Annotated in this window: 99 protein-coding genes (2 of these 99 running past the window's edge); 36 read left to right on the top strand and 63 right to left on the bottom strand. The window is 45.5% G+C overall.

Features of this window, described 5'->3' with window-relative positions:
• Nucleotides 1-15: the 3' end of a DUF4250 domain-containing protein gene (locus tag NDJ01_RS06325; RefSeq protein WP_012841490.1), read on the top strand. 177 nt of this gene lie to the left of the window's left edge; only the last 15 of its 192 coding nucleotides appear in the window; its start codon lies beyond the left edge, outside the window; its stop codon occupies nucleotides 13-15.
• 105 nt (nucleotides 16-120) lie between these two features.
• On the opposite strand, the gene NDJ01_RS06330 is transcribed toward NDJ01_RS06325, so the two are convergent.
• Nucleotides 121-1,485, bottom strand: coding sequence for a sodium-dependent transporter (locus tag NDJ01_RS06330; RefSeq protein WP_012841489.1), 1,365 nt, complete (start codon nucleotides 1,483-1,485; stop codon nucleotides 121-123).
• Nucleotides 1,486-1,861: 376 nt separating this feature from the next.
• Here NDJ01_RS06330 and NDJ01_RS06335 point away from each other — a divergent pair, with 376 nt between their 5' ends.
• Complete coding sequence (locus tag NDJ01_RS06335; protein WP_258586448.1) at nucleotides 1,862-4,408, top strand: Ig-like domain-containing protein; 2,547 nt, start codon at nucleotides 1,862-1,864, stop codon at nucleotides 4,406-4,408.
• A gap of 126 nt (nucleotides 4,409-4,534) precedes the next feature.
• On the opposite strand, the gene NDJ01_RS06340 is transcribed toward NDJ01_RS06335, so the two are convergent.
• Both NDJ01_RS06340 and NDJ01_RS06345 read right to left on the bottom strand, forming a co-directional pair.
• The gene (locus tag NDJ01_RS06340) at nucleotides 4,535-5,278 is read right to left on the bottom strand and encodes a YggN family protein (protein ID WP_005385316.1); all 744 of its coding nucleotides are present in this window, start codon (nucleotides 5,276-5,278) and stop codon (nucleotides 4,535-4,537) included.
• Nucleotides 5,279-5,339: 61 nt separating this feature from the next.
• On the bottom strand, nucleotides 5,340-5,819 hold the full coding sequence (locus NDJ01_RS06345) for a GreA/GreB family elongation factor (RefSeq protein WP_258586449.1): 480 nt from the start codon (nucleotides 5,817-5,819) through the stop codon (nucleotides 5,340-5,342).
• Nucleotides 5,820-5,895: 76 nt separating this feature from the next.
• Here NDJ01_RS06345 and NDJ01_RS06350 point away from each other — a divergent pair, with 76 nt between their 5' ends.
• A complete protein-coding gene (locus NDJ01_RS06350) occupies nucleotides 5,896-7,821 on the top strand; it encodes an ATP-dependent DNA helicase RecQ (protein ID WP_258586517.1) in 1,926 nt (641 codons plus the stop codon).
• Here the strand turns inward: NDJ01_RS06350 and dinB are convergent.
• The 11 genes from dinB to bolA all read right to left on the bottom strand — a co-directional run bounded on the left by dinB (nucleotide 7,818) and on the right by bolA (nucleotide 17,464).
• On the bottom strand, nucleotides 7,818-8,846 hold the full coding sequence (dinB, locus tag NDJ01_RS06355; RefSeq protein ID WP_258586518.1) for a DNA polymerase IV: 1,029 nt from the start codon (nucleotides 8,844-8,846) through the stop codon (nucleotides 7,818-7,820). The two genes, NDJ01_RS06350 and dinB, sit on opposite strands and share 4 nt — an antisense overlap.
• Nucleotides 8,847-8,957: 111 nt before the next feature.
• The gene (locus tag NDJ01_RS06360; protein WP_012841486.1) at nucleotides 8,958-9,191 is read right to left on the bottom strand and encodes a DUF2789 domain-containing protein; all 234 of its coding nucleotides are present in this window, start codon (nucleotides 9,189-9,191) and stop codon (nucleotides 8,958-8,960) included.
• Nucleotides 9,192-9,422: 231 nt separating this feature from the next.
• Nucleotides 9,423-9,656 (bottom strand): (Na+)-NQR maturation NqrM, encoded by a 234-nt coding sequence (gene nqrM, locus NDJ01_RS06365; protein WP_005436655.1) that lies wholly within the window; start codon nucleotides 9,654-9,656, stop codon nucleotides 9,423-9,425.
• 22 nt (nucleotides 9,657-9,678) lie between these two features.
• Complete coding sequence (locus tag NDJ01_RS06370) at nucleotides 9,679-10,683, bottom strand: FAD:protein FMN transferase (RefSeq protein ID WP_065645499.1); 1,005 nt, start codon at nucleotides 10,681-10,683, stop codon at nucleotides 9,679-9,681.
• A 155-nt stretch (nucleotides 10,684-10,838) separates the two neighbouring features.
• Complete coding sequence (gene nqrF, locus NDJ01_RS06375; protein WP_005380271.1) at nucleotides 10,839-12,062, bottom strand: NADH:ubiquinone reductase (Na(+)-transporting) subunit F; 1,224 nt, start codon at nucleotides 12,060-12,062, stop codon at nucleotides 10,839-10,841.
• A 33-nt stretch (nucleotides 12,063-12,095) separates the two neighbouring features.
• Complete coding sequence (nqrE, locus tag NDJ01_RS06380) at nucleotides 12,096-12,692, bottom strand: NADH:ubiquinone reductase (Na(+)-transporting) subunit E (protein ID WP_005380270.1); 597 nt, start codon at nucleotides 12,690-12,692, stop codon at nucleotides 12,096-12,098.
• A 7-nt stretch (nucleotides 12,693-12,699) separates the two neighbouring features.
• Nucleotides 12,700-13,332: an NADH:ubiquinone reductase (Na(+)-transporting) subunit D gene (locus tag NDJ01_RS06385; RefSeq protein WP_005380269.1), complete on the bottom strand. Its 633-nt coding sequence runs from the start codon at nucleotides 13,330-13,332 to the stop codon at nucleotides 12,700-12,702.
• On the bottom strand, nucleotides 13,332-14,102 hold the full coding sequence (locus NDJ01_RS06390; protein ID WP_006742550.1) for a Na(+)-translocating NADH-quinone reductase subunit C: 771 nt from the start codon (nucleotides 14,100-14,102) through the stop codon (nucleotides 13,332-13,334). Before NDJ01_RS06390 ends, NDJ01_RS06385 begins: the two co-directional genes overlap by 1 nt.
• Nucleotides 14,092-15,336, bottom strand: coding sequence for an NADH:ubiquinone reductase (Na(+)-transporting) subunit B (locus tag NDJ01_RS06395; protein WP_006742551.1), 1,245 nt, complete (start codon nucleotides 15,334-15,336; stop codon nucleotides 14,092-14,094). The genes NDJ01_RS06390 and NDJ01_RS06395 overlap by 11 nt, the downstream gene beginning before the upstream one ends.
• 5 nt (nucleotides 15,337-15,341) lie before the next feature.
• Entirely contained in the window at nucleotides 15,342-16,682 is a 1,341-nt protein-coding gene (locus NDJ01_RS06400; RefSeq protein ID WP_041853022.1) for a Na(+)-translocating NADH-quinone reductase subunit A, read from the bottom strand.
• A gap of 473 nt (nucleotides 16,683-17,155) precedes the next feature.
• Complete coding sequence (gene bolA / locus NDJ01_RS06405; protein WP_005380262.1) at nucleotides 17,156-17,464, bottom strand: transcriptional regulator BolA; 309 nt, start codon at nucleotides 17,462-17,464, stop codon at nucleotides 17,156-17,158.
• A gap of 243 nt (nucleotides 17,465-17,707) precedes the next feature.
• On the opposite strand from bolA, the gene NDJ01_RS06410 reads away from it, so the two are divergent.
• The 4 genes from NDJ01_RS06410 (at nucleotide 17,708) to NDJ01_RS06425 (ending at nucleotide 21,433) form a co-directional block, all read left to right on the top strand.
• Complete coding sequence (locus NDJ01_RS06410) at nucleotides 17,708-18,862, top strand: methyltransferase (RefSeq protein WP_258586450.1); 1,155 nt, start codon at nucleotides 17,708-17,710, stop codon at nucleotides 18,860-18,862.
• A 32-nt stretch (nucleotides 18,863-18,894) separates the two neighbouring features.
• Complete coding sequence (locus NDJ01_RS06415; RefSeq protein ID WP_012841484.1) at nucleotides 18,895-19,464, top strand: YajG family lipoprotein; 570 nt, start codon at nucleotides 18,895-18,897, stop codon at nucleotides 19,462-19,464.
• Entirely contained in the window at nucleotides 19,464-20,009 is a 546-nt protein-coding gene (locus NDJ01_RS06420; RefSeq protein WP_012841483.1) for a peptidylprolyl isomerase, read from the top strand. Before NDJ01_RS06415 ends, NDJ01_RS06420 begins: the two co-directional genes overlap by 1 nt.
• A 71-nt stretch (nucleotides 20,010-20,080) precedes the next feature.
• Nucleotides 20,081-21,433 carry an AmpG family muropeptide MFS transporter gene (locus tag NDJ01_RS06425; protein ID WP_006742554.1) on the top strand — a complete coding sequence of 451 codons (1,353 nt, stop codon included), beginning with the start codon at nucleotides 20,081-20,083 and terminating at the stop codon, nucleotides 21,431-21,433.
• 63 nt (nucleotides 21,434-21,496) lie between these two features.
• Here the strand turns inward: NDJ01_RS06425 and NDJ01_RS06430 are convergent, their stop codons facing one another.
• The 4 genes from NDJ01_RS06430 to NDJ01_RS06445 are packed head-to-tail and all read right to left on the bottom strand — an operon-like array spanning nucleotide 21,497 to nucleotide 24,733.
• Entirely contained in the window at nucleotides 21,497-22,156 is a 660-nt protein-coding gene (locus NDJ01_RS06430; RefSeq protein ID WP_258586451.1) for a ChrR family anti-sigma-E factor, read from the bottom strand.
• A complete protein-coding gene (locus tag NDJ01_RS06435; RefSeq protein WP_005380255.1) occupies nucleotides 22,153-22,737 on the bottom strand; it encodes an RNA polymerase sigma factor in 585 nt (194 codons plus the stop codon). The genes NDJ01_RS06430 and NDJ01_RS06435 overlap by 4 nt, the downstream gene beginning before the upstream one ends.
• 44 nt (nucleotides 22,738-22,781) lie before the next feature.
• Entirely contained in the window at nucleotides 22,782-24,140 is a 1,359-nt protein-coding gene (locus NDJ01_RS06440; RefSeq protein ID WP_258586452.1) for a DUF4397 domain-containing protein, read from the bottom strand.
• Nucleotides 24,137-24,733: an LON peptidase substrate-binding domain-containing protein gene (locus NDJ01_RS06445; protein ID WP_005380253.1), complete on the bottom strand. Its 597-nt coding sequence runs from the start codon at nucleotides 24,731-24,733 to the stop codon at nucleotides 24,137-24,139. The genes NDJ01_RS06440 and NDJ01_RS06445 overlap by 4 nt, the downstream gene beginning before the upstream one ends.
• A gap of 323 nt (nucleotides 24,734-25,056) precedes the next feature.
• Between NDJ01_RS06445 and NDJ01_RS06450 the strand changes: the two genes are divergently transcribed.
• The 4 genes from NDJ01_RS06450 to csdA all read left to right on the top strand — a co-directional run bounded on the left by NDJ01_RS06450 (nucleotide 25,057) and on the right by csdA (nucleotide 28,660).
• A complete protein-coding gene (locus NDJ01_RS06450) occupies nucleotides 25,057-25,854 on the top strand; it encodes an outer membrane protein OmpK (protein WP_005385292.1) in 798 nt (265 codons plus the stop codon).
• Nucleotides 25,855-25,962: 108 nt separating this feature from the next.
• Nucleotides 25,963-26,853 (top strand): 2-dehydropantoate 2-reductase, encoded by an 891-nt coding sequence (gene panE, locus NDJ01_RS06455; RefSeq protein ID WP_258586453.1) that lies wholly within the window; start codon nucleotides 25,963-25,965, stop codon nucleotides 26,851-26,853.
• Entirely contained in the window at nucleotides 26,850-27,449 is a 600-nt protein-coding gene (locus tag NDJ01_RS06460) for a DJ-1 family glyoxalase III (protein WP_006742560.1), read from the top strand. Before panE ends, NDJ01_RS06460 begins: the two co-directional genes overlap by 4 nt.
• Nucleotides 27,449-28,660, top strand: coding sequence for a cysteine desulfurase CsdA (gene csdA, locus NDJ01_RS06465; protein WP_145473552.1), 1,212 nt, complete (start codon nucleotides 27,449-27,451; stop codon nucleotides 28,658-28,660). Before NDJ01_RS06460 ends, csdA begins: the two co-directional genes overlap by 1 nt.
• Nucleotides 28,661-28,693: 33 nt before the next feature.
• Here the strand turns inward: csdA and NDJ01_RS06470 are convergent, their stop codons facing one another.
• The 5 genes from NDJ01_RS06470 to NDJ01_RS06490 all read right to left on the bottom strand — a co-directional run bounded on the left by NDJ01_RS06470 (nucleotide 28,694) and on the right by NDJ01_RS06490 (nucleotide 33,095).
• The gene (locus NDJ01_RS06470) at nucleotides 28,694-29,323 is read right to left on the bottom strand and encodes a GGDEF domain-containing protein (RefSeq protein WP_258586454.1); all 630 of its coding nucleotides are present in this window, start codon (nucleotides 29,321-29,323) and stop codon (nucleotides 28,694-28,696) included.
• A gap of 582 nt (nucleotides 29,324-29,905) precedes the next feature.
• Nucleotides 29,906-30,334, bottom strand: a complete 429-nt coding sequence (csdE, locus tag NDJ01_RS06475; RefSeq protein WP_053809816.1) for a cysteine desulfurase sulfur acceptor subunit CsdE — start codon at nucleotides 30,332-30,334, stop codon at nucleotides 29,906-29,908.
• Nucleotides 30,335-30,353: 19 nt separating this feature from the next.
• Nucleotides 30,354-31,163 carry a tRNA cyclic N6-threonylcarbamoyladenosine(37) synthase TcdA gene (gene tcdA, locus NDJ01_RS06480; protein WP_005380241.1) on the bottom strand — a complete coding sequence of 270 codons (810 nt, stop codon included), beginning with the start codon at nucleotides 31,161-31,163 and terminating at the stop codon, nucleotides 30,354-30,356.
• A gap of 99 nt (nucleotides 31,164-31,262) precedes the next feature.
• Nucleotides 31,263-32,366: a murein transglycosylase A gene (mltA, locus tag NDJ01_RS06485; RefSeq protein ID WP_145473551.1), complete on the bottom strand. Its 1,104-nt coding sequence runs from the start codon at nucleotides 32,364-32,366 to the stop codon at nucleotides 31,263-31,265.
• A gap of 273 nt (nucleotides 32,367-32,639) precedes the next feature.
• Nucleotides 32,640-33,095, bottom strand: coding sequence for a DUF2850 domain-containing protein (locus tag NDJ01_RS06490; protein WP_258586455.1), 456 nt, complete (start codon nucleotides 33,093-33,095; stop codon nucleotides 32,640-32,642).
• A 162-nt stretch (nucleotides 33,096-33,257) separates the two neighbouring features.
• Between NDJ01_RS06490 and argA the strand changes: the two genes are divergently transcribed.
• A complete protein-coding gene (gene argA / locus NDJ01_RS06495) occupies nucleotides 33,258-34,595 on the top strand; it encodes an amino-acid N-acetyltransferase (protein WP_258586456.1) in 1,338 nt (445 codons plus the stop codon).
• 400 nt (nucleotides 34,596-34,995) lie between these two features.
• Nucleotides 34,996-35,184 carry a hypothetical protein gene (locus tag NDJ01_RS06500; RefSeq protein ID WP_258586457.1) on the top strand — a complete coding sequence of 63 codons (189 nt, stop codon included), beginning with the start codon at nucleotides 34,996-34,998 and terminating at the stop codon, nucleotides 35,182-35,184.
• A 34-nt stretch (nucleotides 35,185-35,218) separates the two neighbouring features.
• Here NDJ01_RS06500 and recD read toward each other — a convergent pair whose 3' ends face one another.
• The 3 genes from recD to recC all read right to left on the bottom strand — a co-directional run bounded on the left by recD (nucleotide 35,219) and on the right by recC (nucleotide 44,859).
• The gene (recD, locus tag NDJ01_RS06505) at nucleotides 35,219-37,366 is read right to left on the bottom strand and encodes an exodeoxyribonuclease V subunit alpha (protein ID WP_258586458.1); all 2,148 of its coding nucleotides are present in this window, start codon (nucleotides 37,364-37,366) and stop codon (nucleotides 35,219-35,221) included.
• Nucleotides 37,366-41,040 (bottom strand): exodeoxyribonuclease V subunit beta, encoded by a 3,675-nt coding sequence (gene recB / locus NDJ01_RS06510; RefSeq protein WP_258586519.1) that lies wholly within the window; start codon nucleotides 41,038-41,040, stop codon nucleotides 37,366-37,368. The genes recD and recB overlap by 1 nt, the downstream gene beginning before the upstream one ends.
• A gap of 327 nt (nucleotides 41,041-41,367) precedes the next feature.
• On the bottom strand, nucleotides 41,368-44,859 hold the full coding sequence (gene recC, locus NDJ01_RS06515; RefSeq protein WP_258586459.1) for an exodeoxyribonuclease V subunit gamma: 3,492 nt from the start codon (nucleotides 44,857-44,859) through the stop codon (nucleotides 41,368-41,370).
• Nucleotides 44,860-45,111: 252 nt separating this feature from the next.
• Here recC and NDJ01_RS06520 point away from each other — a divergent pair, with 252 nt between their 5' ends.
• On the top strand, nucleotides 45,112-46,935 hold the full coding sequence (locus tag NDJ01_RS06520; protein WP_258586460.1) for a DUF3413 domain-containing protein: 1,824 nt from the start codon (nucleotides 45,112-45,114) through the stop codon (nucleotides 46,933-46,935).
• 75 nt (nucleotides 46,936-47,010) lie between these two features.
• Here NDJ01_RS06520 and NDJ01_RS06525 read toward each other — a convergent pair whose 3' ends face one another.
• Nucleotides 47,011-47,985, bottom strand: a complete 975-nt coding sequence (locus NDJ01_RS06525; protein WP_025533968.1) for a TDT family transporter — start codon at nucleotides 47,983-47,985, stop codon at nucleotides 47,011-47,013.
• A 109-nt stretch (nucleotides 47,986-48,094) separates the two neighbouring features.
• Here NDJ01_RS06525 and NDJ01_RS06530 point away from each other — a divergent pair, with 109 nt between their 5' ends.
• From NDJ01_RS06530 to dapD, 3 genes are all read left to right on the top strand, one after another.
• Nucleotides 48,095-49,021 carry a LysR substrate-binding domain-containing protein gene (locus NDJ01_RS06530; RefSeq protein ID WP_124008453.1) on the top strand — a complete coding sequence of 309 codons (927 nt, stop codon included), beginning with the start codon at nucleotides 48,095-48,097 and terminating at the stop codon, nucleotides 49,019-49,021.
• Nucleotides 49,022-49,149: 128 nt separating this feature from the next.
• Nucleotides 49,150-49,446 (top strand): YebG family protein, encoded by a 297-nt coding sequence (locus tag NDJ01_RS06535; RefSeq protein ID WP_041852896.1) that lies wholly within the window; start codon nucleotides 49,150-49,152, stop codon nucleotides 49,444-49,446.
• A 329-nt stretch (nucleotides 49,447-49,775) separates the two neighbouring features.
• Nucleotides 49,776-50,807 (top strand): 2,3,4,5-tetrahydropyridine-2,6-dicarboxylate N-succinyltransferase, encoded by a 1,032-nt coding sequence (gene dapD / locus NDJ01_RS06540; protein ID WP_257896918.1) that lies wholly within the window; start codon nucleotides 49,776-49,778, stop codon nucleotides 50,805-50,807.
• A 355-nt stretch (nucleotides 50,808-51,162) separates the two neighbouring features.
• On the opposite strand, the gene glpQ is transcribed toward dapD, so the two are convergent.
• Both glpQ and glpT read right to left on the bottom strand, forming a co-directional pair.
• Nucleotides 51,163-52,218 (bottom strand): glycerophosphodiester phosphodiesterase, encoded by a 1,056-nt coding sequence (glpQ, locus tag NDJ01_RS06545; protein ID WP_074191727.1) that lies wholly within the window; start codon nucleotides 52,216-52,218, stop codon nucleotides 51,163-51,165.
• 56 nt (nucleotides 52,219-52,274) lie between these two features.
• Entirely contained in the window at nucleotides 52,275-53,639 is a 1,365-nt protein-coding gene (glpT, locus tag NDJ01_RS06550) for a glycerol-3-phosphate transporter (RefSeq protein WP_006742417.1), read from the bottom strand.
• Between the two features lie 897 nt (nucleotides 53,640-54,536).
• Here glpT and NDJ01_RS06555 point away from each other — a divergent pair.
• The 5 genes from NDJ01_RS06555 to NDJ01_RS06575 all read left to right on the top strand — a co-directional run bounded on the left by NDJ01_RS06555 (nucleotide 54,537) and on the right by NDJ01_RS06575 (nucleotide 60,895).
• The gene (locus NDJ01_RS06555) at nucleotides 54,537-55,391 is read left to right on the top strand and encodes an MIP/aquaporin family protein (RefSeq protein WP_046875005.1); all 855 of its coding nucleotides are present in this window, start codon (nucleotides 54,537-54,539) and stop codon (nucleotides 55,389-55,391) included.
• Between the two features lie 59 nt (nucleotides 55,392-55,450).
• On the top strand, nucleotides 55,451-56,968 hold the full coding sequence (glpK, locus tag NDJ01_RS06560; RefSeq protein WP_258586461.1) for a glycerol kinase GlpK: 1,518 nt from the start codon (nucleotides 55,451-55,453) through the stop codon (nucleotides 56,966-56,968).
• 159 nt (nucleotides 56,969-57,127) lie between these two features.
• Nucleotides 57,128-57,919, top strand: a complete 792-nt coding sequence (locus NDJ01_RS06565; RefSeq protein ID WP_006742414.1) for a DeoR/GlpR family transcriptional regulator — start codon at nucleotides 57,128-57,130, stop codon at nucleotides 57,917-57,919.
• 176 nt (nucleotides 57,920-58,095) lie between these two features.
• Entirely contained in the window at nucleotides 58,096-59,655 is a 1,560-nt protein-coding gene (glpD, locus tag NDJ01_RS06570; RefSeq protein WP_006742413.1) for a glycerol-3-phosphate dehydrogenase, read from the top strand.
• 286 nt (nucleotides 59,656-59,941) lie between these two features.
• Nucleotides 59,942-60,895: a CorA family divalent cation transporter gene (locus tag NDJ01_RS06575; RefSeq protein ID WP_012841472.1), complete on the top strand. Its 954-nt coding sequence runs from the start codon at nucleotides 59,942-59,944 to the stop codon at nucleotides 60,893-60,895.
• A 72-nt stretch (nucleotides 60,896-60,967) separates the two neighbouring features.
• On the opposite strand, the gene NDJ01_RS06580 is transcribed toward NDJ01_RS06575, so the two are convergent.
• The gene (locus tag NDJ01_RS06580) at nucleotides 60,968-62,152 is read right to left on the bottom strand and encodes an NnrS family protein (RefSeq protein WP_258586462.1); all 1,185 of its coding nucleotides are present in this window, start codon (nucleotides 62,150-62,152) and stop codon (nucleotides 60,968-60,970) included.
• 184 nt (nucleotides 62,153-62,336) lie between these two features.
• Here NDJ01_RS06580 and NDJ01_RS06585 point away from each other — a divergent pair, with 184 nt between their 5' ends.
• Nucleotides 62,337-62,888, top strand: coding sequence for a gamma-glutamylcyclotransferase family protein (locus NDJ01_RS06585; RefSeq protein WP_048625918.1), 552 nt, complete (start codon nucleotides 62,337-62,339; stop codon nucleotides 62,886-62,888).
• A 38-nt stretch (nucleotides 62,889-62,926) separates the two neighbouring features.
• Here NDJ01_RS06585 and NDJ01_RS06590 read toward each other — a convergent pair whose 3' ends face one another.
• Both NDJ01_RS06590 and NDJ01_RS06595 read right to left on the bottom strand, forming a co-directional pair.
• Nucleotides 62,927-63,523 (bottom strand): outer membrane beta-barrel protein, encoded by a 597-nt coding sequence (locus tag NDJ01_RS06590; RefSeq protein ID WP_012841470.1) that lies wholly within the window; start codon nucleotides 63,521-63,523, stop codon nucleotides 62,927-62,929.
• A 145-nt stretch (nucleotides 63,524-63,668) separates the two neighbouring features.
• Nucleotides 63,669-64,001 carry a tRNA-binding protein gene (locus NDJ01_RS06595; RefSeq protein ID WP_005494151.1) on the bottom strand — a complete coding sequence of 111 codons (333 nt, stop codon included), beginning with the start codon at nucleotides 63,999-64,001 and terminating at the stop codon, nucleotides 63,669-63,671.
• A 176-nt stretch (nucleotides 64,002-64,177) separates the two neighbouring features.
• Here NDJ01_RS06595 and NDJ01_RS06600 point away from each other — a divergent pair, with 176 nt between their 5' ends.
• Nucleotides 64,178-65,176 (top strand): substrate-binding domain-containing protein, encoded by a 999-nt coding sequence (locus tag NDJ01_RS06600; RefSeq protein WP_258586463.1) that lies wholly within the window; start codon nucleotides 64,178-64,180, stop codon nucleotides 65,174-65,176.
• Nucleotides 65,177-65,266: 90 nt separating this feature from the next.
• Here NDJ01_RS06600 and NDJ01_RS06605 read toward each other — a convergent pair whose 3' ends face one another.
• Both NDJ01_RS06605 and NDJ01_RS06610 read right to left on the bottom strand, forming a co-directional pair.
• Nucleotides 65,267-66,655 (bottom strand): MFS transporter, encoded by a 1,389-nt coding sequence (locus tag NDJ01_RS06605; protein WP_109169546.1) that lies wholly within the window; start codon nucleotides 66,653-66,655, stop codon nucleotides 65,267-65,269.
• 70 nt (nucleotides 66,656-66,725) lie between these two features.
• Nucleotides 66,726-67,796 (bottom strand): cellulase family glycosylhydrolase, encoded by a 1,071-nt coding sequence (locus NDJ01_RS06610; RefSeq protein ID WP_048625922.1) that lies wholly within the window; start codon nucleotides 67,794-67,796, stop codon nucleotides 66,726-66,728.
• Nucleotides 67,797-68,008: 212 nt separating this feature from the next.
• Between NDJ01_RS06610 and NDJ01_RS06615 the strand changes: the two genes are divergently transcribed.
• Entirely contained in the window at nucleotides 68,009-69,034 is a 1,026-nt protein-coding gene (locus NDJ01_RS06615; RefSeq protein ID WP_145532624.1) for a LacI family DNA-binding transcriptional regulator, read from the top strand.
• Between the two features lie 73 nt (nucleotides 69,035-69,107).
• Here NDJ01_RS06615 and galM read toward each other — a convergent pair whose 3' ends face one another.
• From galM to galE, 4 genes are all read right to left on the bottom strand, one after another.
• Nucleotides 69,108-70,172, bottom strand: a complete 1,065-nt coding sequence (galM, locus tag NDJ01_RS06620; RefSeq protein ID WP_258586464.1) for a galactose-1-epimerase — start codon at nucleotides 70,170-70,172, stop codon at nucleotides 69,108-69,110.
• Between the two features lie 9 nt (nucleotides 70,173-70,181).
• The gene (galK, locus tag NDJ01_RS06625; protein WP_258586465.1) at nucleotides 70,182-71,342 is read right to left on the bottom strand and encodes a galactokinase; all 1,161 of its coding nucleotides are present in this window, start codon (nucleotides 71,340-71,342) and stop codon (nucleotides 70,182-70,184) included.
• Between the two features lie 109 nt (nucleotides 71,343-71,451).
• Nucleotides 71,452-72,504 (bottom strand): UDP-glucose--hexose-1-phosphate uridylyltransferase, encoded by a 1,053-nt coding sequence (locus NDJ01_RS06630; protein ID WP_258586466.1) that lies wholly within the window; start codon nucleotides 72,502-72,504, stop codon nucleotides 71,452-71,454.
• 84 nt (nucleotides 72,505-72,588) lie between these two features.
• Entirely contained in the window at nucleotides 72,589-73,608 is a 1,020-nt protein-coding gene (galE, locus tag NDJ01_RS06635) for a UDP-glucose 4-epimerase GalE (RefSeq protein WP_074191823.1), read from the bottom strand.
• Nucleotides 73,609-73,988: 380 nt separating this feature from the next.
• Between galE and ebgR the strand changes: the two genes are divergently transcribed.
• The 4 genes from ebgR to NDJ01_RS06655 all read left to right on the top strand — a co-directional run bounded on the left by ebgR (nucleotide 73,989) and on the right by NDJ01_RS06655 (nucleotide 80,389).
• Complete coding sequence (gene ebgR / locus NDJ01_RS06640) at nucleotides 73,989-74,975, top strand: transcriptional regulator EbgR (RefSeq protein WP_025591165.1); 987 nt, start codon at nucleotides 73,989-73,991, stop codon at nucleotides 74,973-74,975.
• Between the two features lie 347 nt (nucleotides 74,976-75,322).
• A complete protein-coding gene (gene ebgA, locus NDJ01_RS06645; RefSeq protein WP_258586467.1) occupies nucleotides 75,323-78,421 on the top strand; it encodes a beta-galactosidase subunit alpha in 3,099 nt (1,032 codons plus the stop codon).
• Between the two features lie 3 nt (nucleotides 78,422-78,424).
• Nucleotides 78,425-78,877, top strand: a complete 453-nt coding sequence (locus tag NDJ01_RS06650; RefSeq protein WP_258586468.1) for a beta-galactosidase subunit beta — start codon at nucleotides 78,425-78,427, stop codon at nucleotides 78,875-78,877.
• Between the two features lie 78 nt (nucleotides 78,878-78,955).
• Complete coding sequence (locus tag NDJ01_RS06655; protein WP_006742400.1) at nucleotides 78,956-80,389, top strand: amino acid permease; 1,434 nt, start codon at nucleotides 78,956-78,958, stop codon at nucleotides 80,387-80,389.
• A 48-nt stretch (nucleotides 80,390-80,437) separates the two neighbouring features.
• Here NDJ01_RS06655 and NDJ01_RS06660 read toward each other — a convergent pair whose 3' ends face one another.
• A complete protein-coding gene (locus tag NDJ01_RS06660) occupies nucleotides 80,438-81,358 on the bottom strand; it encodes a LysR family transcriptional regulator (RefSeq protein ID WP_374044951.1) in 921 nt (306 codons plus the stop codon).
• A gap of 112 nt (nucleotides 81,359-81,470) precedes the next feature.
• On the opposite strand from NDJ01_RS06660, the gene chrA reads away from it, so the two are divergent.
• Nucleotides 81,471-82,610: a chromate efflux transporter gene (gene chrA, locus NDJ01_RS06665; RefSeq protein WP_139060307.1), complete on the top strand. Its 1,140-nt coding sequence runs from the start codon at nucleotides 81,471-81,473 to the stop codon at nucleotides 82,608-82,610.
• Between the two features lie 113 nt (nucleotides 82,611-82,723).
• Nucleotides 82,724-83,839, top strand: a complete 1,116-nt coding sequence (locus tag NDJ01_RS06670) for a phosphatase PAP2 family protein (RefSeq protein ID WP_258586470.1) — start codon at nucleotides 82,724-82,726, stop codon at nucleotides 83,837-83,839.
• Between the two features lie 117 nt (nucleotides 83,840-83,956).
• Here NDJ01_RS06670 and NDJ01_RS06675 read toward each other — a convergent pair whose 3' ends face one another.
• The 14 genes from NDJ01_RS06675 to NDJ01_RS06740 form a co-directional block, all read right to left on the bottom strand.
• A complete protein-coding gene (locus tag NDJ01_RS06675; RefSeq protein WP_006742396.1) occupies nucleotides 83,957-84,970 on the bottom strand; it encodes a lipopolysaccharide assembly protein LapB in 1,014 nt (337 codons plus the stop codon).
• Nucleotides 84,971-84,990: 20 nt separating this feature from the next.
• A complete protein-coding gene (locus NDJ01_RS06680) occupies nucleotides 84,991-85,932 on the bottom strand; it encodes a type II secretion system F family protein (RefSeq protein ID WP_047008928.1) in 942 nt (313 codons plus the stop codon).
• Nucleotides 85,933-85,934: 2 nt separating this feature from the next.
• Entirely contained in the window at nucleotides 85,935-86,903 is a 969-nt protein-coding gene (locus tag NDJ01_RS06685; RefSeq protein ID WP_006742394.1) for a type II secretion system F family protein, read from the bottom strand.
• 9 nt (nucleotides 86,904-86,912) lie between these two features.
• On the bottom strand, nucleotides 86,913-88,358 hold the full coding sequence (locus NDJ01_RS06690) for a CpaF family protein (protein ID WP_006742393.1): 1,446 nt from the start codon (nucleotides 88,356-88,358) through the stop codon (nucleotides 86,913-86,915).
• 12 nt (nucleotides 88,359-88,370) lie between these two features.
• Nucleotides 88,371-89,579 carry an AAA family ATPase gene (locus tag NDJ01_RS06695; RefSeq protein ID WP_047008929.1) on the bottom strand — a complete coding sequence of 403 codons (1,209 nt, stop codon included), beginning with the start codon at nucleotides 89,577-89,579 and terminating at the stop codon, nucleotides 88,371-88,373.
• A gap of 12 nt (nucleotides 89,580-89,591) precedes the next feature.
• Complete coding sequence (locus NDJ01_RS06700) at nucleotides 89,592-90,110, bottom strand: TadE/TadG family type IV pilus assembly protein (protein WP_046875027.1); 519 nt, start codon at nucleotides 90,108-90,110, stop codon at nucleotides 89,592-89,594.
• A complete protein-coding gene (locus tag NDJ01_RS06705) occupies nucleotides 90,107-90,571 on the bottom strand; it encodes a TadE/TadG family type IV pilus assembly protein (protein ID WP_046875124.1) in 465 nt (154 codons plus the stop codon). The genes NDJ01_RS06700 and NDJ01_RS06705 overlap by 4 nt, the downstream gene beginning before the upstream one ends.
• 1 nt (nucleotide 90,572) lies before the next feature.
• A complete protein-coding gene (locus NDJ01_RS06710; protein WP_258586471.1) occupies nucleotides 90,573-91,835 on the bottom strand; it encodes a pilus assembly protein TadG-related protein in 1,263 nt (420 codons plus the stop codon).
• A 25-nt stretch (nucleotides 91,836-91,860) separates the two neighbouring features.
• On the bottom strand, nucleotides 91,861-92,085 hold the full coding sequence (locus tag NDJ01_RS06715; RefSeq protein WP_031781045.1) for a hypothetical protein: 225 nt from the start codon (nucleotides 92,083-92,085) through the stop codon (nucleotides 91,861-91,863).
• A 13-nt stretch (nucleotides 92,086-92,098) separates the two neighbouring features.
• Nucleotides 92,099-93,562 (bottom strand): type II and III secretion system protein family protein, encoded by a 1,464-nt coding sequence (locus NDJ01_RS06720; protein WP_046875029.1) that lies wholly within the window; start codon nucleotides 93,560-93,562, stop codon nucleotides 92,099-92,101.
• A 7-nt stretch (nucleotides 93,563-93,569) separates the two neighbouring features.
• Nucleotides 93,570-94,325 carry a Flp pilus assembly protein CpaB gene (gene cpaB, locus NDJ01_RS06725; protein WP_047008931.1) on the bottom strand — a complete coding sequence of 252 codons (756 nt, stop codon included), beginning with the start codon at nucleotides 94,323-94,325 and terminating at the stop codon, nucleotides 93,570-93,572.
• A gap of 13 nt (nucleotides 94,326-94,338) precedes the next feature.
• Nucleotides 94,339-95,652 carry a hypothetical protein gene (locus tag NDJ01_RS06730; RefSeq protein ID WP_047008932.1) on the bottom strand — a complete coding sequence of 438 codons (1,314 nt, stop codon included), beginning with the start codon at nucleotides 95,650-95,652 and terminating at the stop codon, nucleotides 94,339-94,341.
• A 71-nt stretch (nucleotides 95,653-95,723) separates the two neighbouring features.
• Complete coding sequence (locus NDJ01_RS06735) at nucleotides 95,724-96,212, bottom strand: prepilin peptidase (RefSeq protein ID WP_047008933.1); 489 nt, start codon at nucleotides 96,210-96,212, stop codon at nucleotides 95,724-95,726.
• Nucleotides 96,212-96,385 (bottom strand): Flp family type IVb pilin, encoded by a 174-nt coding sequence (locus NDJ01_RS06740; RefSeq protein ID WP_005494099.1) that lies wholly within the window; start codon nucleotides 96,383-96,385, stop codon nucleotides 96,212-96,214. The genes NDJ01_RS06735 and NDJ01_RS06740 overlap by 1 nt, the downstream gene beginning before the upstream one ends.
• Nucleotides 96,386-96,721: 336 nt before the next feature.
• Between NDJ01_RS06740 and NDJ01_RS06745 the strand changes: the two genes are divergently transcribed.
• Both NDJ01_RS06745 and NDJ01_RS06750 read left to right on the top strand, forming a co-directional pair.
• Nucleotides 96,722-97,447 (top strand): AraC family transcriptional regulator, encoded by a 726-nt coding sequence (locus tag NDJ01_RS06745; protein ID WP_258586472.1) that lies wholly within the window; start codon nucleotides 96,722-96,724, stop codon nucleotides 97,445-97,447.
• A gap of 147 nt (nucleotides 97,448-97,594) precedes the next feature.
• Nucleotides 97,595-99,286: an AMP-binding protein gene (locus NDJ01_RS06750; RefSeq protein WP_258586473.1), complete on the top strand. Its 1,692-nt coding sequence runs from the start codon at nucleotides 97,595-97,597 to the stop codon at nucleotides 99,284-99,286.
• A 68-nt stretch (nucleotides 99,287-99,354) separates the two neighbouring features.
• Here the strand turns inward: NDJ01_RS06750 and NDJ01_RS06755 are convergent, their stop codons facing one another.
• Entirely contained in the window at nucleotides 99,355-99,564 is a 210-nt protein-coding gene (locus tag NDJ01_RS06755) for a DUF1127 domain-containing protein (protein ID WP_041852893.1), read from the bottom strand.
• Between the two features lie 98 nt (nucleotides 99,565-99,662).
• On the opposite strand from NDJ01_RS06755, the gene NDJ01_RS06760 reads away from it, so the two are divergent.
• Nucleotides 99,663-100,613 carry a LysR substrate-binding domain-containing protein gene (locus NDJ01_RS06760; RefSeq protein WP_065645470.1) on the top strand — a complete coding sequence of 317 codons (951 nt, stop codon included), beginning with the start codon at nucleotides 99,663-99,665 and terminating at the stop codon, nucleotides 100,611-100,613.
• 118 nt (nucleotides 100,614-100,731) lie between these two features.
• Here the strand turns inward: NDJ01_RS06760 and fusA are convergent, their stop codons facing one another.
• Nucleotides 100,732-102,822 carry an elongation factor G gene (fusA, locus tag NDJ01_RS06765; protein ID WP_012841459.1) on the bottom strand — a complete coding sequence of 697 codons (2,091 nt, stop codon included), beginning with the start codon at nucleotides 102,820-102,822 and terminating at the stop codon, nucleotides 100,732-100,734.
• 215 nt (nucleotides 102,823-103,037) lie between these two features.
• Nucleotides 103,038-104,417: a DNA repair protein RadA gene (radA, locus tag NDJ01_RS06770; RefSeq protein WP_012841458.1), complete on the bottom strand. Its 1,380-nt coding sequence runs from the start codon at nucleotides 104,415-104,417 to the stop codon at nucleotides 103,038-103,040.
• Nucleotides 104,418-104,553: 136 nt separating this feature from the next.
• Between radA and NDJ01_RS06775 the strand changes: the two genes are divergently transcribed.
• Nucleotides 104,554-106,902 carry a PilZ domain-containing protein gene (locus tag NDJ01_RS06775; protein WP_258586474.1) on the top strand — a complete coding sequence of 783 codons (2,349 nt, stop codon included), beginning with the start codon at nucleotides 104,554-104,556 and terminating at the stop codon, nucleotides 106,900-106,902.
• Nucleotides 106,903-106,966: 64 nt separating this feature from the next.
• Here NDJ01_RS06775 and serB read toward each other — a convergent pair whose 3' ends face one another.
• Entirely contained in the window at nucleotides 106,967-107,947 is a 981-nt protein-coding gene (gene serB, locus NDJ01_RS06780) for a phosphoserine phosphatase (RefSeq protein ID WP_258586475.1), read from the bottom strand.
• Between the two features lie 91 nt (nucleotides 107,948-108,038).
• Here serB and NDJ01_RS06785 point away from each other — a divergent pair, with 91 nt between their 5' ends.
• A complete protein-coding gene (locus NDJ01_RS06785; protein WP_041852892.1) occupies nucleotides 108,039-108,644 on the top strand; it encodes a YtjB family periplasmic protein in 606 nt (201 codons plus the stop codon).
• A gap of 97 nt (nucleotides 108,645-108,741) precedes the next feature.
• Here the strand turns inward: NDJ01_RS06785 and deoD are convergent, their stop codons facing one another.
• The 6 genes from deoD to NDJ01_RS06815 all read right to left on the bottom strand — a co-directional run.
• Complete coding sequence (gene deoD, locus NDJ01_RS06790; RefSeq protein WP_006742381.1) at nucleotides 108,742-109,461, bottom strand: purine-nucleoside phosphorylase; 720 nt, start codon at nucleotides 109,459-109,461, stop codon at nucleotides 108,742-108,744.
• Nucleotides 109,462-109,599: 138 nt separating this feature from the next.
• Nucleotides 109,600-110,820, bottom strand: coding sequence for a phosphopentomutase (locus tag NDJ01_RS06795; RefSeq protein WP_258586476.1), 1,221 nt, complete (start codon nucleotides 110,818-110,820; stop codon nucleotides 109,600-109,602).
• Nucleotides 110,821-110,888: 68 nt separating this feature from the next.
• The gene (gene deoA / locus NDJ01_RS06800) at nucleotides 110,889-112,217 is read right to left on the bottom strand and encodes a thymidine phosphorylase (RefSeq protein ID WP_258586477.1); all 1,329 of its coding nucleotides are present in this window, start codon (nucleotides 112,215-112,217) and stop codon (nucleotides 110,889-110,891) included.
• A gap of 96 nt (nucleotides 112,218-112,313) precedes the next feature.
• The gene (gene deoC / locus NDJ01_RS06805; protein ID WP_006742378.1) at nucleotides 112,314-113,090 is read right to left on the bottom strand and encodes a deoxyribose-phosphate aldolase; all 777 of its coding nucleotides are present in this window, start codon (nucleotides 113,088-113,090) and stop codon (nucleotides 112,314-112,316) included.
• Between the two features lie 581 nt (nucleotides 113,091-113,671).
• Nucleotides 113,672-114,955, bottom strand: a complete 1,284-nt coding sequence (locus tag NDJ01_RS06810; RefSeq protein WP_047008943.1) for a NupC/NupG family nucleoside CNT transporter — start codon at nucleotides 114,953-114,955, stop codon at nucleotides 113,672-113,674.
• A gap of 204 nt (nucleotides 114,956-115,159) precedes the next feature.
• Nucleotides 115,160-115,343, bottom strand: the 3' portion of a protein-coding gene (locus tag NDJ01_RS06815) for a TatD family hydrolase (RefSeq protein ID WP_170903279.1). The gene runs 590 nt beyond the window's last position; the window shows 184 of its 774 coding nt (coding positions 591-774); its start codon lies off the right edge, out of view; it ends in the stop codon at nucleotides 115,160-115,162.

The raw sequence follows: 115,343 nt of genomic DNA on the forward strand, positions 1-115,343 counted from the left end.
GGACAATTCCGTTAACCCGCAGCAATCACCGCGGGTAACTGAAACGGGGAATAACCAACATGAAAAAGGGCTTGATGATCACTCATCAAGCCCTTCTCTTTTGTCCAATAGACGTTTCGATTAGCCGAATGAAGCCCAGATGACCGTAGCCACAAGAATTGGACATACAAACTTCACATACGCTGGCCATAACTTACCAAACCAACCTTGCGTAAACTCCGGGCAACCTTGCTCAAGCTCTTTGATTTTTGAGTTGCGATTCCATACCCAACCACCAAATAAGCAGAATAAGAGCGCAGCGGTTGGTTGTAGATACTGAGTAGCAACCGTCGCGACCATACCAAACAGAGCGCCAAAGTTATAAACAATCACCACACTGAACAAGGCGATGAGACCACCTAAAACCCAGCTCGTTGCGCTACGCTTGGTGTTGAAACGCTCACTCACTAACGCCACTGGACACTCTAACATTGAAATTGAAGACGTTAGCGCCGCAATCGTCAGCAATAAAAAGAACACAATAGAGAACAATTGACCAAGCAAACCTAAGCTATCAAACATCAACGGCAATACGGTAAATACCAACGTATCAGAGCTTAATAGAGAGCCATCTTCAGCATAGATTTGAACGCCTTTTTGCATCGCAACAAACATCGCTGGCATCACCACTAACCCTGCAATGAAAGCAACGGCAGTATCTACCATGGTCACGTTCATCGCCATCTTTGGTAGGTTCTCTTTCTTACTCAAGTAAGAGCCATAAATCAGCATTGAACAGCCACCGATCGTAAGCGAGAAGAAGCCCTGCCCCATTGCAGCAAGAATCAACTTGCGGTCCCATACCTTTTCGAAATCCGGTACCAAGTAATGCTTTAGCCCTTCCATCGCACCGTTTTGCGTCATGATGTAAGCAAACAGCAGGGCAAACAGAACAAACAATGCTGGCATCAAGCGTGTTGACCACTTCTCAATACCTTGTTTTACGCCACCTTGTACGATGAGAATCGTTAGCACATAAAAAGTAATGGTTCCGAACAAGTTACGTTCAACGCTAAAGCCCTTTAGCCATTGAGTTGCGGCTTCTAACCCCATTAGGTCTGTGATTGCACCCAGTAAAAAGCAGATCAACCAACCACCGACAATAGAGTAAAACGCTAAAACAGCGCTTGGTACGCTTAAACCTATCCAGCCCACAATACCGCCGAGCTTTTTACCTACCGGATGATTGGTAAGCGAACGCATACTATCTACCGGGTTGGCTTGACCATGACGACCAATCGCCATTTCAACCACCAGCATAGGAAATGCGACGATAAGAATCATCACCAAATAAACCAACAGGAAAGCACCGCCGCCATTACTGGCAGCTTGGGTTGGAAAGCCCCAAATATTGCCAAGGCCAACTGCGGCACCTGCGGCTGCTAAGATGAATCCGAGACGAGAGCCAAAATGCTCACGAGGCTGAGAAGAGGTTTGCTGTGTCATACTACTCACACAAAATATCATTGAACTAGCTAACTAGTACACTATAGCAATATTCACTATTCAACAAGAGCACTCCGGTTAAATACTCGACAGTTGAAACAATTCACAGTCATTCAGCTTGTAAATTTTAACGTACATCTCACATTCATCATTCTAAGACCTGGCGACTTTTGTCTTTTTCACACGCTTAGAATTTATGATTCTCCCATCGTGAAGTGAGCCGAAAAATAATGAGCTTTGGTGTAAGGAACGAATAGTTCCTCGTGATACTGTGTCGAAAAGCAGAATATTGTGCTTCGCTTTTTCCCCCTTATGTCTATTTATCAGCTAGTTATTACTCTGTTCTCATTTATATCCATGACTCAAGGAGAGGAAAATGAAGGTCACTCTACTTCACGGAGCGATGGTTGCAGCACTCAGCGTCAGCTACCAAGCTCAAGCCTATAACTGCCAAAGCTTACCCGACTGGGACAGCACTGCGACTTATACATCGGGCACTTTAGTAAAAACGCAAGGAGCCGCTTACGAGGCCGCGTATTGGACGCAAGGCAATGACCCTGTTACCAATTCAGGGGCTTGGGAGGCATGGAAAGCGTTAGGGCAATGTGATGGTGGAAGCAACAACCTAGAGCCAACAGTGTCATTCTCCTCTCCAACAAACAACGCACAAATTCCCGAAGGCAGTGCGATCACCTTGCTAACCAACGCAGCCGACGAAGATGGCCAAATCGCACAAGTTGAGTTTGTTGCAGGCAACCAAACGGTTGCTGTGGTAACTCAAGCACCATTCGAAGCATCTTGGACCGCTATTGAAGGTGTCTCGCAATTGACCGCAATTGCGACCGATAATGAGGGAGCCGTTACCACCACGACGATTTCTATCCAAGTTCAACCACAAGTCGAATTACCGCCACCAAGCATTTCATTGACAAGCCCAGTAGGCACAGAAGTGCTTAATGTCGGCGATAACCTAACCGTAGCCGCTCAAGCTGATGATATTGATGGTGTGGTCACACAAGTTGAGTTCTTCGTGAACAATCAATCCGTTGCGATTGATACCAGCGTACCTTACGAATATCAATGGACCGCGAATGCTGGTACACATTCGTTTAAAGCACAAGCGACTGATGACACATACCTCGCAACCATGAGCCAAGAAGTAACGCTTGTTGTTAGTAATTCAGAAACAGGGACGGGCGGATGTTCAGATGCAGTGCCTTACGCGGCTGGAACGAGTTATCAAGTTGGCGACCTGGTTTCTCACTTCAACCAAAAATATCGTTGTGATGTTGCTGGTTGGTGTTCCTCGGATGCGACATGGGCTTACGAGCCAGGTGAAGGGTTATACTGGCAAGATGCTTGGAGTGGCCTAGGTGCTTGTTCGACGCCACCGCAAGTTACCATTACGGCACCAACGGATGGACAAGTCGTGCTCGCTGGCAGCAATAACGAAATCACGGCTAACGCAAGCGATGCTGATGGCACAGTCACGCAAGTTGAGTTTTTTGCGAACAACACCAGCTTAGGGGTCACCACTCAAGCACCATATTCCGTTACTTGGAACGCCACACTTATTGGCGCTAACCAGCTTAAAGCCGTCGCAACCGATAATGATAACAACACGTCAGAGTCCTTGGTTGGTGTGGAAGTCAGCGATAAAGATTTGGTCGTCTCACTGACTTCACCAAGTAGCGGTCAAACCGTCGGCTTAGGCAAAAACCTCGCATTAAGTGCCGATGCAACATCTTTAACCTCAGGCATTAAACACGTTGATTTCATGATCAACGGCTCTATTGTTGCAACCGATACCACGGCACCTTACACAGCCAACTGGACACCAACTGCACTTGGTAACTTTACAGTTAGCGCCCAAGCTGTGGATTTGTCAGGAAGCAATGCATTGTCTGACGCAGCAGCAATAACGGTGGTTGAGCAAGCAGAGAAACGTCATAAACTCATCGGTTACTGGCACAATTTTGTAAATGGGGCTGGCTGTCCAATTCGTCTAGCGGATATGGCTGATGCGTGGGATGTGATTGATATTGCCTTTGCCGAAAATGACCGCAACAGTGATGGTACCGTGCACTTTAATCTATATTCAGGCGATATTTACAGCGATTGTCCAGCGCTCGACCCAGCACAGTTCAAACAAGACATGGCAGCGCTTCAAGCTAAAGGTAAAAAGTTTGTTCTCTCTCTTGGTGGCGCAGAAGGCACGATTACGCTGAATACCGATCAAGACGAAGCCAACTTTGTCTCTAGCCTAACAGGTCTTATCGCTGAGTGGGGCTTTGATGGTCTTGATGTGGATTTAGAGAGTGGATCTAACTTGGTTCATGGCTCGCAAATTCAAGCTCGCCTTGGTCGTGCTTTGCTTCAAATAGAGCAAAACATGGGTGGCGATATGTACCTAACCATGGCACCTGAGCATCCTTATGTTCAAGGCGGCTATGTGGCTTACAGCGGTATTTGGGGAGCTTACATTCCTGTGATAAACGAGACACGCAGCACGCTCGACCTGCTTCATGTCCAGCTATATAACAACGGTGGCTTGCCAAACCCATATCTGCCAGGCAGTGCACCAGAAGGCTCTGTGGATATGATGGTAGCGCAATCTAAAATGCTGATCGAAGGCTTTGAATTGGCCGACGGCACTCAGTTTGCACCACTACGTGATGATCAAGTCGCAATCGGCTTACCTTCAGGTCCTAGCTCGGCAAATTCAGGTCAGGCTCCGACACAGAATATTATCAGCGCACTAGATTGTTTAACCAAAGGCACTTCATGTGGCACCGTTAAGCCAGCGTTCAATTACCCGAATTATGCAGGGGTAATGACGTGGTCTATCAACTGGGATCAGCACGATGGTTTTAACTTCTCAAAACCTGTCGGTGATAAACTCACTCAGATGAACGCGCAGTAAGTTGTTAATGAGCAAACGAATAACATCGTCTTGCTTTCATTACTTGTTCAAGTATGTAAAAACGAAAAGAGAGCACAATTGTGCTCTCTTTCTTTATACCATTGAGTTCTACTTTTTGAAGGGTAATTAAATCGTAAATACTCGGTAATCTTTTAGCTCAGGGATTTTCTTCAACAAATCGTCTTCTTGCCCTGCCATGTCATCCAACGAGTCACACAAGTCTTCTGCTTGTTGCTCTACCTCTTTCGAATGCTCAGCTAAACGCTCTTCTACTTTCGCGCTGAGTTCAGCCATACTCTCCGATAATGCAGTGAGGTTTATTCCCCCCTCTTCCTTCATTTTTTTCGATAAAGCATCCAACGAACTCGCTAAAAACTCTTTATTGAAGATCTCTTGTGCTTTTGCAAAGTCTTCAGTCCACCCTTGTGTCATGGACTCAAAACTTTCCGCTGGTAGAATGAAATCGCCATCTTTGTAGTAACGTGATTCAACATCAGCGAAAAAGTCCTGTACTGCGACTTTGACGTTATCAAACGCGCCAGGTGCGTCTAGGCTTTCCGCAACATCATCGATGATGTCATTTGCAAGCGCTAAACCATCACTCGCCAATTGCTTTGCTTGTGGAATATACGCGTTCATTTTTTCGCGATAATCTTCAATCGCCGCTTTTTGGTCGGCATTGAGTTCAATTAGCTCACCTTTGATGAAAAGGTTGTTATCCTCATCCACGACAGCTTTATCACCTGTCGTTTGGCGAATTTCCAAGCTTTGCCCATCCATACGGACTTCATTATTGATGTCCACACGACACTGCGCTGCATAACCAGTAGCACTGACCATCAGCAATGAGAGTGTAAAAAGCTTTTTCATGTCATTCTCTTTTATTTAACATTACTCGTGTTAAACATAACACTGAGTGATACATGAGATGTCAGAAAACCGTCACGACTTCGTAACAAGTTGTTTTTTCTCCTATTTTCACATCAATCTCATCGCCTTCTTCTTTCCCGAATAACGCTCGACCAAGAGGAGATTTTGCTGTTAAGACAAAGACTTCCTGAGCCTGACATTTAACAATCAGACCACCAGAACAAGGGCCTACAAAGAAGTGCTTTTCAAGCAAATTCTCATCTGCGAGAACGACGTAAGCACCTACACCAACAGGTGCGCCTTTAAAGTCGCGAGTCACTAGAGCGCGATATTGACGCAGCTCGTCTTCACTCTCTTGGATTCGCATTGCTTGTCCATGAGCAAGATATGCGGCTTCAAGTGCTAACGTATCGTACTTATGCTCGGGAACAGTTTCTTCATCTGTCGCGGCATCAATGGCTCGCTGAGCCGATGCATGGGCCACTTGAAGTTTTTCTTCCAGATGTTGGATGATAATTTGGACTAAGTCAGCTTTGTTCATACTTTTAGGACGCGCGTTTGGCACTCAGGGTGTGTTAATGTACCTAAGTTTACCATCAAAGAAAGGTTTCCCTATTATGCAAAGTGACTCGCTGCATCAAACACTTCAATCCGTATTTGGTTTTGACTCATTACGCCAAGGTCAACAACCTGTTATTGAAGCGGTTATGAATGGTTACTCTGCTGCGGCCATCTTTCCTACAGGTTCGGGTAAGTCTCTCTGTTACCAATTGCCAGCAACCGTATTGCCCAATCTTACGTTGGTGATCTCGCCGTTGTTGGCGTTAATGAAAGATCAGCTGAACTTTTTGCAAAGTAAAGGGATCCCGGCCGCTTCTATCGATAGCAGTCAAAGCAGAGAAGAGTCACAACGCGTCATGGCAGGGGTAAAAAATGGACAGATCAAAATATTGATGATTTCTGTTGAGCGCCTAAAGAACGAGCGTTTTCGTGAGTTCATTCGCCAAGTGCCGATCTCTTTGATGGTGGTTGATGAAGCGCACTGTATTTCCGAATGGGGACATAACTTCCGCCCTGATTATCTCAAGCTACCGCAGTATCAACGTGAACTGAACATTCCACAATCTTTGCTTCTCACTGCAACAGCAACGCCCGCAGTTATTGAAGACATGAAACAAAAGTTCGATATTGCCAGTGAACATATTACCGTTACAGGCTTCTACCGCCCCAATCTGGATATCTCGGTGATCCCATGCGAGGAAGCAACGAAACAAGAAGTGCTAAGTGAGCTCATCGCCTCTTCTCCTAAGCTTCCGACTATCGTATACGTGACACAACAGCAGACAGCAGAGCAAGTAGCAAAATCACTAATCCATATTGGCATTAATGCTCACGCGTACCATGCAGGTATGAAAAGCGACATCCGTGAACAAATCCAACAGCAGTTCATGGATAGCCAAATTGACTGTATTGTTGCCACGATTGCATTTGGTATGGGGGTCGATAAATCTGATATCCGCCGCGTCATTCACTTCGACTTACCCAAATCGATCGAGAACTACGCACAAGAGATTGGACGTGCAGGCAGGGACGGGCAACGTTCTGAGTGCATTCTGCTGGGCAATACGTCCGGCTTAACGGTGTTGGAAAACTTTGTCTATGGTGACACACCTGAACTAACCTCGATTAACTATGTAGTCGAGCAAGCGAAAGAACATGCTCCACAATGGGAGGTAGTGCCACTGCGTTTATCGCGTGAAAGTAATATCCGCCAATTGCCACTCAAAACCTTGTTGGTTTATTTGGAGCTACATAAACTCATTGAAGCAAAATACAGTTACTTTGCGGAATATCGCTTTAAGTTTTTGCACGATCAGCAATTTATTGTGAATCAATTTCAAGGCGAGCGACGTCAATTCGTGGAGGCTATTTTCTCCTGCTCGCAAAAAGCCAAAGTGTGGTGCCAAGTTGACCTAGAAGCGTTATGGATGAACTATCAATCGGAACGCAGCCGAGTTGTCGCAGCCCTCGACTATTTTCACCAGAATGGTTGGATAGAGCTAGAGAGCAAACAACTGACCGACGTGTACTCTGTTTTGCCAACCACACATAGTTCTGATGTTTTAATCCAACAACTGTATGAACTGTTCCAATCCAAAGAAAGCAAAGATATCGAAAGAATTCACACCATGCTGCGCTTGTTCCAGTCAGAGCACTGTTTGAGCTCACAATTGGCGAACTACTTTGCTGATCACAATGCACCAGAGCAATGTGGTCACTGCTCCGTGTGTCGTGGTCAAGTCGCTTCGTTCCCAACACCACAAGGTGAGGATATTGAGCCACCTCAAGTAGCAATGTGGGTGCAGGAATTTATTCAGCTCTCCCCTTCAGCTATCAGCAATGATGCTGTCGCCCGCTTCTTGTGTGGAATTAGTACCCCTTTAATTAGCCAGCTAAAAGCTTCAAAACTGGCGGGTTATGGTGCGATGGCCAACACAAGCTTTGAACAAGTATTAGCTCAGGTAGAAGCAGTAAGAGCCTAAAAAAAGCTCAATTGACGCGCTTGGTTCTCGGGCTTGAGCATCACGTTCAAGCCTAAAAGGCGTATTTCCCGTCCGTTTTGGCGCTTAAGAATATCTCTTAGCAAGATCTTGAAGTCCTCAAGCTCTAATTGCGGATGGATATGCTCAATTGTTGTCAGTTGAAAGTCGGCAAATTTGACTTTAATACCTTGTTTAATAATCGATTTATCTGGGCTTGCACGCTCTAAGCGATTCTCGAGTTCAGGATAAAGTTTATCCTCGATCACTTGCCAACATTCATCATAGCTCGAGATATTCTGGCTAAATGTCCGTTCCACACCGACGGATTTTCTGTCGCGCTCAACGACGACCTCTCGATTATCAATTCCATGGCTACGCTGCCATAAAGATGCTCCCTGACGACCAAACTGTCTCAGCAATTCACGATAGTCGCTGTTTTTAATATCCTCACATCGATAAAAGCCCGCTTGATGTAGCTTCTCAAGACTCACCTTCCCAACACCAGGAATGTTTTCCAGCGGAAGTGTATCGATAACTTCCTGGACCTTATCTGGCGGGATAACAAACTGACCGTTGGGTTTATTCATATCAGAGGCAACTTTGGCAAGGAACTTAATCGGTGCAATGCCCGCCGATGCCGTCAGCCCAAGCTCATTCCATATGTCGCGTCGAATAGACTCCGCGATCAACGTTGCGGAGCCACGACAAGCTGTCGAGTCCGTAACATCGAGGTATGCTTCATCTAATGATAGAGGTTCAATGATAGGCGTATAACGCTCAAAAATAGCACGAATCTGCTGAGAGACTTGTTTGTACACGTGCATTCGACCGGGAACCACCAGTAGATGGGGGCAGAGTTGCAATGCACGCGCCGTTGACATTGCACTACGAACGCCATATTTGCGCGCCTCATAATTACAGGTGCTAATCACGCCACGCTGTTTTTCATGACCGCCAACGGCGAGTGCAATGCCACGGTAACTAGGATTATCTCTCATCTCAACGGCAGCATAAAAACAATCCATATCGACGTGAATGATTTTTCTAATTCGGTCTGACATAGCCATCAAATACTGTTCAAAAAAACAGTATAAATTAAATCTGCCTTGATAGAAATGAGAGTTTGTAAACGTGCTTTAATCTCGTAACATCACATCAAGCTGATCGACCAACTCTGCCCAGTCTGCGTCTTCTTCAATGGCTTGCTTGAGAAATGTGGCCTGCGAACTTGTCCAAAAGCTGGCTTCATGCAGAGGGGCTGAAGCTCTTTTGTGTCGATGTTCGTTAATAAAGTCCTTTATCTCTTGAGGAGAGCTGCCGAGGCCTAATTGTTGAAACAATTCAGCCATACCGTGTTGATGCATTTCCATATTTCCTCCTAAGTTAACGCGCTTTAGTTTGAGTATATAACCAAATAACAGTTAAGTACGGTGATTAAAGGGAAATGACTTGGCTGTGAAGTCTGCACCGACTTAAGCTTCCGGTCATCCTAGATTAAACGTAGCAAGCAAAGTATAAACTCTCAGAGAAGTAGAGCGAGAAATATAAAATAACCCAGCTTTAGCTGGGTTATTTTATATTTCTCTTTGGATGACCGATACTTAAGCAATTCGATCTTTTTCCCATGCAGCCAATTTCTCAGCTCGCGCCGCTTCACGTGCTTCACGTTTCTTACGCGCGTCACATGGTTCTGGACAGTTACATACCTTCTCAATACCTACTGCACCAAGACCGCCACAGCTACCCTTCACCACTTTCTTCTGGAAGATGTAGCCAACAGCCATCGCTGCGATTACCGCAACAAAAACTGCAAACGTAATTAGAAATGTACTCATAAGAACATGCTCACTTCTGTTGTTATTTCTTCATGAACGGCTTGTATGCTTCCGAAGCCAGCTCTTTAAAACCATTTTCCGTCTTCACAATCATGAAAACAGGAATATTATTTTCGTTCGCAATTGCCATGCCTTTGTCTTCACCTAGCACCATAAGACCAGTTGCAAGACCATCAGCAGTCATCGACGATTTATCTAATACCGTTACAGACACCACTTTATGATGAATAGGTTTGCCTGTTCTTGGATTAATAATATGAGAGTATCTCACACCATTACTCTCAAAGTAATTACGATAGTCACCACTTGTTGCAATTGCCATGTCCCCTGGCTCAATAATTTCTTGAATTGAGCGCTCATCAATAGTCGGCTTTTCAATCGCAATGCGCCAAGGCACGCCTTCACGATTCACGCCTTTGAGGCGCATTTCACCGCCCACTTCTACCATGAAGTTATGAACCCCTTCAGATTGAAGGTAGTCAGCAACCACGTCAACCCCCCAACCTTTAGCAATAGTTGATAAATCGACATACAAGTTAGGAATATCTTTGGACAATTTATTGCCATCAATAGATAGATGATGAATGCCAGTATTGGCTTTGCGTGCCGCTAGCTCTTCATCTGTAGGAACGACATCAGGGCGAGCTTCTGGGCCAAAGCCCCACAGGTTAACTAAAGGACCGACTGTCACATCCAATGCGCCTAAAGTAAGACCGTTGAGACGAATCGCCTCTTTGACTACGGTTGCTGTTTGTGTCGATACAGTAAATGGCTCACTCGTTTGATGCTGGTTAAAGCGACTTAATTCTGAATCATCACGGTAGGTCGACATTTGGTCATTAACCTCTTCCAATAAGCGATCAATTTCCGTCTGCATCGCTTTTGGCGTTGGAATACCATCTTGCTCGATATATTTGATGTTATAAGAAGTCCCCATGGTAGGGCCACTTAGATGAATTTGATCTGCTGGCTGCTCACAGCCAGCCAAAATCAATAGAGAAGCGAATGCAACAAGCCACGTTTTCACTTGTTAACTCCCAATGTTGTTGAATTGATATGGGGAATGGGACCGATTACTTAAATCCAATTACCTATATCAACTGTTGAATATTATTTTTACTTCTACAAAAAATAATGGCTAGCTCTTAGAGAGCTAGCCATAGATTCAATCACTTGGAGGGATTAACCACCGAAGTCATCTAGTAGGATGTTTTCATCCTCTACACCTAGATCTTTTAGCATGCCGATAACAGCAGCGTTCATCATAGGTGGACCACACATGTAGTATTCACAGTCTTCTGGCGCTTCGTGATCACGTAGATAGTTCTCGTAAAGAACGTTGTGAATAAAGCCAGTGTAACCATCCCAGTTATCTTCTGGAAGTGGATCAGACAGTGCACAGTGCCATACGAAGTTGTCATTCTCAGCTTGTAGCATATCGAAGTCTTCTACGTAGAACATTTCACGCTTAGAACGTGCGCCGTACCAGAAAGACATCTTACGCTTAGAGTGTAGACGCTTAAGTTGGTCGAAGATGTGTGAGCGCATCGGAGCCATACCAGCACCACCACCAACGAATACCATTTCTGCATCTGTATCTTTCGCAAAGAACTCACCAAATGGACCAGAAATAGTACACTTGTCGCCTTCTTTTAGAGACCAGATGTACGAAGACATGATGCCTGGTGGTACGTCTGGGTTGTTCGGCGGCGGAGTCGCGATACGAACGTTAAGCATGATGATACCGTGCTCTTCTGGGTAGTTAGCCATTGAGTATGCACGGATGGTCTCTTCGTTAACTTTAGACTCGTAACGGAAAAGGTTGAACTTCTCCCAGTCTTCACGGTATTCCTCAGGAATATCGTAGTCTGCGTATTTCACGTGGTGAGCAGGTGCTTCAATCTGGATGTAACCACCAGCACGGAAAGGTACTGATTCGCCATCTGGAATTTGTAGCTTAAGCTCTTTGATGAATGTCGCTTTGTTATCGTTAGAGATAACGGTACATTCCCACTTCTTAACGCCGAAGATTTCTTCAGGAAGCTCGATGTCCATGTCAGTTTTCATAGCAACCTGACACGCTAGACGCTCACCTTCACGTGCTTCACCTTTAGTAATATGGTCAAGCTCGGTTGGTAGGATGTCGCCACCACCTGATTTAACTTTTACGCGACACTGACCACATGAGCCACCGCCACCACAAGCAGAAGATACGAATACGCCAGCACCGGCTAGAGCACTCAGTAGCTTACCACCTGGTTGTGTAACGATCGCCAGAGAAGGGTCATCGTTCACAGAAATTGTAATGTCACCTGTTGGTACAAGCTTAGACTTAGCGAAAAGAATCACTAGTACTAGTGCAAGTACGATCAGAGTAAACATCACTACACCAAGAATAATGTCCATTGACTATTCCTTAATTGTTGCGGTTTACCCGACTTACAGTTGAACACCAGAGAAAGACATAAAGCCTAACGCCATAAGACCTACAGTGATAAATGTGATACCAAGACCACGTAGACCTGGAGGTACGTCAGAGTACTTCATCTTCTCACGGATACCTGCAAGAGCAACGATTGCCAGCATCCAGCCCACACCAGAGCCGAAACCGTAAACGATAGATTCAGCAAAGTTGTAGTCACGTTGTACCATGAAAGATACACCACCGAAGATTGCACAGTTTACTGTGATCAGCGGTAGGAAGATGCCTAGCGCGTTGTACAAAGGTGGGAAGAAACGGTCTAGAACCATCTCTAGAATCTGTACAAGTGCTGCAATTACACCGATAAAGGTGATGAAGTTTAGGAAGCTAAGGTCCACGCCCTCAACTAACGCGTTCTCTCTCAGAACTAGGTTGTATACTAGGTTGTTCACAGGAACAGCGATAGTCAGTACTACCACAACTGCAACACCTAGGCCGAAAGAGGTCTTAACCTTCTTAGATACGGCAAGGAAAGTACACATACCTAGGAAGAAAGACAGAGCCATGTTTTCGATGAAAATCGATTTAACTAACAGACTAATGTAATGTTCCATGACGTCCTTACTCCTTCGCTTCTACTTGTTCTGGTTTCAGAATACGGATTACCCAGATAAGGAAGCCGATTAGGAAGAATGCTGATGGTGCTAGTAGCATTAGGCCGTTAGGCTGGTACCAACCACCGTTGCTCACTAGAGGTAGAACTTCTAGGCCAAATAGTTTGCCTGAGCCAAATAGCTCACGGAAGAAACCTACAGTGATAAGAACGAAACCGTAACCTAGACCGTTACCAATACCGTCAATAAGAGATGGTACTGGCGCAGACTTCATTGCGAATGCTTCAGCACGACCCATTACGATACAGTTAGTGATAATCAGACCAACGAATACAGATAGCTGTTTAGAGATATCGTATAGGTAAGCTTTTAGCACCTGGTCTACCACGATTACTAGCGATGCGATAATTGCCATCTGAACGATGATACGCACACTGTTAGGAATGTGGTTACGGATCAATGAAACAGAGAAGTTAGACAACGCAGTTACAAATGTTACCGCTAGCGTCATTACAAAAGCTGTTTCTAGTTTAGTTGTTACTGCAAGAGCAGAACATACACCAAGAACTTGTAGCGCGATTGGGTTGTTATCCAATACTGGCGCTAGAATGCTCTTTTTAACGTTTTGTGCACTAGACATTAGTTAAGTTCTCCGTCACGAACTTTTGCTAGGAAAGGACCAAAGCCCTTATCACCCAACCAGAAGTCAAATGTGTGTTGAACACCATTACTAGTGAGCGTTGCTCCTGATAGGCCATCAACACCGTGCTCAGAACCTTGCGGTGCGCCGCCTTTCACGACCTTAATCGCTGGCTGATGATCTTCATTGTACAATTTCTTGCCAATGAATTGATCGCGCCATGAAGGGTTCTCTACTTCACCACCAAGTCCAGGAGTTTCACCTTGCTCGTAGTAAGTAATAGCAGACACAGTGTTACCATCAGTTTCAACGGCTACAAAGGCATACATCATCGACCATAGTCCTTTACCGTGCATAGGCAAGATAACTTTTTGGACTTCATCTTGGTCTTTTACTAAGTACACCACTGCTGTATTCGCACGACGACGGATATCAGCGACGTCTTCTTCTGGTGTCAATGCGATTGAACGTTCTGCATCTTTTGATGCTTCGCGCTGATCGTACGTAGATGCATTACCCTCAGTAAAGTTACCTGTTTCAAGGTCTACCAGACGAGGTTCGATGTACTCAGCAAATAGCTCTGGTACTTTCTTACCGTTCGCGTCAATGCCTGCAACTTCAACGATCTTTGATTGCTTATCTAGGACAGCGTTAGCTTTTTGCTTATCACGCAGACCTACTGCTGCTGTTGATACGATGATTGAACAAACAAGGCTCAACCCGATAACAACACCCAGCGTCTTTTTAATGCTGTCGTTATTACTTGCCATAGCGTGCTAGTCTCCGCTTGATGTTCTTCTCAATCACTACATGGTCGAACAGAGGTGCGAATAGGTTCGCGAATAGAATCGCCAGCATCATACCTTCTGGGTACGCCGGGTTAACTACGCGGATCATCACACACATTGCACCAATCAGGATGCCGTACCACCATTTACCTTTGTTAGTAAATGACGCTGATACTGGGTCCGTTGCCATGAAGAACATACCGAATGCAAAACCACCTAGAACTAGGTGCCAGTGCCATGGCATGTTGAACATTGGGTTAGTGTCAGAACCGATCACGTTAAACAGAGTCGATACTGCAATCATACCGATCATTACGCCCGCAATGATGCGCCATGAAGCGATTCGCATGTAAACGATCATCGCTGCACCGATCATTAGAGCTAGAGTCGATACTTCACCAATAGAGCCAGGGATGTTACCGATGAAAGCGTCCATCCAAGTGATAGGAGAACCAGTTACTGTGTTAACTAGAGCACCGTTACCACCTTGAGCCCATTGGCTAAGAGCAGTTGCACCAGAGAAGCCGTCAGCTGCAGTCCATACTACGTCACCCGAGATTTGCGCTGGGTAAGCGAAGAATAGGAATGCACGACCTGCAAGTGCAGGGTTAAGGAAGTTACGACCTGTACCACCGAAGATCTCCTTCGCAACAACAACACCAAATGTGATACCTAGTGCCGCTTGCCATAGAGGTAGCGTTGGTGGAACGATAAGTGCGAACAAGATAGAAGTAACAAAGAAGCCTTCGTTTACTTCGTGCTTACGCACCATACAGAAAAGCACTTCCCAGAAACCACCAACAAGGAATACTGTTGCGTAGATAGGTAGGAAGTAGGTCGCACCTAGTAGCATCTTACTGCCAACCCCTGCATCAGCGGCAATCGTTCCGCCCAGCATTTCAGTTAGCCAGTAGTGCCAGTTACCAGAGATAACTGTCGCTAGTTGATCACCAGCGTACATGTGGTTAAGCGCTGCAATAGCTTGGCCACCTGCGTTGTACATACCCCAGAACATTGCTGGGAATACCGCAAACCAAACCATGATCATGATACGTTTTAGGTCAACGCTATCACGAACGTGCGAGCTTTTATTTGTTACGATACCTGGAGTGTAAAAAACTGTTGCTACAGCTTCGTACAGGGCAAACCATTTTTCGTGTTTACCACCAGGCTCAAAATGATGCTCGATGTCTTCAAGAAACTTTTTAAGAGCCATGAAAATTACCCTTCCTTCTCGATAGTATCTAGGCATTCACGAAGTAACGTACCGTACTCGTACTTACCTGGACATACAAAGGTACACAATGCTAGATCTTCTTCATCCAGTTCAAGCGCACCCAGTGCTTGAGCACTGTCTGTATCACCTGCACATAGATCACGAAGCAGCAGAGTAGGCTCCATATCTAGAGGCATTACGCGTTCGTAGTTGCCAATTGGAACCATTGAACGATCACTACCATTGGTCGTCGTTGTCATATTGAACAACTGACCTTTGAATACGTGACCAAGGAAAGAGCGAGTTACCGAGAACTTATTCTTACCAGGCATTGCCCAGCCAAATAGTTCTTTCTCACGGCCTTCACGTAATACAGAAACCTGTTGATGGTAACGGCCAAGGTATGCGTGTGGACCAGTTGCATGTGTACCTGTCAGTACAGAACCAGAAATCACACGAACTTCGCCAGGCATCAGCTCGTTATCTGTTAGGTCATCCAAGCTTGCACCGATTACGGTACGAACTAGACGAGGGTTATTCACAACTGGACCAGCTAGAGACACAACACGATCTGTGTATAGCTCACCAGTTAGGAACAGCTTACCGAACGCGATAACGTCTTGGTAGTTGATGCTCCATGCCACATTTTCTGCATTCACTGGGTATAGGAAATGCATGTGGGTGCCAGCAAGACCTGCTGGGTGAGGGCCATCGAAGACGTGTTCTTCTACGTTAGACTGTGAAGAGCGTGGCAAACTAGTGCCAGATTTACATACGTAAACCTTGCCTTCTGTCAGGGCTGAAAGAATGTCTAGACCAGCAATGAATGCTTCTTGTTGCTCATTAATGATCAACTCAGGCTTAGCTGCTAGTGGATTAGTATCCATTGCAGTTACGAAAATAGCCTTAGTAGAAGACTCGATTGCAGGAACCTTGCTAAACGGACGAGTACGTAAAGCGGTCCATAGGCCAGAGTCAACCAACTGAGTCTTGATCACTTCACGATCTAGACCTGAAAGTTGAGCGGCTTCGAACTTATCAAATGTCACCTGCTCTTCACCTGCCACTTCAATCACTACAGATTGAAGGACACGTTTAGCGCCACGGTTAACTTCGATCACTTTACCGGCTGCTGGTGCAGTAAATTTCACGCCAGGGTTCTTTTTATCTTCAAAAAGAACTTGCGCTTTTTTCACTTCATCACCAACGCGGACATGCATGGTAGGACGCATGCCAACGTACTCTTCGCCAAGCAAGGCGACTTTTTTGATGGTCTTACCATCATTAATCACCTGGGATGGAGTTCCTGCGATAGGAAGATCCAAGCCCTTCTTTATTGTAATCATACGCACTTGCACTACTTTTATCGGGAAAAAGATTCTTTTGATTGCGTAACTTTTAGACACGACATCAGTGTCCGGTTTTGATGTTGTTTTAAACATCAAAATCGCAACATCCTATTAAAAATCTCGTCACAAGGAATACGCGAGATTTATCAGGTGCCGTAGTCTAGCATTTTTTAGGAACTTGATGCCATGACCAATCATTAGAATAGAGGGGTTATTTCGGTAGAATCAGGTCTAAAAGGTCAAAGAATAGTCATAACTTTGACCGATCGCACAAATGCCATATTCCATACATATCTTATGGAAAAGTCATATTCATCGCCTGAAATATCCTGCAATTTCCATTCATTTGTTGAAACACTGTTAACACATTTTTTAACCAGAATTTGTGCCACATCAATGCCCCTAAAGAATGTAAAACGAAAAAAGATGGCCTTAGCCACCTTTTCTCTGCACCTTTATATTTTGCGTCTTTAGTGACCGCCACCCATACACATAGGGCTATCAGGAGCGCCATCTTGTTCTCGCTTCCACTCTTCATCAGTGTATGTATGGATAGCTAGTGCATGAATGTGGTTATCTAGCTCATCTGCCAAAATTTGATGAACTTGGCGATGGCGTCCAATCAAACGCTGTCCCGCGAACGAATCACTCACAACAATCACTTTGAAGTGACTCTCCGAGCCTGGTGGCACATTATGCATGTAGCTCTCATTAATCACTTTGAGATAGCTTGGTTGCAGCTCACTGTGTAGTTTCTTCTCTATGATTTCTTGGATCATATTCGTTCCTCATTGATGCGAATTCCATAAGTATATACCTAAGTAAAGCAGACGTGTATCACTCAAACATCACTCTCATTATTGATGCATTTTACGTTCAACTGATTTCAAAGCGCTTGACGCTACGAACATGCCTAGAGAGCGACCACCACTGAACACGTAAAATTTGACAGCTTTTTGTATCTCGACACGTCATCATTTGCGACAATAACACTTAATTTCTAAATCAACTTACATTTAGCTATGAAAACCGAACTGAATATTCACGAGCGAAGCTTAACACTTCATCGTTTCCCAAAACGCAGCAATGAAACTCTACAAGCGTGGGATGCCGGTGATGAGTATCTTATTAATCATGTTGAAGAACTTGCTTTGCCAGACAATCAAAACATCCTCGTGATTAATGACAGCTTTGGTGCCCTCTCCTGCTGGTTTTCAGAAAAGCACCATGTGACGCTAATGAGTGATTCTTTCATTTCTCATAAAGGTGTGCAGCAGAACCTTGAGCAAAACCAGTGCAATAAGGTAGCGTTTGCAACCACGATGGATCCCGTACCTTCCAATACTGATCTCGTATTGCTGCAACTGCCAAAAAGTAACCGTCACCTCGTTTGGATACTCAGTCAGTTAAGAAAAGCACTGCCTGCATCCTGCCCCATCATTGCAGTTAATAAAGCGAAAGACATTCATACTTCAACGCTAAAACTGTTTGAAAAATACTTGGGTGAGACAAAAACATCTCTGGCATGGAAAAAGCACCGATTGGTATTTGCTCAAGCAACGGTTGAACCAACAATTGAAGTGAGCCCTTTCACTACTTGGCGCGTTGATGGCGAAGATATCGAACTCAAGAACATGCCAAATGTCTATTCAGGAGAAAGCTTAGATTTAGGTGCGCGTTTTATGCTGCAGCACCTACCTCATGACCCATTGGTAGATAATGTTATCGATCTCGGTTGCGGTAATGGTGTTCTGTCTGTGAAGTTTGGTCAGCTGAATCCGAATGCTCGATTAACATGTGTTGATGAAAGCTTTATGGCGCTTGAGTCCGCGAAGCAGAACCTGCTAGATAACCTTGGTGAAAATAGAGACATACAGTGTGTTGCAAACAATTGTTTGGACGGTTTTAAACACAACAGCTGCTCTATGATTATGTGTAACCCACCCTTTCACCAACAGCAGGCCATCACCGATCATATTGCTTGGCAAATGTTCTGTGATGCAAAGCAAGTATTGAGTGAAAGTGGTAAGTTACTGGTGATTGGAAATCGTCATCTTGGTTACGACGCAAAACTAAAACGGCTGTTTGGCGATAAGAATGTGAAACTTATCGCTTCCAACAATAAGTTTGTGATTTTACAGGCCACAAAAAATCCTGCTAAATTAAGCGCAAAATAAGCTTTAGCAAAATAGTTAAAAGGAATAATAAAATGAGAAAATTGGTACTTGCGGCTTCGGTTGCGTTGCTTGCTGCGTGTTCAGCGCCTCAACAGCCTCAGCTGAATTTGATGCCAGAAAGCACACTGAGCACCAATCCAATTGTTCAAGGCAAGACTTACAGCTTGACCAGCAAAGATGTACGTGCAGCGCAGTACGTGGCGTTGGTGGATAACGGCCGTTCGAACATTCTTCCTCTTCATGCTAAACAGAATTTACGTATTGCGTTAGAAGAAGCATTAGAGAAGCAGTTTTCATCTCAGGGCTTCCATGCCGATCTAAACAGCAACAATGCAATTGAATTAAACGTTCAAGAAGCATTAGTTAACGTAAAACATTCGGTGATGGAAAATGAGATGGATGCGAAAGTCGTGCTTGAAATCACCGCAGAAACACCAGAAGGCAAGCTGGTCAAAACTTACACAGGCACTGCGAAGCGTTCTGGCACATTGAGTGCGTCTGATGCCGACATTGAGCAAACACTGAATGATGTAGTGACATTAACACTTAAAGAAATTGCCAATGATCCTGAGCTTCGTCAGTACATGCAGGAGCGTTTCTAATGTTACGCAAGGCAATTCTTTCTCTCGCGCTACTCAGCTGCAGCGTTTGGGCTGGACCAAAAGTGGCGTTTGAAACAACGTTAGGTTCATTTACTGTCGAACTGAATGAAGAGAAAGCGCCGATTACGGTAGCGAACTTCCTGAAATATGTAGAAGACGGTAGCTATGAAGGCACTATTTTTCACCGCGTTATTCCAGGCTTTATGGCGCAAGGTGGTGGCTTTAACCAAGATATGCAAATGGTGAAGACTTACGCTCCAATCAAAAACGAGGGTAATAACGGTTTAAATAACGACCGTGCGACGATTGCAATGGCGCGCACCAACGCGCCTGACTCTGCTACTCGTCAGTTTTTTATCAATTTAGTCGACAATGATTTTCTAAACTACGGCGCTCGTCCACCGGGTTATGCTGTATTTGGCGAGGTCACGGAAGGATTCGACATTATCCAAAAAATGGCAAAACAGCCAACTACGACGACTCGTGGTATGCGTGATGTTCCCGAGACTCAAATCGTCATCACTAAAGCAACACTACTTAAATAGCCAAAACGATAAGCCCTTTGAATAATCGAAGGGCTTTCTCTTTCAACGGCTTCATTTTATTGGATTGATTTATGTCTTCATTACCTTCCATCACTTGGTTGGAAACGGTAAAAAGTTACCTCGATAAACGACTCATGTGGGTTTTCATGTTGGGCTGCTCTAGCGGCTTTCCGTGGGTACTTATCGGTTCAAATATGTCTGGCTGGCTAAAAGACGCTGGTTTGACCCTATCCGCAATAGGCTACTTTGGTAGTGTCTTTGCGGTTTATGCAATTAACTTTCTCTGGGCGCCACTCGTAGACCGGGTGAAGCTACCAGTGCTCTATCGACTACTTGGACAAAGGCGTAGCTGGATTTTCTTCTGTCAAAGCATCGTACTCGTCGCGACGGTATTTATTGCGGGCGTGAATCCAGCAGAGAACTTGGTGTTCGCGTCTCTACTCGCCTTGTGTATTGCAACCGCATCAGCCACACAAGACATCGCGATAGATGCTTTTCGTATTGATACTTTCCCAAAATCAGAAGAATCTAAGCTGCCACAAGCTTCTGCAATGGCGGTCATTGGCTGGTGGACAGGTTATTCACTACCGGGTTATTTAGCGTTTGTTAATGCTGATAGCGTCGGTTGGAATGGCGTGTATTACGGGATGGCGGTGATAGTCGGCATTCTAATGGTCTTTACGATTTTAGTCGGTGAACCGAAGACTCAACGCGAACAACTTCAGTCTGCCGCTGAACAACGCCACAAAGAAGTGGTTGGTTCAAAAGTCGTGGCTTGGTTTACTGTGACTGTTGTAGAACCTTTCCTTGACTTCTTTAATCGCAATGGCGTCCGTGTCGCGATTACTCTTTTGCTGTTCGTTTTCCTATTCAAAATTGGCGAAGCGTTTTTGGGCAGGATGTCGATCGCGTTCTATAAAGATATTGGTTTTAGTAACGAACAAATTGGTTATTACTCCAAACTGATCGGATGGGGAGCCACTATCTTCTTTACCTTTGTCGGAAGTATGTTCAACGTCAGGTTTGGTATTGTACGTGGATTAATGATCGGCGGTATTGCTATGTCTGCCAGCAACTTGATGTTTGCTTGGATTGCATCGGTAGGCCCAAATGAGCACCTATACTTAGCAACCATAATTGTCGATAACTTTACGACTGCTTTCTCAACTGTCGCTTTTGTTTCATTTTTGACGATTCTAACCGGACAAGCATTCTCGGCAACTCAGTATGCGTTGCTTGCCTCTTTGGGCAACTTCGGACGAACGACTCTTGCTTCTTTCAGTGGAGAACTGGTGGACTACCTCAATGACTGGAGCACGTTCTTTGTGCTTACCGCTGTTATGGTCGTGCCAAGCTTGATTATGTTGTACTCGCTACGACATTACTTTGATGCTCTATTGGAAAAGGCACGTCACAAGCACTAAGAAGCGCATCAAAAAACCACCGAATTCGGTGGTTTTTGTTTTGCGAGATATAAGATAAGAGGTCTATGGGTATAGCCCTTTGCCAAACATATTAAATATACGTGCCACACCTTGAGTAAAGATCATCGGCTCAGTCAGTACGGTTAAACACAAGCAATCTTCTCCGGCCTTAGTGTAAGGGCTGTGCTTCACTGACGCGTCTCTAATCATCAAATCGCCCTCTTCATATTGGCCATCCTCATCACTAAACCCACCATGTAGGATCAATGTAGATTCTAAGCCTTTGTGCGTATGTTGAGGGATTTGCACATCTTCTCCGATGTACATTAAGCTAACACGAGCATCTTCCCCTAGATCAATCTGAGCACTGAAAACCTTGCCTCCGTAACTTCTCCATGACCCTACAAGGTCAGAGAAACGCGCTAAGGTTTTGGGAAGTTCAAAGCTCTTTCCTGCAACATTCACTGCGGCAGGATCTCGGATAACGATGTTATCTGTCGCTGGCTCCGCATTGATAATATCATTGAACATATCGTCGAATTCAGGGACATGTTCAGAGGGGATGTCGCTCACGATATTCGCTTGGCTGGCTTCGACTTGGTTCACATAAGCTCGGCACTTGGTGCATGTTTCTAAATGGGTTGCGACCACAAGACCAGAAACTGCATCAATGCTTCCCGAAGCGTATGCTTCTAGCAAGCTGTTATCTGGGTGTTTGTTCATAGTTGCTCCGTATGCATTGAATGCCTTAGCTTTTCTACTGCAAGCCTCAGCCTGGATTTTACGGTACCGAGGGGTATATCAAATAATTCCGCGACCTGTTGATGAGGTAGCTCTTCAAGATATACCGCTTGTAAAACATCTCTCTGGTTTTTCGGTAATATATCTAAAAACTTAACCACCTGTTCTTTCAACATATCTTGCTCTGGTGAATAGTGATCAACAAGATCAGGTGGATAATACTCTGACGGCCAAATGTCATCAGAATGAATGTGTAATTCCTTACCTTTCTGTTTTCTCAGCAAATCAAAACAAAGGTTTCGGATTATGGTATATATCCAAGTCGATAACGCGCTCTTTTCACCATCATAGAGGTGCGCTTTCTGCCAAACTGTCGCCATGGTCTCTTGCACCATCTCCATAGCAACTTGCTCATTACCAACATGTTTGTAAGCGAATTGCTTCAGCTTGGGTGCGTAAAAACGGAATACAAAAGCGAACGCGTCTTTATCTCGAGCCTTCACTTTGTCCATGTAATCGTTCCAATCACTGCGCCCCAGTTTTTTTGGGCTATCACTCATCATAATCGGCCTTAATTTTAGGGAGGAGTCATCTCCTCCCATTCATCCTAATCGGTAACGTCATCAACCAACAAGTTGAAGCCACCGTTGTTCCCATCATCAATGGCAACCACCTGATACACAACACCATTCATCACATTGACTGGTGCTGAATCAACAGCAACCGTACTTGGATCGCCTGCCACTGTCACGGTTACATAATAGGTACCTTCAGCGACATATAATCCTTGTACGCTATCTTTATACGCAAAATTAGCAATAGTTGGATCACTTCCATCTATTCCTGCACTCGTAGTGAGGTAAATATCCACCATTTCCGCTATAGGATTCGCCGCCGCGTGTGTCACATTCAACGTCGCGCTAGTCGCCACAGCGCGTCTCATATCTTCAACAACCAGAGCTTCGATATCAATCGCTGGGCTAACAACACCGACTGCGTAAACACTGTAATCCATTCCACCCGCAACCATTAATCCGTCAACATCTATGATCGGACTGGTTGTTGTGCCATCCACGTAAACGTCAATATCGTAAGCGCCAGCAGCAAGATCCAAATAACCACGAATCTCTTTGAACGCTAAGTCGGCAAGAGGAGCGAAGGCCGCCCCGTTAACGTTAACATCGACGACTGGCGCTCCATCGACAAGGTGTCCGACTCTTACTTCAGCTTGGCTGCCCATATCTTCAATTATAGAAGAGCCCGAACCGTCCAACACCAAGAGTTTGACAGGGGACGTGCTATTCGAATCTCCTGTGCCGATAGCGGCAATCGTCAAGTTGGAATTAGCCGCAAGAGATACTGTGCCCGAGTCAAAAGCAACGCTGTCTCCTACGGCAAGTCGAACTTGATACTCACCAGCTGGGATGTTCAATACGTCGGTAGAAGCTTTGTAAGCAAGGTTAGTTATTGGAGTCGCGCTAGCAAGAGCAACACCTGGCTCAGTGACATAAAGATCAACAGCAGGAACGCCTGAAGCTGCATGAACAACTTGAACATCTAGACTATTGGCATCAGCCATTGAATCGGCGCTGCGAGTCACAACTAAAGGCTCAACTGGGTTTGGCGAACCATCGGCATCGCCAACAACGAACACGTTATAATTGAGGTCGGAATCAAGATCTAGTTCTGTTTTAGGTATTACGGTCGCGGTTTCATTACCTGGGAGCTGAACATCGACCTGAATCGAATTCATCCCCTCTCGCAATTTAACGTAGCCAGATCCCACACCATAATCAACATTCGTTAATGATGGTTTATCGTTGATCCACACATTTGCAAGCGGCGCATCAGAAGACGCGTGCACTGCTTGTAAATTGGAATACTCGATAGTGTCACTGTCGGAGCCACACGCCGCCAGTCCTAATGTCGCAACAATAGTTAGCGCAGCTTTATTAAATCCTTTCATATCCTTGCCTCTTTGTTAGTCGGGGCTTCTATGGCTTCTGTCAGAAATTGCAACGCAGGAATGCAGTTCTCTGCGCCAACGAGCTGTTCGAACAGATTGCAGTCTAAAGGAAGTAATTCAAGCCAGCGCTGGGTCACCCAAGCTGAGTCATCGTAAAAACGATGCTGGTAGAGGTTTCCAAGTTGAGGAAACTCTTCATAAACATGGGATAACTGCTGGCTTAAATAGAAGAAATCTGGTGAGTTGTCTGGATGTTGCCAATTGTCTAACCATTCGACCTCTGCATGGCGTAAGCCGTCCGCATCTGCACGAACTCGTTTGACAACAAAGCGTTTCTCACCAGCGACTGTAATACCAAGAAGACCATCACTGAGTGTTTCAAAATCAACGATCCTGACCAAAGTTCCGATAGATGAAACATTTCCCACGTCTTTAGGGTCACCCTCACTACCTACTAGGCAAACTCCAAAGCCCACATTTTGTAGGCTGCATTCCTTTACCATTCGCTTATATCGTGGCTCAAAAATGCGCAGATTCATTTTACCTTCAGGGAGTACAACTGAAGTGAGTGGGAATAACATGACTTCTTTCATTCAAACGTCCTCTTTGATTCACCGATACATACGAATCCCTTATCACTCCGATCACTAACGATTTATGTTGGTTAATCGACTGGCTTAAAAAGTCATAAAATCGCTTACGCAAACGATCCAAATCACATATTTATTGCAATCAAATGCAACAAACAAAAAGTTCCGTAAATAAAGATAATTTCGTGACGCAACTCACCAAAAACGTTCAATTTTGCACCCTTTATCACTTTCATTTGGGATTTTTATCGCTATTATTCCCGCCAATTGGAAAGCGCAGCACAGATTGCGTGTTCTGAATCATTACAAACATAGAGAGTCCCCTTATGCGTAAATCACTTTTAGCTCTTAGCCTTCTAGCGGCTACTTCAGCTCCAGTTATGGCGGCAGATTACTCTGACGGCGATATCCACAAAAACGATTACAAGTGGATGCAATTTAACCTAATGGGTGCATTTGACGAACTTCCAGGTGAGTCTTCACACGACTACCTAGAAATGGAATTCGGCGGCCGCTCTGGTATCTTCGACCTTTACGGCTACGTTGATGTATTCAACCTAACTTCTGATCCAGGTAGCGACAAAGCTGGCGCAGAGAAGATCTTTATGAAATTCGCTCCACGTATGTCTCTAGATGCGGTAACTGGTAAAGACCTATCTTTCGGTCCTGTTCAAGAACTATACGTTGCAACTCTAATCGAGTGGGGTGGTAACTCTGGTGTTAACTCTCAAAAAATCGGTCTAGGTTCTGACGTAATGGTTCCTTGGTTTGGTAAAGTTGGTGTTAACCTATACGGCACTTACGACGGCAACAAAAAGGATTGGAACGGTTTCCAAATCTCGACTAACTGGTTCAAACCATTCTACTTCTTCGAGAACGGTTCATTCATTTCTTACCAAGGCTACATCGATTACCAATTCGGTATGGATGATGATGCAGGTAACAAATTTGGTTCAACCGCGTCAAACGGTGGTGCAATGTTCAACGGTATCTACTGGCACTCAGACCGCTTCGCAGTGGGTTACGGTCTAAAAGGCTACAAAGACGTGTACGGTATCAAAGATACTGATGGGTTTAAGTCAACTGGCTTTGGCCACTACCTAGCTGTAACTTACAAGTTCTAATTGAACCACTAAGTTTGCTCAAAAATGGCGCCTTTTGGCGCCATTTTTATTTGCTTTCCTTTTTTCCCTCATTATCCTTGCAGCAAACCTTTTTAATGAGAGCGTTTGGTGAATATCCTTATCCTCGGTCCAGGTGCGGTTGGCTCACTCTGGGCAACAAAATTTAAGCTTGCCGGGCACAATGTTTCATTGTGGGGAAGAAGCTCTGAAAGCCAACAATCACTTCAGTTGGATGACACACCCGCAATCGTATTCAGTAATCAAGATATTTCCTCCGTAAATCAAGCGGATCTCATTTTGATCACGGTAAAAGCTTGGCAAGTGGAAGACGCCATTCAGCCTTTACTGCCTCATATCAACGCTGACACGATTATCATGCTGATGCACAATGGTATGGGTACCGCCTCTGGCGTGGAGAAGGCTCTGCCAAACAATCCGATAGTGCTCGCCACAACGACGCACGGCGCATACAAACCAGATAACCAACACGTACTGCATACCGGTCACGGAACAACGCAAGTGGGTGGTTATAATGACAAAGGAATGCAGTGCGCTTTTCTGCAAGATGTTATGCATCATGCCCTTCCAGAGGCCATTTGGAATCCACACATCCAATCTGCGTTATGGACTAAGTTAGCGATCAACTGCGCGATTAACCCACTGACTGCGATTCACCAGTGTAAGAATGGTGAGCTTGCGCAGCCCGAGTTTAAGATACAACTCGAAAGCATCACTCAAGAACTGGTTGAAGTAATGAGTAAAGAAGGTATTGCTATCGAGTATCGCTCTCTTTTCGATACGGTAATGCAAGTGGTGAACGCCACAGCTGAGAACTATTCTTCAATGAAGCAAGACGTATTCCATCAACGTCGAACGGAAATTGATTTTATAACCGGATACTTGTTAAAGGCTGCCGAGAAACATCGCATCAATACGCCTGAGAATTTAAAACTTTACCAACGCATCAAACAAATAGAACAAAGCTGGACAGAACAATGAGTAAGAAAATCTTAGTGCCAATCGCTCCGGGCACCGAAGAAATGGAAGCCGTCACCGTTATCGACATGATGGTTCGCGCGGGTTATGACGTTACGGTAGCGAGTGCTGCTTTTGATGGCTCATTGACGATGAAAGCTTCTCGCGGAGTCACACTAACAGCCGATTGTAAGCTGGTCGATATCGCTGATGATGAGTTTGACGCCATAGCGCTTTCTGGTGGTGTTGGTGGTGCAGAAATTTTTCGTGATAGCACGGTGATGATAGAAATCCTTAAGCAGCACATCTACGAGGGAAAGTTGGTCGCTGCTATCTGCGCAGCACCGGCGTTGGTATTGCAACACCATGATCTTTTCCCACAATCACTGATGACCTGTCACCCGAGCTTTCAGTCACATATCCCGGAAGAGAAGTGGCGCAGCAAACGCGTGACCTTTGATATCAACCACAACCTTATCACCAGTCAAGGTCCGGGCACTGCTTTAGAGTTCGCAATGGAAGTAATCATTCAACTCTCAGGTAAAAAACACGCATGGTCAGTTGCTGAACCAATGATCCCTCTGCCTACTCTGCATTACCATAAGCTTGGTGAAGAATAATGTTTGACGTAAATGCTGTACGTGAGCAATTTCCCGCTCTAAATCAATCCGTCAACGATACGCCCTTAGTGTATCTAGATAGCGCAGCGACAACGCAAAAACCGCAATGTGTGATTGATGTCATCAGTCATTACTACAGTGCGCAAAATGCCAATGTTCACCGTGGCAGTCATAGTTTAACGGCTAATGCCACCAGCCAATTTGAAGCGGCACGAGAACGAGTGGCAAACTTTATTGGTGCAAACAGCTCTAAAGAGATCATTTGGACACGGGGCGCAACCGAAGCACTGAACTTAATTGCTCAGACTTACGCCCGCAGCACGTTACAACCGGGTGATGAGATCTTGATTAGCGAGATGGAGCACCACGCTAACATCGTGCCTTGGCAAATCGTGGCAGAGCAAACGGGCGCCAAAGTCATAAAAGTTCCAATGACATCAGATTGCCAGTTCGACATCAGCGCATTTAAGGTGCTTCTGTCTGACCGCTGTAAAATTGTTGCTTGTGCGCAAATCACCAACGTCACGGGCACACGACAACCTATCGAAAAAATCACTGAACTAGCGCACAGCGTTGGCGCGGTTGTTGTGATTGATGGCGCTCAAGGCATCGTCCATGAGCAGCTTGATTTATCGGTATCAGATATCGATTTTTACGTTTTCTCAGGTCACAAGCTTTATGCGCCAGCAGGTATTGGTGTCCTATACGGCAAACTAGAGTTGTTAGAAGCTATGCCACCATGGCACGGCGGCGGTAAAATGGTTGAACGCGTTTCTTTCGAGAAAACGACCTTTTCAGCACTTCCTGGCAAATTTGAAGCGGGCACACCAAACGTAGCGGGCGCGATTGCTTTAGCGAAAGCCATTGAGTGGTACCAAGGTTTTGACCATCACGCAGTCGAGGATCATCTCCATGCGCTTCAGGATAAGGCCTACCAAGCACTAAACGCGTTGGATGACATCCATATTCTAGGCTATCAACCGAATGCCTCTGTACTGACGTTCGTAATGGACGGCGTTCATCACCAAGACATGGCGACGCTGCTCGATCAACAAGGCATTGCGGTACGAGCAGGACACCACTGCGCTCACCCATTGATGGATGCGCTAAACGTTAAAGGCACGGTACGCGTTTCTTTTGGTATTTATAACACGGCTGAAGATGTGGATAGACTCATCGCCGCCGTAGAAAAAGCCGTCGACATGCTATAACGCCAACGGTTTGATTTGGAGTAACCAACAAGGTTACTCCATCTGCCTATCCAGAGTCGCCACGCAATTTCTGCCATTTCTTTTCGCAGCATAAAGCGCTTTATCTGCATGCGCATACAAACGTTTGGTGGTTTCATTTCTGCCTATTTCCACCACGCCTACACTCACCGTGACCGGAATTTCAATCTTTTCAAATTCGAACTGACAATTTTGAATATGGGAACGTACTTCCTCTCCTACCTCTTTCGCCGCCGACAGAGAAGTTTCTGGCAAAATAATCGCAAACTCCTCCCCTCCGACTCTTGCAAAAATTTCGTCTTTGACGAGTAAGTGAGAAACCAAATCAGCTAACGTCTCTAAGACATAATCCCCCGCATCATGACTACGTTTATCATTGATGACTTTAAAAAAATCCAAATCAAATAATAACAACGCGGAGTGATAATCCGGAGCTTGGGATTTAATAACTTCTTCTGTGAGCTTTTCGAAAAAGACACGTCGATTGTAGATGTTGGTAAGAGCATCAATTTGGCTTTGATGGCGAAGAAGGGTTTCAACTCGGTGGCGATTGGAGATGTTACGTGTAAGAATAAGGACAACGCGACGACCTCGGTATTTTATAGCGAGTGGGCAGATCTTTCCTTCGTAGTATAGGTCGCGCATCTATTCCCTGAATGCTGTCGGCGCACATCTTGTACTCGATCGTCACAATACTGTCTTGTTTCAGTGACCGATTTATCTGTTCGATAAACCAGTCAGCTTTATCTTTCTCAAGTACGCTGTGCAGCGTCTCACCTATCAAATTACTTCCATCGTGATAGGCTTTTTTATCTGTTCCTCCAAAAACATCAATATAGATACCATCTTCACTCAGAATAAAAGTGGGGTCTGGCATTCCGGATAACACGTCTTGCGCATGTTCCAAGGTGAATTGCATATAGGGAGGTTCCTAGCATTTGTATCTAAGTAACCCAATCGCTTCCAAGTGTGTTTCCACATTGGGGAATAGGAGCTAATGGGGCATATGTCTATTATCTAATATAGACAAATTTTAAATACAATTGAGTTTATAAAAACCAAGTGGGCAATATAATGAACCAGGATCAATAGAATGGTTAATTAACGCTAAAATAGTCGACCATTTGCATATTTTTTATCCATATGCAAAAAATATCTCAACTCAGATACAAAAAACGCCAAACAGCTAGGCTATTCGCGTTTTTTAAGAATTGGGAAAATGACTCGTTACACGGCGGTTTGCTTAATCTGCTCTACAATAGCTTTCAAGCCATTACCACGTGACGGGCTTAAATGGGAGACAAGCCCCAGTTGATCAAAATAAGCATCAATATCAAATGCTTGAATTTGATCGGCCGTTTTACCGTCATAAGCTGCCATTACCAAGGCAATCAACCCACGGACGATACGCGCATCGGAGTCCGCACAAAAATGCCAAACGCCATCTTGCTCTTGGCTCACTAGCCACACCAAGCTTTCACAGCCCGAAACGGTAACTTGTTCTGATTTCAGCTCTTCTGGCATTTGTGGCAGCTTTTTACCCCACTGAATAACCTGACGGTAACGATCTTCCCAGCCTTTAAATTGCTGCATAGTCGCTACAATGTCTTCGCTGGTGATATCTGTACCAAATGGAGAAACGGGAAAATCTGTCATGATGCGCTCTTCTTCTAGTTTACTTCTTATATTTTGAAATCAACTTCTCAACGATTCGCGATACCGCGACAAAGCCAAACGTTGCAGTTACGACAGTCGCCGCACCAAAACCGCTAGCGCAATCCATACGTTTTGGGCCTTCCGCTGTCGACTTCACACCACACACTGAACCGTCTGCTTGAGGGTACTTCAGCTGCTCGGTTGAAAACACGCAATCAATACCAAACTTACGAGCCGGATTCTTAGGGAAGTTATGATGACGACGCAAGGTGTCTTTGATTTTCTTCGCTAGAGGATCTTGGATCGTTTTCGTTAAATCAGCGACCATGATCTGCGTTGGGTCAACCTGACCACCAGCGCCCCCCGTAGTGATCACTTTGATCTTGTTGCTGCGGCAATACGCCAACAAAGACGCCTTCGCTTTTACGCTGTCAATCGCATCTAGCACGTAATCAAACTCTTTGCTTAAGTACTCATGTTGATTGTCTGGCGTGATGAAATCATCAATCAGGTTGACTTTACACTCTGGGTTGATCAATTTGACACGCTCGGCCATCACTTCAATTTTGCTTTGGCCAACGGTGCCCGTCATCGCATGAATTTGGCGGTTAATGTTCGTGACACAAACATCGTCCATATCAATCAGAGTTAGCTCACCGATCCCTGTACGAGCCAGCGCTTCCACCGCCCATGAACCTACGCCACCAATACCAATCACACAAACGTGTGCAGCGCGAAGAATGTCCACTTCGCTGTTGCCATAAAGACGACGAGTGCCGCCAAAGCGTTGATTGTAGCTGTCAGATGCTGGGGTATCGAGTTCACGCATATTGAAGTCCAGATGATCGATAGAAAAACAAAGAGTGCGATTTATACGCACTCTTTGATGAAATGTCTAGATAAGAGAGTGTTCCTCTCTCTTGGACGACTATTGTAGCTTTTCTGGCGGTAAAGCCCAAGGCGCTTGAGTTGGTGAGTTTTCTAACCCAAGTTTCCACACTCGACCAAAATGCTTGTAGTGCCCTGCTTCCGTTCCTGCTCTCGCACCAATGCCATGATACAGATCCAAATGGTTCTGTTTTACCGCACCACCAGTGTCTAAAACGATCAGCATTCGCAGTTGATGCGCACCACTCCACGTACCATCGGCATTCAGCAGTGGCACTTCCGCCAAGATTGGCGTACCCATAGGTAAGATAGAACGGTCACCCGCGACGGCGGCCATTGGCAACAACGGAATACCAGCCGAGCCTGTTACTGGCGCTTCTGCTTTTGGCGCAAAGAAAACGTAAGAAGGGTTTTGCTCCAACAACTCGCGCACTTTCGCATCGTCGTTGTCCATCACCCACTCTTTGATTGCTTTGAGGGACATTTTTTCACGCGGGACTTCACCACGTTCAATCAAAATGCGGCCAATGCTGACGTAAGCTTTATTGTTTTTACCCGCGTACGCAAAGTACTCCAACGTATCATCATCTTCAAAATGCACGTAGCCACTGCCTTGCACTTCCATCATAAATGGGTCGATACGATTAGGCGCGTAACCTAGCACCAAACCTTGTCCATCTAGTGCTCCATTGTAGATCTCCGCGCGAGTCGGACAATCTGATGAGCAGTTTGGCTTGCCATAAACTGGGTACTTAAAAATGTCGTTTGGTGTATGACGCAGTTCCATCACGGGAGAAAAGTATCCGGTAAACAACACATTACCTTTTTTATCACCACCACCCAATTGCGCGGCTTGAATGCCAAACGCACTCAACGCGCTGGTATCTCCGCTCTGTTGCGCCCACTCACTTAATCGTTGATATAGCGGTTGGTACATCTTCGCCATGGATGGTGACTTTATCACCACTTGCTCAGCTTGCTTGTTAAATTCAGTAAAATCGCGTGGTTTGTTAGACTCAACCACATCCACTTGATTGAGGATCTGAGGAAACTCACCATCAAGATATTGCTGAGCACGATCATTTTGTTGAGCACAGCCAAAGAGTAGGCTCAAAGAGATAATAGGAAGGAGTTTTTTTAACACGTGTCTTTTCCGTAAAAGAGAATAGCAAAAGGATGGCAAACAAATGCATACGACGCAATTGAAAAGCAACGACAAAATGTTTCAACGCTAAGCCAATCCGTTTACTCGTTGTGAATTCATTCAGTTAATGCAACATGATAGCAGCGGAAGAATTACGGAATTGTCCGGATTATGTTTGAAAGTAAGATTTACTGATTGAGAGATGAAATTGTGATCATCCATGTGACTCACAGACGCAAGAGATCTCTGCTTAACAGACAATGATAAAAACGACTATCTTACCGCAATCCTTGCACGCCCCTCTAAACGGAATACAGGTAGATAATGCGCATTGGCATCCAGCTTCATTTCTGCATGCTGCTTACCCACAAAATTGAAGTGCCGCTCATTTGAACCCACTCGATACGAAAACGAATCCCCATCGAATTCAAAACTGGTCGCCACTGTAGAACCATTTACGGTAACACCGCGCTCACTCAACACAAATTCTTCACGAGCATAAGGCGCAACATCTTGCTCAACCCAGCGACCATAAATAGTCGATTTAAGAATGGGCGGATTAATGGTTCGAGTAATCAAATCACTATACAGCATGCACACGACAACGGTTCCAACTATCGCTATAAGCATGAGAGAACGCTCTAGCCACTTACGAAGCATTGATTTAGATGACGTTTTTGACAGATTTGAAGCAGTGATCGCAGCATTCTTATTAACAGCAGAAGACATGAGGTTCACGTATTGAGAAAAGACGCGCTCATTGTAACTCTCCCCCTCAACGGGACCAAGAACCTACCTCAATATGTTTGTGCTTTATTCCAAAATTTCACCTTGCCACCAAGTGAATAAAAAGGCATTATTTTAACATAATTAAACAAAGGAATGGCTGTAGTGAAAATTCGTAGTACTGCTCTCGTAAAAGGATTCCGTCAATCAACACCTTATGTCAATGCTCACCGCGGAAAAACCATGGTGATCATGCTGGGCGGAGAAGCCGTCGCACACAAAAATTTTGGCAATATTATTAATGATATCGCACTCATGCACAGCCTCGGAATTAAAGTCGTGGTGGTGTATGGTGCACGTCCTCAAATTAATCAGCTGCTAGAAAAACAAGACCTCACTACGCCTTACCACAAAAATATCCGCATTACGGATGAATCGGCTTTATCTGTTGTTATGCAAGCTGCCGGACAACTTCAACTTGCGATTACTGCGCGCCTATCAATGAGCCTCAACAACACTCCGATGGCAGGCACCCAGCTCAATGTCGTTAGCGGAAACTACATCATTGCTCAGCCACTCGGCGTTGATGATGGTGTGGACTATTGCCATAGTGGACGCATTCGCCGCATTGACACCGACGCGATTAATCGCACGCTCGACCAAGGCTCTATTGTGCTACTTGGCCCCATTGCGAGCTCTGTGACTGGCGAGTGTTTTAACTTACTTTCTGAAGAAGTTGCGACACAACTGGCGATCAAATTAGGCGCAGACAAACTGATTGGTTTCTGTTCAGAACAAGGTGTCATTGATGACAACGGTAATGCTGTCGCCGAGTTGCTGCCAATTGAGGCGGAGCATGTCATCAAAACGCTCTCTGAAAATACGTCTCCTGACCTAGATTACAACACTGGGACACTGCGCTTTCTTAAAGGGTCTATTGCCGCTTGCCGTGCCGGAGTGCCTCGTAGCCACTTGATCAGCTATAAAGTGGATGGAGCCTTAATTCAGGAGTTGTTCTCTTTCGACGGTATCGGAACCCAAGTTGTTATGGCGAGCGCTGAGCAAGTGAGACAAGCTAGTATTGACGATATTGGCGGTATCTTAGACCTCATTCGTCCTCTAGAAGAGCAAGGCGTACTCGTTCGTCGCTCTCGAGAGCAGCTAGAACAAGAGATTGGAAAATTTACCATCATCGAAAAAGACGGTCTGATTATTGGCTGCGCTGCCCTTTATCCGTACCCAGAAGAGCGTAAAGCTGAGATGGCTTGCGTAGCGATTCACCCTGACTATCGTGATGGGAACCGAGGTTTGTTACTGCTCAACTACATGAAACATCGTTCTAAATCCGAAACCATTGATCAGATTTTTGTCCTCACGACACACAGTCTGCATTGGTTCAGAGAGCAAGGTTTTTACGAAGTCAGTGTCGACTATTTGCCCGGAGCCAAACAAGGGCTATATAACTTCCAGCGTAAGTCAAAAATCTTAGCGCTAGATTTGTAGCTTAACCTTAAATCACGAAGCAAAATTTAACGCTCCGCTATACCAAAACCTCAAGGTGCGGGATTCTGCTCATTGACGCTCAATCCTGCACATCAAGTTTGTTTTGGAGTAAGGCCTCACATAAATCCTGCTTCGAGCTAGCGAGTCATCATATAAACACCAACTTAGAAATACGCAAACCATTGCTTGATTTTCGTTCCAATTTTATCTTTTAAATATACATTTGGTTGGCTATACTCTGCTCGCTAGTGATTGGTTTTTAACCAATACGAATGGATCTAGGTGATGAAATGTAGCCTTCACCCTAAAATACTGGGCAATTGAAAAACTAGTTAGCTCCGTATTGCACACCAAGGACAGTTGTTAATCTGACTTTAAATAAGCCGAGACGAGCACTGTTATGAGAACAATCATTTGTAATTCGCTTCAAAGCTTCTGGGATATGGCTGACAATCAGTTTTTAGAAGGCCTAGACGTCCACTGTGTTTTCCCCGTAAATGACGCTATCCGAGATTTTATTCTTGCTTATCAACAGCAATACAAAATACGCAGCGTATCTTTTACTAACGCGTTTGCAAAACGTGCATAAAAGAAGACCGAGCCATAAGCTCGGTCTTCTTGTTTTAGTTGGTAAGCCGCTGTACTAACCCACTCGCACGAGTCGTTTTCACCTTAATGCCTCGCTTCAGAACATTGAGTTCGGCGTAAAGAGCTAAACGCTTTTTCGCGCGGGTAATGCCTGTGTAAATCAACTCACGGGTTAATATCGGGCTAAAGTCTGGTGGCAAAATCATCAGGGTGTAATCAAATTCACTGCCTTGCGATTTATGGATGGTCATGGCGTAAGCCGTTTCATGTTCAGGTACTCGGCTCGGTAAGACCGATTTCACACTGCCGTCAGGTAACTCAAAAAAGACTTTCAAACGCGGTTCTTCTTCAGTGTCATCTCGCATGCAAATACCAATATCACCATTATACAAACCTAAACCGTGATCATTACGCGTAACCATGACAGGTCTGCCGTGATACCAAATTTCATCCTGAACCTGAATGAACTTGCACGCCGCGAGCGCTTTCTCGATGCGCTGGTTTAGCCCAGCAACACCAAAGTCACCTTCACGGATCGCGCACAGTAATCGGCATTGGTTGAAAGTATCTAATACCGCTTTGGCTTTACGCGTTAGCGACTCTGGCTTTCCGGTTTCAGGATCGGTTTCCTGTTGTCCAATGCGTTTGAGGTAACGACCGTATTCCTGCACCAACGTCTGCATCATTTGGTTGTAGTGCTGAGTACTTAGCGCGAAATGTTCGATATCGGAAAAGTCACGCGCCCAGACGTTATCTACGCTCGCAGCAGAACCTGAGTTAACCGCTTTTGCCAACTGACCAATGCCTGAGCGAGCATCAAATCGGTAGCTCTTTTGCAGCATACATAAACTATCGGCAATGCTAGATGCACTGTTACCCGCATGCGCTAAAGTATCGAAACCCGTCAGTTTTGCGATGGCTGATGCCTGCTCTTTGCCATAGCCCAATGCATGGAACGAACAGATATCACCCAACACAGCCCCAGCTTCAACTGAAGCAAGTTGGTCTTTATCACCTAGCAAAATCAGCCGCGCATGTTTCGGTAAGGCATCGACCACTTTGTACATCATTGGCAAATCGACCATCGACGCTTCGTCGATAACTAAAATATCCAAATGAAGTGGATTTTGCTTGTTGTGACGGAATTCTGCGCTATTAGGAATCGCGCCCAGCAATCGATGCAAGGTGCTCGATTCAGTCGGAATTTTGGCTTTTAGCTCCGGAGAAACTGGCAGTTCTTGCACTGCTTTACCAATGGACTCGGTTAATCGCGCCGCCGCTTTCCCCGTCGGGGCCACCAGCTTGATGGTTAGATTTTTCTCGTGCGTCGCCTGTTCAATCAAAGCAGCAAGCAATTTGGTTACTGTCGTCGTTTTACCCGTACCAGGGCCACCAGAAATCACAGCAAATCGACGAGTTAACGCAACCGCCGCCGCAACTTTTTGCCAGTTCACACAAGCTGAGAGTGGCACGAGTTCGTCCAGTGTTTGTAAATCCTGAACCTTGCGCGCATTGCTAAGCACGGAATCAATGACGTGCCAATCCAACGATTCGCTTGCGACCACATCAAGGTGGTCACACACCAGTTGCTGACGCAACACTTGGTTACTGTTTCCCGCTTCTACTGCTTTACCTAACGCGTTAAATAGAAAATGGTATTGGCGTGCGAACAGATGGTTGAGCAACTCCGATAATCGCGCAAACTCTTGTGGTTGCAAGTTAACTGCGGCGCCCAGCTGATTGAGCTTTTCCGCCAGTGTCACTTCATAATGCCAATAGCGATGCAGATACAGACGCTCACCATCGAACATTAAAGGCAAGGCTTCTCCTTGCGCGCCGACCACGCTGGAATTTTGTAATACTTGAATCCAGTCTATGCCTTGCAACTGTGTGTTAAGCGCCAATGCCGACTCACCAAACAGCCCTAGCTTACTGGCTAAATCCGTAGATTGCCCTTGTGCATCGCACAGAGACAGACAGATATGTCCTTTACCAAGCTCACTACTGACAACACCAGCGATAAACGCCAGTGCTTGGCTGTCCGATTGTTCATCATGCGTTTGAGAATCAATAAAACAGGCGAATTGGTAGTCGAGCTGACGAATAGCACCTTTGTGCGCCAAGCGTTCCAACACTACCAATAGGCTATCTTGGTCAGAATGAAGATTGTGATTTGTCGTCATTAAAGTAGCTCCATCTGTCCGGCTTGAGTTGAGCGCGTTTCAAGTGCTTGACCATCAATCAAACGATCCATCTCTTGTAAGAAGTCTAAGGTTGGTTTCGCGGCAAAAATGCCGTGGTCACTCTGCCCATCCATGCCGCGCAAGAACAAGTAATACACGCCACCAAAGTGATGATCATATTGATAATTCGCCAATCGGCTGCGTAGGAAACGATGCAGTGCTAACGCATAAATCTGATACTGCAAATCGTAGCGGTGATCCGCCATCGCCGATTTCAGAGCCTCACCATGGTAGTGCGTCACATCGTCGCCAAGATGATTCGATTTCCAGTCAAGCACGTAGTATTTACCTTGATGTTCAAACACCAAGTCGATAAAACCTTTGAGCATGCCTTGAACGGTTTGGAAACCTAAATCCCCCGCTTTCGCCGACAACGGATCGTGACGTTGAATGACTCGGTTTAACGCCGGCGCAGACAAAACTTCGATCGGCAGCAAAAATTCCATCTCCACCAAACGTTGCGACGGTGCTTTTTGATTCAGCAGCAAAGACTTACCATCCAACGGCGTTGCGAGTACGGTATCAATCAATTGCTGTAAAATGGGTAACCACTCTTCATCGAGCTGTTCGCTTTCCATCAAGCCAAGGATGATTTGTGTATTCTCTTCCGTCGTGGCTGGCTGAGTAAATTCAATTTCCTCAAACAGGCTGTGCAAGAACGTACCCGGACGCGCACCACGAGGGAAGGTAAAAATAGAACGCTCTGGCTCCACCAAATCCGCTTCGTCTTGTTCTTCAGATGAGTCGATATCAAAACCCGTAATCTCAATCGTGGCATCATGCTCGGCGTGATGAGAGCCTTGCTTGACCAAGCCAGAATAACTGGTGATGCGCCAGTTTCTATCGATAGGGTTTTGCAGCTCTTTCGCGCTAAGATCGTATATTTCTTCTTGTGGCGCTACGTACTTCTCTTCGAGTTGCTGCGGCGGATCGGCCACAACGACACAATCAAGCTCGTCTTGTTGCTTTGTTAAACCTTGGTGCAAATCGTTAATGCCACCTTCTTGACCATTCTGAATCAAATAGCCAATCGCACTGCGGTGTACGCCAGTTGGCTCTTTGGTCGAACGACCATTGCGCAAAGGCGAGGCTCCAATAAAACACGCATACACAGCTCGCGTTAGTGCTACGTATATCAAGCGTAAGTCTTCCGCCAAACGCTCTTTATCCGCTTGCTTCATGGACGCATCGTTGCCAGTGATATCCAGTACCGTGCGGTCATTGGCTGCATCGTAATATTTGGCTTCACTGGCTTCTCGATAGCTGAACACAAACGGCAGAAATACGAGGTCATACTCCAAGCCTTTTGATTTGTGAATAGTTACGATCTGCACTAAGTTACGTTCCGATTCTAAACGTTGGATTTGGTCATCACTGCCACCTAAACCGTTTTCCGCATCACTGATAGACTGAGCGAGCCAACGCAGCAGACCGTGGTCGCTATCCAGTTCATTACTGGCTTGTTGAAGCAGTTCACCGATGTGCATTAAATCGGTAAGTACTCGCTCACCATTCTCCCCCTGTGAACTCGCGCCTTCTTCTAGTAATCGCTCGGCAATATGGCGTTTGCTGATCAACGCGCGCAACATCGGCAGCACACCACGTTGAACCCAAAGTTTGCGATATTCTTTGAATTCGTTTACGGCGTTTTCCCACACCACTTCATCGTTATTAAGTGCATCCAAACTTGCTGCGTCGAGGGCAAACAGCTCAGAGGCAAGACTTGCACGCAGCGCACGGTCATTTTCTGGCGTCAGCACCGCTTGCAGCAAACGCTGTAAATCCTGCGCCACCGAACTGGTAAACACACTGTCTCGGTTAGACAGGTACACGCTGGCAATGCCTTGGTCTGCCAGGGCTTGTTTGACCATTCGACCTTCACTACCTGTTCGAACCAACACCGCGATATCGCCCGCTTGAACCGCTTTCTGTTTTTCGCCATTCACCAGACACGCTTGCCCCTGTTGAGCCTGCGTCAAAATGGTTTGGATTTGGCTTGCGGTCGCCTCTGCCATTCGAGTCAAATACTCGCCTTTTGGTAGCGGTTTATCGTCCGCTTCTTGCAACCAATAAGTCAGCGCGGGTTGCTTTTGGCCACCCATAGTCCAAATGCGTTTTTCGGCATTGGGACTGTACTTAACGGGTAAGAACGGAATATCCGAATCATAGATAAATGGACTATCAGGCAAGGAAAACACTTGGTTCACCGCCTGCACCATATCGGCACTTGAACGCCAGTTAGTTCCAAGCGTGTAGTGAGCACTTACTTGGTTACGCGCTTTGATATAAGTGAAAATGTCTGCGCCACGAAAGCCATAAATCGCCTGCTTGGGGTCACCGATCATAAACAAACCACATTCCGGGTTGTTCAGATAAATACGGCTGAAAATACTGTATTGAAGCGGGTCGGTATCTTGGAACTCGTCAATCATTGCGACAGGATACAAAGTACGAATACGCGCCGCTAAAAGCTCGCTTTCGTCCGTATCGATAGAAGCAGAAAGTTGCGTCAGCAAATCATCGAAAGAGAGCCACTGTTTTTGATTTTTCGCGTTGGCCAGCATTTCACGACAATGCTCAATCGCATGAGCAAGCAGTGGCGCTTTTAAGCTGATTGGATTGGCAAGAAATGTTTCAATGGCTTCAAATACCGCATGCTGCGGCGCACTGCCTTTCGGTGTTTTTTCCAACAAGACGTTTTGCGCGAATTTCTCCAGCTTGTCTGGATAATCGTAACCTGTGGTTTCCGTTGCTGCCCAAGCGTTTACCGCCTCCAACCACGTCGGCAGAGACTTTTTGGTGTAGCTGCGTTTGTTAATATCTGAATCTGAAATCAGCGTAAAGAAGTCATCTTGGCTTTCTCGCCACTGTGCTTTTAATTCATCAATTTTTTTCAAATTTTCAGTATGAAGATCAGCCAAACTGCCTTTCATTGCAGGAACAGAAAGGCTTAACGGCGCACCGGTTAAGTAATTGCTGATGTCAGACAACAACGCAGATGGAGAGCTCCATAGCTGGCGAATTTCTCCAGCCAAGGTAAATGGCAACGGGTAGAAATTGCGACGCCAGTAATCGGCTACAACTTGCGATTTTAGGTGACTTTCATCGGTCACAAACTCGTTATTAAATCGGCTGCCAGATTCAAACGCATTTTGCGTTAGCATGCGTTGGCAAAAACCGTGAATGGTGTAGACCGCCGCCTCGTCCATCTGACGCTCTGCCTGCAATAAAATTTCTGCGGCTTGCTTGTGATCGTCAAACTCATTAAGCAAAGGTTGGATCACCGGATCGGAACTCTGTCCACGCGCAAACGCGATTCGCGCATCATGGATTCTTGCCCTGATACGATCGCGTAATTCCGCAGTTGCCGCTTCAGTAAAGGTTACGACCAGAATTTGGTCGACCGTAAGCGGTACGCGGTGCCGAGTTTCCGCGCTGCCGTGACCAAGCAAAAGGCGCAGATATAAACCTGCAATAGTGAAGGTTTTACCTGTACCTGCTGATGCCTCGATTAACCTCGCACCATGCAGAGGAAACGTCATCGGTTCTAGTGGCGTTGGTTGAGGTTGCTCTGTGCGGTCTAACGTATGTAGAGGACACTCTGCACCTGACATTTGATCCATAACGCTGAATCTCTCCGGATTATTTACTAGGACGTATCACCTAATAAATGTGATCTATAGTTAAAAATTCTATTAATATGTTTAACAAGTTGGATAATTTAGAGCTTTGTGAGATCTTTCTCACGGTTATCCATAAGACGTACCGTTAGTATGCGCCCCACGAGATAAGCCAAACCTTTTTGGCGGCACAACTCAAATGAATTAAACAAAAGTATCATGGTCCCTCTGACCTTGTGGCCGTACAGCGAACGCCCTACAAAAAATAATGATTTTCTGGCGGCCACCCTACTCTTCCTTCTCTTTATCCAACTGTCTTTATTACGCTTTTACGTCATCAGCGTCTTGAACCGCTAAGCGCGCACCTTGCAAAACTAATGCTGTCAGCAAACGAACTTCTGAGGCCAACTCATCATTCCAAGCAGGCCAAATTCGAGAGATGTACGCGTTATTGCCTTCGCCCGGGCTCATGAAGCCATCATTGAATGCGTCAGCCATTTTCTTCAAAGATTTCTCTTCGTCATCGACCCACTGACCACGGCTAAAGCCCGCTTCAACACAAGCCAACGCCGTTTTCGGGAAATAAGGCAAAGGCTTAGTCATGCCTTCGAAGAATAAGCGAACTAATTCAGTCAGTAGATGTTTGGCATACTGCACATCGGCAATTTCTGGGTAGATCAAATGCAGCGCGCCTTCTTTACGATCGTAGCCAATCAGATGAGTTTTCTTGGCATAACCCGACGCCGACATGGCAAGGTGATCGATCCACGCTGCAAGGTAATCCTGCGAGCGAATCTTACCGCTTCGGTAACGAATCAACCCAGATTGGTAACACTGGGTTAGCCAACCTGTTAGGCGAACGTTTTTCTCTTCGCCTTCATTTCGCTCAAACAAGGAATCAAACGTCAGGTCGATTTCCAAATCGTCTTGAGGCGCACCAGATAAAAACGCCAGTTTGTCCACCAGCTCTTCCGCCTGAACTCGGTTGGTTTCAAACTCGATATCACCAAACGCCCCCACCGGCAGTTTGCCTTGTGCGCGCTGTTGACTCATAAAGTGTTTAAGCACCTCTGTTTTTTTCTCTGGCTGCATCAATGTCGTTTCAAGCAAGGTTTCTAACAGCTCATCACGCATTTGATAGCTTTCCAAACCACCTAAAACAAAGGGTTCGTCGTCTTCCATCACCGGTAGTGGCGGTTCAAAGATTACTTTTAAGCGACGATTGAAAAAATACTGCACAGGTAAGCGCCAGAAACGTTGCAACTCGACTAAGTCTAGCTCAAGAGGGAATGTCGCTCCTAACAGATAGTCGTCTAATGCCCGATTAAAATCACGACGAACATAGCATTGCGATTGACTACTTTGAGTCAATGCCGCTGGAATCCACTCTTTCGCGTAGCTGGCGTGCATGCCTTGGAACGCACTTGGGCTAAACGGCACCATGGCGTGGGTATTCACCAACGCATTTAATAAGTTGTCGCCAGACTCATCAACGGGCAACGCTTCATCACCACTTAAACAATAGTTTTGGTGGCAGTATTCCATCAGCTCAGAAACCAGAACCGAAGGCACTCGCTCGGTATTGTCTTGGATTGAACGGCCAACATAACTGATGTAGAGCGTTTGCTGTGCCGATAGCATTGCTTCGAGGAATAGGTAACGGTCATCATCTCGGCGCGAACGGTCGCCCGGTTTGGTTCTTCCGGTCATCAAGTCAAAGCCTTCTGGCGGCATGGAACGCGGATACACGCCGTCATTCATCCCCAACAGACAAACGGTTCTAAACGGAATAGAGCGCATCGGCATCAGGGTACAAAAGTTCACTTGACCAGCAAGGAAGCGCTGGCTGACTCGTGTGCCAGATAATTTGTTTTGAAGGTATTGGCTGATGATCGACGGCGATAACGCATCATCAAATGCGGCATCAGCTAATTGCTCTTTGAGTTGGCTGAGCGTATCGCGAATGGATTTGAGCGCCATTTCGCCTTCTAACTCAACTGAGAAGAAGTCATCCAGCAGTGAAACCAAAGTCTCTCGCCAACCATCGATAGTTTGAACATGAGAAAGTTTGCTTCGATAAGTGCTAATTTGTTGGATAAAGTGTGCCAACTTACCCGCCAGCTCTGCGCCCATGCCTTGCACTTCGTTGTACGGAGACAAACTGCCTTGCTCGGTTTCAAACAAACCTGCGGATTCTGGCATCGCGTAGCCAAGCAACATTCGTTGAATACCAAATTGCCATGTGTTTTGACGAGCTTCCGGCAGTTCAAATTCGCGTCCGGTATTGGCATCCAACCCCCAGCGAATTCCCGATTCCTCAACCCATTGTTTGGCTTGTAAGAAATCATCTTCGCTGAGTTCAAAACGCTTTAATATCGCTGGAGTTTCCAGAAGTTCGAGTAGTTCTGATGCCAAACAGCGCGTATTGGGTAAGTTCACCAACTGCATAAATGCGGCCAGAATTGGGCTCTCTTGATCGGCGGCTCGGTCAGAAATCGAATATGGAATAAAACGCTCACCCGGCGCGTTACCAAAGACCGCCTGAATCGCAGGGCTGTAAGCGTTGATGTCTGCGACCATCACGATAATATCGCGCGGTTTTAACGTTGAGTCAGCATCGAACATCGCCAACAGTTGATCATGCAGCACTTCCACTTCACGCATCGGGCTGTGACAAGCGTGTAGGCTCAGTGATTTATCACCCAAGCTAACCACTTGTTTGTGATGACTGTTTTCAATCTGTTGGTCATCTTGATGTTCTTCAAGATTGAGAATATCCGCTTGCAATTGATGGAGCAGACTGTCGCGCTCAACATCAACAAACGCTTCAATTTCATGAGATTCCAGTTGAGACAAGAGGTACATATTGTCGCGTCCGAGTTTACCCATGGACGCCAACAGACTGTTTCCGACCACATCGGTGTGCAGCTCATCGATCACATTATCTTCCAGTGAACCTTTCAGTTGCTCAGTTTCACCTTGCACTTCCGAGTGATCGTCCTGCCACACAACGTGCTGACGATGTTTCGCCGCCAAACGAGCCAGATATTTGCGATCTCGAACTTCACCCCAGTAATAACGACACGGGTTGGTGAACATCAGATGCACGTCGATGTGTTCACCAATTGCTTTTAGCGCATCCATATAGCGAGGCGGCAACGAAGAAATACCAAAAACAAACAAACGCTTGGGTAAATGGTCAAAATTGCCGTTAAAACTCGCTAATGTGTCGATAAAGTGCTCATAAAGGTTGGCACGGTGATAAGGAGACTGTCCTAATGACACAGTGTGATCGTACAACGCTTGCCACAGGATCGGCTGCCACGGATGCTCATCTTCCAGCTCTGGCACACTCTGCCCAGCTTCCCAACTTGCGATCCATTCCGGACGATACACCAAGTAACCATCGAAAATATCGGCAATTTTCTCAGCCAGCTGATACAGCTTAGAGTGATCACTGTCATCTTTGAGGTACTGCTCTAACGGCGAAAACACGTCTTGGTTGAGAAGCCCCGGCAGCAGATGCATCAACTTCCAAGTCATCGCTTCTTTGTTAAACGCACTGCGTTTTGGCACGTCTGGCAACACCTGCGTAAACATTTCCCAAATGAAGGTAGCAGGAAGCGGAAAATCAATGTTCGCGGCAACACCAAACTCTTTGGCCAATTCCATTTTTAGCCACTGGGACATGCCCGGACTTTGAACCAGAATTTGTTCTTTTTCGAACGGGTTTTCCAGCGGACTGATTCGAATCAGTTCGACAAGGAGTGATTTAAGAACGTCAACTTGGTTGGAGTGATAAACAGTAAACAAATTGGGAATACCGAGCGCCGATTGAAACTGTTAGCTAGCTTAGCACAGCCCCATTTAAACCCGCAGTGATCTCGCGTTCGGAAAAAACAAAAGGTTATATATCACTCAAATAGAGTATGAATCTTCTTAATTTTCACATGTCAATCAAGTCTGACACTTCCATACAAAACGTGACATTCGTCGCAACTATTCCATAATAAAAAACACTGTTTTATACTCCCACTACCCATAATTTATAAACAAACAAAAAGTATGTTTCGCAAACTGTCTTCCAACAGCGCTTGGCTGATTGCTTTTTTTGCTTGCTTTGCAGTGTATCTGTCGATCGCTTGTTATCCTTTTGTGTTGTCTAACAATCAGAATGAACCGCTAACCTTGTTGCAAGGTTACTATTTGGTTTCGACTCAATATGGCTGGCTGGGCTTGATCGCTCTTCCATTTATGTTGTTGAGTTTATTGCTCTCTTTTCTACCGACTCGAGCATTCAAAGGCATCGTGGTCGCTATTGCGATCTGTCTATTGGTCATGTTTAAAGTCGATATCCTCGTTTTTCAGCAATACAAACTTCACATCAACGCCCTATTAATCCGTATGTTTTTCGAAGGTGGCGGTGATGTCTTCGATATTTCTTGGATGAGTTGGCTAATCTTCATCAGTGAAGTTGCCGTTCTGGTGATCGGGCTCGCCTGTACCGTTTGGATGAGTAATAAGCTGGCACAAAGCCGAGCTAAGTTCGTTTTGATCAGCGTCTGGTTTGCTGTATTGCTTAGCACGCAGATGATTCATGCGTACAAAAACGCGCTTTACGACGATGAAGTCAGTCAGTTTTCGAATAACTGGCCACTTTACTACCCGCTGACGGCTCGTAAATTTATTTACAAACACGACCTAGTGGATGAGAGCATTGCATCAAAGAACCGCGTAGAGTTAACCAACATTGAACGGAGCTCACTCAACTACCCGCTTGCGCCGATTCAAGTGCAAAGCAAAGAGAAACAGCCCAATGTTTTGTTTATCTTGGTTGACGCGTGGCGCTACAGTGATGCGACGCCGGAAGTCATGCCAAATGTCAGTAAGTTCGCCGAAAAGACAGTGAATTTCACACAACATATGAGCGGCGGCAACTCAACTCAAGCGGGTATTTTCAGCCTGTTTTACAGCTTGCCAGCGACCTACTGGGAAAGCTTTTACGCAAGCCAACGCTCTCCTGTTTTTATGGATACGCTGCAAGCAGAAGGCTACCGCATGGGCATTTTTGGCTCGGCACCGCTCACCAGCCCACCACTTTCTCGCACGGTATTCAAAAAAGTGTCGGACTTGACCTTGAAACAAACTGGGGAAACAGCAGTCGAGCGCGATCAGCAGATCACAGACAAGTTCATCGAGTTCCAAAAGCAGGACAGCGACAAACCGTACTTTGGTTTTCTGTTCTACGATGCCGCCCACGGCACAGTATTTCCCGAACCTGAATTTGCGAAATTCAAACCATACTGGGAACGCGTTGACCACATTTTGCTCAACAACGATTTTGACGCTTCGCTTTACCACAATCGATACAAGAACTCGTTGTACTACATCGATAGCTTGATTGGTGATGTGCTGAAAAACGTCGACTTAGACAACACCATTGTGGTGATTTCATCTGATCATGGTGAAGAGTTTAATGACCATAAGATGAACTATTGGGGCCACACGGGTAACTACAGTGACGTTCAAGTACACGTTCCTCTTTACGTGTACATGCCAAATCGTCAACCAGAGCAAATTGATTACCGCACGACCCATTTTGACGTCGTGCCAACCATGATGAATACGCTGTTTGACGTTCAAGGCACAACGAGTTCATACAGTGTTGGTCATAACTTGTTTGATAGCTCTGCCCCTCGCGATTGGTATATTGCTGGCAGCTACTACAACTATGCATTGGTCGGCAGAGAACTGATGCTTGTGGTCAATCCTGGCGGGCACTCTCAGCAACTGAATCGCCAGTTAAAAGTCGAGAAAGAACAGAAAGTTCCTGTCGATATCATTCGTCATTCTCTGGATGAGATGTCGCGATTTTACAAAAAAGGCTAGTGTCCAACATCGACGCCGATTGAAATAAAAAAGCCTCTTGGCAGTAAGACCAAGAGGCTTTTCCCTATCTGCTATTTAAGCGTGATGAGCGTGCATCAAGCGTGGCTGAATCAATAAGTTGTTGATGTATTGTAAAGCCACATAAGAGACAACAAATGTTGCCACAATCAACTCAAGACCAGCTAAGCCTCGCACTTGTTGAACATAGTGCGCAGCCAATCCTTGCAACTCCATCCAATTCGCCATTTTAAACAGCGCCGTCGCACCGATCACCATCGGGAAAGTGAACGCCGCATAGCCTGGGCTAAATGGCAGTCTAAGCAATTTAAAGAATGCGAGGTAAATGATGGCCGTCATCAATACCGCGATACCAAATAGCATAGCGATGATCACTGGTGAAGGTGTCGCAGTGACCGTTAAGTACCCTGCCAATGATAGACTTGCTGGCGCTGCCATGATTGCCATGGTTGGTTTCGCTGCATCCGGAATTTCATGGGTAAACATGAAACGGTAAATCATCATCGGCAACATGATCGCGTACGCCACCATCCCAAACATCAATGCACCTTGTGCCACTGGTGCTAACATCGGGTTGCCAGAGAAAGACACATCCGCAACGATGATACCCACTGGCGGTACAAACCAACTAGGAACCATGTGGTGCAATTCAAAATCTTTGGCGCGATGGTAAACAAAGCTCACCAAGAACACGATGTGCAGGACCACTGCAATCAGCCAAAGTACATCACCAGCCAATGGGTAAAAATGGCCGAGAGAGTTCGATACCACCATAGTGCCCATCGCAAATGTCGGAACCACGCTGCCCACAACCGGATGAGCAAGATCTTCTCTCAATAAATGGTTATGTAGCAAAAACTTGGTTGCCAATATAACCAACAATACGCTCGCAATACCCGCACTAATCCACTGTCCGTAGCCATGTAATTCGGCGAAGTTTTCCCAACTCCAGCCTAAGCTTGCAATACCAAGAGCCAAACCCGCCATCGGAGTTGGTGCTCCCATTACTTTTGCTTTTGTTCTTTGAATCATGATGACCTCAACCAGACTCACTCTTGATGGAGCGTATAATACGCTTGCACTTCGTTCCGATATATCTAATTATTTAAAACAAACGTTCAAAATTACTTAACGGTGGGGTATGGCAAGTCACATTTCTCTTAAACAACTGAAAGTGTTTACGACGATCACGCAGCACAAAACGCTCACAGCAGCTTCTGATAGCCTCTTTTTATCGAAAGCGGCAGTGAGCATGGCACTCTCAGAATTAGAAAAACAGATCGGCCATCACTTGTTTGATCGTGTTAATAACCGACTAATTTTGAACCAAGAAGGTCAAAAACTGCTGCCACTGGCGGATGAATTACTCAACCGAGCCAAAGACATCGAGAGCATTTTCGATGGTGACCAAGCGCTATCGGGACAACTTCGCATTGGTGCCAGCGACACCATTGGCAACCAAGTCGCGCCCTATTTGCTTAGCGAATTTCGTCAGCAAACGAACCATCGTTCCCAAAGCCTGTTCATTTCTAACTCTGCACAAATCTGCGACATGCTGACCGATTACGAGTTAGACATCGCCCTAATTGAAGGCAAAACACTTCACCCTGAATTGCAGTCTACCCAGTTTAGCGAAGATGAAATGTGCGTGATTTGCGCGCCCGATTACCCAGCCGCGCACGAAGGGCCAGTAAACTTAACCGAGCTAGAAAACAGCGAATGGATATTGCGAGAGGCGGGGTCTGGTTCACGCGAATTCTTTATGCGCGTTGTCGCGCCGCGCTTGGAACATTGGCATGAAGCTTTTCAGCTCAATACCACCGAAGCGTTGATCAACTCAGTATCTGCTGGGCTGGGCTTAGGTTGCTTGTCACGTTTGTCTGCAGAACCTGCTATTCGTGACGGCCGCGTAAAACTGCTCGACATGCCTTTAGATATGAAACGTCGCTTCTGGTTACTGGTTCATAAAGAGAAATACCAAAGCCCACTACTCAGAACGTTTATCGAATTTTGCCAAGATTGGGAACGACCAAATAACCTTTATCTAGAGGATACACCCTCCAAGTGAAACGGAGATAGTTTAAATGCTGGTCAGTTAGTTGTACGTGTCTCTCATTCTTAGGCTTGTCGCTAGACTTAACTGGTCAAAAACTGTATAAAAAGCCAGTATCAATACACCAAGTTAGGGGACCAACCATGGCTGTAATCGTCAAGTACGTGGTAGAACGCAATGGAGAAGAGAAAATGACTTTTACCTCTAAAGCGGAAGCTGACGCATACGATAAAATGCTAGACATGGCAGACGAACTATTCACGCTGCTAGGTAAAAGTGAACTTCTAGAAGACGAAGGTAAGCAAGAAGATCTTGCGATGTACCTCGCTCAAAACAAAGAAGAAGTGCTTTACGCACTGGGGGCAAAACGCAAACCAGCACCAAAGAAAGCAAAAAAGCTTGAATCTGTAGAAGAAGACAAGCAAGAAGACGCTGCATAAGCCTCTCATTTGTTAAAGAAACGCCGCATCATGTGGCGTTTTTTGTATCTGAAGGCACACATCATCATGGAAAGATCGCCCTTTCTTTCGAGCACAGATACGACAAATCGCCTTCTTTCATTTCAACAAACACCTGCTAATTGACCACCTCACAACCACATTTCTCATCAGACAGACATATCTCCCAAAAGACAAAAGGTATCCATCTACAGACTTTATCTATTTCCCCTCTTTAAACTCCCTAGCACTCTCATTATGATGGCTGACAACTTAATTATTTCTTGTCAGTGAACAGACGAGACACAAGACTCAACACATGGAGATCAACTATGGCTTTCTTTTCTCTAGCCTTTGGTACAGCGACTAAAAACCGCGATGGCAAAATCATTGAAGCGTTTTTTCCAAACCCAGTTCTTAACCCAAATGAAGAGCTTGTTAACGCACTAGCAGCAGTAGCAGGTTACGAACAAGGCAACCAAGCTATCGAGATCTCTGCAGCACAAAGCGCAGAACTTGCGGCGGCTTTCGAAGCAAACGGCGATGCAGCAAACGCATCTTTCGCAACCAAAGCAGCAGAATCAGCACAACCGCTTGTACTGGTTATTCTAGCTACGGATGAACAGCCACAATCTGTTGCTGAAGGCTTCCTAAAACTTCAACTTATCTCTAACCGTCTAGTTAAGCCACACGGCACAGTACTGGATGGCATCTTCGGTCTACTACACAACATCGCATGGACTAACGAAGGCCCAATCGACCTACCTGAGCTGGCTGAGCGTCAAATCGAAGCTCGCCTAGCTGGCCGTACGCTAAGCGTAGATTGCGTAGACAAGTTCCCTAAAATGGTGGACTACGTGGTACCAGCTGGCGTTCGTATCGCAGACACTTCTCGCGTTCGTCTTGGCGCACACGTTGGCGAAGGCACAACGGTAATGCACGAAGGCTTCATCAACTTTAACGCGGGTACTACTGGCGTGAGCATGGTTGAAGGCCGTATTTCTGCTGGCGTTGTTGTTGGTAACGGTTCAGACATCGGTGGCGGTGCATCTATCATGGGTACACTATCTGGCGGCGGTAAAGTGGTGGTTTCCATCGGTGAAAACTCTCTACTAGGCGCAAACGCAGGTCTTGGCTTCCCAATGGGTGACCGTTGTACTATCGAATCAGGTCTGTACGTAACCGCTGGCTCTAAAGTACTCATGCTAGATTCTGAAGGTCAAGAAGTCGAAGTGGTGAAAGCACGCGACCTTGCTGGTGTTTCTGATCTACTGTTCCGTCGTAACTCTGTGACAGGTCAAATCGAGTGTCTTGCAAACAAGAGCGCGGTTGAACTGAACAGCGAACTGCATAAAAACAACTAATAAGAATACCTAAATAACCTCGAGATGCTTGATTCAGCGAGGCTGACTTGGCTTGCAGGCGCGGCAACGAGTTGAAGATCTAGTTAATCTAAATCAAAGCTCGTTAACAAAGCATGAAAGCCAAGACAACTCGCCCTTTGGGAGCGTGTCACTATCACGATTCCCGCGTCAAATAACTTGAAAATAGCGAGCTATTTCACTTCGTCATTTTCCTTGAACTCGTATCAGTGACCACGCTCTGAACTGAGCATCTTGAAGTCATTTAGGTATTGCAGTGAATTAGCCCTACGAAAAATCCCCCAGCAGAAAACTGTTGGGGGATTTTTTAGCTTAAAGCAAAGTTCGTGAGTGCTGGTTACTGATTTAAAAAGCTGACCGCTTTATCTGGGAAGTCAGTAAACAAACCATCCACCTTCACTTGGTTGTAGTACACATCCATCATGCCTTCAAAACTGTCCGTGTACGCTGGAATGCGTCCTGGATCGGCACGGAACGTGTATGGATGAACTTGTAAACCAGCGTCTTTTGCAGACTTCATCAACGGCTTGATGATGATATTGTCTTTGGTTGACTTATCATCCACCAGCATCGGCTTCCAAGGTCCAATACCTTCGGCGTAACTCGCCACTTTCTTCATGCCGTCGGCTTCGAACATCCAATCATAGCTGTATGGTGTTGCTGTATCGCCTTTGTACACCATAGTTTCGTTCCAATCTGTGTAAGCCATGAGCTGAACGAGCTTTAAATCCATGTCCATTGCGGGCATCAACTCACTGTTAATGCGTTGCAGTTCGTTCGCATCAAAACACTGCAGGTAAACTTTGTCGTCTTGCGAGTCGTAACCGTACTGCTTCAAGACTTTAAGCACCGCTTTAGAAATGTCCTTACCTTCATGACGATGGAACCAAGGCGCTTTAATTTCTGGGTAAATACCGATATCGTAACCCAACGTCTTGTTAAGTCCTTGGATTAGCTCAATCTCTTCAGCAAACGTCGGCACGGTAAAATCCGATTTCCACATTGGGAATCGTGTCGGATAACCAGCGACCTTATTACCTTTGTCATCGATATTAAAGCCTTCAGTTACTCGCAAGGATTTGATTTCCGCCAGTGTGAAATCAATCGCGTAGTAGCGACCGTCTTTGCGCGCACGATCAGGAAAACGCTCCGCAACATCCGTTACACGATCGAGATAATGGTCATGCAACACGACCAACTGGTCGTCTTTCGTCATTACCACATCTTGCTCTATGTAGTCAGGTTTCATTGCGTAAGCAAGCGCTTTGGCTTCTAGCGTGTGCTCAGGCAAGTAACCCGATGCGCCACGGTGTGCAATTACAAGCGGTTTCGCAATCGCACCAGCTGAGAGGCTAAGTGCTAAAAAAGTAAGACATACTGACTTTGTTTTCATTGTTATTTCCTTGATAAAGCGAAGAGGCAGTATTCCACTGCCTCTTTAAATAAATATTACGCTAGCGCTTCCTTTTCGCGCTCTTTTTGCTCGTGGTGCGCACGCTCACCTAAGAAGGCGTACATCAAACACACAATAGAAGTAATACAAGAACCCACTAAGATGATAAAGCCACCATCCCAGCCAAAGTGGTCTACCGTGTAGCCAAGAATCGCGTTTGCGGCAACTGCCCCACCTAAGTATCCAAATAAACCAGTAAGACCAGCAGCAGTACCAGCGGCTTTCTTCGGAGCGAGTTCAAGTGCGTACAAGCCAATCAGCATAACCGGACCATAGATTAGGAAGCCAATTGCAATCAGTGCCATCATGTCCACCATTGGGTTACCAGCAGGGTTAAACCAGTAAACCATCACTGCAACGGTCACTAACACCATAAATAAGATGCCAGCAGGTGCACGACGACCTTTGAACAATTTGTCTGAAATCCAACCACACAATAATGTGCCTGGAATGCCGGCCCATTCGTATAAGAAGTAAGCCCATGACGATTTATCTACCGAGAAATCCTTCGCTTCTTTTAGATAAACAGGTGCCCAGTCCAGTACGCCGTAGCGAATTAGGTAAACAAATGCGTTTGCAATTGCAATCGACCAAAGCAGCTTGTTGTTGAATACATACTTAAAGAAGATTTCCTTGGCTGTCATTTCTTGTTCGTGCGACTTGTCATAGTCATCAGGATAATCGTCTTTATACTCTTCGATCGGTGGCAAACCACAAGATTGAGGCGTATCGCGAACCGTCATCCAAACAAACACAGCAACCAACGTGGCGAAAAATGCAGGAACATAAAATGCAGTGCGCCAATCATCGTTAAATGCCCACAGGCCAAGAATAAATAGTGGACCAATCAAACCGCCACCCACGTTGTGTGCCACGTTCCAAACCGAAACGATCTCACCACGCTCTTTACGTGACCACCAGTGCACCATGGTTCGTCCACATGCGGGCCACCCCATGCCTTGGAACCAACCGTTCAAGAAAAGCAAAATGAACATCGCAGTGACGCTGCCAGTCGCCCATGGCATAAAGCCAAAGCAAAACATCACTAATGCAGACATCAGTAGGCCGCCACTAAGGAAATAGCGAGGGTTGGAACGGTCAGATACGCTGCCCATTAGAAATTTAGAGAGACCATATGCAATGGAAACAGCTGCCAGCGCGACACCTAAGTCACCGCGGCTAAAGCCTTGCTCGATAAGATAAGGCATCGCCAAACTGAAGTTTTTACGAACCAGATAGTAACCGGCGTAGCCAACAAATATACCGATAAAGAGTTGCCAACGGAGGCGAGAGTAGGTGCTATCGATACTGCCTGGGGACAGACGATCAATGTGCGCCTTAGGTTTGAATATTCCAAACATAGGAACCTCATTATTTTGTATGCGATGGTAAAAAACACAAAAGGAGCGAACGAAACAAATAAAATCTTCGTTCGAAAGTTCATGAATTGTATTGAGTTAGGATTTTATTTCTGTGACAAATGTTGCACATGAATTAAATATAAGTAAATACAGTAAATTAGAGCGCATTAATTAGACCATCGTTCAACTTTACTCATAATTAGTTAATATGAAACTGATGTTTCAACCTCTCATTTGAGCATTCCAATTCGAAACCAATGAAACAAAGGCTCGAATAAGAACACAAATTAACCGTAAAAAGGGTGTTTCACATCCATCCTTGTTACGCGAAACCACTAAATAACTAAAAAGATGAAAAATGTTCGCGCTTAGTATCAAACGAAATAACAAAGCTAATGTTATCTGAACTCAAACCTAGACAGTGATTCACGAACACAAGACATAAACCATATTTATTTTCCTCTCCATTTTCATAATTAACACTAATTTGGATAACAAGTTCCTCTCGAGATATAAACATAGCAACGCATTTTCTTATATCACCGCTAGTCCTTGATGTACTTGACCTCGCCTTACCTCTTTAGGGTTAATTACTACGCAAAATCTGAGTAATAAATCCCCAAGCACGTAGCAGCTTCACAAAACTCCTCTTACCAGTTGTGCATTCTTTTTCACATCGGTAATTTGAGCGCTTCCAAAACACACTTCGTAGCAAAGAAGTTCTTTTCGTTGTTTTCTTTTTCGATTAAAAGATGCGCCATTTAACAAAAACGAAGACTTTGATTAACAATTTTATGCTCAAACGCTCATTTTTAACGCGCGTTTGTTTTCGCAAACGTTTATATGTGCACAATAGTATCGTGCTAGACAGGCAAAAATGATCAAAGGACTTTTAACATGACAACGAACAAACACCCCTCTCTGCTCGGAGAATGTTTGGCCGAGTTTATCGGTACAGGACTACTTATCTTCTTCGGCGTAGGCTGTGTCGCAGCCTTAGTTCTAACAGGCGCATCATTTGGACAATGGGAAATCAGTATTGTATGGGGCCTAGGTGTCGCCATCGCTATTTACTGTACTGCCGGCGTTTCAGGCGCGCACATCAACCCAGCGGTAACCATCGCACTCGCTATGTTCCATGGTTTTGATAAGGCGAAAGTGGTGCCATACATCATCGCCCAAATGCTTGGCGCATTCTGCTCTGCTGCGTTGGTTTACAGCTTATACAGCAACCTTTTCACCGACTACGAAATCGCACATAACTTCGTCCGCAGTAGCCAAGATGCACTAGCAACCGCTGGTATCTTCTCAACCTATCCACATGCTTCCCTCTCTTTCTTTGGCGCTTTTGCTGTGGAATTCGTTATCACTGCCGTGCTGATGTTTGCGATTTTGGCTTTGGGCGATGAAAATAACGGCGCTGCACGAGGTGCAATGAACCCGCTGTTAATCGGTATTTTGATTGCCGTGATCGGTGGTTCTCTTGGTCCACTAACTGGCTTCGCGATGAACCCTGCGCGCGACTTTGGACCGAAACTGTTCGCTTACTTCGCAGGCTGGGATTACGCTCTGACAGGTGCTAAAGACATTCCTTACTTTATCGTGCCTTTACTTGCTCCGATTGCAGGTGCGTGTTTTGGTGGTTGGTTGTATCCAAAAGCGATTGCGGCTTACCTTCCACAACAAGGCCACGGCTGTACAATTCCAAACCAATGTGAGACGGAAGAAGAAACAGAAGAAGCTAGAGCTTAAAACTGACGCAACTCGAACATTTACTAAAATATAAATAACGAAACAAAAGGATTCTTACCATGACTGAGCAAAAATACATTGTTGCCCTAGACCAAGGTACGACAAGCTCTCGCGCAGTAATTCTTGATCATGACGCGAACATCGTAAGCGTCGCACAGCGCGAATTTACTCAGATTTATCCAGAGGCAGGTTGGGTAGAACATGACCCAATGGAAATCTGGGCAACACAAAGCTCTACGTTGGTAGAAGCTCTAGCTAAGTCTGGCATCCGTAGCGACCAATTGGCGGCTATCGGTATTACTAACCAGCGTGAAACCACCATCGTCTGGAATAAAGAAACAGGCAAACCCGTTTACAATGCGATCGTATGGCAATGTCGCCGTACTGCTGACATCTGTGAAGATTTAAAAGCGCGTGGTCTAGAAAACTACGTACGTGACAACACAGGTTTGGTACTTGACCCTTACTTCTCAGGTACCAAAGTGAAATGGATTCTGGACAACGTTGAAGGCGCGCGCGAAGACGCAGAAGCAGGCAAGCTGTTGTTCGGTACCGTCGATACTTGGTTAGTTTGGAAGATGACTCAAGGCCGCGTTCACGTGACCGACTACACTAACGCATCGCGTACCATGCTATTTAACATCAACGATCTATGTTGGGATCAGAAAATGTTAGATGAGCTTGGTATCCCAGCATCTATGATGCCAGAAGTGAAACGCTCATCGGAAGTTTACGGTAAGACTAACATTGGTGGTAAAGGCGGTACTCGTATTCCTATTTCTGGTATTGCTGGTGACCAACAAGCTGCGCTTTACGGCCAAATGTGTGTTGAAGCGGGTCAGGCGAAAAACACTTACGGCACGGGTTGTTTCTTGCTAATGAATACGGGCCAAGAAAAAGTCACTTCGACACATGGTCTTCTAACAACTTTGGCTTGTGGTCCTGCAGGCGAACCAGCTTATGCACTTGAAGGTGCCGTATTCATGGGTGGAGCTTCTATCCAATGGCTACGCGATGAATTGAAAATCCTAAACGGTGCAGAAGACTCTGAATACTTCGCGACAAAAGTGGATACATCAAACGGCGTTTATGTCGTGCCTGCATTTACTGGTTTAGGCGCACCATACTGGGATGCCTACGCACGTGGCACGATTGTCGGCCTTACTCGCGGTGTGAATTCAAACCACATTATCCGTGCGACTTTGGAAGGTATTGCTTACCAAACTCGTGACGTACTGGATGCGATGCAAGCCGACTCAGGTATTAAGTTGGCGAATCTTCGCGTCGATGGCGGTGCGGTAGCGAACAATTTCCTAATGCAGTTCCAATCAGATGTATTGAATACAGAAGTACACCGCCCTCAAGTAACTGAGGTTACCGCTCTCGGTGCAGCCTACCTTGCAGGCCTTGCCGTGGGTTACTGGGATAGCATTGACGAGTTGCAGAATAAAGCGGTGCTTGATCGCACCTTTGAGCCGCACGATGATGAAGAAAAGCGCAATCGTCGTTACAAGGGTTGGAAACGCGCAGTGAAATGTGCGCAAACCTGGTCTGAGCTTCACGACGAAGAAGATTAATCTCACCTCCATACGAAAAAAGAGCGCCATTTGTGCGCTCTTTTTTGCGCTTTGCCCCTGATTCCTGAACTCGCTTACTTCTCACAACGCGCAAATTCGAGCACAATAGAGCTTCGAATTTGAAGCATTGGCCGTTACCAATGCACAAGGGAGTGGTAAGTGAAGCAAATACCTCGACACCAACAGATTGTTGAGTTGGTGAAAAAACAAGGCTATGTCAGCACGGATGAGTTGGTAGAAAGATTCAATGTCAGCCCACAAACCATCCGACGCGATCTTAATGAACTCGCCGACGACAACAAAATTCGTCGTTATCACGGTGGTGCAACCATCCCTCTCAGTTCTGAAAACACATCTTACAACACGCGTAAAGCGCTCAACTTCAATGAAAAAGATGTCATTGCAGACGAGGTGGTCAAGCACATTCCTGATGGCGCGACTCTATTTATTGATATCGGCACCACACCAGAAGCGGTTGCGCGAGCGCTCAATAAAAACCATAAACAGCTACGCGTGGTTACCAACAATATCAACGTGGCAACCATTCTCTTCCCCAACCCAGAGATCAAAGTCATCTTAGCAGGCGGTGAAGTTCGAAGTCGCGATGGCGGCATTGTTGGCGAGGCTACTCTCGACTTCGTTAAACAGTTCCGTCTCGACTTTGGCATTCTTGGCATCAGTGGTATCGACTTTGATGGCTCGCTATTAGACTTTGATTACCACGAAGTCAGGGTCAAACAAGCGATCATCGACAACAGCCGCAGTGTATTTCTCGCCGTCGACCACACCAAATTTGGGCGTAATGCCATGGTGAAGCTAGGCAATATCGCTCAGCTCAACATGATCTTTACCAACAAGCAGCCACCAGAAGAAATCCTGTCGATTTTAAAAGAAGCTTCAATTCCACTTGAAGTCGTTGAAGCGAACGAGACAAACTTCGAAAACGAGTAGTTTCAATCATTAATTTGCCTCTCAAATGACCTCTGTCTTAATTAGGCAGAGGTTTTTTTGTGCCTAAATCACACAAAACGCTCACAAACGAAAATAATAGATGATCACAAACGAAACCTAAGCTAGGATTAGATCATGTTCTAAAATGCTCGTTCGCTCACCAAGAGGTCAAATTTATGAGTATACAAAAAAATGCTTCCACTACTAGCTCATCCACTACCTTAGACTTGATCGTAATTGGTGGCGGCATTAACGGGGCTGGTATTGCGGCAGACGCAGCTGGCCGCGGTTTGAGTGTTGGCTTATACGAAGCAAGTGACTTTGCGTCCGCTACTTCTTCGGCAAGTTCTAAACTGATCCACGGCGGTTTACGCTACCTTGAACACTACGAGTTTCGTTTGGTTTCGGAAGCGCTCGCAGAGCGTGAAGTTATTCTTCGCAAAGCGCCTCACGTTGCCCTACCAATGCGTTTCCGTTTGCCTCATCGCCCATTCCTACGTCCAGCTTGGATGATTCGCTGTGGTCTGTTCCTTTACGATAACTTGGGTAAACGTACGACTCTGCCAGGCAGCAAAACCGTCAACTTAGCGAAATCGGGCTTGCTAAAACCAGAAATGAAAACCGGTTTCGAATACTCTGACTGTTGGGTTGATGACGCGCGTTTAGTATTACTTAACGTTCTGGCTGCTCGTGAAAACCATGCAGAAGTACGTAACTACTGCCGCGTAGAAAAAGCACACCGTGAAGGTGGTATCTGGCATGTCACAATTCATGACGTGATGACAGACCAACGTTTCGAACGCAAAGCAAAAGCACTAGTAAACGCAGCTGGCCCTTGGGTAAAACAGTTCTTTGATGATGGATTAGAGCAAGCCTCTCCTCGTAACATTCGCTTAATCAAAGGCTCGCACATCGTTGTTCCTCGTATCCACAACGAACCGCAAGCCTACATTCTTCAAAACAAAGACAACCGCATCGTATTTATGATTCCTTACTTAGATAAGTTCTCAATCATTGGTACAACAGATGTGGAATACAAAGGTGACCCACGCGAAGTGGCAATCTCAGATGACGAAGTCGATTACCTCATCGACATCGTAAACCAACACTTTGTCCACCAGCTGACTCGCGAAGATGTGGTTTGGACATACAGCGGTGTTCGTCCTTTATGTGACGATGAATCTGACTCTCCGCAAGCGATCACACGAGACTACACGCTAGAACTCGATGCGGAATACGACCATGCACCTCTGCTTTCTGTCTTTGGTGGTAAGCTGACGACCTACCGTAAGCTGGGTGAAGCGGCAATGAAAAAGCTGGCTCCTTTCCTACCAGAGATGGGAAGCGACTGGACGGCAAATCAAACCCTACCTGGTGGTAACTTCAGCTGTAGTCGTGAACAATTAGCTAAACAAATTCATGCTAAATACGCTTGGGCGCCAGAAGCATTGATTCTTCGTTACGTAACACAATTTGGTACCCAAACGTGGAACTTAATGGAAGGCACAGCAAGCGAAGCTGACCTTGGACACGCGTTCTCATCGCAAGCCGGCGGTGTTTACCAACGTGAGATCGACTACTTAATGAACCATGAAATGGCAATGACCGATGAAGACATTTTGTGGCGTCGTACCAAGCTTGGTCTGTACATGAACGACGAAGAAAAGCTGGCTTTATCGGACTATTTAAAAGAAAAGCTACAGCAGAAAGTGGTTAATCTTTCTCAAGTTGGCTAACTGCTCCTCCCCTCCCTACTAGAAAGCCTGCCTCGTTGCAGGCTTTTTTATTTTGCTGTTTTTACACCACACTTTGGCTTGCTTCGCTTGATTACAAATAAGAGCAACTATTCATAGACATTTAGCGTTAAATGCAATCATACTCATTTAAATAATTATCCCTGAATAACTTCATGGCGCTGGGTTCAGAACGTTATCACTGATGCATTTCACGGAAAATAATGCAGCGGAAGAGCACAGGCTCTTTCCGAGTTATTTGGGGAAAGGCTCAGACAAGGAAAAGAAAATGGGTTTTATGATTGAACATTGGGATTTTTCAACCCCAGAAGCAACTCAGCAATCCACAACGGCGGAGCAGATTCAAGCCAAACATTGGTACCATTGTGAACGGCTGCATCCCGATATTCGGGGCTGGCTAGAGCAAAACCAAGTACCACGTGCCACTGTTGATCACCTGTTAGCCGACGAGAGCCGACCGTCTTTCCACCCTTTGGATGACGAGAACTTCATGTTGATTTTGCGAGGCGTCAATATGAATGGCGATGCTTCACCAGAAGACATGCTCAGTATTCGAATTCTCTATTTTCAAGGCGCACTGATTTCAACACGTAAGATCCCATCGCGTGCCATCATGGAAATTCGTCAAGCATTGGCGGAACACAAAGGTCCGAAAAGCCTTGCTGGTTTACTTCATCAGATTATTGAAGGATTAAATAGCAAAATAGACGTTTACCTCGATACGATTGAAGAGACGTTAAACCAGTTTGATGTGAATGATGAATCGACGTACAAGCATATGGCGACTCAAAAAGCGCTTATCTCCATCAAACGTTTTATTCGCCCTCAGCAATATGCTATTCGTGATCTCGTTGAATCAGAGTCCGAGTTGGTGGCTTTAAGGCCCCATCAATATCGCTTCGCCCACAATAATATTACGCGCATAAATGAAACACTTGAGTTTTATCTTGGAGAAGTCGCTCTCTTTCAAGAAGAAATCAAACATCATCGTGACGAGAAAACTAATAAAAACAGTTATCTATTTACCTTGGTGGCGACTATTTTCTTGCCAACCAGCTTCCTAACAGGTTTGCTTGGCATCAACATTGGCGGTATGCCAGGCGTGGAATCCGCCATGGCGTTCACCTGGTTCTGTATCGCTTTAATTGTCATCTTTGCTCTAGAGTGGTGGCTATTCAAACGTTTGGGGTTCACGAATAAAACGGACGACGAAGACGAATAAGCGCTAATCCTATAAAGAACAAAAATCAAAAGAGGAGCGTGCGGCTCCTCTTTCTCTACTCACATTAGAGCCCTATCCGGGATGACCATCAACGCGAGGTGTAATAAGCATCACGCCAAAGCGCCACACAAACAGGCCAAATGCGACAATCCATAACCCGCCGCTGATATCAATCCACAGCATCATATTGGCAGGATCAAATATCACGGCAAAACTGCGAACCAAAGCTGCCGCGGTAATCGCCGCAAACGCAAAGCTCATGTTCGGACCTTTGTAGATCATGCGACCAGTATGTCCCATCGTCACGCGCGCGATCATCGCCAAAATCAAACCGCCTAATGCACCTATCGCAAACAGGTGAATCAGGTTATGGCTGGCAAATGCGTCTCCCCAAGTGCCTCGCAAAATTAAGCTTAGTGGCAAACACAAATACGCAGCATGCAGCGACCACACTAAAGGCTCGCTCAGGGTTAACCAAGGTTTCCAGCGAACAAAACGCACCAACTGAGCAACTCCTGCAAACAGCATCAACGGATTACCTAGTTCTGCAAACGTCACAGGGAAAAAGCTCAGCACAAATAGCATTACCAACGGCAAGTTCGCGAACCACTCTAACCAAGCCAATGGTTGCGCTTTTTCGAAATTAAATCGACGCGCAGTAAAGAATGGAATCACACGCCCGCCCATGACCGACAGCAACAACGTAAACCACCACAACATCGCCTGCCATACAGCAGAAGAGCTAAACGGCGGCATGCCTTTTATTGTTGCGTAGCTTGCAAAGTTCGCAAAAATGGCCAAAAGAAACAGCGGCACAAAAAACAGATTACGCCAACCTTTGGCTCGATAAACACGAATGCCTACCTCATAGGCAACAAACAACAAAAATACCGCTTCAATGCTGCTGGTTAACCATAACGGCGCTGGCGTCCAAAGCAATATTCGGGGCGCGAGCCATAAGCCAAATAAGACCAAAAGCGTGTAATGCTTGGTACCATTAATGCCAGTCCAGTTTTGTACCGCGGTCAGTACAAAACCAACCACAATCGCCATCGAAAAGCCGAACAACATTTCATGTACGTGCCACCATAATGCCGGTACAGCTAATACGTTTGGCTGTCCGGTTTGGAACATCCACACCCACAACGCGATCGCAACAATGGCGTAAATCGACCCAAACAGAAAAAACGGCCGAAAGCCTAATCGCAGCCATGCGGGGATTTTTTCTTCCACTTTTTTATCGGTGATATTCAGCATTATCTTGCCCTCAAGCGTCTCTCGATGCTGGTTAACTCAACTACAATATTGATGCTACCATAAACATGCATAAAAAATACATGTTAAGAGTTAAGATTATACTTAAGAGGTAAAGTTGTGCTTCAGAGGCGGGTTAGGTATAAACGGTGAGAGACACAACCATCAGTTAAGGGATGCAACGAAGATGTACATATTTGGCTATGGCAGTTTGATTAATTCTGCGTCACGTAAGTTAACCGGACAAACGGGAGAAGCCATTCCCGTCATTGCTCATGGACTGGTGCGCTACTGGGGAAAAATTGATGACAGCTACACTCTGTCTCCTCTGGTTGTAAACCAAGGCGATGGGCAGGTCAACGGCGTTTTACTCGAAGTGAATGAAGAGGCTCTCGCAGAATTCGATCGCCGTGAGCGTGGTTATCATCGTATTCAAATTCAGCCAGATCAAATAGAAACGGACGCGAACTTTAACCAAGAACATAGCATCTGGGTTTACGTAAAAGACGAGCCATTACCACCGTGCGTAAAAAGCCCAATCATGCAAAGCTATGTCGATACCGTGCTAGCAGGTTGCTTAGAAGTATCTCATGCGTTTGCAGAGCATTTTGTGCGTCACACCATTGGCTGGCAACACGCAAAAGAAAATGACCGCCACCAACCTAAATATGGCAACCTTGCAGGCGTGCAAGAGCATCATTACGAGTTGATTGACAATCTAATCAAAAAAGGAGCCTAACGGCTCCTTTTTAGTATCTATGTTTTGCTTATGCGAGCTTAAAACTTGTAATCAACGCCAACGTACAGGCTGTCAAAATCAAATTCAAGATCGCCACCACCTTCAACATCGATGGTTACTGTAGAAGCACGGTAGCCACCAGAAACAACCAGACCTGAAGCAAATTCATAACCCACTTCAGCACCATAGTTAAAGCCAGCATCGCTACCATCAGTCTTACCAGTGAAACCAGAAAGGTTTGATTTTGCCTCTAAATCAACCCCCGTTACACCTAGACCAACAACAGCACCAACATAAAAACCAGTGCCAGAGAATTGGTACTTAGGTTTAGCATTAAGGTTGAATGAATAACCTTCAACAGTAGCTTCTAACCAATTACCCGCGCCCGATGCTTTTTCTTCGAAGCTACCGTAGTAAATGTACTCACCTTCTAAAGCCAATTTGAAGTTTTCTGAATATTGCAGCTCTTTACCTACCGCAATACCCAAACCTGTAGCTGAAGAGCTGTAAGAGTGACCTTCAACTTCAAGATCAGAGTTAAGAATATCTGCGCCAACATACCAGTTACCTTTTGCTTGAACTGACGCTGAAGCAACCACTGCACCTAAAGCCAATAATGGCAATACTTTTTTCATTATAATTTCCTATTTTTTTCATACTGTTAAACAGTTTTTAAAGCGCGGAGATTATAAATAGAGTTGAATATATTCCTATTGATTTATTTATAAAATGAGACACAAAACATAAACACGAACAATAAAACGTTTGCTTGATTAAACTCTAAACAATTCTCACCCCAGTCGGCATCGCTCTTTCTGGCGTAAGCAACACACTTTCGGATTCATCATCCGTTTCTGCGCACAACAACATACATTCTGAGGTTTCACCGCGCATTTTGGCTTTGGCAAGATTACACAACACGACCACTTGTTTGCCCATCAACTCTTCCTCGGTGTAATAAGGTACTAAGCTGGTTACGGTTTGCAGTGTTTTTTCACCAATATCAATTTGCACAATGTACAGCTTGTCTGCATTTTGATGACGAGCCACTTCAATGATTTTTCCGGTACGAATTTCCAGTTTGGCAAAATCAGAGTAAGCAATAGTTTCCATAATTAAAACCTCAGTAAAGTTTTACTAAAAAGATAACGTTTACACTATCAGTAAGCTTAATAAATACAAGTGGTAAAGATCTCATTTCCGAAAGCAAATCCCCTATCAAATTGCACTTATTACACAATGGGTGTTTAATACTTCCAGTCAAAATTTTTAGCCACTAAAGGTTCTATATGGCAACGATCAAGGATGTCGCGAAAGAAGCCGGTGTTTCGGTCGCAACGGTTTCTCGCGTGATCAACAAGTCCCCAAAAGCCAGTCAATCATCGGTAGAGTCGGTCACCAAAGCAATGAGCAAATTGGGTTACAGACCCAATGCCGCAGCTCGTGCACTGGTGAGCCAAAGCACAAATACCATGGGTGTGTTGGTGAGTGATGTGTCCGATCCTTTCTTCGGCACGCTGGTCAAATCCGTCGATAATATCGCGCGCGAAAATGGCAAACATATCTTGATTGGCAACGGGTATCACAATCCAGATGATGAGCGTCAAGCCCTAGAATTGCTGATCAACAGCCGTTGCGATGCAATAGTCATCCACTCGAAAGGCTTATCTGATGATGAGCTAATTGGCTACGCCCAAGAGGTGAAAGGTATGGTGCTTATCAATCGTCATATCCCAGAACTGGCCGAACGCTGTATTTCCCTTGATAACCGCAAGGGGGCATTCCTCGCGACAGAATATTTAATTCGTCACGGGCATCGCAAAATCGCTTGCATTGCCTCATCCCACGATATCGAAGATACCGATGAGCGCTTGCAAGGTTACCAAGCCGCATTGAAAGAGCATGGTATTGAACTCTCCAAAAGCTACATCGAATACGGTGAGCCCAACAGTGATGGTGGCGAAGTTGCGATGACTAACCTGTTAACCAAATCTTTGGAGATTACTGGAGTGGTGGCCTACAACGACTACATGGCCGCTGGCGCACTCGCAGCATTAGATCAAAATGGCATTGACGTACCAAATAAGGTATCTATGGTCGGGTTCGATGATGGCTTGATCGCCCGCTTTGTTCACCCTAGCCTGACCACTATTCGCTACCCAATCGAGATGATGGCAGAACGCGCCGCCCGTTTGGCTTTGGCGCTATCTCGTGACGAAAAAATTGAAGACGAAACCATTATTTTTAGCCCAACTTTAGTACGAAGAAATTCTGTTGAGCGTTGTTGATGGTGGATAACCTGTAAATTGAAAACGAAAAGCCCGCTCAGGTTATTGAGCGGGCTTTTTCTTTGAGCACTTGTCGAGACGATATGGATTCTAGCTCAAGGCTTCGTTCGGTTTTGCAGACTTCACGTCAACGCCTTCCGCAAACTCACCACGCTGTAATTTTTCTCGTAAAATCGCATGTTGGTCTTCGGTAAATGTGTAGCGAGACATAATAAAGATGCGCACTAAAGCTCCCAATGCGGGTAGCAACGCAATACAGAAGAACATGCCACTGAGCGCGGTTTCCGTTTGCGCCGCATTTGGTACATAGCCAATCATCGTCAAGATTACCCCCGTTAAGCCGCCCGCTACCGCAACAGAGAGTTTGCCTGTAAAGGTTTGTCCCGAGAACGTGATCGCCGCGGTACGTTTGCCACTGTGGTAGTACGAGTACTCTACTGTGTCTGCAATCATGGCCGAGATAAGAGGGTTGGTCATCATAAAGATGCCTGTAATCACCGCTAACCACGCCATCACGACCGTTGGATTATCATAGCCAGTAAAATAGAACCCAATGCGAGCGATGATCTCTAAAACACACAGCGCAATAAAGATGTCACGTTTTTTGAAACGCTTTGTCAGCACAGGCGTAGCCAAACACGCAATCGCACTTACCAAAGTGATGGTACCAATCAGAGAGACTAACCCTGCGTCACCCATGTTGTATGTGAAGAAGAAAATGTATAAGCCATTCACCAGATTGAAGAACACATTCATGAAAAACGCTGCCAGAATAAAAAACAACGGCTTGTTTTTACGAACGGCTTGAAAGGTTTGTTTTAGCGTGACTTTTTCACAGCTCTTCGTCGAGATGCGTTCTTTGGTGTTATAAAAACCGTTCAGCATGAAGAACAAACCCGCGATCATCAACACAATCACAGCTGGTAAGTAACCCTGATCTGCTCGGCCATCAGCGAAGTAAGCGCTCAGTTTCGGGAACACAACCAAAGTTGCACCAATACCTGCATTCACCCCTAACATGGCACAAGTTGCCGCTTTTGCTCGCTCTTGCGGTTCATCCGTCATAACAGAAGACATAGACCAAAACGGCACATCAGAAATGGTGTAAAGCGTACCCCAAAGAATGTAAGTGATACCGGCATACATCACTTTTGTCGATGTATCAGCATCGATGTTATAGAAAGCGGCAACCGTGACCAGAACAATCAGAACCGGCGTAAACAGCATGTAAGGGCGGAATTTACCAAAGCGAGAGTCTAACGTGTCCATGTATCCGGCAATGAGCGGATCATTCACCGCATCCCACACACGAGCAATCAAAAAAATCGTACTCGCCGCAATTGGAGAAATGCCCAAAATATCGGTATAGAAATAAAGAATAAAAGAGCCGACTAGACCAAAGCTAAAGCACTGGCCTACCCCATAGCCGAAGTAAGACATCAGCTCCTTATTAGTGAGTTTGTTTTGTAGAGTAGTCATTGTTCACGTCTCAATTGATTTTATTGTAAATAAGAAACCGACCCATTTCTCAGAGTCGGCTCACAGGCAATTAATCCACTTCTGCGAGTGTTTTGATCAATTGCACTTCGCTTGCGTCATACGGCTGTCCTTGCTCATCAAGCAGATCGTGGAACCATTGACTCGCATAGTTAGCATCGCTACGTTTTATCTCTGGCCAAGGCAGATGCGTTTGTGTTTTTCCTTTCACTAATCCCCACTGGTAGCAACCAATGTTTTTCTGTTTAAAGACCGGAAGCTGTTCGTGCATGTACGATTGCGCATGACGAGCAAGCCACTCAGTACACATCATTGGTCGGTTGTAGCTTTCTACAATTTCAACGGCTTTATGGAACAGATCGAGTGGTAAGTAAGCGTGGAAAGTAATGATATCCGATAGCTCCATCGCTTTGCGATCGGTTGGGTGTTCATAAATCGGTAGGCTTCGGTCAAGAATGCTTGGCGCATGCCAAGCGCCAACGGTGAGAGGCTGAGTTGGGTTTTCTTCACGTGCCCACTCAAACGCTTTTTCCATCAGCTCATGGCTAAAGATTTCCATTTCTTCGTCATAAGCGATCTCACCCGTGGTGGTAAAAATCATTCGGTTGGTTGGCTCGTTATAGAGATCCCAAATAACGATTCGAGGGTCATTTTTGTAGGTAGAGATGATGTCGCGAATATACGCTTCGACCTCACCCCACATAGATTTGTCCATCACCACATTGCGACCAGGACTTGCTGCTGCTTGGCTGTTGTGCAAATCCGGTACGGGCGCTTTTTGTTCACCAAGATAAGGATGGTCGCCCGAAAAACCGCAGTCATCCATCGGCGTGAGCATCACTTTGATTTGATTGCGTTCGCAAATATCCAGAAAGCGCTCAATTCGCGCATGTAAACCATCGCGATCCGCTTGCCAAACTATAAATGGTAAGTTGGTACGTAAAGTGTTGTAACCCACATCATGCGCCCAAGCTAACTCTTGTTCCATCACCTCAGGTGCAAAAGATTCCGCTTGCCACATCTCATTCCAGTTAACCGCTGTGCGCGGTAAATAGTTAAAGCCACGTAGCCAGCCATGCTCTTTTTGCCATTGCCACGCTTTCTCTTCCGACCATCTTTTCATCTTACTCACCTTAAAACTAAATTATCAACTAATAATATTAGCTAATATATTAATTAATAATTTAATGACTAGGTGCTCAAAGAATAAACGTGGTGAAAATCACAGCTTTTAAGTTGCTCTGACTTACTTTTGTGATCTTTATCTTTAAAGGATGATCCGAACTTAATCTTTAGCTAATATCTTTAGCTAACGAAATTACGTAAAAGAGCAGAATGGCTAAAAAAATCACCATGAGTGACATTGCGGCGGCGGCTGGCGTCTCTCAGTCGACCGTATCGCTGGTATTGAATGGCTCAACTTCCGTAAAAATCGCGGAAGCGACCAAACGTAAAGTGCTCGAAACCGCAGAATCACTTGGCTACAAAAACAAAAAGGTTGCCCATGCTTTGGGACGCCCTAAAAAGATCGCATTGGTGATCAACGGCTTAACCAGTTATGACCCATTTATCGATGCCATCAATGCAGCGAGAGAAGAAGCGTGGTCGAACGACTACATATTGGTGACGTTCAATTACAGCCATGATGAAGTGTTGGCAAGCAAGATTGAGTCGGAGATCAACGGCGGTGATTACGCAGGCTTGGTTTACGCATCCAGTATGACGCGAGAGTTGGAGCAGCAACGCGTCACCACTTCCTTACCGACTGTACTGCTGAACTGCACCAACGAAGAACACACCGAAACGCCAAGTATTTTGCCGGCCGATATGATTGGAGCTTACAAAGCAGTTTCACACCTCACGACGCAAGGTTATCGTCGCATTGCCATGCTGTCTGGTGAAAGTTGGATGCTAGCCAGTAAGCAACGTGCCGATGGTTATCGTCAGGCTCTCATTGATGCAGACATCATTCCTAACTCAGAGTATTTAGTCGATGCAAACTGGTCGCTAAAAGAAGCGCACCAGCAAACACTGGCACTACTGAATATGGAGCAGCCGCCAGAAGCGATTTTCTGTGGCAGCGACTATATGGCAATGGGGTGCTACCAAGCGATAGCGGAGTTGGGGTTGAAGATTCCTCACGATGTTGCCGTTGTCGGTTACGATAATCAGCAAATCGCCTCTGAAAGCTTTCCAGCATTAACGTCGGTTGAACTGCCCTACTCAGACATGGGTAAACTCGCAATCGAATCGTTGATGGCACTGATTGAAGGGCAACCGTTGCTTTCTAACAAACGCAAAGTAGAGGGAGAGCTCATCGTTCGAACCTCTTCGACAAAAACAAAAAAGGTGGGCATGTAGCCCACCATAACACCCAAAGTCGTTGGAGTTGCAGCATCGCTGCCGCTGCAAGTTCAAAGGGCAGAAGTGCTATCTAAAATTCAAACTGATAAGTAGTTTGATGCTGATAGCAATCCCCAGAGCTCAACACCCCATTGTTGAGTCCCCATTCTGGTTTGTTTGGCCCGTCTGGAAAGTACTGCGTTTCCAATGCTAGGCCGTCATAGCGTTCGTAAGTTTTACTTGCACCTGGCGTACCGGCTAAGAAATTACCTGAATAAAACTGGATGGCAGGCTTGGTGGTTTTCACCTTCATCACTACATCTTCTTTTGGTGCAATTAAAACCGCAGCGACAGATACGCCATCGGTCACTTCAGGCATGAATACAAAGGCGTGATCGTAGCCACCAGCAGTTTTCTGATCTTGCTCTGCAAGAAATTCTTGGCCAATCGATTTTGGCTCGGTGAAGTCGAAACTGGTACCCGAAACTGGCTTTTGTTCACCTGTAGGAATTAACCCCGCATCCGTTGGCAAGTAATGCCCAGCATTGAGCTGTAAAGTATGATCCAAACTTTTTGCGCGGCTCGCCTCACCAGCCAAGTTAAAGTAGGCGTGATTGGTTAAATTCACTGGAGATGTTTTGTCCGTCTTAGCATCATAGGCGATAGCTAGTTCATTCTCGTCAGTGAGCGTGTACGTCACCTTCACATCGAGATTTCCCGGATAGCCTTGGTCACCGTCCGGGGAGCGAAGTGAAAAAGTGACCTGTTGAACATTTTGCTCTTCAACCTTCCAGCGGCGTTTATCAAACCCTTCCAGCCCACCGTGCAGTGAGTTTTCACCGTTATTGATACCAAGTTGATACTTCTCTCCGTCTATCTCAAACTGCCCCTTCGCAATTCGGTTAGCAAAGCGGCCAACAATGGCACCGAAGTAAGCGTCTTGCTTCATGTGTTCAGCCATATTTGGTGAGCGCAACAACACTTCACGGTTTTCACCATTTACCGGTAATGTGCAACTCAACCACGTCGCACCGATATCCATAAACGACGCCGTCATACCATTCGCGTTGGTCAAATGAATCAGATTCGCAGTTTGGCCATCAAACGACGGCGTTTGCGCCATCGCTTGTTCTAGTTGTTGAAAATAGGCTTTCATCATCATTCCTTACAGCACTTCAACCAAACCCGCACCATTTTTGGCTTGGCAAACATAAATCGACTCTTTTAAGCCCGTAGCCGCTTGGTACTTCGCTTCAACTGCCGCTTTCACTTCATCAACCAGTGCTGGCAGTACAAGTGCCACGATGCAGCCACCAAAGCCACCGCCAGTCATGCGCACACCGCCTTGGTCGCCAATCACGCCTTTGACTATCTCCACCAACGTATCGATTTCTTTTACCGTGATTTCGAAATCATCACGCATCGAGGCATGAGACTCGGCCATCAGCTCACCCATGCGCTTCATGTCGTGTGCTCGTAGCGCTTGCGCCGCTTCCACAGTACGATAATTTTCTGTGATGACGTGACGAGCACGCTTGGCCACCATTTCATCCAGCTCAGCGACTTTCTCGTTGAACTGCTCAATCGTCACATCACGCAGTGCTTTCACACCGAAAATGCGCGCCGCTTCTTCACACTGCTCACGGCGAGTGTTGTATTCACTGTCTACCAAGCCACGTTTTTTGTTCGAGTTGATGATCACCACGGCCATATCTTCAGGCATCGATACCGCTTCAGTTTCTAGGCTACGACAGTCCAACAGCATAGCGTGGTTTTCACGACCTTCTGCCGAAATCATTTGGTCCATAATGCCGCAGTTACAACCAACGAATTCGTTCTCAGCTTGCTGGCCGTTTAGCGCAATTTCCGCTTGGCTGATCTCTAGATTGAACAGCACTTTGAACGTTTGACCAATCACCACTTCCAACGCTGCCGACGAGCTTAAACCCGCACCTTGAGGCACGTTACCGCTAACAGAAATATCCGCACCAGTGAATTGGTAACCACGAACAAGAAGACACTTCACCACGCCGCGAATGTAGTTCGCCCACATTTTATCTTGCTGGAAAGTAATGGCTTGCGTGATATCGAATTCGTCCACTGCGTTACCGTAATCGACCGACACCACACGCACGATATTGTCTTCACGCTTTGCCGCCGCCACGACCGTTTGGTAGTTAATGGCACACGGTAGGACAAAACCATCGTTGTAATCGGTGTGCTCACCAATCAAGTTCACACGACCAGGCGCTTGGATAATATGGCTAGGTGCGTAGCCCAACACTTGCTCAAATGACGCTTTCACATTTTGGATAAGTTCAGACATAGGGACGTTCTCTTAAAATAGTAATTTGTGTGGGATAGCGCGTTGAGCCTAACTTTCTATCTGTAAAGTCGCGCTATCCCGTTATTCGTAATCAGTCCAATTTAAAGACTTAACATTCTTTGTAGTGGACATCACTCACATCACGCAGACGCTGCGCGGCTTGCTCTGCGGTGAGGTCACGTTGGCTTTCTGCCAGCATTTCGTAGCCCACCATGAACTTACGAACCGTGGCACTGCGCAGTAGTGGCGGATAAAAAAGTGCATGAAGCTGCCAATGGTCGATGTCTGTGCCTTGGTCAAAAAACGGCGCGTAGTGCCAGCCCATTGAATATGGGAATGAGCATTGGAATAAATTGTCGTAACGGCTGGTCAGCTTCTTAATCGCTAGCGCTAAATCGTCTCGTTGCTCATCGCTGAGTTCGCTCATACGACGAATGTGCGTTTTCGGCAACAACATGGTTTCGAACGGCCAAGCAGCCCAGTAAGGCACCACCGCCAGCCAGTGTTCGGTTTCCACCACAATGCGTGAGCCGTCTTTGAGTTCCGCTTGCACGTAATCCACCAGCAAGTTGCTGCCGTGTTCTTGGTAGTAGGCTTTTAGGTTGTGCTCTTTGCGCTCTATCTCATTTGGTAAGAAGCTGTTCGCCCAGATTTGACCGTGCGGATGAGGCTGAGAACAGCCCATGGTTTCGCCTTTGTTTTCGAACGCCTGAACCCAAACGTACTCTTTGCCTAGCTCTTCAATTTGTTCGTTCCATGTATCTATCACGCCACGAATTTTATCCACTGGCAGCTCCGGTAAGGTTTTGCTGTGATCTGGCGAGAAGCAAATCACTCGGCTCAAACCACGTACGCCTTGCGTTTTGAATAGCGGGTTGTTTGACTCCGGTGCATCTGGTGAATCCACCATCAGCGCAGCAAAATCGTTATTGAACACATAGGTGCTTTGGTAGTCTGGATTAACATCGCCAGAGATACGTTCGTTGGTTGGACAAAGGAAACATTTACCGTCATAGCTTGGTAGCTCATCCAATGCGGGCTTTTCATCTGCGCCACTCCAAGGGCGTTTAGCACGGTGAGGTGAAACCAAAATCCATTGCCCAGTCAGAGGGTTGTAACGGCGGTGTGGATGATCCACTGGGTTAAATTCGACATTCGACATGTTACTTACTCAACTTTTAAGAATTCTTTCATCTGCATTTCTCAATGAAATTGGAAAGTGCAGACAACAATGCGGCGACGTAAACTACGCAGGGGAATAGCCATTGGGATTTTTTGACTGCCAGTTCCACGTATCGGCGGTCATTTCAGCCACCGTGCGTGTTGCTTTCCAACCTAGGTCACGCTCGGCTTTTTCCGTGCTTGCCCAACATTCAGCAATATCCCCAGGACGACGCGGGCATAACTCGTAAGGCACTGGTTTACCGCAAGCGGTCGCGAACGCATCCACCATCTCAAGTACGCTCGAGCCTTTACCTGTACCTAAGTTGTAAATGTGCAAACCCGATTTCTCACCCACCGATTTCAAAGCCGCAATATGGCCGTCGGCCAGATCCATCACATGGATGTAATCACGTACGCCAGTGCCGTCAGGGGTTGGATAGTCGCTACCGAATACCGCGAGTTTTTCTCGGCGGCCAACAGCGACTTGGGCGATAAATGGCATCAGGTTATTGGGAATGCCTTGTGGGTCTTCCCCCATGCTGCCCGATGGGTGCGCGCCAACTGGGTTGAAGTAACGCAGTAAGGTGATGCTCCAATCGTTTTCAGCATGGAACAGATCGCTTAAGCACTGCTCCACCATATATTTGCTGCGTCCGTATGGGTTGGTGGTTGCGCCTGTTGGTGAATCTTCCGTAATCGGCACTATTTCTGGGTCACCGTAAACCGTTGCCGATGAACTGAATACGATGCTTTTCACGCCCGCTTTACGCATGCTGCGCGCCAACACCAATGAGCCATTGACGTTGTTGTCGTAGTACTCAAGTGGTTTTGCCACCGATTCGCCAACTGCTTTTAGGCCAGCAAAGTGGATCACGGCTTGGATGTCGTGCTGCGCGAATACCGTATCCAAAAAGGCTTCGTCACGGATGTCACCTTGGTGGAACGCAGGCTGTTTGCCAGTCAGCGCTTCAATACGGTTTAACACTTCCAGTTTGGCGTTACACAAGTTATCAACGATGATAGGTTCCATTCCCGCTTCAATCATCTGAACGCAAGTGTGACTACCGATGTATCCCATACCGCCTGTGACAAGAACTTTCACTTTTTGCTTCTCCACGTTTGCTGCTTTCTGTTCATACCTCACTCTGATGCGCTAAAAGCCAATCGCCATTGCATCGAATCGGTACGCCCATTTCTTAACTGGCTAAAAGTCTAGCAACCAATCTCGATCCAGATCCGTGATCTAATTCAAATTGTGTAAACGTTTCCACAAAATTACAAAAAAGCCTTATTTTAGATGCTGGCTTTAGTTAAATTAAACCAAGAAGATGATGAGCAGTGAAGATGAGTCGAGCAGATACCGCTCTCTTTCGTGGATCGCACGATTTTACTAAAAGTTTGTGCATCCCTAAGTAGCTGTTTACAATAGCCAGATTATTGAGTTCTCACTTGGACTGTGAGCAATGCCAACGGGAAATGTACATGGCAACACTAAAAGATATCGCCACTGAAGCGGGCGTCTCACTTGCAACCGTATCGCGAGTTTTGAATGACGATCCGACGTTGAGCGTTAAAGAAGAGACCAAACGCCGCATTTTAGAAATCGCAGAAAAGCTGGAGTACCGCACCAGCAGCTCGAAGAAAGCCACCAAAGAAGCCAAGCAAAAACATCACTTTTTGGCCTTGTACAATTACAAACAAGAAGCAGAAGTGAATGACCCGTACTACCTGTCGATTCGTCATGGGATTGAAACTCAGTGCGACAAACTCGGCATTACGCTAACCAATTGCTACAACAGCGAAGTTGATGTTGAAACGCAAAAGATCACGGGTGTCCTTTTAGTCGGGAAAGTCGACCAAAAGGTGGTCAATAAGTTACCTAAACGCCTAGCCGATAGCATCTGTTACATTGACTTTTCAGATCCAACTAGTCCTTACGATTGCGTTGATATCGACCTTGTAAGAATCAGCAAGCAAGTGGTTGATTTCTTTGTACAACAAGGCTACGAGCGCATCGGATTTATTGGTGGACAAGACGAACCCAACACAGCAGACATTCGTGAAAATGCGTTTGTGGACTACGGCAGTCTAAAAGGTGTGGTTTCTGAAGACGACATTTATCGTGGCGATTTCTCTAGCTTGTCCGGTTATGACTTAGCGAAAGAGATGCTGGCCAAAGGCGATTTCCCAAAAGCGATGTTCATTGCTTCGGACTCCATTGCGATTGGTGTGTTACGAGCAGTGCATGAGTTTGGTTTAAACATTCCTGATGATATTGCGCTGATCAGCGTGAACGACATTCCTACCGCGCGTTTTACCTTCCCTCCTCTATCTACCGTTCGTATTCATTCTGAAATGATGGGGATTCAAGGCGTAAACTTGTTAGTAGAAAAATACCGTGACGGACGCGCACTGCCCCTTCAAGTGTACGTTCCAAGCAAACTCAAGCTACGCGGCACAACTCGATAAAAACACCCTCAAAACTGCTCAAATAAGGCACTGAATTTTCAGTGCTTTTTTATTTCTTCTTTTATTTTCTACCGAATTTTTACTGTTTTTACTTTCCAAAACAATCTAGAACGCATTCCTTTACTCTGATCACATCTTGCTCAACATTGGTCATTTAAAACGTGATCAAGTTAAAGTAAAACGTTTTCACTAATTTATTTTAGTAAAACTTTTACTAAAATCTTTCTCAGATTATTCATAAGCATTTTTCACAATACATCGGCCGTTGTTTTTGCACTGATGTTGAGCCGCGATGAAACCAATCCGGACTCCAACATAAGCGCACCAAGCCGAGGGGAGATCAAAACGTGAACAATTGGGAAAACTTCCAACACTTACACGAGAATCGTATGGCACCGCGTGCGTACTTTTTCTCCTACGACTCTGTTCAGAGCGCACAAACCTTTCAACGTGAACTGAGTCGCCGCTTTATGTTACTCAGCGGCCAATGGACATTCCGTTATTTCACCAACCCAATGTTGGTACCTGATGCGTTTTACTCACAAACAATGAACGACTGGGGACACATTACCGTCCCAAACATGTGGCAAATGGAAGGCCACGGCGATCTGCAATACACCGATGAAGGCTTCCCATTCCCGATCGACGTCCCGTTTGTACCAACCGACAACCCAACGGGCGCTTATCAACGCACATTTACACTTGGTCCACAGTGGGATAACCAACAAACCATCATCAAGTTCGACGGCGTGGAAACCTACTTTGAAGTGTACATAAACGGCGAGTACGTCGGCTTTAGTAAAGGCAGCCGACTCACAGCGGAATTCGACATTTCCAAGTTCGTCCAACAAGGCGAAAACTTACTCTCTGTACGCGTGATGCAGTGGGCCGATTCCACTTACATTGAAGACCAAGACATGTGGTGGACGGCGGGGATCTTCCGCGATGTTTATCTTATGGGCAAAGAGCAGATTCACGTCCAAGATCTCACCATTCGCACCGATTTCGCCGACGATTACCAAAGTGCGATGCTCAGTGCTCAAGTCGAATTAGAAAACCTTTCCACCGCTATCGCGTCAGGCTATACGCTGGAATACGCGCTGCATGACAAAGGCACTGTCGTAGCCAGTGGTCAATGCGATTCACTGACTATCCAAAACCACCACTCAACAAGCTTTGCGATTGATATGGTGAGCCCAACGCATTGGACGGCTGAAAACCCTTACCTTTACCACTTGTTCATCACCTTAAAAGATCACCAAGGCAACGTAGTGGAAGTGATCCCACAACGCGTGGGTTTCCGTGATATCAAGGTGCGTGATGGCCTGTTTTACATCAACAATCAATACGTGATGCTGCATGGTGTAAACCGTCATGACAACGACCACCTAAAAGGTCGCGCAGTGGGCATGGACCGCGTGGAAAAAGATCTGATTTTGATGAAACAACACAACATCAACTCAGTTCGCACCGCACACTACCCGAACGACCCACGCTTCTACGAGTTATGTGATATTTACGGCCTGTTTGTGATGGCAGAAACTGACGTTGAAACCCACGGCTTTGCCAACGTTGGCGACCTCAGCCGCATCACCAATGATCCTGCTTGGGAAGCGGTGTTTGTCGATCGCGCAGTGCGTCATGTTCATGCGCAAAAGAACCACCCTTCTATCATCATGTGGTCACTCGGTAACGAATCGGGTTATGGCTGTAACATCCGTGCGATGTATACCGCGACCAAAGCAATTGATGACACCCGTTTGGTTCACTACGAAGAAGACCGCGATGCTGAAGTCGTCGATGTGATTTCGACGATGTACTCACGCGCTCAACTGATGAATTACTTTGGCGAACACCCACACGAGAAGCCACGCATTATCTGCGAATACGCACACGCGATGGGTAACGGCCCGGGTGGTCTGACGGAATACCAAAACGTGTTCTATGCGCACGACCACATTCAAGGTCACTACGTTTGGGAATGGTGTGATCACGGCATTCTAGCGCGTGATGAACACGGCCAAGAGTTCTACAAATACGGCGGCGATTACGGCGACTACCCAAACAACTACAACTTCTGTATGGATGGTTTGATTTACCCAGATCAAACCCCAGGCCCAGGTCTCAGAGAATACAAACAAGTGATTGCACCGGTGAAAATCCGCGCCGTCGAAGGTTGCCATGATCGCTTCATCGTTGAGAACAAACTGTGGTTCTCCAACCTCGATGATTACACCATTACTGCTGACATGCGTGCCGAAGGTGAAACCCTGCGTAGCGTGCAGTTTAAAGTCGAAGCTTTGGTAGCCAACAGCGAACGTGAAGTGACCATCGACTTGCCAGAATTGGATGAGCGCGAAGCCTTTGTTAACTTCACCGTACGCAAAGACAGTCGCACGCTTTACAGCGAAGCCAACCATGAAATTGCGGTGTATCAGTTCCAACTGAAAGAAAACACCGCGTCTGCACCTGCGTTCATCAATCGCAACGCACAACCTTTGGTGATTAACGAAAGCCGTTTGGAACACGTAATTGAAGGCCATAACTTCGCGCTTACCTTCTCCAAAGTAAACGGCAAGCTGACTTCTTGGCACGTAAATGGCGAAGAGATCATTCAATCTGAGCCGAGACTAAACTTCTTCAAACCGATGATTGATAACCACAAACAAGAGTATGAAGGTTTGTGGCACCCAGCGCATCTGCAAATCATGCAGGAGCACTTCCGCACACTTGCTGTGGAAGCAACTGATGATTCCGTCTTGATTACGACCACCAGCATCATTGCGCCGCCGGTCTTTGATTTTGGCATGCGTTGTACCTATCGCTATCAAATCAATGCTCAAGGCCATTTAAATGTGGAACTGAGTGGCGAACGTTACGGCGACTACCCTCACGTAGTTCCGGTCATCGGCTTGGATTTGGGCATCAACGGCAGCTTTGACCAAGTTAGCTACTACGGTCGCGGCCCAGAAGAAAACTACCAAGACAGTCGCCAAGCTAACCTCATTGATGTTTACCACACCAATGTGGCGGACATGTTCGAGAACTACCCGTTCCCGCAAAACAACGGCAACCGCCAACACGTGCGCTGGGCATCGCTCACCAACCGTCATGGCACAGGATTATTGGTGAAACCTCAGCAAGAAATCAACTTCAGCGCGTGGTTCTACACCAACCAAAATCTGCATGAAGCGCAACATACGATCGAGCTAGAAAAGAGTGGCTACATCACCCTTAATCTTGACCATCAAGTGATGGGGTTAGGCTCGAACTCATGGGGCAGCGAAGTGCTCGACTCTTACCGCGTGTACATGGACGAGTTCCGTTACGGTTTGACGCTGATGCCACTGCAAGCAGGCGATTGCAATGCACAAGTGATGGCAAACCATGATTTCGACAACGCGTTTTTCACTCAAACCAATACTCAATCAGTCAACGAGGCGTAACCCATGATCGTGTTAGACAGCTTAGAGCAATTCAAACAAGTATATCGCAACGGTCGTAAATGGAACCGCTGTGTGGAAGCCATTGGCAACATCGGCAACATCAAAGATGGCGTGATGCACTCGATTGGCGATTCACTGGTTTACATGGTTGAAGATGGCATCGCGAAACAAACCGAAACGTTCATCGGTAACCGTCGTTACTTCGATGTGCATTACTACCTCGAAGGCCGAGAAACCGTTGAGTTCGCGGATAAAACCGCGTTGACACTAGAACAAGCTTATCGTGATGAAACCGACCGCGAATTTTTTTCTGGTCAGGGTGAAACACGCGAGCTTAGCGAAGGCCAAGTGGCGATTTTTGAAAACAGTGAAGCGTACCGCTTCCACGGAGACAACCGCGTAAGAAAAGTGGTGCTCAAAGTGACCATCGAAGATGGCTACTTCCTAAATAAATAAAACAAGAGAAGGGCTGTGGTCACAGCATTACAAGCCCTTCCTCCCTACAATTCCAACGTGATTCACCGGAGATAGAACATGTCTGAATCCAAACGTAATACGATAGGTAAATTCGGGTTGTTATCCCTCACCTTTGCCGCAGTATTTAGCTTTAATAACGTAATCAATAACAACATCGAGATCGGTCTAGCTTCTGCGCCAATGTTCTTTCTGGCGACCATTTTTTATTTCATCCCTTTCTGTTTGATCATCGCAGAATTCGTATCTCTGAATAAAGATTCTGAGGCGGGGGTCTACGCATGGGTAAAAAGCTCACTCGGCGGTCGCTGGGCGTTTATCTCTGCCTACACTTACTGGTTCGTTAACCTATTCTTCTTCACGTCCTTGCTGCCGCGTGTTATCGCTTATGCGTCTTACGCGTTCTTGGGCTATGAATACATTCTGACGCCATTCACCACTACCGTACTCAGTATGATTTTGTTTGCGTTTGCGACCTACGTATCGACAAACGGCGCGAAAATGTTGGGGCCAATTACGTCGGTGACCTCCTCCCTCATGCTGCTACTGACAATGTCGTACATTTTACTGGCTGGCGCAGCGTTGATCGGCGGCGTAGAACCAGCTGACCCAATTACTGTAGAAGCGATGATCCCTGATTTCAGCTGGGCATTTTTAGGCATTACTACATGGATCTTTATGGCGGCAGGCGGTGCGGAATCGGTCGCGGTTTACGTAAACGATGTGAAAGGCGGCTCGAAATCGTTCGTTAAAGTCATCATCATCGCAGGTATCTTTATCGGCGTGCTTTACTCAGTTGCGTCTGTTTTGATTAACGTATTTGTTCCTAGCGAAACCCTAAAATACACGGGCGGCTCGGTTCAAGTATTTGAAGGTTTGGCTGCGTACTTTGGTTTGCCAGAAGTATTGATGAACCGCTTCGTAGGCTTGGTATCCTTCACTGCTATGTTTGGCTCTCTACTAATGTGGACAGCAACGCCAGTGAAAATCTTCTTCTCTGAGATTCCAGAAGGCATTTTTGGTAAGAAAACCGTAGAGCTGAACGAAAACGGTGTGCCAGCTCGCGCAGCTTGGTATCAGTTCCTTATCGTCATTCCATTGATGATCATCCCAACATTAGGTTCTAACACCGCTCAAGATCTGATGAACACGGTGATCAACATGACGGCAGCGGCATCCATGCTGCCACCATTGTTCATCATGTTGGCGTACCTGAATCTGCGCTTGAAACTGGATCACGTCGAGCGTGATTTCAAAATGGGCTCACGCAAAATGGGCATCGCTACCGTATCGGTACTGATCGCTATCTTTACGGTTGGTTTCTTAGCATCGACCTTCCCTACTGGGGCCGACATCATGACCATCATTTTCTACAACGTTGGTGGTATCGTGATTTTCCTTGGCTTTGCCTGGTGGAAGTACAGCCAATACGAAAAATCATTGAATCAGGAAGAGCGTATAAAAGAAGCCGCGCCAGCTTCGCAAGCGGTATAACACTGACTCTCAATGACAAACATTCTGGGCACCCTTTGGTGCCCTTTTTTATATGTGAGAGGTGATGGTCGAAGAAACCAACTCGCGTAGCCAAATCCCTTTTTCTTCATTGTTTCGGCTGGAATGCCACAGCATGGCAATATCAAAATCCGCAACGGCGACCGGCGGCTTAATAGTAATGAGATCGTCCGAAAAGCCCTCCGCCAAAGCCATTTTTTCTGGCACGATGGCAATGAGATCGCGCTTTTTCAATAGATGCCGAATAATGAGAAAGTTGCGCGACGCCACGGTGACTTTACGGCTCAAGCCATGTTCTGCGAGCTTTTGGTCTACTTGTGTCTTTAAGCTCCCATCGGGACTTACCAGAGCTTGCTCTATGTTCGCGAACGCTTCCAGAGACAGCTGTGTTTCCCCTTTCAATACCTGTTTATCACACATGCACACGTGTTTTTCGGTGTACAAGTACAAGCTCTCAAAGTTGTCATCCAACACCGGCATGCTGCCAATAATGACATCGAGCTTTTCGTGCTCAGTTAATGCCACGTAGTTGCTACGATTGACGTTAATAAAACTGATCTGGGCCTCTGGTGCGCGCTGGCGTATTTCGTCATAAAGCCGAGGAGCAAAAATAAACTCGGCATAATCCGTTAACCCAATGCGACATACACCCGCGTAATTTTCAGGTTGGAAAGCAGACTTAGTGAGCAAGTCTTGGGCGATAGAGTCCAGCAAATGATGCACGGTTGGCGCGATGTGGTGAGCGTGCTCGGTGGGCTCCATCTTGTGCCCTTTTCGCTCAAAAAGCGGGTCGTCAAACAACAACCTTAAACGAGACAAACTATGACTCATCGCCGACTGGCTAACGTAACTTTTCTCTGCCGCGACGCTAACGCTTCGATAGCGATACAAGTAGGAAAACGTCACCAATAAGTTCAAGTCAATGTTGCGCCACTGAATGTCCTCTTTCACTCCAACATCCTCATCCCATTTCATTCATAGATGAAATTAAAACCATCAATTTGAGTCATTTTAGAGCATTCGATAAATTAGCAACAATGCTTTTTAGATAAACAGGCTCGACATGTTCACCATATTCAAAACTTTTTTCTGGCTGGGTTGGTTCAGCTTCGGCGGCCCTGCGGCTCATATTGGTTATTTTCGCCAAACATTTGTTGAGAAACTGAAATGGCTTGATGACAGCGAGTACGCGCAAATTGTCGCGCTCAGTCAGTTTTTGCCGGGACCGGGCTCAAGCCAAGTTGGCTTTGCTTTAGGCTATAAACGTGGCGGTTTAGGTGGCGCATGCGCAGCATTTGTCGGATTCACGCTTCCTTCAGTGGTCATCATGTTGGCGCTGGCGATGGTGAGCAGCCAAATCACCGACACCGCAGTGTTCCAAAACATCGTTCACGGCCTAAAACTGCTCGCAGTCGTCGTCGTGGCGGATGCGACTTGGGGCATGTACAAAAACTTCTGCCAAAGCAAACTGACCGCGGGTTTGTGCATCGCGACTGCGATTGCGTTGCTGGTGGCACCAAGCATCATGACGCAAATGTTCGTGTTGATCGCAGCAGGTTTTGTCGGAATGCGATATCTAAAGAAAGACTCCGCGCCATCAGCCGAGTCGTTTAAACCGTCTATCGCGCCATTGGCTCTATTTGCGGTGCTTTTACTCGGCTTACCGTTAGTGGCTCATACGTTACCTTTGCTTGGGCTGTTTAGTGATTTTTTCCAAGCTGGTAGCTTAGTGTTTGGTGGCGGTCATGTGGTTCTGCCGCTTCTGCAAAACATTGTTGGCGACCAGCTCAGCCAAGATGCATTTTTAACAGGCTACGCCGCTGCACAAGCTGTACCAGGGCCAATGTTCACCTTTGCGACTTTTATCGGTTATGAGCTTTCGGATACGCCAATTTTAGGCGCTCTGATCGCAACGCTTGGCGTATTCCTCCCAGGGTTTCTTTTACTGCTTGGCGTTCTTAAAAACTGGCAAGCACTGGCAGGCAAACCGCTGGTCTCCGGCGCCATCAACGGTGTAAATGCCTCGGTAGTAGGGTTACTACTCGCGGCACTTTACCAGCCAGTATTTAGCAGCGCAGTTGTTGCTCCCATCGACATGGCGTTAGTGGTTGCAGGTTTTTATCTACACAAAAAGCTCAACCTATCGGTTCTGTGGATGATCGTGTTTTTTGTGGCGGCAGGCCTTGTCACGGGCTTGATTTAGCCTGCTGATACGCCAACTATTGAATCCAGATAAACCACGGGCACTCAAATACGAGTGCCCGTTTTCTCAACTAAGCTTAATGATATTGGAAGGATAGAGATGACGGATCATCAATGGAACAAGACAACAATTACGAGCTCAACCTTAGCTGGAAGCAAAAAGCGTCGGCTTTACTCACATCAGTAAAGAATGAGTTATTGAACGATAAGATTTTCTACACCTATTGCTTTATCTCTACGACCATTATCTACCTTTGTTCTTTGTATCTCGATTTCCCTATCGATTACTCTTTTACCACTTACCTTGAAACGCTCATGCAAGCTTTGTATGTCACAGGTTTAAGCTGGTGTATCTATTATTATTTCTATCTCATACTGCGCAAAGAAAAGCAGCCGGCAAAAAGATTCATACAAAAACTGAAGCATCTTATTTTTCCGCTGTACCGACCTGTATCAGTGTTTGTTTCGATGATGGCACTCAACCTGATTTTCTCTAACCACACGTTTTTGAAATCGCTGATTCCAATCATCAATCCGTTCAAGTGGGATCTGACCTTTGCGAATATTGATTCGTTGCTACACTTCGGCGTTGCTCCGTGGGAGTTGACCCATGCATTATTCTCCAATGCTTGGGCCTCACTGGTGCTAAACGTTGCCTACAACGCATGGTTTTTTTGTATGTGGGGTATACTCATCTTTTTCCTTATCTACAAAAAATACCCGTTGGTAAGGCAACAATTTTTACTTACCTTTGCGCTGTCTTGGATGATTCTTGGCGTTTTCTTCGCTACGTTACTCTCTTCAGCAGGTCCTTGCTACGTGGAGCTTATTACTGGAGATGAACAGTTTGTTCCTCTGATGAAAACGCTCGAAGCCCAAAGCCAATATCTTACCAATGTGGACGCTGGACAATTGTGGGCATTGCCTACACAGCAATATCTTTGGGATGAGTACATCGCCAATGCCAATGGTATTGGTTCTGGCATTTCGGCAATGCCGAGTTTGCACGTTTCCATTGCTGTTTTGATGGCGCTATCAATTTATAGACTCAACAAAACCATCGGCTACTTTGCTTACGCTTTCGTCGTCATCATTCAAATCGGTTCGGTACATTTAGCCTGGCATTATGCGATTGATGGCTACCTCGCAACACTCTTGACGGTGATGTTATGGAAGATAGTTGGTTGGGCTTTGCGGCGCTATGCTTCTTACCCTGAAAGAAGCGAATGAACGGCTAATTGAACAAACAATTTTACAACGGCACTACTCCCCGAAATGAAAAAGTCCCCAAAAATGAAAAGCCACTCTATCTTGCTGAGTGGCTTTCTTTTTAAATAGACTGTGAAGTTATTGGAGAAGCGCGGTAGAGGTATCTCCTCGCTCTCTGACCATTGCTAATGCTCGCTCTAAGTTTTTATTTGCCAGTTCATAGTAGGCAGGGTTCTTATCAATAGCCTGTTGTAGATAAGGAATCGCCTCGCCTGGTTTGCCTTGAAGGATCAAGAAGTAACCAACATTGTTGAGTGCTTCCGGCTCTGTCATGTGTCGACTAAAAATACTCAGAGCTTGTCGTGGTTGATCTTTTGCCAGTGCAATGAGACCCAAGTTATTGATTCCCTTTTCATCCCCCGGCTTAATGCTCAGCGCAGCTTGAGTAAAGTGCGCCGCTTTTGAATAAGCTTTTTCCATGTAGTAGGAATAGCCTAGGCTGACTAAAGCATTGACGTTTCTTGAATCAATATCCAACGCTTTTCGAATTAATGCCTGCGCAATATCGTGGTCGCCACGAATGTCGTAAAGTACACCTAGACCAGAGTAAGCAGAAACCGGTGATTTATCATCATAGCGATACGTTGCAACGCTCTCAGCTGTAATATTGTCTTTGGTGATAATAGGATCGCCATCCATACGAATTTGGTCAGCATTCAAAGCGCGGATGTAGTAACTCTTCCCGACGTCCTTTTCGCCACGTTTCGTATATAGAGTGCCAAGTTCTGTGAGGGAACCAATGTGATCAGGGTTCTCTGCTAAAGATGCTCGAAATGATTTATCCGCAAGTTCTGAATTCTCTCTTGCCAAATGGATGCGCCCCACGGTGTATAACGTTTTGTCTTTATGGACCGCGTTAGGAAAAGAGAGCGAGCGAATGTATTCATACAACGCTAAGTCGACATTTTTATTGCTTAATGCAATATCCCCTCGAGAGATTGCCTCCTCCTCTGTTTTTGGAGGTTCATCATTGGTGAGTGACTCAACGGGCTTACCTGAGTACAGCGTTGAATCGAAGTCTGATGACTGTTCAGTTGTTGAACATGCGGTAAGCACCAACAACGAGATGATGACGTATTTCTTAATCCACATAACGATCCCTATTTTGCTTTTTAATTAGAAAATGCCTCAGCCAATGAAATTAACGCAGGTCCAATAGCCACGATGAAAAAACATGGCCAAATAAACAGCACCATTGGAAACATCATTTTGACTGGGATTTTTGCAGCAATTTCTTCTGCTGCTTGTTGACGCTTATCCCTATAGTCTTCGGTATACTCACGCAAGGAGTTGACTAAGCTCCCACCTATTCGAGAGGCGTGGCTAAGCATGCTCACCAGCCCCATCAATTCTTCTAACCCTGTCCTTAATACTAGCTCCCTTAAGGCTTCAGGCATTGGTTTACCCGCTTTAATTTTGTTGCACACCGTGTCGATTTCATCGGCAAGCTCTGGGTGAGAGATAACCAGCTCATCTGCAACGCGACGCAAAGCCGCATTAAAGCCAAGCCCTGATTCGGTACAAACCACCAGCAAATCGAGCATGTCGGGCACACCTGCACGAATCGCTTGCTGACGCTTGTTGACCATTCGGCGCAAAATAAAATCAGGAATCAGAAGCCCAATAAATACGGATAACGCCATGTAGGTGTACAGATATTTAGATTCCGGAATCGAGAAATACACCAGTGCCGCCACCATCACACCTAGTATTGTTGTGACCGATTTAATGGCATAAAACATCGACAATGCATTGCTTTCATGAAACCCAGCATGCATCAGTTTATTGCGTGTCGTTTGGCGCTCTTTTTCACTGGTTGGCGAAGTTAAAGGCGCTAACGACTCCAATGTGTCAGCCATTTTTTTGTTGTGGTGAGAGACTTCTTTTTTGTCGCCAGACAGTTCGGCTAACTTTCTTTTAATTGGCGAGTTAACCCCGATAATTATCGAGCCTAGCGTCATCACCACCAACACGGTGGTGATGAGGATCAACCCCATGAGTAACGTCTCTTGGCCGACAGCAAAACCGTTTAACCATCCTTGAATGCTTTCCATAGCTACACCTCAATATTGACGATTTTACGAATCCACAGCGTCCCGATAAATAAGGCCACCATCCCACCAATCACCATTTTGATCCCCATTGGGTGCGTATGAAGCAGCTCAATATACTCAGGCCGAACGAGTGAAATGATGACGTACAACCCAAAAGGCGCTAATACTAATACCCATGCCGACATTCGAGATTCCGCAGAAATGGTTTTGATTTTTCGAGCGAGTTTGAAACGAGCACGTAGGATATGAGAGAGCTTTTCAATGTTTTCGACTAAGTTACCACCCGTTTCTTTTTGCAGTAACACCGCACTCGAGAAAGCAAGCATGGATACCGTAGGGGTTCTTTCCGACATTTGCATAATCGCCAAGCGGAGGTCATAACCATAGTTGAGTAAGTTAAAGGTATTCATGAACTCAGGGCCAAGCGGCGCACTGACCTCTCTGCCTACTTCCCCAAACGCTTGTGTAATTGGCTGACCGGCCTGTAGTACTCGCTTAATGATATCGAGCGCCTCTGGCAGTTGCTCTTCGAACTTCATTAAACGATCGGCAATTCTTTTCTGTAGGTAGAAGTAAACCGACACCCAACAAGCGACAGCAACACCGGCGCAGAGGTACCAAACTTGCCCGAATAAGAACAGAAATAGCCCAACCGCAACCCCACCGAGGAAGGTGAGAAAAATAAACCGACTGAACCCCATGTGTATCCCAGCCAATTCCAACTTCTTCTTAAAGTTATCGAATAGGCTGAATCTCACAAGCCATCGCTCTAATGGAGAAAGGTTTTTGAGCGAGTTTTCCCTTAGTAGGGAAATACTCTCTTGATCGATGTGTTTATGGCTTTCGTGTATCCGCTTAATTAACTGCTTATGCTTAACCTTTTTACCCGCAGAAGGCAGAATTAACGCCTGGCTAATAAAGAATACGGACAAAAAAAGCAGCACAAGAAAAAGGGGGAATTGACTATCCATAGCAATCTCCTAACGGGCTTTTTCATTGAATATTTCAAATGGTACGTCTAAGCCTCGTTTTACTAATTGGTCATGACAGCTTGGTACAATCCCTGTTGCCATGTAATCACCTAACACATTACCTTCTTGATCGACCCCTCTTCTTTGGAAGGTGAAGATCTCCGACATGGTGATAACGTCGCCTTCCATGCCATTGATTTCTTGTACGCTGACCATGCGGCGTTTACCATCTTCTTGGCGATCCATTTGCACGACAATATTGATGGCGGAGGCAATCTGCGCTCTCAAGTTTTTGGTCGACACATTCCAACCCGCCATCGAGAACATATTCTCAATACGGCTCAACGCATCCCTTGGTGTGTTCGCGTGAATGGTGGCCAGCGACCCATCATGACCCGTGTTCATTGCCGATAACATATCCACCGCTTCTGAGCCACGAACCTCACCAACAACTATCCGGTCAGGACGCATACGTAGCGAGTTTTTCACTAAATCGCGCTGAGATATTTCGCCTTTGCCCTCGATGTTAGAAGGACGTGTTTCTAAGCGAATAATATGTGGTTGTTGGAGTTGTAACTCTGCCGAATCCTCAATGGTCACAATACGTTGATCACTTGGAATGAAGCCCGACAAAATATTCAGCGTGGTTGTTTTACCAGAGCCTGTACCACCAGATATCAGGATATTCATTTCCCCCACAACCGCCGCATTGAGAAACTTCGCCATCTCTGGAGATAACGAACCAAGCTCTAATAGGTTATCCATATTCAAACGTTCAACTGCAAAACGTCGAATAGAAACGGAAGGGCCATCAATGGCAAGAGGAGGAATAATCGCATTGAAACGCGAACCGTCTTTGAGTCGAGCATCCACCATTGGTGATGCTTCATCGATTCTTCGTCCAACCTGGCTAACAATGCGGTCAATGATGTTGCGCAGATGGCGCTCATCTAAGAAGGTATGTGGCGTTTTCTCGAGCTTACCAAAACGTTCGACAAAGATATTTTTCGGACCATTGACCAAGATATCTGAGATCGTTGGGTCTTCAAGCAGCGGTTCCAGCGGCCCTAGACCAAACACTTCATCTTCAATTTGATGGATTACGCGATTGCGAGCTTCAGAGCTCAACGGGTGTGTTTGATCTTCAGCAATGAGCTGAACGACCGCTTCGCGTAACTCCTCTTTCGCGCGATCTTCTTGTAAGTGCGATAGAAGCCCGAGATCTAAGGTATCCAGTAGCTTTTTGTGATAGTAGTGTTTGATCGAGAGATCTTGTTCTAGCTGTTTTTTCTGCTCCTCGATCGCTTTCATCTTGGCTTCAACAGGCGATAAAGCCCTTTGCTCATCTGACGTATCTTCGTCAGATTTTGCCAACTCGACATTCACAACTTTGGATTCTTTTGTTTCATCTACGGAATTGAAAGAACTCCCGACGCCTTTCCGTTTGAAAAACATAACTCCCCCTTACTAAGAAAATAGTTTTTTGATCCAACTTTGATTCTCTTTGGTCGGACTTTCTAATAAGTGCGATATTTCAGCCAAAGAAGCTTTCAGCGCACTATTTTTCTTAGATTGAACAATTGGGTTACCCAAATTAGCGCTCTCGATAGCAATAGCAAAATTATTAGGTACTAAATGTATCGCATGTCCACTAACTGCATTTTCAATGTCTTTCAAAGATATTGTTGATTTCTTTTCAAAACGATTAACAATCAGTTCAACCTGATGACTACTTAAACCATAGTCTAATTCTAAAGAACGTATGTAGCTGACAGCATGCTTAACCGAAGTAACATTCTGCTGCATAATTAAAAAGATATGCGTAGCCGGAGAAACAATTTGTTGATAAACATGCTCAACACCATGAGACAAATCCACAATAATATGTGAGTAAAACTGTCTCAGAATAGGTAATAACTTACTGACTTGAACTGCATGTTTGTAGTTACCTTTAGGATCATTTTGGTTAAAACATAAATAATTTAAACCTGAAGGATGTTGATATACGAGACCTTCTAGTGATAACTCATCCAAATCATTAACAGAATCAATCACATCATTAATATTGTATTTTGGCTTACAGTTTAAATAATCGGCCGCATCACTAAACTGCATATCTAAGTCAATGAGCAATACTTTACTCTTCGCGTAACTTGACAGCTCTATAGCGGTGTTGATCGCCAGTGTTGTTGCACCCGAACCACCTTTTGTATTGATAAATAAAGTTAAATCGCCCATTTGTTTATTGGCAATCTTTTCGTCCGCCGTCGATTTTAATAGTGGATATAGTTCGTCAAGATCAACAGAACGCGACAAATAATCTGTTGCGCCAAGCCTCAACGCCATTTTGAGAGATGCCGTATCGTTTTCATCACCAAATACAATCAAAGCGGTGTGATTATGCTGTAAGCTACTGTCACTAGAGTACACATGAGCCACTTTCTGCGCCCAACTTTCTCCTGTTTCAATATAAATAAGATCGGGAATTTGCTTATTTTTTACAAAGTCCAAGTTAAAGGAATCTAGCTCTATCCAATCAATATTTAGATTGACACACCTTGATAATTCATCAGCAATGTGAATTTTAAAATTTGACGTAGAATAAACTATCCAAACAATCAAGTTTGTTTTTAAACTTTTATGCGTTTCATTATCCATTTTGACTGGTTTCAACATAAAGCTACTCCATTAGCAATCCGTAATGACATTGGTCCCTTCAGGCCTAAGTATTCCTAAGCTCTCTGCAGGCAATATAGTTTCAAAAGCTGGAGTACTCCCTACTGCATTAATTAAAGCAGCTAAAACAAAAAACTGAAAAGTATAATTTACCGCTCTTGCTCGAACATATTTTATCTGAACAAACTGAGAATTTAAGGTTGCTTGATCTGCTGGTGGTGTAGATAAAAAACCTGATACATTGACAGCAGCACCGTTCTCATCCAAATAATCAATTTGCAAGTTACTTGCAGAAAAACCAGATGGATAAAGGTCAGAAATAGCTGGTAAATTAGGAATATCGTCTCTATCTGCGATATAGCATACGGTTGCTAGCCTCGCAGCTCGTCGCGTTACTTCGTTAACCATCTGTACTGAAAAAAAGTAGATTGCAAATTCAACTATCAAGAACAAAACTAATATGACTGCTAAAGCTATCAGCGAGAATTCAAGTTGAGTCACCCCTCTCTGTTTACATATTAAACGTTTCATGGGCCTGTCCTCATTGATGCAGAAGCTCCGATGCTAAATTGCAAGGAAGCACTCGAGAAAGGTAGTGTAGAAAATATCGGCACATAATTATAAGTGGCTGATAGAGTAACGATTTTATTCGTTGCTGTTGGTCGAGTGATAACAATATCTCCAACATCAATATAATCGATAACTGGATTTGATGAAGCGGTAGGTGTTCCATATACCACGACATTTTTGATGTTGTTTTCATCAGCAATAGCGTCAAAGTCTAAGGTACCGTAAGTATCAACCACTGCGTATCGAGCTCCATTTTGAAGCGCTTTATTAACCTCGGTATACTGGATAAATGCTCGACTCACATCGATAACTAATACGGTAAGCATCAATAATACCGGTAACACAAGTATGAACTCGATAATGGCAAGTCCGTCTTGATGCCGACCTGTTATTAGTTTATTTCTTCCTTTTAAATACAACATATTAAGAAGCCCCACTAAAAGGGTCTTTATAAAGCTGGATCTTATATAGACCTTTGTCTGAAGGATCGGTACCAGTTGAACCATTATTAATGACGCAGTCTTCTAAAAACTGCCCAAAAATCTCTGACTCATTCCCTTTTTGCTTAACCTCTTGAAGGAGAAAAAAGCAACCTAGGCCAAGGACTTGAACTGTTTGTTTACCACCAGTAGTCTCATCACAATTAATGATTGGAATTCTTAAGATTCTTCTACCGCTAGAGCCATCTTCATCGTAGTATGCGTTATTACAGGTACCACCAGAGCTACAGTTCGCTAAAGCTGATACATAATCGGCGTAGTAAAAATTGCTATTTTGATAGGTCTCGCTATCAAGTAAGGGCGAAGGTTCTTCTGTATACTTATCACTTTTTACTGCCCCCCCTTCTTGGGTTGGCCCATTAAATTGACCAAAACGAGTATTGATCCCTTGAGCAACTGGTCCTGTCCCTTTACCTGTTTCTGTATCAATAGTTCCTCCAACCGTTATGCAATTATTTGTTGCTCCTGCAAATGCATCACGAATAGCGTTCTTACCAGAAACCCCAAGATCTAAAAGATGGAAGTTTCCAGGTCCAATACCACCACTCTGGTGATCCGCCGGTTTTAGTTGATACAGAGTGCTAGAGACGCGATCAACTGATGGGTTATATCCTGGTTGCGGAACATACCCCCAGGTTGTTTCTGGTGAAGAAGTATCTGCACACATTGCTATCGGTGAAATGTTACATGTGTAGTTTATTCCTGCACTTCGTCCTGCTACCGCACTTGCTGATACTTGTTTATCAATACCAAACACAGCACTTAAGAATCTACCAAGATCCATATCTGATACCGCCACTCGAACATATATGTCGTACTCGCCAGACGTTGGAGGGCTAAAAGCTCCCGAACTGACAAAAGTTTGCATATCCGTCGAAAATGTTACGGACGTATTTGCATCAGTAAACACTAACTCACTGTTTCCTGAGTTAGCAGAAAAGCCTGTAAGATATGATTTAGCTGCCGCTTCTGCATCATCAACATTACTTGTTTCATCAGCAACAACTGCTGCAGCCAAAGCCGCAGCATCAACAGAGTTTTGCAGTCTCGTTTTATTCAGTATTTGGTGATTTAAGTCGATACCAAATGCAGCAATACCTAACAGAATTAACAGCACCATACTGATAAGCACCAACGTAATCCCTTTCTGAGATCTCATTGACACTATTTGCATATTCCTTCGCATAGCCCCTCCTAAGTGAACCCGTCACTTAATCATCTTTGGCTACCCCGTTGTTGTTATATACCTCTAAGCTAACTTGTGTACGCTCACCACTACCTTCCGGTAAATAACCCAAATTCTCATACCACGCTTCTGGATTAAGAGTTTGTTCAGCGCGCAACTGGCTAACCGAGATACCAAGCTCGGGGTCATTCGCACAGCCAAACAAGCCGAATGATGTGAAACAAATGGTCATTATCATTATGCTTTTCATCTTGCTCTCCCACTTATAGACTGTGCCCAAACTTGCCCTCAGAGCCACCTTCTGACGAACCATATTGAATAAAGTTGTTGTTAGTATCTTCTTCGCTGATGTCGTTTAGCTGGTATCTATCAAAATCCAACTCAGCACCTTTACCAAGCAAATAGAACTCCACATCGTTCGGAGCCACAAAGCCATCCGTTGGCAGTGTGATTCGACGTCGATCGATTGGGGTTGCTAATCGAGGGGTGACCAGAATGACAAGTTCTGTTTCCCCTGAGGTAAACTCTTCACTCTTGAACAAGCGTCCCAAAACAGGTAAATCACTCGCTCCAGGTATGCCATCCGCGACATTACGTGCGTTTTCACTCAATAAGCCTGCAATACCAATAGTTTGGCCATCAGCCAGCTCAATCGTGGTGCCAGCACTTCGTTTAGTGATTGGCGGAATAAAGAACGTGGCATTCACTTCGTTTGGATTAAACGTCAGCACACCTGAGTTGGAGATTTCACTCACATTGACGTTCAATTTGAGGTTGATTCTCTTATCACTCAAAATAAACGGAACGAAGTCGAGTTGAACACCGTACTCTTTATAATCGATGGTAATACCATCTTCATTTGGTACTGGAATTGGGAATTCACCACCAGCGACAAACTCGGCTTGCGTACCACTTAATGCAGTAAGGCTAGGCTCTGCCAACACTTTCGCCACACCATTTTGTTTCGCCACATCAAGCGCGAAGGTAAACAAGGTATTGCTGTCGATAAACGACCCGAGAAAGCCGAAATCTTCGACTGTTGGGACGTTCAAAATCGGTCCAATGCCATCAATACCGCCACCAGCAGTCGTACCACCCCAAGTAAAGTCTCCACTTCTTTGGAAAAAGTGGAAGTTTGAGTCAAAGCGTCTTACTAGTGTGCGCTGCACTTCGGCAACGGTCACTTCTAACGTCACCTGTTGAGCCCCGCCAATAGAAAGTAGGTTGATCACCATGCTGTCATCATCTTTAGAGTTTTCATCTTCTTCATCTGCCGCTTCACCCAAAGCGAAGGTTTCAGCAATTTTGACCGCAGTGTCCATGTTTTGCTGACTGCTGACCAAGCCTCTAAGTACCACTTTTTCTTGCGCACTGTGCACTTCGATATTTTCATCCGGCAAGAACTGATAAAGCTTCGATTTAAGCGTGTTTAGATCATGCGTAACTTCCACGTTAAATTGCTCAATTAACCGGCCTCGGCGATCCCACACCGACACATTCGTGGTACCTAACTTCTTACCAATAAGAAACAGCTCGTTCGATCTGAGCACTAAAATATCCAAGACTTCTGGATCCCCTAACGTCACTTTCTTCGCTTTACCGGATATCATCAATTGGGTTGATTGGTGATGCGCAACGGTCACGACTTTTCCTGACTGCACCGTGGCTGCGTTAACAGACAAGCTGACAAAAAGTAACTGGCTAACGAGTAATATTATTGTTTTCATAATTCACCTAATTGCTGACTCGGACACTGGATGCCTGAGATCCCTTAATAATGGTCACACTAGGTCGTGGCGTGTATTTTCTTGCTACCACAGGTTTATCCACTTCATGAGGGTTGCGTAGAGCAAGTTGAATGTCGCCTTTGCTGTTCGCCGATAAGAGCTTTTCTGCCTCTTTCGGTGTTACTTCTAAAGTCACCGCACGCACAATAACGGGTTTGTTATCATTGGTTTTGGCTGTTTGGTCGACCGCAAGGACGTTGATGTTTTTAAGCACCGTTTTTGTTGTGGCGTTTTTACCTTGTCCATAACTCACGGTATTCAATACATCGACCTTATTGCCTGGTAACAAGAACCCAGCCACACCGATAACGTCATTAACACGAATGGTGATAGCTCGTTTGTTTTCAGGAATTAAAGCAGCAAGTGTCGCGCCCTCACCGGGCAAGGCAAGACGATTCGAATTAACCAGCTCGCCCGCATAAATGGTATTAGCAACAATTCTTCCCAATGCCTGTTCTTTTACTTTTAGCGTTTCCTCGTCTATCCAATCCACTTCCATAAGCTTAGTAGACAAATGTTTCTCAGCTAGAATGGTCCCTGGTTCTAGCTCCATAGTGGCAACTAAAACTGGGTGTCTTTCTACCTCTTCTAACTCGACAGTTGGTTGGTTTCTGCCATCCATCCATTGTTTAGCGATCAACACGGCGGCAAGGCCGAAAACAATGGAGAGCAACAGCAACATGATGACTTGAGTCCGACTCATAATTTAGATCTCCCTATTCATCCACTGTGAAATACAGTCCCCAGGCACGAGTTAAAATGTCTGATGAGACGACTTTTCGTTTTCCTTCAAAAACGAGAACATCTCGGCTAATGCCCAAAAGATCTTTAGGTAAACATGGATAGTTAGGCATTTTATTTTCACGGTGCAATTGATTTAATGTGTCAAAGAATTCAGGCGCTAATGCCAGTTGCAAGTCCTGCGATAGAGATAACCAAAGCGCTTTATAGTCATCATCATCAAGTGGCTTGAATTCAATTTTGTAACCCAAACGACGTAGAAATGCGGGGTCTGCAATTTTGCTTGGTGCAAAGTTGGAGGAGAATGCCAGAGTGAGCATAAACGGCACCGTAACTTGTTGACCATTTGGCAAAGCCAGATGGTCAAATAAGTATTCCATTGGAACGATCCATCTATTTAGCAGAGCATCAACAGGCATTGACTGACGACCAAGGTCATCAATCACTAAGATTCCGTTGTTAGCCATCATTTGCAGTGGCGCAATCCATACACGATTATGCTCGCTGTGGTTTACTTCAAGCATCTCCAACGTCAGCTCACCGCCCACTTGAATGTTTGGTCTTTCACAAAGAACCCAGCGTTTGTCGTAATGCGTTTCCAACTTAACGAAAACCTGAGAATGGGAGTTGTCTAAACGACGGTGATGATGCTCTGAGAACACTTTGATGATGTTGCCATCGGCATATACGGCATAAGGAATGAATACCGAAGTGTTCATTGCATTGAGCACTCTTGATGCGACGTAACTTTTACCGGTACCCGCATGTCCATACAGCAACAAAGCCCGCCCCGAATTGATGGCCGGTCCTAAAACAGGTACCAAGTGATCCGAGCCAAAAACATCAGACAATGCGCGCTCTACATCGATACGCGTAACTGGGTTTTTGCGTAGATCTTGTCCTTCTACAATGGTCCAATACTCCTCAAGAGAAACAGGAACAGGACCGATATACGGATCTTTTCTATAAGCAATGTCTGCTTCCGCAAGTCCTAATTCCGTTAGACTATAACGAACGTTCGAGTACGAATGGCTTAGCTTCTCAGATGTAGGCTGATATACCTCAACCCAGCTTCGTTTTCTCAACTGCGCTAAAGCAAGTTCAACAATATTTGAAACCACGCATAACCGTTGTGTTAATTCAATCAAATCACATTTCGGATAGGCAGACAGATGTTTCAACACGAGGTTTTCGACGACTGAAGCCGGTATGCCAAGCCCCTCGACAGACGAAGGCACTTTTGGTGGATTTATTTGTGGCACGAGTTTTTCCCAATACACAGAGCCCATCACACTTCCCCTCCTTGAAGTTGCCTAGCCAACTGATGCTGCATGTGCTGCATGCCATTTATTATTTTTATTTAGTGGGTGTAGGAGAAATAAGCTAATCCAATTACGATTATCGGCGCGAAAGGAATGACTAACGGCTTATTAGACCTAAAGCCTGGTGTTACTTTTTCTAAGCAATACCCTTTTAACTGATGTGATAGAGCAACACTAGTCGATGACACGTGTAACATTAGATAAAAAATGCCCACGATGCCTCCAGCAAGTATTATCCCGGTAGACGCTTCCCCAAGATTACTCAGACCGAGCCATGTTCCTATGACGGCGAGTAACTTAACGTCTCCTCCAGCCATTACTTTGAACAGATACAGCGCGAAACACACTGCAAACGCAACCAGCCCACCATATAAATGATCCAAACCACTTGTTGCTGGGTTGTAAATTACGTTTGCAGTAACAGCAACCAAAAGCATAAGCACCGCTTTATTTGGTATTCTGTGTTTCTGAGCGTCTGAGACTCCAATCGCAATAAGCAATGACCAAATAATCAGCTCACTAATCATTACGAGTTGTTGATTTGAGACGCCACTGATGTGAACTTACCAGACAAAGTCGTCCAGAAGCCTGAGGTCAAGAATGCTGTAACAATTAATGCCGCCCCTAGGATGTACTCCAAAAGTGTTAGCCCCTCTTCATCTTCCATGAAGTCCTTGATTAGATTGCGAAAGTTATCCATAAGATAGTCCCCTTTATTTAACCATATCTCGCTTGTCCATGACGCAGGTATCATATACACCCGAATCATGCTTAAACATTAGTCACCGAGAATTAGGGGGGTTAGGACTTTTTTGCCAAAGGTTGGTACTTTCTTGCCTACCTGCGCTTCAGAATCAAAATGTATCAATAACGAGACACATCACCACCAACTATGTGACAGCTTTCACACTTGCAGTATGACTATATAAGCCTAAGCTTAATAAACGAAAGGGTGAGGTCTGAAGCTCAAGGAATGAGGCTCGACTGACCTCAATACATACTAACGTTGGTGTAGTACGTACTGAGCGGGATTCATATGGATAGACTGACCAAAGCTTATTGGATTGGAGAGACTCTTTGCTCGCTGCCGGAATCACTTCGCTGTGAGTTTGATAAGAGCTTTGAGATTATGGACTGTAGCAAAGATATCTCTGTGCTTAGCGATAAAGAACATAGCTATTTCTTCTACTACATGACTCGCGATCATCGAGAGCATCTGAAAGGCGTCATCACGCTCTGTGAAAATCTCGACAAAAAACTGATCGTTATACATCCAACCGATATCGAGCCTCACTTACCGCCGAAGCATATTTGTGCGGAATATTATACGTTGAATGAAATCACCCTCCCGATTTGGCTATCACAGATAAAATTGAAATACTTTTTGCATAGCAAGGTCGACGAAGAACAAATTTCGGTCGATAAACTCTTTTCTCGAAGCGGAAAGTCGAATTTTTCTGACGTGGTTCATTACATCGCCAATAACGTCCATAAAGACCTACGGGAAGAGGAAGCTGCTGCGCTTTGTCACTACTCACCGAACTACTTTTCCAAAGTATTCCATCGCAAAGTTGGTATGTGCTTTCGTGATTATGTCACTGCGAAACGCATTTCATTAGCAAAGAAAATGCTCGTTGAAAATGAATCCATGAAAATTGCCTATATTGCTTATCAATGTGGATACCGAGATGTCTCTTACTTTTCTCGAATTTTTAAGAAAAAAACAGGCCTGTCCCCAGCGAATTATCGGCAACAGTTTTAGGCGCTATTAGTACCGACTTTAGGGGTAACTAACGCTATCCTCCCCACATATTTCATCAAAATGCATTCCCGTGTCGTTATTTAACATGCTAAAGTTAACAATGCGTTAACAATTATAAATACAACGAGAAGACATGGAGTCACTAAAATGAATCAGCCGAATCTAAACAGCGCTGCTGGTTGCGCTCTCCCACCACCAAATGAAATGATTCTCAAATGGGCTCAAGAGCGTCCAAATGAGGTCTACCTAAAACAAATTATTAACCGACAATTTGTTGAATACACGTTCGCTGATGTTGCCGATCAAGCCTTAAAACTCGTCAGTGCACTACGCAACCTCGGAGTACAACCTGGCGACAAAGTGGCGTTAGTGTCTAAAAACTGTGCAGAGTGGTTTATTTGCGATCTTGCGATGATGCTTGGCGATTATGTCAGTGTGCCAATCTTTCCTACCGCCGGCGCGGACACCATCGAATACTGTGTGACTCATAGTGAAAGTAAAGCGCTCATTGGCGGAAAACTCGATGATCCTAAAGCAACCCAGCAAGTCATTGATGCAATGCCGGAGCTCATTAGTATCTCGCTCCCCTACGATACTGCACCAAAATGTCAGTATGAATACCAAGCACTCATTGCCGATACAATGCCAAGTGAAGAGCGTCCACAGCACTACGACGATAAGCTAATGTCTTTGGTGTATACCTCTGGTACGTCAGGATTACCGAAAGGTGCGATGCTGACCTACGGAGCGTTTAACTGGTCCGTACAACAACTGATAAACCATATCGGTATTCAAGAAAATGATCGTCTATTTTCTTACTTACCTTTGGCTCATATTACAGAGCGCGTCTACATTTTTGGCTCATCCATCATGGGTGGTGTACCAACAGCATTTCCAGAATCATTGGATACCTTTATCGAAGATGTAAAAATGCACCGCCCGACTCTGTTTATCTCAGTCCCGCGATTATGGACGCTATTCCAACAACGTATTCAAGACAAACTTCCACAGAAGAAGCTCAACATTCTATTGAAAATCCCATTCGTCAATTCTCTGATCAAGAAAAAGCTCGCAGAAGGGTTGGGGTTGGATCAGGCTCGAGTATTAGGCTGTGGTTCTGCCCCGGTATCACCAGCACTGCTGGAATGGTACCACTCTGTAGGACTCGATATTACTGAAGCTTGGGGCATGACAGAATCATTTGCTTATAGCACGCTCAACTACCCATTTAGAGCTGACAAAATTGGTAGTGTCGGTAATGCTGGACCAGGTATTGAGTTAAAAATCGCTGACGATGATGAAATCATGGTGCGTGGCAAAGGGCTATTTTCTGGCTACTACAAAAATGACATTGCCACCCAAGAGTCTTTTGATTCAGAGGGCTGGCTACACACAGGCGATATCGGCTCTATCGACTCAGATGGTTACCTAACCATTCAAGGCCGTAAAAAAGATAACTTTAAAACCGCCAAAGGTAAGTTTGTCTCTCCAGTTCCTATCGAGAAAAAACTTTTCGAATACAGTCGAGTAGAGATGATGTGTCTAATCGGTTTAGGGCTACCAGCCCCGATTCTTTTGGTTGTGCCACATGATTTCCCTAACTTTGATCGGGAGCGGTACGCACGAACCACCCGCAAAGTCATTGCAAAAATGAATCAAGAACTCGCCTCTCATGAGCAAATCAAAGGCGTATTAATGATTAAAGAGCCTTGGAGCATTGAAAATGGCGTATTGACGCCAACACTCAAAATTAAACGTCATGTGCTTGAGCAAAAGTATCATGAAATTGGTCACAACTGGCCGAAAGGTGAATTGGTTGTGTGGGAAGAAGACTTATAGCCTTGTCTGCACTCCTCAATATCATTGGGGAGTGCAGTTTAATTCTGAGCTTGAATCAAACTCATAAACTACTCTCTCCAAAAAGGCTTCCTCACTTCACTATTAATTTCCTTTTCATCTAATCCTATATCGTCCCAAAGATGTTCTGGTAACTCTCTCAAGTGACGACGTGTCTTGTAGTTTCTTCTCCAACTAGCAAGTTTAGAATAAATTAACTGTAACCCGGTCTGATGGTCAGCTGGTAAAGTGCGCTCACAAGTGTGTGTCATGTTTTCCATGTAACCAACTCCTATAACAATGTTGACCACTTAATAATCAGCGACTACGCTGATATCCTCAAACGATAGAATCTGCCATTGAGTTAAGGAAAACTAATGTGAAAGATCGAATGCCTCCTTTACAGGGCTTGTATTACTTCTTCGTTGCAGCAAAGGAAGGAAGCTTTAAAACAGCGGCAAAAGAATTGTTTGTTACGCCAGCCGCAATTAGTCAGCAAATTCGTCATCTTGAAGAGTTTTTAGGAACGGACTTATTTGTTCGCCAGCACAGAAAAATAGTGCTCACACCTGAGGGAGAGCTGCTGTTTACTCAGGCAGAAAGAGGGTTTGCTCATTTGCAGCAAGGGGTGAGATTGGTTAATCAAGATCCTAATCCTAACCACCTTTCAATATCAACACTCCCCTCTTTCGCTCACCATTGGTTAGTCCCGAAAATTACGGCTTTTCGTCAGCGTCACCCTGATATCGCCTTACTATTAGAACCAACCAATGATTTGGTGTCTTTTCAAGATAGTCAGATCGATTTGTGTGTCCGTTACGGTTTAGGAAAATACCCTAATTTAGAATCACAATGGCTAATGGATGAAGCTTTTTATCCTGCCTGTCATCCGGTATATCAGAAAGAGCACGGCATCTATCGCATTGAAGATTTAAGCAAAGCAGAGCTCATCGAAGACGTTTGGCCAGATCTGGACTGGAACATGTGGTTAGCGAGACTTGGTCATTCAGCGGCAAAGCCTGCTTTAAAATACAGTGGCTCACACTTAGTGTTAGAAGCCGCGTTATCACTACAAGGCGTAGCGCTCGTCAAACACAGTTTAGCTCATCAATATTTCCGTTCAGGCAAACTGGTCCGAATTGGTGATATAGCCATTAAACCCAAATTTGCGTATTACCTGTGCGCTCCAAAAGGCTACTTAAAGCGACCTAAAGCCCAATTGTTCGCACAATGGTTGAGAGAAGAAATAGAAACATTTGAAAAGTCAGTGATACCAGATTTTAAAACCATCGACCTCAATGTTAGTAATACTGGCTCAGCTTCAGAATAGTCGGTAAACAACACCAAAGACGTATATCAGCGAAACAAAAACGCGCTGTGTATAAGCGGTTAGATACAAAAAGCCCCGCACTAGGCGGGGCTTTCAAGTTATAGAGTTAACTTAAGAATTACTTCTTAGCGTTACGCTCTTTAACGTCAGCAATTACTTGCTCAGCAACGTTTGCTGGACATGGTGCGTAGTGTGAGAACTCCATAGAGAACTGACCACGACCAGAAGTCATTGTACGTAGAGTACCAATGTAACCAAACATTTCTGATAGAGGTACATCACCCTTGATACGTACGCCAGTAGACGCAGCTTGTTGGTCTTTGATCATACCACGACGACGGTTAAGGTCACCGATTACGTCACCAACGTGATCTTCTGGAGTGAACACGTCAACTTTCATGATTGGCTCAAGAAGTTGCGCGCCAGCTTTAGGCATAGACTGACGGAATGCGCCTTTAGCAGCGATTTCGTAAGCGATTGCTGAAGAGTCAACTGCGTGGAAACCACCGTCGAATAGTTCAACTTCAACGTCTAGAGTTGGGAAGCCAGCTAGAACACCGTGCTCCATCATTGACGCAAAGCCTTTCTCAACTGCAGGCCAGAATTCTTTAGGTACGTTACCACCAACAACTGTTGACTTGAACGTGAAGCCAGAGTTTGGCTCACCTGGTTTGATGCGGTAATCGATCTTACCGAACTGACCAGAACCACCAGACTGTTTCTTGTGCGTGTAGCTGTCTTCGATTGCTTGAGTGATAGTTTCACGGTAAGCAACCTGTGGAGCACCAACTTCTAGCTCAACGCCGTAAGTACGCTTAAGGATATCTACCTTGATGTCTAGGTGAAGTTCACCCATACCTTTCAGGATAGTTTCGCCTGAATCTTCATCAGTCTCAACTTGGAATGATGGATCTTCTGCAACCATTTTACCGATCGCGATACCCATCTTCTCAGAACCGCCTTTATCTTTAGGCTTAACTGCGATAGAAATTACTGGATCTGGGAAGATCATTGGCTCAAGAGTACATTCGTGCTTAGGATCACATAGAGTGTGACCAGTTTGAACGTTCTTCATACCAACTACAGCGATGATGTCACCAGCTTGTGCTGAATCGATCTCGTTACGCTCGTCTGCGTGCATCTCAACCATACGGCCGATACGCTCTGTTTTACCAGTTGCAGAGTTAAGTACTGTGTCACCTTTCTTCATCTTACCAGAGTAGATGCGGATAAAGGTTAGAGCACCAAAACGGTCGTCCATGATCTTAAATGCAAGCGCACGTAGTGGCTCGTCTGCAGATACAGTCGCAACTTCACCAGTTGGCTCACCAGTCTCTGAATCAGTTAGAGGCTGTGGATCAACTTCTGTTGGAGATGGTAGGTAATCAATTACCGCGTCAAGAATAAGTTGGATACCTTTGTTCTTGTACGCTGAACCACAGTAAGTTGGGAAGAATGCTAGATCACGAGTACCTTTACGGATACAACGTTTGATGTCTTCTAGAGATGGCTCTTCGCCTTCTTCTAGGTAAGCCATCATTAGATCTTCGTCTTGCTCTAGAGCAGTTTCGATTAGCATTTCACGGTATTCAGCAGCTTTTTCTACCATGTCTGCTGGAATATCTTGAACTTCGTAGTTCTCTGGCTGGCCAGACTCATCCCATACGTAAGCTTGTTGGCTTAGTACGTCTACAACACCTACGAAATCTTCTTCGATACCGATAGGTAGAGTCATAACTAGAGGTGTAGCACCTAGTACGTTTTGTACTTGATCTACAACTTTGTAGAAATCTGCGCCCATACGGTCTAGTTTGTTAACGAAGATCAGACGTGATACGTGTGATTCGTCAGCGTAACGCCAGTTAGTTTCTGACTGAGGCTCAACACCACCAGAACCACAGAATACACCGATACCACCGTCAAGTACTTTTAGAGAACGGTAAACTTCGATAGTGAAGTCAACGTGTCCAGGAGTATCGATGATGTTTAGACGGTGATCGTTCCAGAAACAAGTTGTTGCTGCAGACTGGATTGTGATACCACGTTCAGCTTCCTGCTCCATGAAGTCAGTTGTAGTTGAACCGTCGTGTGTATCACCGATCTTATGGATCTTACCAGTTAGCTTTAGGATACGCTCTGTAGAGGTAGTTTTACCCGCGTCTACGTGAGCAAAAATACCAATGTTTCTGTATTTTGATAAATCAGTCATTGTCTTACTCTGTTAATAAGGTATAAAGTGCGCGCAGAGTATATCACATTCTGTCAATACTGATACCCTTGCGTGCGGATGGAAGAAAAAAAATTTTAACGTGAAATTTCCGTCCCCAAAGCATAGTCAAACACAGCAATTTATGTACTTTATTCGCATTTTATTGAGGACGGATAGAACAGTTTGTGATTCCACAAATACCATTCTTATGAGCATTACAGCTCGTCAAAAGCCTCTATGGCTTCCGACAATTTCTTAACGCCGTGAATTTGCATGCCAGGAATGCCGCCTTTCGGCATGTTGGCTGCAGGCACAATGGCTTTCTTGAAACCATGTTTGAACGCTTCATTCAAACGTTCTTGCCCACTTGGCACAGGACGGATTTCGCCTGCAAGCCCGACCTCACCAAAAATAACCACATCTTTGGGTAGTGGACGGTCACGAAAACTCGATAAAAGCGCCATAACTAACGCAAGATCGGCACTCGTCTCCGTCACCTTAACACCGCCAACCACATTAACAAAGACATCTTGGTCTGCCATTTGTAAGCCACCATGCTTATGCAACACAGCGAGCAAAAGTGATAAGCGGTTCTGCTCCAAACCGACCGCAACACGGCGAGGGTTTGCCAATTGCGAGTAATCCACCAACGCTTGAATCTCTACTAATAGAGGACGCGTACCTTCCCAAACCACCATAACAGAAGAACCTGATGTTTCTTCTTCACCACGAGAAAGGAAAATCGCGGATGGGTTACTCACTTCTTTCAACCCTTGGCCTGTCATTGCAAAAACACCGAGCTCATTCACAGCGCCAAAGCGGTTTTTATGACTACGCAATGTGCGAAAGCGGCTATCAGTACCACCATCAAGCAGCACTGAACAGTCTATAATGTGCTCAAGAACTTTAGGGCCCGCAAGGGTACCATCTTTTGTTACGTGACCAACAATAAATACCGCGACGTTATTCTGTTTTGCGTATCGTGTCAGAGCTGTCGCAGATTCACGTACTTGAGCAACACTGCCCGGTGACGATTGAACATCTGAAACGTGCATTACCTGAATCGAGTCAATCACCATAATGCGAGGTTGCTCTTTTTCAGCAATTTGGCAAATTTTGTCGACGTTCGTTTCCGATAGCATTTTTAAATGATCTTTCGGCAACCCTAGTCGAGAAGCACGCATCGCCACCTGCTGCAACGATTCTTCACCTGTTACATAGAGCGTTGGCATTTGCGCAGACAAACTACACATGGTTTGCAGCAGCAAGGTGGATTTACCCGCACCAGGGTTACCACCAATCAAAATAGCGGCGCCGGGTACAACGCCCCCACCTAATACGCGGTCAAGCTCTTTAAACCCACTGGTGAAGCGTGGCACTTCCTGCAGATCAATTTCAGATAACGTTTGAACTGTTGCTTCTGTTGCGGAGCCAGCGTAGCCGGATAAACGTTCATTACGAGCAACCGTTGGCGATGCAGCGATACGGACTTCTGTTATCGTATTCCACGAACCACATGCGTTACACTGCCCCTGCCAACGGGGAAAATCCGCGCCACAATCATTACAAACATACGCTCGTTTTGCTTTCGCCATGATGCCTCGATTTTTTCTACAAATGTGACTAAGCACAGCCAAGTCAGACCTTCACTGAAATGAACTATTGATATACTTAAGTTTTACTTCGCTTAGCCGATACAATTTAAAGTAACGACATACTCTAACAGAAATAATGCAGCAATCTGAAATTCTCTCGATCGCAGAACGACTCATTCCCGTTTACGGTTCGGATGACTTTGACTTTGTCCTTGGCCAATTGACCGAGGAAGAGCCGCCTTCGGCCAAAATCTTAGTGAAAATGGAACTTAACCGCTTGATGGCTCCGTGCAAAAAAAGCATCGATCTGCGCGGTCGCGTCCAAGGTGAATGTCGCGAGTATATTTTGGATGGTATTCCACATTGGTTAGATGACGTTGCTTTCAACGCTTACCATAAAAACATCAAAAAGTTTGGCGGCTACACTGAGGGAATGTGGGAAGCTTTGGTCAACACACGGAATAACTTTCGCGTAATGAGCAAACGTCTTACTCAACAAAAAACGCAATCGTTAACGGATCCTAAAAGCCCTTTCTTAGCGGAGCCCGTTCACCTCGGCTATGACTTAAAGCGCCAAGAAAAGCGCTTGAAAGTCCAATCTCAAGTCGAGATTTGCCGATCTAAAGGGCAACTTCTGCATGGGTTAAGCATTGACTTATCCTGCTCTGGCGCAAAATTCAAAGTCCCAAGTGCGTTTAAATATAACCTTGGGGAGATTATTCAGGTCACGTTTACTGAGTTTGCCAGCAAATCTCAGGTTGCCGGTATAGAGAAACCGCTGGCGTACCGCATACTTGCGGTTGATGACTGTTACGATAATGACTCAGTTCGATACCTCAGAACCATACGTTTAACTGAAACCAATGTTGTTACTCGAGTGATCGATGAAGCGCTCAACAGCGCAGCTAAAAGAGCTCGTCACGATAATCAAGATAAGATCATTCGAGCTCGAACTCGTGGTTATGAGCACATCGCACTTAAGCACACCAGCAGCTTACCTCTATTCTTTGATGGCAGTGAACTGAAACTCGCTATGTTGACGCCAAACAATCAAAAGCTTTGGCAGTACTGGCATGATGAAAGGAACCAGCAAATGTTTGGGTCCTTATTTAATGAGAAGCGAGTCGCGTCACTCATTAAACCTGGCGTTAAAGGCACCACCAATGTCCTTTATTCATTTACTCACGAGCACGAAAACCGAACCTATTTCTATTCGATGCTTCGTCCTGAGGCCACTCGTGAACAACGCCAGCTATTTTGGCATTTAGGTGCTAAACGTGAAAGTTGGCGCGCGTTTAGGATTTCGATATTTGAACTGTCAGAGCAAGAACAGGAAGACTTAGCCGCTTTCTCTCCGGAGTTAGCTGAAACGTCCCAATCATTGACTCACATTGGCATCTTGCAAGAAATTGCTGACGAAAAATCAGGGCAGGATTATCTGCTCACTGAAAAGCCGCGCTTACCCGCAAATACGTTAAATGCATTTCGCCATCCGAGAAGGATTATAGGCAACCCGAAAGGCATTTATTTTGATGCCAAGTCTCGTCGTAAAGAGCCACGTTACCGATTTAAGACCCCAATAGAACTGCGTTCTGGGCCCGTCACAGCGATCGGCAGCACCGTCGATATTTCAAAGCGAGGGCTCGGCATTAAACTGGACGAACCTACCATGTTGCGCTCTGGGCAAGAGGTTCAGGTCAACTTCCGAGAGTTACAACTCTACGACAAAAAGCTGCCTTTAACGTCGGTGCCATACCGCGTAATTCGTGTTAGCCCAGATGGCTGTAGCGTACAGTTAGTTATTGATGAAAGCAGCCACACCATTAAAGTGATCGCCTTTTTCAACAGCATTATCGAGCACAATCAAGATAAGTTGATCCCGCAAAAAGAGATGCTACCGAGTAATGCGTTACTTGAAAGACTGCACAGCATGTTGCTCTCTCGAACTCTGAGCACACCCATTTTTATCAGTAAAACAGCGTCCTCTTCAATCAAAACCCCCGTTATTGGAGTGAATTTGCCGCTACCTAAGCACATTGAGCTTTTTGCACGCCTTGGGCACGATCAATTGTTGTCACTTGAACCTATCTTTAAAGGTCGAACAAGCACATTAATCGCAGAGCCGATAAAGCGTGTAGAGGGAGCTCAAGCAAGGCATCAGGATATCTACATTAGCGCAGCCAAAGTCGGCAATAAAATTACAGGCATTGAGTCTAAGCTTCATCAAGAGTTCAATAGCGTAAAAGAACGGATTCAATTTATAAAGAAAGCGCGAATGATGGGGGACTTCTACGTGATTCGCTTATCTACAGCCCCAATTTTCGATCCGATGACATCGTTGCTGCAACAAGATTTAAGTGACTTAACCCAATTTGGTGTACATCAAGCGAGCAAATTAGAAAAGGAGCTGACCGCTTTGGTCGGTTACAGTGAGTTTGAAGACATTACGGAAGAAGTTGTAATTAGATTGGAGTTAACCGAGTAAATTTAGAGCCATACCAAGTCAACGAAAAACACCGCCAGAAAGGCGGTGTTTTTGAATGGATAAATTAAGGTTTTGCTTTCCAGCTGACCTTTTGCTGCTTCACCAGTGCACCAGATAAAATACAGAGCACACCGCCTAAGCCTGCAAAGCGAATCGCAGATTGCGCTTGAGCTTCCACTTTAGGTTTTGCGTGGTACGCGATACCTAAGCCCGCCACCGACATCATCACAAGATCGTTAGCGCCATCACCGACAGCAACCGTGTTGTGCTGCTCAATTTCGTATTCATCCGCCAACTCCACCAGGATATCTGACTTCATCTGCGCGGTAACCACATCGCCAAGTACGTTCCCCGTGAGCTTACCACTAATGATTTCCAACTGATTAGAGCGAGCAAAATCTAAATCGACTTTATCTTTGATGTAGTCCGAGAAGTAAGTAAAACCACCGGAAGCAATCGCTGTTTTCCAGCCTAGTGCTTTTAACGTTGCGATTAACGCTTCAAAGTCCGGCATAAATGGCAATTGGGAACGAACTTGTTCAAGAATTGATTCATCAGCACCTTTGAGCTTGCCTACGCGTTGACGCAAACTTTGCTCAAAATCCAGTTCTCCTTGCATCGCACGTTCAGTAACTTCTGCCACCTCATCCCCGACTCCGGCCAATTTTGCGATTTCATCAATACACTCTATCTGGATTGCCGTTGAGTCCATGTCAAATACAATCAACCCTTGGGTTGAGAGATCTGGAACTTCATTAAGCGAGGCGTAATCCAAGTTGAGGCTTTGTAAGATCGTTTCGTGTTGAGGGGTCAACTCTCCTGCCATCAAGGCGACTTCATATTGGCCAACTTTCCACGTTTCTAATACGGGGTTGTAGACACCTGTGAAGAAATCAATGTCTTCAAAATGACGTGGCGAAAGGTATTCTGCAAACACTATCCAGTTTGCTTTTGCTTTATCTAGTTGGGAGGCAAATCGAGTCTCGGGTAATCGTTTTAAAAGTGTCGTATGTTTTCTGATAGGCAAGCTTTTTGACGCGTCCATGTATATAATCCCTTATGACTTTGCTAAAACGTTACCTCAACAAACTAAAAAGGCAAGTCTTTGTTTTATTTTAAATGGATGAGTAAAGAGCATGAGTGAATCCTTGTTCTCAGTAAGGAATGCCCTAAGAATTCTGGCACTAATCCTACTGTGTGTGATGTTGTTTATCACGATCAAAAACAGTGTTGTGATCAGTAAGGGCAACGAGAAAATTCAAGCACAGCAGCTTGAGACACTCACCAAAGTTTTGATTTCACAGGCGTCTCTTTCTGCCAGTGAAATGATTTTGACCAAAGATCAAGAACGCTTACTTAAGCTGACAAACCAGCTAGCACAAGACCGTTTGGTGTTTGATGCGACAATATATGATGCACAAGGCGTACGTTTAGCGTCTAGTGAAGATGCGCTATCGGTACGCGAAGTTTTAGGCTTAGACACGCCCTTGGCAACAGCTTCCATTGGCCGCCAGCAGTTGGTTGAACCAGTATTTGCCGATGAAGCACTCATCGGTTTTGTTCGCGTTACCTTTGAGACAGGTCGTGTAACCGCGATTTCTGACCACCACTATCGTAAGAGTGATCGCTACATGTACATGATGGTGCTAATGAGTTTTGTGTGCGGCATGTTATTCATTATGATTTTACGTAGACAGCCTATCCGCCGTAAAAAAGCGCAAAACCTACTGCTAACCAAATAGTCAGTCGGTAATCAACATCTAATACAAAAACAGCCCGAATTGTGCGGGCTGTTCTTTTAGTTCTTAATGTCAAGAAACTAAGATGACTCTTTGTCGCTTATTCTTCGTCGCCTAGCAATACTGAATCTAGTGCGATTAGCATCATGTCGTTGAATGTTGTTTGACGCTCATCAGAAGTTGTTTGCTCACCCGTTTTGATGTGATCTGAAACCGTACAGATTGTCAGAGCTTTTGCACCGTATTCTGCCGCTACGCCGTAAATACCCGCCGCTTCCATTTCAACACCAACAATGCCGTACTTGTCCATTACGTCGAACATTTCTGGATCAGGCGTGTAGAAAAGCTCCGCTGAAAATAGGTTACCGACTTTCACATCAATGCCACGTGCTTTTGCTGCGTCTTCTGCCGCGCGAACCATTTTGTAGTCTGCGATTGCTGCAAAGTCATGACCTTTAAAACGGATACGGTTCACTTTAGAATCCGTACACGCGCCCATGCCGATCACAACATCACGCACTTTGATGTCTTCGTTTACTGCGCCACAGCTACCAACACGGATAATTTTCTTCACGCCGAAGTCTTTAATTAGCTCCGTTGCGTAAATCGAGCATGATGGGATACCCATACCGTGGCCCATAACCGAGATCTTACGGCCTTTGTATGTGCCAGTGTAACCGAACATATTACGCACATCACACACTTGCACAACGTCTTCAAGGAAGGTTTCTGCGATGTATTTTGCACGTAGCGGGTCACCCGGCATCAGTACGACGTCTGCGAATGCGCCCATTTCAGCATTGATATGTGGAGTTGCCATTTTCTTTTCCTTAACCTTTCTCTAGCGCTCCGCGCTTAAGGCGATATAAGCCAGAGTATTCTCATTTCCGACAAGCAGTACTTGCATACTGCAAACATAAAACTAGGAGCATTCAGCTCCTAGTTTTCAATATCCTAATTATAGGAAATTCTTACCGTAATCCATTGGAGAAGTACCGAAGTAGCTCGCCAATGTTTGGCCGATGTCTGCGAATGTTTCGCGGCGGCCAAGAGAGCCTGCTGGCACTTTTTGACCGAAAACCAATACTGGGATGTGCTCACGAGTATGGTCAGTACCTGGCCATGTTGGGTCGCAGCCGTGATCTGCTGTTAGGATAAGCACGTCATCTTCACCCATTAGTTCTAGCACTTCATTGATGCGACCATCAAAGTACTCAAGCGCTGCAGCGTAACCCGCCACATCACGACGGTGACCGTAAGCAGAATCGAAGTCGACGAAGTTAGTGAATACGATGGTGTTATCACCCGCTTCTTTTATCGCTTCTTTCGTTGCTTCAAATAGTGCAGGAATGCCTGTTGCTTTGGTTTTCTTAGTGATCCCGCAACCAGCATAAATATCTGAAATCTTACCGATGGAATGCACCTGACCGCCCTTCTCATCAACTAACTTTTGTAAGATAGTCGCTGATGGTGGCTCTACAGATAGGTCACGACGGTTACCCGTACGCTCAAATTGACCTTTACCCGGGCCAATGAATGGGCGCGCGATTACACGGCCGATGTTGTAATCTTCTAGTTCTTCACGCGCAATTTGGCAAAGCTCTAGTAGACGGTCTAGACCGAATGTCTCTTCGTGACAGGCGATTTGGAATACAGAGTCCGCAGAGGTGTAGAAGATTGGCTGCCCAGTTTTCATGTGCTCTTCACCAAGGTCATCAAGAACTTGAGTACCAGATGCGTGACAGTTACCTAGGAAGCCATCTAGACCTGCACGCTCAAGAATGCGGTCAGTCAGCTCTTTAGGGAAGCTGTTTGCTTTATCTGTGAAGTAGCCCCAGTCAAACAGAACTGGTACGCCAGCAATTTCCCAGTGACCAGACGGAGTGTCTTTACCAGAAGAAAGCTCAGCAGCGTGACCGTAAGCACCGATGATTTCTGCATCAGCGTCTAGGCCAGGTGCGAAGCGACCTGTTGACTCTTTATGTGCCATTGCCAAACCTAACTTAGATAGGTTTGGAAGGCGAAGTGCGCCTTGACGTTGGTCGTTATCTGCTAAGCCTTTTTCGCATTGTTCTGCGATGTGGCCTAGTGTGTCTGAACCTACATCACCAAATTTCTCAGCGTCAGCGGTTGCACCAATACCGAATGAGTCTAGTACTAAAATAAATGCTCTTTTCATTGCTCGTTCCTTAGGCCCACTCGGCTTTTTATTATGGTTGAGTAGGCCTTGTGTAATTACTTGTTCTATTAAATATCTTCTGCACGAATTTGGCGGTAAACCTCTGGAGTTGGTGTGTACTCACCACCTACTTTGATTGCACTGCGCAGTGCTTTTGCCGCTTCTTCCCACTGCTCTTCGCTGCGAGCGTGGATAACGGCAAGAGGTTTATCGCTATCTGCAACTTCACCCAAGCGGATGAACTCGTCGAAACCTACGGCATAGTCGATTTCATCAGTAGCAACACGGCGACCACCACCCATAGCAACGACAGCCATGCCAATCGCACGCGTGTCCATTGCTGAAACAATGCCCGTTTCCGTCGCGTAAACTGGCTTGATGATTTCCGCTTTTTCTAGGTAGTTATCGTAGTTTTCTACGAAGTCTGCTGGGCCGCCAAGACCAGCAACCATCTTGCCGAAGCACTCAGCCGCTTTGCCGTTATCCAGCACTTCCATCAGTTTTGCGCGTGCGTCTTCTGTGTTCTCAGCCAGTTTGCCAAGTACCAGCATTTCTGCACAAGAAGCCATGGTGACTTCAAGTAGGCGTGGATTACGGTATTCACCAGTTAAGAAACGAACCGCTTCACGAACTTCCACCGCATTACCTGCCGAAGAGGCCAATACTTGGTTCATGTCTGTCAGGATTGCAGTGGTCTTAGTACCCGCACCGTTTGCTACTGCTACGATTGATTTCGCTAGCTCTTCAGACGCTTCGTAAGTTGGCATGAATGCACCAGAGCCGACTTTAACGTCCATCACTAGCGACTCCAGACCCGCCGCCAATTTCTTAGAAAGAATGGATGCCGTGATCAGAGAAATGTTGTCTACGGTTGCGGTAATATCACGAGTCGCGTAAACACGCTTATCCGCTGGAGCAAGGTCACCAGTTTGACCGATGATCGCCACGCCTGCATCTTTAGTTACTTGCCCAAACACATCGTTGCTTGGTGTGATGTTATAGCCTGGAATAGACTCAAGCTTATCTAGCGTACCGCCTGTGTGGCCAAGACCACGGCCAGAGATCATTGGTACGAAACCGCCACATGCTGCCACCATAGGGCCAAGCATCAAAGACGTTACGTCACCCACACCGCCGGTAGAGTGTTTGTCGACAATTGGGCCACCAAAGTTCATGTGGTTCCAGTCGATAACCATGCCCGAATCACGCATTGCACACGTTAGGGCGATGCGCTCATCCATGGTCATTTCATTGAAGAAAATCGTCATAGCAAACGCCGCGATCTGACCTTCAGATACGGTGTTATTTGCTACGCCTTGAATAAAGAAGTTGATTTCGTCTGCGGTAAGTACTTCACCGTCACGTTTTTTACGAATGATTTCTTGTGGTAAATACATTAGTGCCTCCCATGCTCTCGTGAGCCATGGTTAAGTAGGATAGAAGAGGTTTGGTAGCACCCGTTTAGGTGCTACCGTTCAGACATATTATTGGGATTAGTACGCTGCTGGATCAGCGGTTTCGTCTGTCACTTCTAATGTATTTAGTAGGTTAGTTAGCAGGCTAGACGCACCGAAACGGTAGTGACGGGCATCAACCCAGTTGTCACCTAGGATTTCATCAGCCATTGCTAGGTATGCAGCTGCGTCTTCAGCAGTGCGCACACCACCTGCTGGTTTGAAACCAACAGTTTCTGCAACACCCATGTCACGAATCACTTCAAGCATCATGCGTGCATATTCTGGTGTTGCGTTTACTGGCACTTTACCAGTTGAAGTTTTAATGAAGTCAGCACCTGCTTCAATACAGATTTGAGATGCTTTCTTGATTAGTGCTTCTTCTTTTAGTTCACCCGTTTCGATGATCACTTTAAGAAGAATATCACCACAAGCCTCTTTACATTGCTTAACTAGTTCGAAGCCTACTTTCTCATCACCCGCCATTAGCGCGCGGTATGGGAAAACAACGTCAACTTCGTCTGCACCGTAAGCAACCGCCGCTTTTGTTTCAGCAACAGCGATTTCGATGTCGTCGTTACCGTGTGGGAAGTTCGTTACTGTTGCAATGCGAACCTCTGGCGTACCTTGCTCACGAAGTGTCTTCTTAGCAATAGGAATAAAGCGAGGGTAAATACAAATTGCAGCTGTGTTGCCTACTGCTGTTTTCGCGTCATGACACAATGAGATCACTTTTGCATCAGTGTCATCGTCATTCAACGTAGTTAGGTCCATAAGTTTAAGTGCACGTAGCGCTGCTGCTTTTAAATCGCTCATTTCTATCTCCGATCAATATTCAAAAAATTCACTACTCAGCCTTACATCACGTCTCTAACTATAATAAACAAGTCGAGACAATGTGAGTAAATGGCTAAACAGTCTATTAATGAACGGACTTGGTTCCCTGAAGACTCGGCATATACAGCGAAAATTTCATATGCCAATTGCTATCCTTGTCACCGCACAGTACCAGTTTGGCCTATGGCACAACAATCTATGATTGCGGTGTCTTTAATATCACATCACACAGCAAAACGCCTATTAGATCTGATATTGCTGGGCAAGTCATTTGCCCATTGATTATGTAATATTCATTACGTGATTAAGTATCAACCTTAACCACTATCCTGTGATTAATACATTATAGAGTTTCACCGCAAAACTGTAGCACCAAATAGAGCGCAAACGGTTTGTATCTCAAAATTTCCTAGCCCCTATTCCATCGGCTGCGTAAGTCCTAGACTGAGGTCGACACCCGGTGAGATTTTAGAGCCCGAAAAACGAAAAATGCCCCGCAGCAATCTCTTGCTACAGGGCATGATGTAAAACGGCGTCTATATATTAAGAACCGATTCTAATTATAGTGCTGCAAGGCTTAAGCAGAAGCCTGCAATTGTCGCTGCCATAAGGTTAGACAACGTACCTGCAAGCACAGCTTTAACACCCATGCGAGCGATGTCACTACGACGGTTTGGTGCAAGGCTACCTAGACCACCAAGTAGAATCGCGATAGAAGAAAGGTTCGCGAAACCACATAGTGCGAATGAGATGATAGCTGTTGTCTTCTCAGACATTACTTCACCAGTTGCCGCGATTACTTGAGCGTTTTCACCTAGGTATGGTGTGAAGTTCAAGTAAGCAACGAATTCGTTCACTACGATTTTCTGACCGATGAATGAACCAGCAGTTACTGCTTCAGCCCATGGAACACCGATTAGGAATGCTAGTGGAGAGAATGCGTAACCTAGGATTAGCTCTAGCGTTAGTTCTGGCATGCCGAACCAACCACCGATGCCACCTAGCATACCGTTGATCAGCGCGATTAGACCAACGAATGCGATTAGCATTGCACCTACGTTAAGCGCAAGTTGTAGACCAGAAGCCGCACCGCCCGCTGCTGCGTCGATTACGTTTACTGGTTTGTCGTCGCCGCCGTCCATCGCTTCTTCGATACTTTCGTGAGGCTGGTCAGTCTCTGGGTGAAGGATTTTAGCGAATAGTAGACCACCTGGTGCCGCCATGAATGATGCTGCTACTAGGTACTCTAGTGGAACCCCCATTGAAGCGTAGCCCGCGAGTACACCACCAGCAACAGAAGCTAGACCACCACACATTACCGCGAATAGCTCTGATTGAGTCATTTTTGGAACGAATGGACGAACAACTAGAGGTGCTTCTGTTTGACCTACGAAAATGTTTGCTGCTGCTGACATTGATTCCGCACGTGAAGTGCCCAGCGCTTTTTGTAGTGCGCCACCAAGAATCTTGATAACCCATTGCATAACGCCAATGTAGTAAAGAACCGAAATCAGTGCAGAGAAGAAGATCAGTGTAGGAAGAACACGGAATGCGAAGATGAAACCGCCGCCGCCGAATACTTCGAACATCTTGTCAGAAACAAGACCACCGAACAGGAATGATGAACCATCGTTACCGTAGTTGATAACGTTAGAAACACCTGAAGAGAAACCGTTTAGTAGATCACGGCCCCAAGGTACATACAGAACAAATGCACCTAATGCGAATTGGATAGCGAATGCGCCACCCACAGTTCTTAGATTGATAGCTTTACGGTTATTAGAAAATGCAAATGCAATAGCAAGAAGCACTACCATACCGATTAGGCTCATAAACAGGCTCATAGTTTATGACTTCCTTATAAGTTATTTATTGGCGTGTTACAAAATGGAGCTATAAAGCGGGAGCAATTATACTCATGCAGAATCAATTAAAGTAATGCCAGCCTCACACTTTCCTATAAGATTCATGATTGATTCAGCCAGCTTTGTGAGTTAATTCACAATAAGCAGGAAAACGTTTTCTATTTCAAACCACATCTTTAGATTTTATTCACATATCGAGAAAGCAAAATTGCTATTTTTCCATAACTGAGAGGCAATCGATTGCTTTGAGCCGTTATGCAACTCTACGAGCTCATTAAAGACATGAATGAGTTTGGCTGGGTGATTCGACTCCCCTTGATATCCAAGTATAGGCATATCCGGTGCATCTGTTTCGATCACGAGATGT

Source organism: Vibrio sp. HS-50-1 (genome assembly GCF_024747315.1).
Taxonomy (GTDB): domain Bacteria; phylum Pseudomonadota; class Gammaproteobacteria; order Enterobacterales; family Vibrionaceae; genus Vibrio; species Vibrio diabolicus.

Excerpts from the sequence above, each read along its gene's own strand:
- NDJ01_RS06330 (WP_012841489.1), bottom strand. The coding sequence starts at position 1,485 with ATGACACAGCAAACCTCTTCTCAGCCTCGTGAGCATTTTGGCTCTCGT.
- NDJ01_RS06335 (WP_258586448.1), top strand. The coding sequence starts at position 1,862 with ATGAAGGTCACTCTACTTCACGGAGCGATGGTTGCAGCACTCAGCGTC.
- NDJ01_RS06340 (WP_005385316.1), bottom strand. The coding sequence starts at position 5,278 with ATGAAAAAGCTTTTTACACTCTCATTGCTGATGGTCAGTGCTACTGGT.
- NDJ01_RS06345 (WP_258586449.1), bottom strand. The coding sequence starts at position 5,819 with ATGAACAAAGCTGACTTAGTCCAAATTATCATCCAACATCTGGAAGAA.
- NDJ01_RS06350 (WP_258586517.1), top strand. The coding sequence starts at position 5,896 with ATGCAAAGTGACTCGCTGCATCAAACACTTCAATCCGTATTTGGTTTT.
- dinB (WP_258586518.1), bottom strand. The coding sequence starts at position 8,846 with ATGGATTGTTTTTATGCTGCCGTTGAGATGAGAGATAATCCTAGTTAC.
- NDJ01_RS06360 (WP_012841486.1), bottom strand. The coding sequence starts at position 9,191 with ATGGAAATGCATCAACACGGTATGGCTGAATTGTTTCAACAATTAGGC.
- nqrM (WP_005436655.1), bottom strand. The coding sequence starts at position 9,656 with ATGAGTACATTTCTAATTACGTTTGCAGTTTTTGTTGCGGTAATCGCA.
- nqrF (WP_005380271.1), bottom strand. The coding sequence starts at position 12,062 with ATGGACATTATTCTTGGTGTAGTGATGTTTACTCTGATCGTACTTGCA.
- nqrE (WP_005380270.1), bottom strand. The coding sequence starts at position 12,692 with ATGGAACATTACATTAGTCTGTTAGTTAAATCGATTTTCATCGAAAAC.
- NDJ01_RS06385 (WP_005380269.1), bottom strand. The coding sequence starts at position 13,332 with ATGTCTAGTGCACAAAACGTTAAAAAGAGCATTCTAGCGCCAGTATTG.
- NDJ01_RS06390 (WP_006742550.1), bottom strand. The coding sequence starts at position 14,102 with ATGGCAAGTAATAACGACAGCATTAAAAAGACGCTGGGTGTTGTTATC.
- NDJ01_RS06395 (WP_006742551.1), bottom strand. The coding sequence starts at position 15,336 with ATGGCTCTTAAAAAGTTTCTTGAAGACATCGAGCATCATTTTGAGCCT.
- NDJ01_RS06400 (WP_041853022.1), bottom strand. The coding sequence starts at position 16,682 with ATGATTACAATAAAGAAGGGCTTGGATCTTCCTATCGCAGGAACTCCA.
- bolA (WP_005380262.1), bottom strand. The coding sequence starts at position 17,464 with ATGATCCAAGAAATCATAGAGAAGAAACTACACAGTGAGCTGCAACCA.
- NDJ01_RS06410 (WP_258586450.1), top strand. The coding sequence starts at position 17,708 with ATGAAAACCGAACTGAATATTCACGAGCGAAGCTTAACACTTCATCGT.
- NDJ01_RS06415 (WP_012841484.1), top strand. The coding sequence starts at position 18,895 with ATGAGAAAATTGGTACTTGCGGCTTCGGTTGCGTTGCTTGCTGCGTGT.
- NDJ01_RS06420 (WP_012841483.1), top strand. The coding sequence starts at position 19,464 with ATGTTACGCAAGGCAATTCTTTCTCTCGCGCTACTCAGCTGCAGCGTT.
- NDJ01_RS06425 (WP_006742554.1), top strand. The coding sequence starts at position 20,081 with ATGTCTTCATTACCTTCCATCACTTGGTTGGAAACGGTAAAAAGTTAC.
- NDJ01_RS06430 (WP_258586451.1), bottom strand. The coding sequence starts at position 22,156 with ATGAACAAACACCCAGATAACAGCTTGCTAGAAGCATACGCTTCGGGA.
- NDJ01_RS06435 (WP_005380255.1), bottom strand. The coding sequence starts at position 22,737 with ATGATGAGTGATAGCCCAAAAAAACTGGGGCGCAGTGATTGGAACGAT.
- NDJ01_RS06440 (WP_258586452.1), bottom strand. The coding sequence starts at position 24,140 with ATGAAAGGATTTAATAAAGCTGCGCTAACTATTGTTGCGACATTAGGA.
- NDJ01_RS06445 (WP_005380253.1), bottom strand. The coding sequence starts at position 24,733 with ATGAAAGAAGTCATGTTATTCCCACTCACTTCAGTTGTACTCCCTGAA.
- NDJ01_RS06450 (WP_005385292.1), top strand. The coding sequence starts at position 25,057 with ATGCGTAAATCACTTTTAGCTCTTAGCCTTCTAGCGGCTACTTCAGCT.
- NDJ01_RS06460 (WP_006742560.1), top strand. The coding sequence starts at position 26,850 with ATGAGTAAGAAAATCTTAGTGCCAATCGCTCCGGGCACCGAAGAAATG.
- csdA (WP_145473552.1), top strand. The coding sequence starts at position 27,449 with ATGTTTGACGTAAATGCTGTACGTGAGCAATTTCCCGCTCTAAATCAA.
- NDJ01_RS06470 (WP_258586454.1), bottom strand. The coding sequence starts at position 29,323 with ATGCGCGACCTATACTACGAAGGAAAGATCTGCCCACTCGCTATAAAA.
- csdE (WP_053809816.1), bottom strand. The coding sequence starts at position 30,334 with ATGACAGATTTTCCCGTTTCTCCATTTGGTACAGATATCACCAGCGAA.
- tcdA (WP_005380241.1), bottom strand. The coding sequence starts at position 31,163 with ATGCGTGAACTCGATACCCCAGCATCTGACAGCTACAATCAACGCTTT.
- NDJ01_RS06490 (WP_258586455.1), bottom strand. The coding sequence starts at position 33,095 with ATGTCTTCTGCTGTTAATAAGAATGCTGCGATCACTGCTTCAAATCTG.
- NDJ01_RS06500 (WP_258586457.1), top strand. The coding sequence starts at position 34,996 with ATGAGAACAATCATTTGTAATTCGCTTCAAAGCTTCTGGGATATGGCT.
- recD (WP_258586458.1), bottom strand. The coding sequence starts at position 37,366 with ATGACGACAAATCACAATCTTCATTCTGACCAAGATAGCCTATTGGTA.
- recB (WP_258586519.1), bottom strand. The coding sequence starts at position 41,040 with ATGTCAGGTGCAGAGTGTCCTCTACATACGTTAGACCGCACAGAGCAA.
- NDJ01_RS06520 (WP_258586460.1), top strand. The coding sequence starts at position 45,112 with ATGTTTCGCAAACTGTCTTCCAACAGCGCTTGGCTGATTGCTTTTTTT.
- NDJ01_RS06525 (WP_025533968.1), bottom strand. The coding sequence starts at position 47,985 with ATGATTCAAAGAACAAAAGCAAAAGTAATGGGAGCACCAACTCCGATG.
- NDJ01_RS06530 (WP_124008453.1), top strand. The coding sequence starts at position 48,095 with ATGGCAAGTCACATTTCTCTTAAACAACTGAAAGTGTTTACGACGATC.
- NDJ01_RS06535 (WP_041852896.1), top strand. The coding sequence starts at position 49,150 with ATGGCTGTAATCGTCAAGTACGTGGTAGAACGCAATGGAGAAGAGAAA.
- dapD (WP_257896918.1), top strand. The coding sequence starts at position 49,776 with ATGGCTTTCTTTTCTCTAGCCTTTGGTACAGCGACTAAAAACCGCGAT.
- glpQ (WP_074191727.1), bottom strand. The coding sequence starts at position 52,218 with ATGAAAACAAAGTCAGTATGTCTTACTTTTTTAGCACTTAGCCTCTCA.
- glpT (WP_006742417.1), bottom strand. The coding sequence starts at position 53,639 with ATGTTTGGAATATTCAAACCTAAGGCGCACATTGATCGTCTGTCCCCA.
- NDJ01_RS06555 (WP_046875005.1), top strand. The coding sequence starts at position 54,537 with ATGACAACGAACAAACACCCCTCTCTGCTCGGAGAATGTTTGGCCGAG.
- glpK (WP_258586461.1), top strand. The coding sequence starts at position 55,451 with ATGACTGAGCAAAAATACATTGTTGCCCTAGACCAAGGTACGACAAGC.
- glpD (WP_006742413.1), top strand. The coding sequence starts at position 58,096 with ATGAGTATACAAAAAAATGCTTCCACTACTAGCTCATCCACTACCTTA.
- NDJ01_RS06575 (WP_012841472.1), top strand. The coding sequence starts at position 59,942 with ATGGGTTTTATGATTGAACATTGGGATTTTTCAACCCCAGAAGCAACT.
- NDJ01_RS06580 (WP_258586462.1), bottom strand. The coding sequence starts at position 62,152 with ATGCTGAATATCACCGATAAAAAAGTGGAAGAAAAAATCCCCGCATGG.
- NDJ01_RS06585 (WP_048625918.1), top strand. The coding sequence starts at position 62,337 with ATGTACATATTTGGCTATGGCAGTTTGATTAATTCTGCGTCACGTAAG.
- NDJ01_RS06590 (WP_012841470.1), bottom strand. The coding sequence starts at position 63,523 with ATGAAAAAAGTATTGCCATTATTGGCTTTAGGTGCAGTGGTTGCTTCA.
- NDJ01_RS06595 (WP_005494151.1), bottom strand. The coding sequence starts at position 64,001 with ATGGAAACTATTGCTTACTCTGATTTTGCCAAACTGGAAATTCGTACC.
- NDJ01_RS06600 (WP_258586463.1), top strand. The coding sequence starts at position 64,178 with ATGGCAACGATCAAGGATGTCGCGAAAGAAGCCGGTGTTTCGGTCGCA.
- NDJ01_RS06605 (WP_109169546.1), bottom strand. The coding sequence starts at position 66,655 with ATGACTACTCTACAAAACAAACTCACTAATAAGGAGCTGATGTCTTAC.
- NDJ01_RS06610 (WP_048625922.1), bottom strand. The coding sequence starts at position 67,796 with ATGAAAAGATGGTCGGAAGAGAAAGCGTGGCAATGGCAAAAAGAGCAT.
- NDJ01_RS06615 (WP_145532624.1), top strand. The coding sequence starts at position 68,009 with ATGGCTAAAAAAATCACCATGAGTGACATTGCGGCGGCGGCTGGCGTC.
- galM (WP_258586464.1), bottom strand. The coding sequence starts at position 70,172 with ATGAAAGCCTATTTTCAACAACTAGAACAAGCGATGGCGCAAACGCCG.
- galK (WP_258586465.1), bottom strand. The coding sequence starts at position 71,342 with ATGTCTGAACTTATCCAAAATGTGAAAGCGTCATTTGAGCAAGTGTTG.
- NDJ01_RS06630 (WP_258586466.1), bottom strand. The coding sequence starts at position 72,504 with ATGTCGAATGTCGAATTTAACCCAGTGGATCATCCACACCGCCGTTAC.
- ebgR (WP_025591165.1), top strand. The coding sequence starts at position 73,989 with ATGGCAACACTAAAAGATATCGCCACTGAAGCGGGCGTCTCACTTGCA.
- NDJ01_RS06650 (WP_258586468.1), top strand. The coding sequence starts at position 78,425 with ATGATCGTGTTAGACAGCTTAGAGCAATTCAAACAAGTATATCGCAAC.
- NDJ01_RS06655 (WP_006742400.1), top strand. The coding sequence starts at position 78,956 with ATGTCTGAATCCAAACGTAATACGATAGGTAAATTCGGGTTGTTATCC.
- chrA (WP_139060307.1), top strand. The coding sequence starts at position 81,471 with ATGTTCACCATATTCAAAACTTTTTTCTGGCTGGGTTGGTTCAGCTTC.
- NDJ01_RS06670 (WP_258586470.1), top strand. The coding sequence starts at position 82,724 with ATGGAACAAGACAACAATTACGAGCTCAACCTTAGCTGGAAGCAAAAA.
- NDJ01_RS06675 (WP_006742396.1), bottom strand. The coding sequence starts at position 84,970 with ATGTGGATTAAGAAATACGTCATCATCTCGTTGTTGGTGCTTACCGCA.
- NDJ01_RS06680 (WP_047008928.1), bottom strand. The coding sequence starts at position 85,932 with ATGGAAAGCATTCAAGGATGGTTAAACGGTTTTGCTGTCGGCCAAGAG.
- NDJ01_RS06685 (WP_006742394.1), bottom strand. The coding sequence starts at position 86,903 with ATGGATAGTCAATTCCCCCTTTTTCTTGTGCTGCTTTTTTTGTCCGTA.
- NDJ01_RS06690 (WP_006742393.1), bottom strand. The coding sequence starts at position 88,358 with ATGTTTTTCAAACGGAAAGGCGTCGGGAGTTCTTTCAATTCCGTAGAT.
- NDJ01_RS06695 (WP_047008929.1), bottom strand. The coding sequence starts at position 89,579 with ATGTTGAAACCAGTCAAAATGGATAATGAAACGCATAAAAGTTTAAAA.
- NDJ01_RS06700 (WP_046875027.1), bottom strand. The coding sequence starts at position 90,110 with ATGAAACGTTTAATATGTAAACAGAGAGGGGTGACTCAACTTGAATTC.
- NDJ01_RS06705 (WP_046875124.1), bottom strand. The coding sequence starts at position 90,571 with ATGTTGTATTTAAAAGGAAGAAATAAACTAATAACAGGTCGGCATCAA.
- NDJ01_RS06710 (WP_258586471.1), bottom strand. The coding sequence starts at position 91,835 with ATGCGAAGGAATATGCAAATAGTGTCAATGAGATCTCAGAAAGGGATT.
- NDJ01_RS06715 (WP_031781045.1), bottom strand. The coding sequence starts at position 92,085 with ATGAAAAGCATAATGATAATGACCATTTGTTTCACATCATTCGGCTTG.
- NDJ01_RS06720 (WP_046875029.1), bottom strand. The coding sequence starts at position 93,562 with ATGAAAACAATAATATTACTCGTTAGCCAGTTACTTTTTGTCAGCTTG.
- cpaB (WP_047008931.1), bottom strand. The coding sequence starts at position 94,325 with ATGAGTCGGACTCAAGTCATCATGTTGCTGTTGCTCTCCATTGTTTTC.
- NDJ01_RS06730 (WP_047008932.1), bottom strand. The coding sequence starts at position 95,652 with ATGGGCTCTGTGTATTGGGAAAAACTCGTGCCACAAATAAATCCACCA.
- NDJ01_RS06735 (WP_047008933.1), bottom strand. The coding sequence starts at position 96,212 with ATGATTAGTGAGCTGATTATTTGGTCATTGCTTATTGCGATTGGAGTC.
- NDJ01_RS06740 (WP_005494099.1), bottom strand. The coding sequence starts at position 96,385 with ATGGATAACTTTCGCAATCTAATCAAGGACTTCATGGAAGATGAAGAG.
- NDJ01_RS06745 (WP_258586472.1), top strand. The coding sequence starts at position 96,722 with ATGGATAGACTGACCAAAGCTTATTGGATTGGAGAGACTCTTTGCTCG.
- NDJ01_RS06750 (WP_258586473.1), top strand. The coding sequence starts at position 97,595 with ATGAATCAGCCGAATCTAAACAGCGCTGCTGGTTGCGCTCTCCCACCA.
- NDJ01_RS06755 (WP_041852893.1), bottom strand. The coding sequence starts at position 99,564 with ATGGAAAACATGACACACACTTGTGAGCGCACTTTACCAGCTGACCAT.
- fusA (WP_012841459.1), bottom strand. The coding sequence starts at position 102,822 with ATGACTGATTTATCAAAATACAGAAACATTGGTATTTTTGCTCACGTA.
- radA (WP_012841458.1), bottom strand. The coding sequence starts at position 104,417 with ATGGCGAAAGCAAAACGAGCGTATGTTTGTAATGATTGTGGCGCGGAT.
- NDJ01_RS06775 (WP_258586474.1), top strand. The coding sequence starts at position 104,554 with ATGCAGCAATCTGAAATTCTCTCGATCGCAGAACGACTCATTCCCGTT.
- serB (WP_258586475.1), bottom strand. The coding sequence starts at position 107,947 with ATGGACGCGTCAAAAAGCTTGCCTATCAGAAAACATACGACACTTTTA.
- NDJ01_RS06785 (WP_041852892.1), top strand. The coding sequence starts at position 108,039 with ATGAGTGAATCCTTGTTCTCAGTAAGGAATGCCCTAAGAATTCTGGCA.
- deoD (WP_006742381.1), bottom strand. The coding sequence starts at position 109,461 with ATGGCAACTCCACATATCAATGCTGAAATGGGCGCATTCGCAGACGTC.
- NDJ01_RS06795 (WP_258586476.1), bottom strand. The coding sequence starts at position 110,820 with ATGAAAAGAGCATTTATTTTAGTACTAGACTCATTCGGTATTGGTGCA.
- deoA (WP_258586477.1), bottom strand. The coding sequence starts at position 112,217 with ATGTATTTACCACAAGAAATCATTCGTAAAAAACGTGACGGTGAAGTA.
- deoC (WP_006742378.1), bottom strand. The coding sequence starts at position 113,090 with ATGAGCGATTTAAAAGCAGCAGCGCTACGTGCACTTAAACTTATGGAC.
- NDJ01_RS06810 (WP_047008943.1), bottom strand. The coding sequence starts at position 114,955 with ATGAGCCTGTTTATGAGCCTAATCGGTATGGTAGTGCTTCTTGCTATT.